Here is a 94,445-nt window from a genome sequence, read left to right as displayed (position 1 = left end):
CCTGTGCAGGGCCTTCGCAGGCAAATCCGTCGCCTTTCGCCCGACCGCCACCGACGGCGTCTTCGAAGCCTGGTTCAGACATCAGAAAATACAAACCATCGACCTCAATGCCCTGCCTCGATAGAGTGCAAACCTGTTCGCGATGTCTTCGCACACCTGTTCGCGATGTCCCCGGTCCAAACACCCACAAGGGGGAGGGGGACTTCGCTACGCTCCCGCCTCGGCGGCTAAACAATCCCCGTCTCGACCGCCTGATACCGGTCCCATCGCTGCTGCACAAAAGAACAGGCACGCGGCCCGGATGGCAGCACCGAGTTCCCCTCCCCCTTGTGGGGAGGGGTTAGGGGTGGGGGCACCATGTCCTGCGCTCGACGCCGGCTCAGTGCACGCTGGTCGGCACCGTCTCGGGCTCGGCCTTGTCGACCACCTTCTGGCGGTGGAAGATGAACAGGCCGGCGACGACGATGACGGCCGAGCCGAACAGGATCTGCGCATCGGGGTAGTCGCCGAAGAAAGCGATGCCGAAGACCACGGCCCACAAAAGCAGCGTGTATTGCAGCGGCGCCAGCAGCGAGGCGGGCGCGAGCTTGAGGGCGCGGGTGATCATCAGGTGGGCGGCGCAGGCGACGACGCCGAGCAAGAGCATGGCCGACCAGTCGACGGCGCTGGCCGGACGCCAGTCGGAGGCGGCAAGCACGCCGCCCATGACCAGTGCGCCGACCGTCTGCCAGGTGACCAGCGTGGTGTCGCTGGTGGCGCGCAGCTTGCGGCTGAGGATCAGGCTGATGGCGAAAGACAGGCTGCCGACCACGGCGAAGAGCGAAGGCCAGGACAGCGAGGCGGTGGAGGGCCGGAGCGCGATGACCACGCCGCAGAAGCCCAGCACGATGGCGAGCCAGCGGCGCCAGCCGACCTTTTCGCCGAGGAAGAAATGCGAGAGTGCTGCGATGTAGATCGGGCCGGCCATGTAGAAGGTCATGACGTCGGCCAGCGGCAGGTAGGCGACGGCGGCGTAGAAGAAGGCGGTGTCGGCGGTGGCGAGCACGACGCGCAGCACCTGCAGGCCGGGCCGCTCGACCCTGGTCAGCGGGGCGAGGCCCTGGCGGGCGATCATCGGGCCGAGGATGATGAAGGCGCCGATCGAGCGGATGACCAGCACCTGGCCGACCGAATAGTTCTCGACCAGCCATTTGCCCATGGCGTCGTTGAGGGCGAACATGAAGTCGCCGAGCAGCATCAGCAGGATGCCCGCGAGGACGAGATTGCTCTTCGGCAGAGCGAGGGCTTGGCGGAACGTCATGGGCAAGTTGTCCGGCGGGCCGACGAGCCCGGTTCGCGCCTATCTATGCCCGGATTTCCGCCATTGCGAGGGCTAATTGGCCTGGACCATGCGTTCCTGCGTTACAGCGCTAGAGCGCGGGCATCCGCCGCTCTGGCTGTTGTTCCTCGTGCGATGCCAGACGATCCCGTCTGGCCGCAAATGCCTGGAGATCACGGCTTCGGCGCGACGACGATGGGGCGATAGACCACGAAAGGCCGGTTCCAGTCGTCGAAGGCGGCGCTGCGGCTGCGGAACTCGGCGCGGCGGTCGAGTTCGATGCGCTGCAGGCATGCGGCGAAGGCGTCGTTGCGCTTGGCGAAGCCGTAGGAGCGGCATTTCTGCTCGTCGAGCGCGCGCTGCTCCGCGGCGGAGACGCAGCCGGCGAGGACCGTGGCCAGCAAGAGCAAAGAGACCGTTCTGACCGTCATGACATCGCCTCGCATCAACCTGATTCCGGGTCGCGACTTTAGGCGTTCGGTCGGTGTTCGGGAAGGTGGGCCCAAGGGGGCAGCTCTTGCCAGTTGCCATCCAACACCCCCTCGCCTGCCGCTGCGCGGCCACCTCTCCCCCCGTTTCGTAGGGGCGAGGAACCCAAGCTGGAAAGCCCCTTCCCCCTCAGTTCCCTTGCGGCGGCACGACGTGGCGGCGGTTGATGCTGGCCGGGCGGCCTGCGATCGACAGGGCGGTGTCGCGCTTGGGCCGCTCGGCCACGACCTTGCCCTTGGCGACGACGCAGAGCCGCTCGGCGCGCAGGCGCACCGCCTCGATCGGGTTGCCGGCGTCGAGCACGACGAGGCTCGCCGTCTTGCCGACCGCGAGGCCGAGATGGTCGAGGCCCATGATCTCGGCGTTGACCCTGGTGACCATGTCGAAGCAGCGGCGCATGTCGGCAGGCGAAGACATCTGGGCCACGTGCAGGCCCATGAAGGCGACGTCGAGCATGTCGGCGGTGCCGAGCGAATACCACGGGTCGAGCACGCAGTCCTGGCCCCAGCCGACGCGGATGCCGGCCTTCAGCATCTCGGGCACGCGGGTCATGCCGCGGCGCTTCGGGTAGCTGTCGTGGCGGCCCTGCAGCATGATGTTGATGAGCGGGTTGGGGATCGCCGAGACGCCGGCCTCGGCGATCAGCGGCAAAAGCTTCGAGACGTAATAATTGTCCATCGAATGCATCGAGGTCAGGTGCGAGCCGGCCACCCTGCCCTGCAGGCCGAGCCGCTGGGTCTCATAGGCCAGCTGCTCGATGTGGCGCGACAGCGGATCGTCGGTCTCGTCGCAATGCAGGTCGACCATCAGGCCGCGTTCCGCCGCGATCTCGCAGAGCTCGGTCACCGAGCGGGTGCCGTCGGCCATGGTGCGCTCGAAATGCGGGATGCCGCCGACAATGTCGACGCCCATGTCGAGGGCGCGGATGGTGTTCTCGCGCGCATTGGGCGAGCGGTAGAGCCCGTCCTGCGGGAAGGCGACGAGCTGGAGGTCGATATAGGGTGCGATCTCCTTCTTGACCTCGAGCAGGGCCTCGACGGCGAGCAGGCGGTCGTCGCAGGTGTCGACATGGGTGCGGATGGCGAGCAGGCCCATCGACACGGCCCAGTCGCAATAGGCGAGCGCGCGCTCCTTCACCGCCTCGTGGGTGAGCAGCGGCTTGAGCTCGCCCCACAGCGCGATGCCCTCCAGCAGCGTGCCCGAGGCATTGATGCGCGGCAGGCCGTAGGACAGCGTCGCGTCCATGTGGAAGTGCGGATCGACGAAGGGCTGCGTGACGAGGTTGCCCGTGGCATCGACGACACGCCCGGCCGACGCATCGATCCTCGGTTCGATCGCGGCGATCCTGTCGCCCTTGATGCCGATGTCGGCCACGGTTCCATCGGGCAGCGTGCCGCCCTTGACGATCAGGTCGAAGCTCATCTTTCGCCTTTCTGGTACGGGATCATCAGCGCTTTCGGATAGGTGGCGCGGCGCGCCACCAGGATCAGCGCCAGGATCGACAGCGCGTAGGGCATCATCAGGAAGACCTGGTAGGGCACGATGCCGCCCGACATCTGCTGCAGGCGCACCTGGTAGGCGTCGAAGGCGGCAAACAGGATGGCGCCGATCAGCGCCTTGCCCGGACGCCACGAGCCGAAGACCACGAGCGCGATGCAGATCCAGCCGCGGCCGTTGATCATCTCGAAGAAGAACGAGTTGAAGGCCGACATGGTGAGGAAGGCGCCGCCGACCGCCATCAGCGCACTGCCGACCACGACCGCACCCATGCGGATGCCGGTGACGGAGATGCCTTGCGCCTCCACCGCCGAGGGATTTTCGCCAGCGGCCCGGACCGCCAGGCCGAGCGGCGTGCGGTAGAGCACCCAGGCGACCACCGCGACGGCCAGGAAGGCGAGATAGGTCAGCGGCGTCTGCGAAAACAGCGCCTCGCCGATGACGGGGATCTTGGACAGGCCGGGGATCGGCAGCGGCTGGAACGGCTCGATCTTGGGCGGCGATGTAACCTCCGGCAGCGCCAGGCGATAGGTGAAATAGGTCAGGCTGGTGGCGAGCAGGGTGACGCCGATGCCGACGACATGCTGCGACAGGCCGAGCGGCACGGTCAGCGTGGCATGCAGCAGGCCGAACATCGCCCCGGCAAGCGCCGCCACCAGCACCCCGGTCCACAGATCGCCGCCGGCATAGACGGTGAACCAGCCGGCGAAGGCGCCGGCGGTCATGATGCCCTCGATGCCCAGGTTGAGCACGCCGGCGCGCTCGCAGATCAGCTCGCCCATGGTGGCGAAGATCAGCGGCGAGGCGATGCGGATGGCAGCGACCCAGAAGGAAGCGGTGAAGAGGATATCGAGCGCGTCCATCAGTGGCTCCTGCCTTGCAAAGGCCAGCAACGGGAGCGCCGCACTCCCTGGGCGGCGTATGCCACGGGGCTTCCCATCAGGCGTCGCGGACGACGACTACCCCCACCCCTAACCCCTCCCCACAAGGGGGAGGGGAACCACCTGGCCGCCACGCCGGCCAACATCACCAGTCGCGGGAAAGGCATAATGTGAAGTCTCCCTCCCCCTTGTGGGGAGGGGTTAGGGGTGGGGGTATTTCCAAGTGCCCTGCCCTTGGGCAAGTCGGGTGTGAAGTGAATGCGGGGCACAGCCATCACTTCCACCTCACCCTGAAGCGCGCCAGCAGGATCGCCACCACCATGGTCAAGAGTGACGTGGCCACCATGACGTCGGCGATGTAGCTCGGCACCTTGGCGGTGCGGCTCATGGCGTCGGCGCCGACGAAGATGCCGGCGACGAAGATCGCCGAGGCGATGACGCCAAGCGGGTTGAGCATCGCCAACATGGCGACGACGATGCCGGAGTAGCCATAGCCCGGCGACAGGTCGAGGGTGAGGTTGCCCTTGAGGCCGGACACCTCGGAGACGCCGGCGAGTGCGGCGAGGCCGCCCGACAGCAGTGCCGTCTTCATCAGCACGCCGTTGACCGGGACGCCGACGAAGCGCGCGCCCTCGGGGTTGTGGCCGACGGCGCGCATCTCGTAGCCGAGCACGGTCTTCTTCATGATGACCCAGACGGCGATGGCCGAGACGACGGCGACGACGAAGCCGTAGTGCAGGCGCTTGCCCTGGATGATGCGCGGCAGCTGCGCGTCGGCGATGACCTTCTGCGACTGCGGCCAGCCGAGGCCCATGGGGTCCTTGAGCACGCCTTCGAGCAGCATCGACACGAACAGCAGCACGATGAAGTTGAGCAGCAGCGTGGTCACCACCTCGTCGACGCCGAAGCGGGTCTTCAGCACCGCCGGGCCGAGTAGCAGCAAGCCGCCGGCAAGCATCGCCGCCAGCATGACGACGGGGATCAGCACCACCGACGGCAGCGGCAGCGCGCCGGTGCCGAGCACGATCGTGACGATGCCGCCGACATAGAGCTGGGCCTCGGCGCCGATGTTCCAGAGCTTGGCCCGGAAGGCGACGGCGACGGCGAGGCCGGTGAAGATCAACGGCGTCGCGCGCGTCAGCGTTTCGAGAGCCGCGAATTGCGAGCCGGCAGCGCCCTTGGCGACGAGATAGAACACCGACAGCGGCGAGGCGCCGGCGGCAAGCACCAGGAGCGAGGTAAAGACCAGCGTGGCGACGATCGCCGCCAGCGGATACAGCAGGGTGACCGCCAGCGACGGTGCGGGTTTCGGCTCAAGCCGCATGGGTCTGCTCCGTGCTGACCTGAGATGTTTGCGGGACAGCACCCCCCTCTGTCCTGCCGGACATCTCCCCCGCAAGGGGGGAGATCGGCAGTTTCAGCGCCCGGCCTCGTCCTGCGACTCCGGATATCTGCGAGATTTGCAACCTCAACCCACGCGCTCGTCCCGCGACGCTGGAGACTGGCGCGGGCAGCCATGAAGGCCAATCTCCCCCCTTGTGGGGGAGATGTCCGGCAGGGCAGAGGGGGGCAACGTAGGGCGCGGCCCCGACAAGGATCAGCCCGCCCCTCACGCCGCCCGCTCCTCTTCGCCGTGACCCGCCATCAGCTCCCCCAGTTCCCGGATTGTGCGCTCGCCGCGCGAGGAAGGCACCGACAGGCGTCCCTTGGAGATCACGACGATGCGGTCAGACAGCGCCAGGATCTCCTCGAGGTCCTCGGAGATCAGCAGGATCGCAGCACCGCGCTCGCGCGCGGCGAGCAGCATGCGGTGGACATAGGCGACGGCGCCGACGTCGAGGCCGCGCGTCGGCTGGCTGGCGAGGATGACCGCCGGCTCGGGGTCGAGCGCGCGGCCGAGGATCAGCTTCTGCATGTTGCCGCCCGACAGCAGCCGGATGCGCGCCTCGGGCGACGGGCATTTGACGTCGTAGTCGGCGATGATCTTTTCGGCGAAGCGGCGCGCCGCCTTCCAGTCGAGAAAGCCCATGCGGCTGAAGCGCGGGCTGCCGTAGCGCTCGGCGATGACGTTCTCGGCGACGCTCATGTCGCCGATCGTGCCGACCGCGTGGCGGTCTTCCGGGATGCGGGCGATGCCGTGGCCGAGCGCCGCGCGCGGCGACCAGCCGCCGACCGGCGCCCCGTCGATCGCGATGCTGCCGGCGGTGGGGCGCTGCGTGCCGGCGATGAGCGCCGCAAGTGCCGCCTGGCCGTTGCCGGAGACGCCGGCGAGGCCGGTGATCTCGCCGGCGCGGAGCACAAGCGAGACGTCGTCGAGCCCGGCACCGTTGTGGCGGGCGGTCGAGATGCCGTCGAGCACCAGCAGCGGACGTCCCGGCGCGACCGGCACGACCTCGGCCGGCCTGACCTCCTGCCCGACCATGAGGGAGGCGAGCTCCCTGCGGTCGGTCGACTTCGTCTCGCGCTCGCCGGAAAGGCGGCCGGCGCGCAGCACCAAAACGCGGTCGCTGACGGCCATGACCTCGGGCAGCTTGTGCGAGATGAAGATGATCGACAGCCCCTTGGCGACCAACAGCTTGAGCGTGCGGAACAGGGCGTCGGTCTCGGCCGGGGTCAGCACCGCGGTCGGCTCGTCGAGGATGAGGACCTCGGCGTCGCGATAGAGCGCCTTGAGGATCTCGACGCGCTGGCGTTCGCCGACCGAGAGCGAGGCGACGATCACCGCGGGATCGACGGCGAGGCCGAAATCGGCGGCGAGCCGTTCGATGCGCTGGCGCGCGGCAGCCCGGTCGAGGCGCGGGCGCCAGAGCTTCTGGGTGCCGAGCGCGATGTTCTCCAGCACCGTCATGTTGTCGGCAAGGGTGAAATGCTGGTGCACCATGCCGATGCCGGCGTCGAGCGCGGCGCGCGGATCGCCCGGCGGCAGCGGCTTGCCGAAAACCTCGACCGTGCCCTCGTCGGCGACATAATGGCCGAACAGGATGTTCATCAGCGTCGTCTTGCCAGCGCCGTTCTCGCCCAGCAGCGCGATCACCTCGCCGCGCCTGAGCTCGAAGGAAATGGCGTCGTTGGCCGTTAGCGGGCCGAAACGCTTGGTGATGCCGGAGAGGCGAAGGACGGGGGAATTGGTCACGTTAACGATCGGGAGCGGCGTTGCGGACAAGGCTCCTCCCGTTCACGGGGAGAGGATGGCGGCAGCCAGGTGAGGGGCGGCGCAAGCCGTCAAACGTTGGCCCTGCCCCTCATCCGGCCCTTCGGGCCACCTTCTCCCCGCGAGCGGGGAGAAGGAAAAATCAGCTCGACTTAGGCTCGGCGTCGTTGACCTCGACGGTGAAGGAGCCGTCCTTGATCGCCTTCTCCTTCTCGGCGACCTTGGCCTTGACGTCGTCGGGCACCTTGCCGTCGAAGGTGCCGAGCGGCGCCAGCGACGAGCCGCCGTTCTTCATGAAGGAATAGACGCCGTAGTCGTCGGCCTTGAAGGTGCCGGCCTTGACCTCGGCGATCGCCTTGTCGAGCGTCGGCTCGAAGTGCCAGAGCGCCGAGGCGACGACGGTCTCGGGATAGTCGGCCTGGGTGTCGATGACGTTGCCGATGGCGAGCACCTTGCGCTCCTTGGCTGCGTCGGAGACGCCGAAGCGCTCGGCGTAGAGCAGGTCGGCGCCGCCGTCGATCTGGGCGAAGGCGGTTTCCTTGGCCTTGGGCGGATCGAACCACGAGCCGATGAAGGCGACCTGGAACTTGGTGTCGGGGGCGACTTCCTTCACGCCCGCCATGAAGGCGTTCATCAGGCGGTTGACCTCGGGGATCGGGTAGCCGCCGACCATGCCGATGTTCTTCGACTTGGTCATGGCGCCGGCGACGATGCCGGAGAGATAGGATGCATCCTGGATGTAGTTGTCGAAGACCGAGAAGTTCGGCACGGCGGCATCGGGCTTGAAGCTGGAGCCCATCAGGAAGGCGACGCCGGGATAGTCCTTGGCGACAGCGCGCGCGGCGTCCTCGACGCCGAACACCTCGCCGACGATCAGCTTGTGGCCGGCCTCGCAATATTCGCGCATGACGCGCTCATAGTCGTTGTTGGCGGTGTTTTCGGAATAGACATACTCGATGTCGCCGCGGTCCTTGGCCGCGTTGGCGGCCTTGTGGATGCGGCTCACCCATTGCTGCTCGACCGGGACGGTATAGACGGCCGCGACCTTGATCGGCTCGGCCGCGAAGAGCCGCACGGGCAGCCCCGCTGCGGCGACCGCAGCGGACGCACCGGCGACCTTGAGCAGGGTCCGCCGCGACAAGCCTGGACAGCTGGAAATAGTCGGCATTCGTTCCACCTCTGGTTGGATTTGCACTTGTCGATCGAAGGCTTTTTTATCGTTTGGTCAACGGTATGCGAAATCGCCAGGAGCGGCAATCGGCCGGCGCGCGGCTGTCCACCGCCGCATGCGATCTGCGGCTTAAGGTCCGGGATACTGGCGACACAGGTTTGCCTTCGCCGAAGCGTGCATTATATAAGCCGTCCGCGGGGGGCCGCCGGCCAAGGGACCCATTGATTTGCTTGGATTTATTCGCCCGACCCAGAATCATCGCCTGATCTGGCGGCTGGTGCGCGAGTCGTTCCGCCAGCATGCGTTCGGCTATGCCGTGTCCATCGCCTCGATGCTGGTGGTGGCAGGCATGACGGCGGCCAGCGCCTGGATTATGAAGGACATCACCAACGAGTTCACGGTCGGCAAGGACATCAACCGCGTCTACATGATCGCGGCGGCGGTGGCGGGCATCTTCATCGTCAAGGGCCTCGCCACCTTCGTGCAGGGCCTGTTCCTCAGCCGCGTCGGCAACGCCATCATCGCCGACCGGCAGCGCAAGATCTACGACCGCATCCTGGCGCAGGGCATCTCCTTCTACCACTCAGTCCCCTCGTCCGACCTGATCACCCGCGTCACCCACAACGCCCAGGCCGCGCGCTCCGTGCTCGACCTCATCGTCACGTCCTACGTGCGCGACCTGTTCACCCTGCTCGGGCTCATCGCCGTCATGGTGATCCAGCAGCCGGTGCTGTCGCTGGTGGCCTTCGTCATCGGCCCGATCGCCATCTACGGCGTCAACCAGATCCTGCGCCGGGTGCGCAAGATCATGGAGGCCGAGTTCCTGTCGCTGACCCAGATCGTGCATGTCATGCAGGAGACCACGGTCGGCGTGCGCATCGTGAAGTCGTTCAACCTGGAACGCCTGATGCGCAGCCGCATGCACCGGGCCGTCTCCGACGTCGAGCGGCGCGCCAACACCATCGCCGCGCTGGAAGCCGGCACCAGCCCGATCATGGAGACCCTCGCCGGCCTCGCCATCGCCGGCGTGGTGCTGGTCAGCGGCTTCCTCGTCGTCCAGGGCGGGCAGACGGCGGGCTCGATCATGTCCTTCATCACCGCGCTGCTGCTCGCCTACGAGCCGGCCAAGCGGCTGGCGCGCATGCGCGTGTCGCTGGAAACCGGCCTCGTCGGCGTGCGCATGATGTTCGAGCTGGCCGACCGGCCGCTGACGCTGGCGGAGCGGCCGGGCGCGGCGGCGTTGACCGACGGCCCCGGCCTGATCAGGTTCGACGACGTCAGCTTCGCCTACAAGGATGGCGAACCGGTGCTGCGGGAGCTCGACCTGTCCTTCCCGCCCGGCAAGATGACGGCGCTGGTGGGCCCGTCCGGCAGCGGCAAGTCGACGATCATGAACCTGATCATGCGCATGTACGATCCCGACAGCGGCGAGGTGCTGTTCGACGACCAGGACATCTCGCACGCGACGCTGCATTCGCTGCGCGACCGCATCGCCTATGTGAGCCAGGACACGTTCCTGTTCTCGGGCACCATCATGCACAACATCCGGCTCGGCCGTGAAGGCGCCTCCGACGACGAGGTGACCGCCGCCGCCAAGGCCGCCAACGCGCACGACTTCATCATGGCCCTGCCCAAGGGCTACGAGACCCAGGTCGGCGAAAACGGCGCCTTCCTCTCTGGCGGCCAGAAGCAGCGCCTGTCGATCGCGCGCGCCATCCTGCGCGATGCCGACGTGCTGCTGCTCGACGAGGCGACGAGCGCGCTCGACGCCGAATCGGAGGCGCTGTTCCGCGACGCGCTGGAGAGGCTGTCGGAGGGGCGGACGACCATCGCCATCGCCCACAGGCTCTCGACCGTGCACCAGGCCGACAACATCGTCGTCATGGAAAAGGGCCGCGTGGTCGAGCAGGGCCGCCACGCCGACCTGCTCGAAGGCGGCGGGCTCTATCGCAGGCTCTACGACTACCAGTTGATGCCCTGAGCCAGGCAAGCCCCGCCCGGCGCGGAGCACGCCACAGGCAGGGCTCAGTCGATGCGGATGAACACGCCCTTGGTGTTCAGGTACTCGTCGAGGTGCTCGGCGCCGCCCTCGCGGCCGTAGCCGCTCATCTTGTAGCCACCGAACGGCACGGCGGGGTCGATGGCGTGATAGGTGTTGACCCACACCGAACCGGCGCGCAGCCGGCGCGACAGCCGGTGGGCCGTCGCGACATCGCGGGTGAAGACGCCGGCGGCGAGCCCGTAGGGCGTGTCGTTGGCGCGGGCCACGACCTCGTCGAGCGTGTCGAAGGGCAGCGCCGAGATGACCGGGCCGAAGATCTCCTCGCGCGCGATCTTCATGGTGTCGGAGACGCCGGCGAAGACGGTCGGGGCGACGAAATTGCCGGCGGCGAGCGCTCCCTCGCTCAGCCTCGCTCCGCCGGCGACGAGGCGGGCGCCCTCCTCCGCCCCGGCGCGCAGGTAGCCCTCGACGCGCTCCAGCTGGCGCGGCGAGATCAGCGGGCCGATCTCCGTCTCGGGATCGATGCCGTTGCCGATGCGCAGGCCGCTGGCGTAGGCGGCCAGCCGCTCGACGAAGGCGTCGTGCACCTTGCGCTCGACGAAAAGCCGCGAGCCGGCGATGCAGATCTGGCCGGAATTGGCGAAGACCGACATGGCCGCCACCGGCACCGCGCGCTCCAGGTCGGCGTCGGCGCAGACGATGACCGGCGACTTGCCGCCGAGTTCGAGCGACACGCGCTTGAGGTTGCCGGCGGAGGCCCGCACGATGCTCTGGCCGGTCGCGGTCGAGCCGGTGAAGACGACCTTGTCCACGCCCATGTGCTCGGCCAGCGGCGCGCCGGCCTCGGCGCCGGTGCCTGTGACGACGTTGACGACACCGTCGGGCACGCCCGCCTCGGCCATCAGCTCGGCCAGCAGCAGCGGCGTCAGCGGCGCCTCCTCCGACGGCTTGAGCACGATCGCGCAGCCGGTGGCTAGCGCCGGGCCGATCTTCCAGACCGAGGCCGCCGTCGGCGCGTTCCACGGGATGATGGCGCCGACCACGCCGACCGGCTCCTTGCGAGTGAACGAGACGATGTCGCCGGGCAGCGAATTCTCGATCGTCTGGCCGTGGATGGCGGTGGCCATGCCGGCATAGAAGCGCAGCATGCCGAGCACCCGGTTGGCGTTGCCGCGCGCCCGCGCGATGGGCAGGCCCATGTCGGTGGTGTCGGAAACGCAGATCTCCTCCCAGTGCCGCTCGAACAGTTCGGCGATGCGGATGAGCAGCTTCTGCCGCTCATGCGGCTTGAAGCGGCTCCAGGGGCCGTCGAAGGCGGCGCGGGCCGCGGCGACCGCCCTGTCGATGTCCTCCTTTTGGGCACGGGGCACCGTGGCGATGACCTCGCCGGTGGCCGGATTGCGCGTCTCGAAGGTCCGGCCGGAGGCCGCATCGACCCAGCGGCCGCCGATGAACATCCGGCGGTGGCGTCCGTCGATGGGGCGGCGCACAGCGGCGGGCGTCTGGGCGATGGTCATGGACGGCTCCTTCCGGCGCGCTGCAGCCCGCGCCGCTTTCTTCATGCGGCAGGCTAAGCCCGCTTGGACCTGTCACTCAAGTCCGCTGGATAGAGCCACGGCCAGGAGCGATGCCCTCAGGCCTGAAAACGCCGGCATGGCCGCGGCGCGACGGCAGCGCCGTCTCAGGCGATGGCGGGACGCTCGAAATCGCCGGTGTTGCGATCCATCACCCAGAGTTCGCCCGTCGAGATGTCGAACCAGGCGCCGAACAGCTCCAGACGGCCCTTCTGCTCGAGGATGTTCACGCAAGGAAAGGTCCGCAGATTAGCGATCGAATAGCGGATCGAGATGCGTTCGAGCGCGGTCTGGCGCTCGGTAGGCGTCATCATGGCGTTGCCGGCGATGGACTCGGCGGCGGGCGCCACCAGGCTCATCCACTTGCCGATGAAGTCGCCGGGCGACAGCGGGGTCGAATTAAGATCGAGCGCGGAGCGGATGCCGCCGCAGCGGCCGTGACCCATGACGACGATGTTCTTGACCTTGAGCGCCTGCACGGCGAATTCGAGAGCTGCCGAGGTGGCGTGAAATTCGCCGTCGGGCTCGTAGGGCGGCACCAGGTTGGCGACGTTGCGGACCACGAACAGCTCGCCCGGCCCCGCCTCGAAGATGGTTTCGGGCGCCGCGCGCGAATCACAGCAGGCGATGACCATGGTCTCCGGGGTCTGGCCCTCGCGCGCCAGGGATCGATAATGATCCGTCTCGGCCGAATAACGGCCGGTCATGAAGTTGCGGTAACCGGCGAGGAGCTTCTCAGGCAGGTGCAGCATAAGCTCGGCCTTAAACGGAAATTGTCGGCGCCGCAAATGCAAATGTGCGGCGCAGCCGAGGTTGCCCGAAGGCTAGCTCCCGAATCGCGGCGTGGGCGGTCGCTCACGCTCCGGGCGGAACGGCAGCAGGCGGCGGTTGCCGCCCAAGGCACCTCTCTTCCATGCTCGAAGCCAAGCATGGGGCAATGCCGAAACGCCCGTTTGACCTTGCCCCCATGACGCTTGCTGCGCCTTGCAGCAAGCTGCAGCAACTTCGACGCGATGCGCCAATCGCTTGGGAACGGATGTTCAAGACAAGCGCCCACCAAGGCGTTCCGCATTAAAATGTCACGTGAATTCAATTTGTTACGGCGCCGACCAATTGGTCATTAGAATCATGTTGACCTTCCAGTCACTGGTAGATCCAGCCTTTGTTCATCGAGTGGCAACCCGCCTGGCAGGTCGCCCCGTCCACGTCACACCGAGGCAGCCATGATGCGCCCACCCTGGATCGAGATATTCACCACGCCCGACTGTCCCGACTGCGCGGCACTGAAGCGCTGGCTGAGCGCCGAGTACCTGCCCTTCGTCGAGCGCGACATGAGCGACCCGGCAATCGCCGAGGAGGTCAGGCAGCGGACCGGCATGCGTGTTGCCCCGATCACCGTCATCGATGGCACGCACGTCTTTTATGGCACCGTCGACGAACAGCGTTGGCGCATCGAGGCCATTCATACGGACCCGGCGGAGAACGAGACGCAATGCGTTGTGCGGCACTCCAGCGCCCCTTGGCCGGTGTGAACTCATGGTCGCCTTCGGCGCCGATCTTCTTGCTCGCGCATTTCGCTATCCGGGCCGACGCCCTCTTCGAGACTGAAGCGGACACCGGTTTCGTAAACTGACCAACAGGAAGGGAACGACCCCATGCGTCGCAGAGATTTTCTCAGACTTTCGGCAACAGGTTTTCTCGCGACCGTTTCTCCTGCCTTGCCGGCATCCAGCAATCCCGCCGCCGGCCAGAAGATCGTCACGGCCGGCAAACGCGTCATCGAGGTCAAGGGGCGTGCGGCGAATGTCCTCGGACTGACGCAGCCCGACGGCAGCAACGGGCTCGTCATGGACGCAGGCGAGAATTTTCGCGTGCGGCTTGAAAACCGTATCGGTGAACCGACGGTCATCCACTGGCACGGCCTTACGCCCCCCTGGCGTCAGGACGGCGTCGCAGGACTTTCGCAAGACCCCATCGCCGACGGCGACCGGCGTGATTACGATTTCCCGGTTGCGCAGCCGGGGACCTTCTGGATGCATTCGCATTTCGGCCTTCAGGGGCAGTCGCTGCTTGCCGCTCCGCTGATCGTACGCGATCCGGCCGAGGCCGGCATGGACGTGCAGGACGTAGTGGTGCTTTTCCAGGACTTCAGCTTCCGCGATCCGGCCGAAATTCTGGCCGAACTGCGCAGCGGGGCGCAGGGCACGGCTGACCTGCAGGCGCCGCCTTCCGATAGCCTGCACGATGCGCTGCTCGCCAATGACCGCACACTGGACGATCCGGAGATCATCGCCGTCGAGCCGGGCGGGCGCGTTCGCCTGCGCCTCATCAACGGGTCCGCCAGCACCAACGTGTGGATCGATCTCGGAACGCTCACCGGAAGGCTGATCGCGGTCGACGGCATGCCCGTTGCGCCGGTCGATCGACGCTACTTCGAACTGGCGGTCGCGCAGCGGCTCGACATCATGCTCGAGGTGCCGAGGGAGAGGGCCGCCTGGCCCGTCCTGGCGGTTCAGGAAAGGGGGCGGATGCGCACGGGCGTGGTGCTCGCCGCCCGCGGTGCGCCGGTAGAAAAGCTTGCCGATCTCGCCGATGAGGCATTTCCCACCGTCGGCCTCGGGCTCGAGCAGGCGCTTCGCGCCGCAAGTCCGCTCGCGGACAGGAAAGTCACCCGCCGGCATACGATGATGCTGCGCGAAGGGTCGAACTACATGTGGGACTTTGTCAGGGCCACGCATGGCGAGGACAGTCCATTCGTGGTGAGGCGTGGCGACCGGGTCGAACTGACGTTCCTCAACTACTCCAGCATGTCCCATCCCTTGCACCTGCACGGACATCGCTTCCAGGTGACCGCGGTCAACAGGCAGCGATTTTCCGGCGCCGTGCGCGACACGGTCCTGGTATCGGCGAGGATGGGGGAAGTCACGGTCGCCCTCGATGCCGACAATGCCGGCGAATGGGCGCTGGGTTGCCATCACCTCTATCACATGGCTGGCGGCATGATGACCTCCATGGCCTACGAGGCGTGATCCGCAGAGGAGCCAGCCTGTCAACGAGCACAGCGGCTGTCGCGGGAACCGGCGCGTAGCGCGACGAACGAGGCCAGCCCGCCAGGGCATCGCGAGCATTTTTTCTTCGGCCGAAATGACGAGGATCACGGCCAGCGCGTTGTCGAAGTCGCGGTCCTGTCCGCGGCGCGCCCTTGGCTTCGCTTTGGAAGCCGACAGGATGTTTGCCAATTCACGACCAGTTGTCCAGGCAAGCCGGAAAAGGTCGAACAATGCTCTCGCAGGACCCTTGACCTTCCTGGAACTGGAATCACTACCGTCCCCGGAATTCATCAAGCGGAATCTTCGGAGAAGCCGCTTATATCGACGACGGGGTGGCCCAAATGGCTAAAAAATCAACGATTTATCTACTCGCGGCGGTGGCCTTGAGCGCCGGCTCAACGCTCGCCTACCTGAACGACGTGCCCGGCTATGCAAACAGGGCCCAGGCCTCCGAAGACGCGAGCACGGCCGCGCCCATCCCCCCGCCACCCCAGGTGCCCGTGGCAGAGGTCGTCACGCGGGTGATCGCGCCATCGTCGGAATTCACCGGCGTCGTGGCTGCCACCAAGACTGTCGAGCTGCGGCCACGCATCGGTGGTACGATCGAATCCGTCAGCGTTCCGGAAGGCGGGCTCGTCGAACGCGGACAACTGCTGTTCCAGATCGATCCCCGGCCGTTCCAGGTCGCGCTCCAGAATGCCCAGGCGCAACTGCAGCGGGCCGAAGTCCTGCTTTCCCAGGCGAAGTCCGATCTCGACCGCTCGAAGCGGCTGGTTCCGAACGGCACCATATCCAGCAAGTCCTATGACGACGCCTCGGCCAGAACGCAGGAGCGGGAAGCGCAGGTGCTGGAGGCGCGGGCCGCAGTCTCCGCAGCGGAGCTCGATCTTTCCTACTCCCGCGTGACGGCGCCAATCGCCGGGCGCGTCGACAGGGTTCTGGTGACCGAAGGCAACCTCGTCACCGGCGCCTCGGGAGGAGCGGCGACACTGCTCACCACGATCGTTTCGGCAGATCCGGTCCATGTCTATTTCGATATCGACGAGGCCACCTATCTGAGCTTCCTGGGGGGCTCCCGGCCGGAGACCGCCGGCCGCAACGGTGCAACTTTCCCGGTCGCCGTCGGTCTGGCGACGGAGACCGGCTATCCGCACTCGGGCACGCTCGACTTCCTCGGAAACCGCATCGATCGCAGCACCGGCACGATCCGCGCCCGGGCGGTGCTCGGGAATCCCGAGGGACGGCTGACGCCGGGCCTGTATGCGCGGGTGGTGCTTGCAGTCGGTGCCCCGCAGGAGACCGTCCTCATCGACGACCAGGCTGTCGGGACGGATCAGGGGCGCCGCTATGTGCTGGTCCTGGGCGCCGACGACAAGGCGGAATACCGCCCCGTCGAGCTCGGCGCGATGAACGATGGACTGCGCACCGTCGCAAGCGGGCTGAAGCCCGGGGAAAGCATCATCATCAAGGGGCTGGTCCGGCCCGGAATGCAGGTCACCCCCAACCGGATCGCCATGGCGCCGGATCAACGTTCCGAAGCCGGCGGTGCCAACGCCGATACGCAGGAGGCTCGTCGATGAGCCTGCCGCGCTTCTTCATCGATCGCCCGATCTTTGCCATCGTGCTGTCGGCCCTCATGCTGATCGCCGGCGTGATCACACTGTTCCAACTGCCCCTGAGCGAGTACCCCTCCGTCACGCCGCCGACCGTGCAGGTGTCTGCCAGCTATCCCGGAGCCAGCCCCGAGGTCATTGCCGAGACGGTCGCTGCCCCCCTCGAGCAGTCGATCAACGGCGTCGAGGGCATGCTCTACATGAGCTCGCAGGCCGCAACGGACGGCAGGATGACGCTTACGGTCACCTTTGCCCAGGGTACTGACGCCGACATGGCTCAGATCCAGGTGCAGAACCGCGTGTCGCGTGCGTTGCCGCGCCTGCCCGAAGAGGTTCAGCGCATCGGTGTCGTGACGCAAAAGACGTCGCCGGACATCCTGATGGTGGTCCACCTCATCTCGCCCGACAAGCGCTACGACCCCCTGTACATCTCCAACTTCGTCACCCTCCAGGTTCGCGACACGATCGCGCGCCTGCCCGGCGTCGGCGATGTCGTGGTGTGGGGCGCGGGCGAATACGCCATGCGTATCTGGCTGGACCCGGACAAGGTCGCCTCGCGCGGCCTGACGGCAAGCGACGTCATCGCCGCCATCCGGGAACAGAACCTCCAGGTCGCGGCGGGCTCGGTCGGCCAGCAGCCGTCCGAGGCGGCCAGCTATCAGGTCACGGTCAGCACGCTCGGGCGCCTGACCAGCGAGGAACAGTTCGGCGATATCGTCGTCAAGACCGGCGAGGACGGCCAGACCGTGCGCCTGCGCGACGTCGCCAGGATTTCGCTCGGCGCCGACGGCTACGCGCTGCGAAGCCTGCTCGACGGCGAGCCGGCCGTCGCCATGCAGATCATCCAGCGTCCCGGGGCCAACGCGCTGGACGTCTCCAGCGCGGTGCGCGCCGAGATGGAGCAGCTGAAGCGGAACTTCCCGGAAGGGCTGGAATATCGGATCGCCTATGATCCGACCGTGTTCGTCCGCGCCTCGCTGGCGGCCGTCGTGCAGACGCTGGTCGAGGCGATCATCCTGGTGGTCATCGTCGTCGTGCTGTTCCTGCAGACGTGGCGCGCTTCCATCATCCCGCTCGTCGCCGTTCCGATATCGCTCATCGGCACCTTGGCGGTGATGTATCTGCTGGGCTTCTCGCTCAACACCTTGTCGCTGTTCGGCCTGGTCCTGTCGATCGGCATCGTGGTCGACGACGCCATCGTCGTCGTCGAGAACGTCGAACGACATATGGGTCTCGGCGAGACGCCGAAGGAAGCGGCCCGCAAGGCGATGGACGAGGTGACCGCGCCCATCATCGCCATCACTTCGGTGCTGGCGGCGGTGTTCATCCCATCGGCGTTCCTGTCCGGTCTCCAGGGCGAGTTCTACCGTCAGTTCGCGGTCACGATCGCCATCTCGACGATGCTGTCGGCGATCAACTCGCTGACGCTCTCCCCGGCGCTGGCGGGCATGCTGCTGAAGCCGCATCACGGCGGATCGCAGCGTGACTGGCTGACGCGAGGCATCGACGTCGTGTTCGGCCGGTTCTTCCGGGGGTTCAACCGCTTCTTCGACAGCGCCTCGAACGCCTATGTCGGCCTGGCGCGTCGTGCCATTCGCGTCAGCGGGGTTGTCCTGCTTCTCTATGCGGGGCTGCTTGGAGCAACCTGGATGGGCTTCCAGCAGATCCCGACCGGCTTCGTGCCCGCGCAGGACAAATACTATCTCGTCGGCATCGCGCAGTTGCCGTCCGGAGCGTCGCTCGACCGGACGGAGGCCGTGACCAGGGAGATGTCGAAGATCGCGCTGGCCGAACCGGGCGTCGAAAGCGTCGTCGCCTTTCCGGGTCTGTCGGTGAACGGTTTCGTCAACCTGCCCAACGCAGCCGTGATCTTCGCCATGCTGGACCCGTTCGACCAGCGCAAGGATCCGCAGCTTTCGGCGAACGCCATCGCAGGCCGGCTGATGGGCAAATACAGCCAGATCCCGGACGGCTTCGTCGGCATCTTCCCGCCGCCGCCGGTACCGGGCCTCGGCACGACTGGCGGGTTCAAGCTCCAGATCGAGGATCGCTCGGGTGCAGGCTTGGAGGCCCTCGCCAAGGCACAGGGCGAGGTCATGGCGAAGGCGATGAACACGCCGGAGCTTGCCGGCATGATGGCGAGCTTCCAGGTCAACGCGCCCCAGGTCCAGGTGGATCTCGATCGAGTCAAGGCGAAGACGCAAGGTGTCCCGCTGACGGCCGTATTCGAGACCTTGCAGGTCAATCTTGGATCGCTGTACGCCAACGACTTCAACCGCTTCGGTCGCACCTATCGCGTCATCGTGCAGGCGGATGCACCGTTCCGCGCGCAGGTCGACGACATATCGCGCTTGAAGGTCCGCAATGCGGCAGGCGAAATGGTGCCGCTCGCGGCCCTTGCGACCATAGCCACGAGTTCGGGGCCGGACCGGGTGATGCACTACAACGGCTACCCCTCGGTCGACATCACCGGAGGTCCCGCCGCCGGCTACTCGTCCGGCCAGGCGACGGAGGCGATCGAGCGCATCATGCGCGAGACACTGCCGGCGGGCATGGCTTTCGAATGGACCGACCTGACCTATCAGGAGAAGGCGGCCGGCAACACGGCAATGATCGTGTTCCCGCTCGCCGTGCTGCTGGCGTTCCTCATCCTGGCCGCCCAGTACAACAGCTGGTCGCTTCCCTTCGCCGTGCTGCTCATCGCCCCCCTGGCGCTGCTCTCGGCGATCGTGGGCGTGTGGTTCTCAGGCGGCGACAACAACATCTTCACCCAGATCGCCTTCGTGGTGCTGGTCGGGCTGGCGGCCAAGAATGCCATCCTGATCGTGGAGTTCGCGCATGAGGAGGAAAAGAAGGGCAGCGATCCGCTTGCCGCGGTGCTCGAAGCCGCGCGCCTGCGGCTGAGACCGATCCTGATGACCTCGCTCGCCTTCATTGCGGGCGTGGTGCCGCTGGTCATCGCGACGGGCGCCGGCGCCGAGATGCGCCAGGCCATGGGCATGGCGGTGTTCGCCGGCATGCTTGGCGTCACGCTCTTCGGATTGATCCTGACGCCGGTGTTCTATGCGGTGATCCGTCGGTTCTTCACGAGGCCGGAAGCGCACTCGAAAACGGCTCCGGCACCTGTCGGAGGCAGTTCGACGCACTGACTGTGAGGTCGGGAGGCGACAGCCTCCCGACCTCCCGGGACCGCAGGCGGACAGGAGCCAACGCAATATCGGCTGACCGACTGCGCGAGCGCACGATGGACGAAATCGGTGGTCGTCCCCTGTGTCTCAGGGACAAGCCGTCTATGCCTACAGGTCGTACATGTGAAAAATGGCGCGCCCGAAAGGATTCGAACCTCTGACCCCCAGATTCGTAGTTCAAAATGGGCTGTTCGCCGTAATATCCGCTTACCCTTCTAACTTCTGTACACTGTCTATTTTTGCTTGAATTTCAAGGCATTGTCGCATATCTTCCTATTGTGGCGTACGAAGCCATTCAGAGACCTCGTCCCGCCAAAACCGTTTCAAAAACCGTTTCAGAAATCGCGGGTTTCTCCAAATGGCCGACATGCGTATCCCTTTGAACGACAAGACAATCGAGCGTTTGCCGCCGCCCGAGAAAGGGCGCTACATTGTCCGAGACACCGACCAAAAGGGCTTCTTCCTGATGGTTGGCGCCCGCAAGAAGACCTTCATGGTCCAAGGGGATCTCCGAGAACAGGGCAAACGCGCCTCGACGGTCCGTGTCGCGATTGGCGATACGAGCGAACTGGCCACCCGCGCAGCTCGTGCCATCGCCAAGGAATATCTTGTCCAAATCAGCCGCGGCATCCATCCGAAGAGCGAGGAGAAAGCTCCAAAGGCATCAACGGTCGCTGACGTCGCCGGCGCAACCAAGGCTGCTCCGGCCGGGATCACGCTCAAGGAGGCTTGGGCGCGCTACAAGATCGCCATGGAGCGCAAGAATCGGAGCGCGCGCACGATTGAGAGCTACCGCGATCACGTAGAGCGAATCTTCAAAGACTGGCTGGACACGCCCTTGAAGGTACTCGGCGACGACCCCGGCCGAGTTTCGGCCAAGCACGACGAGGTAAGCGAGAAGCACGGACCGTATATCGCCAACGGCAGCATGCGTACGTTCCGCGCACTCTATAATCATGCGCGCAAAACCAATCGCGAACTGCCCGCTGACAATCCGGTCGATAGCGTCGATTGGAACCACGAGAAGCGCCGCGAAACCGGGATGGGGTTGGCCGACCTGAGGGCTTGGTTCATCGAGGCCGCCAAGCTCGACAATCCGATCAGGCGAGAGTTTCACCTGTTCACCCTGCTCTCCGCCTCGCGGCCAACGGCCTTAAAGGAAGCGCGGATCGAGCATCTAGACCTGCACCGGAGGGTGCTTCACATCCCACGGCCCAAAGGCGGCGCCGATCGCGCGTTTGACATCCCTCTGTCACGCCAGATGATCAAGTGCCTTCTGCGATCCATCCGGTTCGGGCGCCGGATGCATCCTTACGAAGCCAGGGAGTGGCTGTTCCCGGCCGACAGTGCCGACGGCCATCTCGTCGAGCAGAAGGAAGATCGTACCGTGTTGTCGAAATGGGGCAACGAACTGCGCCAGACCTATCGCACGGTCGCGACGCCCGCCGGCGTTTCCGAATTGGATGCGCGGATGCTGATGAACCATTCGGTCCCAGGCGTGAACGCCGGTTACATCACGCGCCACAAGTTGCTTGAGGACCATTTACGCACTCAACAGCAGGCGATCAGCAACTCAATCTTTTCGGCCGTTGGCGAGGCCGTCACGAAGCATCCGGATCTTCGCGACTGGCTAGGCGCTGGCGCATCGCGACGGCTGGACGCACGCGCTCGATTGGAATTCGAAAGCCGCGAAATCAAGGACGTTGCGCCCCGGCCGCGAAAAGCTGCCTAACCCATGTTCGCTTCGTAGCAGGGTCTGCCAGAAATATCATCTTGCCAGTGACTCAGAGTGATGCACAGTGTTGCAATCTGACTCGCGCGAGGGTAGGGTGAACATAAGGAGAACATATCATGCCTGTCATGAGTGAGCGACCGAAAAAACTCGGCCCTCGTGTCACTGTCAGCGTTACGCCAGGCGACTACGATGTCTTGAACAAGCTGGCAGAAAGGGACGACGTTTCCGTTTCCTGGGTTATCCGACGAGCGATCCAAGAATATCTGCGCCGACATCGGTCGTCTTCCGTCGACATGCGTAAGGCTCCAGTTAAACATCCATCTGCGCCGCAGCGGGCGTAAATCGAATCCAAATGTCGGGGGAGATCGGCTCATGCATTTCGCGCCTTCGAGCGAACGGAAGACAACCTCACGCGTGTCCAAGACGAACCTGGATGCCTTGTACCGGCGACCATTGGCAGCGAAGCGCACAGGCGCTCTTTTTGGGGCGTTTCCCTATCCGACGAAAATCTCGCCCGAAGCGATTGCGTTGTATATCGCAACGCATACCAAACCGGGCGACACGGTGTTCGACGGTTTCGCTGGCAGCGGTACAACGGGTCTGGCTGCTTTGCTTTGCGAGCGACCGACGCCAGAGTTGCGGTCCGAGGCCAAGCGACTCGGTTTGGATGTCCGTTGGGGGCCCCGAAACGCCGTGCTCTATGAGTTGGGGGTGTTAGGCGCATTTGTCGGTCGCACTCTGACGAATCCGCCCGATCCCGCTGAATTCCAGAAAGCCGCCCAGGATGTACTCGCCGCTGGAGAGCATGAGGATGGATGGATGTACGAGGCCCGCGATCCGTCCGGCGGAAAAGGCACGATCCGGCACTTGATATGGAGCGACAATCTGCGCTGCCCCAGTTGCCGCCGCATTGTCGCCTTGTGGGACGCATGCGTATCGCTCAATCCCGCAGCGATATCTTCGACCTTTTCGTGCCCAAAGTGCCATCACGAGGCTCACCTCGAGGACGTCGACCGGGTTACGGTTAGAGAGCGCGACGACGTCCTCAATGATGAACGGGCGCTACGTGACCGAACGCTGGCGCGCGTGTACGGCGCAACTGGCCGCAAGCGATGGTCGCGACCGGCCAGCGCGACAGATCTTGCGCTCGTCAAGAAAATCGCGGCCGAGCCGATCCCATCCTCGGTGCCTGTTGCCTCGATCCCTTGGGGCGACCTTTACCGCAAGGGCTATCACCAGGGGATCACCCACGTTCATCATTTCTATACGCGACGCAACCTCATCGTCTTTGCGCGTATGTGGGAACGCGTGGAATCGTACAGCGGCCCTCTCCGGGAGGGACTGCGCTTCTGGCTGCTCAGCTACAATGCAGCCCACGGGACAATCATGACCCGTGTTGTAGCGAAAACCGACCAGAAGGACCTGGTGGTCACAAGCGCCCAACCCGGCGTTCTTTACGTCAGCGGACTTCCTGTCGAAAAAAATCTCTTCATCGGTTTGCGCCGAAAGCTTGCCACGATATCGCAGGCCTTTGAGCTGATCCGTGGCAGCACGGGAAAGGTCAAGGTCGTGCAGGGTTCTAGCTGCAACGTCGATCTAGCCTCCGGCACCATCGACTATGTGTTCACCGATCCTCCCTTTGGCGCCAATATCCCCTACGCCGAACTTAATTTCATCAACGAGGCGTGGCTGAAGAGGTTCACCGATCGGAAGGACGAAGCGATTGTCAGTCCTGATCAACAAAAGTCGATATCCAAGTATCAGGACTTGCTAACGCGGTCGTTTGCTGAGGCTCGCCGCATTCTAAAACCAACTGGCGGAGCGACGATGGTATTTCACTCCGCCTCGGCTGAGGTCTGGAATGCCCTGCAGTGCGCGTACCAGGACGCAGGATTCGACGTCGAGCATGCAGGCGTACTCAACAAGACACAGGGCAGTTTCAAACAGGTCACGACCGCCGGCGCTGTTCGAGGCGATCCAGTCCTGCTTTTGGGCCCTCGACGAGCGTCTGATGCCGTTGGAGAAACGAATGAGGATTGCGTCTGGACAGTTGCCGCCGCACTGCATGAAGCAGCGTTCGCCGCTCGCGATCCGGCCGAGACCACAGCTCAAAGGCTCTATTCCCGCCTGGTGAACTATTTTCTGAGTCGGCACCAGCGGGTGCCGTTGGACGCGGACGCCTTTTATCGTTGGTACGCTGAACAACCGTTCGAGGGAGCTTTGTGCGGTGCCGGCGAGTGAAGGACTCGCCACGATCAGGTCCGCCGCCCGATCGTTCGAAGAAGGACTGCCTTCGAACCAGCGCAAACGTTTCGGACAATTCTTCACAGGACTCCCGCTAGGGACGCTGCTTGCGCAGCTCGCCTTCGACGAAGATTGCCGTTCCGTCATCGACCCCATGGCGGGCCACGGAGACCTGCTCGACGCTGCGGCAACGGTTGCGCGAACACGCGGGACAATACTAGACCGGCTCGACGGCATAGAGGTGGATGCAGAAACCGCCGCCTTTTGCCGTCGCCGTACTCTCGCTCTGGAAGCAGAAGGGATCGCCGCTGCATCCGCCATTTTGGCAGGCAGCGCCTTCGATCCGTCGAACGTCGCCACCCTTGATGCAGAGCGGTATGGTCTGGTCATCGCCAATCCGCCCTATGTCAGATATCAGGCTCAAAATGGCGATGGGGCCGGAGTCGATGATATCCGACGAGGCCTTTCCTCGATTGTTGAGAGTCGCGCGTTGGGCGATGAGCGCGTCCTCTGGAAAACGCTTGTCGACGGCTATTCCGGCCTTGCCGATCTTTCGGTACCGGCTTGGCTATTGTCAGCTCTGCTGACGCAGCCGAATGGCCGACTAGCTCTTGTCGTTCCTGCGACGTGGCGCACGCGCGACTATGCCGACGTAGTGCGCTACCTCCTGCTACGCTTCTTCTCTCTAGAGTACATCGTAGCCGACACCCAGCCCGGATGGTTCTCCGATGCCCTGGTGCGTACCCATCTGATCGTTGCCCGAAGACGGACCTGGGACGAAGCGGCGTCGACGTTGTCGGATCGTACCTCATGGCCAACCGCTCGGTGGCTCCAGATAGCCCCCGCTGCCGCCAGCGCCGGCTCGCTTGTCGGCGCTGCGTTTCCCGGAACCACACCTGAACAGAGCCTTGCAGACTGGGTTGGCGCCGTGGATCAGCCGCCGGTGACGGGGATAGATAGCCGGACGTTTGCCTTGCAAGACGAGTGGCGGATACTCGAACAGCGTCTTAGACGCAAGCCCTGGTTCCAAAAGGCGGAAGATCGTCACGGCACCATGCCGCTTTTCGCACACCGCAACACACAAGTCGCACACGACGACACGCAAGCCGCCGCCCTGCCCGACGGATTGCAGGAGATGCTGCCTGTCGGCGTCGATTCACCCAGACTCCAAACCCTTGATGAAGCCAACATTCGCGTCAGCCAAGGCCTACGCACTGGATGCAATCGCTTTTTCTACGTGACCTTGGTCAGCGATGACGGCGACGATGAGGTCATCGTCGAAGCCTCTGACAGCTTTGACAACATGAGATTCAGTACACCAGCCGGTGCACTGAAGCCCGTCCTGCATCGGCAAACTGATATGCAGACATTCGTGCGCGGACATTTGCCTCCAACCCGCGCATTGGACTTGTCGAACTGGGTACTACCCGAAGATCAGCCGATCGTCGCGAAAGCTGCCGAAGCATATCGCCGGCGCGGCACCTCTCTGCCCCAAATCATGCCCCGCGACCTCGCGACCTTCGTTCGGCTTGCCGCCACGCGGGCACTGGACCCCAGGGAACCCGCGCGTTTCATTCCCGATCTTACGGCGGTGCGGACCAATGTCCGGCGACCGGCAAGTACTCGGGAGACGCCCCGTTTCTGGTACATGCTACCCCCGTTTGCCCCTCGTCACCTGCCGGCTATCTTCGTGCCGCGGATCAATCACGGGACGCCCGCCGTTGCCCTGAACGCTCAGGTGCCGATCCTCATTGACGCAAACTTCTCAACAATGTGGTCAGAGGAGAAGCGGTGGACGCCCCACGCCCTCTTCGCCTTGTTCAGGAGCACCTGGTGCCGCGCTGCGATGGAAGCCACCGGAACACCGCTTGGTGGCGGCGCGCTCAAACTTGAGGCAACGCATATTCGTCAGTTGCCAGTTCCGCGCTTGTCGATTCGAGACTGCGAGGTGCTCGAGACTTTGGGGCGGCAGTTGGCTGTGGCCGCACAACCTGCCCAAGATCAGATCGATAAGCTCGTACTTGCTGCGGCATGGCCGCACCTCAGCGAGCATGACCTGAGTGTAATAGTACGGCACATCGAAACTCGCCTTCGGTCCGCTTGGGCTGGGCGTCAAAGGACTGCTCCATGACTGCTGACATCGCGCGCATCCGCGAAACGATAAGGCGGTCTCGCATGCTGCGGGACGCTGGCCGCGTCGAGGCGGTGCTGCGCGGAGAATTCCAGGGCCGATTACGCCTTATGTTTCCCGATCCCGCTCATGAAAGCTGGATCAACAACTATACGGAGGGCGCCGAGGCCCACACCAAAGTTGGCACTGCCGCCGGAACAGCAGCCTCTCGCTTTATCGACAATCTCGTGGGCTCCACCACCATCGAGTATGAAGCTGACCTGCGCATAGGCGCGAAGCGCGATACCGGGTATGCGCAGGTGCGAGAACAGGCCGCCGGGCTCGTGCGAGCTGGCATGCCCATCTCAACTGTCCGAGGTGTGCTGTCCGACACGGTCGAATGGTACTCCTACGACGTCGTCCTGGCCCCGGGAGTTGATGCGTCAGTCTGCACGGCGGCCGATATCTCTTTGGTCTTGATCGACGAGCTGCTGCTGACAGATGACAGCGCCGTTTCAGCGGAACGACTTGGCGCATTCGTACTCAAGCACTTGGCGCGTGAGCAGTCCCGGCCCCTGCGCGCGGAGTTCCTCGCCTCCGATCTCGGAATGGACTCCGTGACATACAAGAGCAGCGCCATACCGTTGACAGTGTTGGTCGAAGAGGGACGAACATCTGCCCCCTCCGCGGGTCTCGCGACCGAGCTTTGGTCGCGCTTTGTCGATCATCTAGAGGGACCTGCTGGAACCTTCCGGACAACTGCGTATGTGGACGAGGTCTACGTCACCGTTCTGGCGCGACTCCTGAGTGCCAGTGTCCTGACCGGGAAAGCTCTGTTGAGTGCCGACAATGAGCTCCGCGCCATCCTCAACGGCGATTTCTTCCGCCACAATTTCCAACTCGAGAACGTGGTCGAGCAGGACTATTTCGGATGGCTTCTCGGTCCGTCCTACATCGACCGACTTGTGGCCGTAGCGCGCGATCTGCAGCGCGACCTCTTTGCTTATGATTTCAGCTGGCATCCGGAGGAGGACCTTTTCGGCCGCCTCATGGCGCAGTTGGCCCGCCGCAGTCAGCGCAAATTGCTTGGCCAGGAATGGACGCCTCACTGGCTTGCCCGCCTTCTAGCGGATCGGTGCCTCGACGGACTTCCGCAGGGCGAAATCCCACGCATCGTCGATATGTGTTGTGGGTCCGGCACGATGCTTGCTGAAATTATCAAAGCGACCAGGGCTCGCTTCGGATTCTCCACTATCGACAAGCTTCAAGACGTTGCGACGGGTTTTGATATCGACCCGCTCGCGGTCAGCCTTGCCAAGGCCACCTGGGTTGTCAGCCTGTCCGTCGAAATCAAGGCCGCGACCAAGCCTATCGTGATCCCCGTTTATCACGCAGATTCCCTGTTAGCTGTCACGCCGGTATCTGCATCAGTGCCACTGGTGGGGGAAAGCGATTCTGTTCCCGTATCGCTCGATGGGACGACGATCGGTCTGCCGACAGCACTGTTGCAGCCGATGTATCGCGATTTCTTCGACCGAATTGTGGATTGGGCCTATGACGAAGCGCGCGACGCGCAACGCTTGGGGACGGTGGTGGGTCTCAGCAAGGCAGATGCTGACGCCTTTCTCGAGGGTGCTGTCACGGCATCCGGCGTGACCCTGACCCCAGAGCTGCACAAACGACTCTCGAAAGCTCTCTTCCCCTTGGCCCAGCGCATGGCCGAATTGGCGGTCGCTGGGCGCAACGGCATTTGGGCCTTTATCCTTCGGAATACCTACAGGCCTGGCCTCTTGACGGGACATTTCAACGGTCTTGTCTCCAATCCTCCCTGGCTAGCCATGAGCGGCCTCGCCGACAATCCATATAGGGATTTGTTGAAAGGGCGGGCAAAGCTTTATGGCATCCAGCCGGCCGGGCAGTCGTTTTTGCATCTAGAGCTCGGCACGATGCATCTCCTTCATGCGATCGATCGCTATCTCGGACCGAATGGTTCCGTTGCCTGCCTTGTTCCAGGAACAATTCTCAACGGAAATCATCATGAACGGCTGCGGCGGCACAACTTTCTGGACAGCGAACGTCCCGTTGCATTCGAGATCACCGAAGTATGGCAGGTCGCGCCTGGTACTTTCAAATATCCCGGTGCGGCCCTTATTGGCCACAAGAGAACGGACGCGACGGGACTTCCACGGACGAGCTTCGCGGGTTTCGTTGCGACCGATACCGGGCTGCAGGATGCCGAGTTTTCCATCCGCACTATCGGAAAGGCTCGCAGCGCTTGGGTGCTCGAAAAAGGTGACAGTCCGGCGGCGCCCGGCGGCAGTGGACGTCTACCCCAGCAAGGAGCCGACCTCATGCCGCGAACGGCAGTGTGCGTTGATATCATCCAGGACTCAGGAGCGGAGTACCGCGTGGACACGCCGACACGAACGTCCCCGTGGGCCTTCACGATCAAGTCCGCCAAGGAGATGGCTGGTGAGCGTTTTCCCGGTCATGTCGCCCCGCGGTTCCTCTTCCGCATGGCGCAATCTGAAAATCTGCTTCCGTTCGCTCTCGGCGTCCACCGCGCTCATTTAGCCCTGCCGGCACTGCGCGGGCCCGACGGAAGTTGGACTATTCTCGACGAAGCCGAGATCCGCAGGCAGGGGTTTACCCAAACTGCGCGGCGATTTGCCACCATCAACACTAAGCTCAAGGGCGTTGGGAAGGGCAAATCGCTACAAGATCGTATCGATGAAAGGGGCAAGCTATCCAAACAGGTCTTCGGCGCCGATGGCTATCTCATACTCGCCGGCGCCGGTGGCAAGAACATATGCGCTGCCTGCGTGCCCGTCGCCGAAGCAGAAGATCTGGTGGTCGACCAGACGCTATATTGGAAAGTGGTCAAGGACACAGCCGAAGCCTGGTTTCAGGTAGGCATGCTCAACAGCGTTGCACTCACCGATGCGACCCTCCCGTTCAACCCGAAAGGCGATTTCAGCGAACGTCACCTGCATACGCTGCCTTACCGGTTGATGCCCGCATATGACTCCGCCGATGAAGGCCATAGAGCGATTGTCATTCGGGCAGAGAAACTGGCGATACTCGCTCGTGACCACTGTACGGCGGATCCATACCTGGGCGACCCAGCTAAGGCTTTGCCAGCACGACGGCGAAGACTACGCGCTCTGCTGGAGAAGTCATCGTTGCTATCCGAGCTTGAATCCCTGGCCAAGGCTGCGTTGCGCGCTACAAGTCTGGCTCAGGAATAACCGTCACGGGGGGGCATCGTGCTGATTGTTCAGAGTGCAGCAAGTCCAGCGGGGATACGCAACGCTGTTGTCGATATGATTGCGGTGGGCGCAACCGATGTGCACGTAGCGTCCGCCTATGTCACTATTGGCGGGGTGAACATCCTACTGGGGGCGCTTGCTGATGCGGTCGCGCCGGCGGCCTTTGCCGCAATGCCGAAGACACTTGTAACGTCGTTCGACTTCGGCCTCACGGAGCCAGACGCCCTGCGATGTTGGCACGACTCGGGGAATTCAACCGTACGTGTCTCAGGAGCACAACGGCTGGCCCAAGGCTCACTTATGCCGCTGAGGGCGTTTCACCCCAAGTTCTACGTGTTCGGACGCAACCCACAAACGTGCAGCGCGTTGATCGGTTCTGCCAACCTGACGGGCCGCGGCTTCAGCGTGAATACTGAGGCCGCATGGCTCCAGCAAGACCTTCCGCGTGCGTCGGTCGAGGGCGCGATGGAGGATGCGTCTTTCGATACAACACCACTCACAGATGAACTGCTTCAGGCGTACGAAGCGCTACGGCACGCCCATCCGGCCCCTCCTGAGATAGAGCAGGAAGCACAGCCTGTGGCCCAACCGCCGCCGATCAACGTTGGCGCGTTACCCTTGTTCAGAACGGCCATCGAAACGGGCGCGGTCAATCCTGCGAGCTTCAATGCGATGTGGGTTCAAGGGGAGGGTTTACAAGGGGGATCACAAAACCAACTTGAGTTGCCTCGCGGCGGCCATCGCTTCTTCGGCTTTGTGTTCGCTCAGTACGACTACCCGCACAACCTCACGATCGGAGAGCCTGTCCTGCGCAGCGGCAGTCGGGTGTGGACCGATCGCCCTCTCACTTGGCATGGCAACAACGGCATGGAACGGATGAACCTCCCAACGGCCACGCAAGGGGGGTTCGACTATGCGGACACCGGGGTCATGTTTCGCCGATTGGCTGACGGCTCATTCGAGCTGATCGTGACCCCGTGGGATAGCGACATTGCGAGGTCCTGGAGACACGCGTCGGCTCAAAGAGGCACTTTGTTCCGCCTCGGCGCCATAGCCACAAACCGTGTCGTTGGCCTGATATGAGTCGGAAAGCGGTGTTGCCGGACTAAGTTTGCCCTAAGCCCCGATACCACTTCCGCTCCGGAGGAAGCTTCGATGTGTCATCATAGCGGAAGCATTCCGCCAGATCGTCCACGGACTGGAGTACGCCGAGCAGAACGTGGGCATTGATCGGCGTCCCGCCACCGGTCTCGTAATGGCTGACATAGTTGGCGATGATCGCAGGGACATGCTGGTTCCGGAAGTCCCCCTTCTGCGGCGCACTCAGTACGAGCCTGCCGGCGCCATCGAAAAGGTCGATGGCCGATGTGATGGCCTCAAGGGCGTTCCCTACAGTCTTGTTGTCGCTCCGGATGGCATAGTCGGGCGGCACGGGAATCTTCAGCTTGGAGATGATCTGCGACAGCTTGAACTCCAGGTATTGCCGCACGAACGGCTGGCCGATGTCCACCTGCCCCGCCTGGAGATGCGTCGTCGCGAGAGTCTTGAGCCGGTTGGCGTCCAGCTGGCTTGCGTAAACGTTCCCCGTCGGGGCGGCGCCTTGCAGGCGCTGGTGGTGCCAGCCCACCTGTTCGCTCGCCGTCTTGTCGAAATACTTCTCCAGCAAAGTGTCGTGGCTAAGCACGATGAATTGCAGGCCTTCGGTTGCCGCTGAAGCCTGCAACTTGGTGCGCAAGGCTTCCATCAAGGCGAACTGGTGGCCGCCGTCAAAGCTGGAGGTAATGTCGTCGAGCACCATGAAGCGGGCGGGACCGCTCTGCTTGACCGCCGCCGCGAAGAAGATCGAGCCGGCTATTGCGTTCCGGTAGCTCTCGGACAGGACGGCCGTGCCGAGATGCCGGCCTCGCCGTAGAAGTTCTCCAGCTTCAGATCCACCTCTTCGCTGTCCGGCGACCGTTCCAGCTTGGGCCGCATATCCACGCCGCCTCGCACCAGACCCCGAAACAAATCCTGATAGCTCGCCTCGATTGCGTTGATGCGCTGGGTCGCCAGCCGGCTCTCCGCCTCGCCCACGGCCTTGGCTGCTGTACTGATGAACGTCTGCCAGCGCTCCCGCCATTTCTTGTGCGTGCGCCAGATGCCCACGTCCTTTACCGCTGTTCGATGTCCAACGATAGCTTCACGGAAGCGGCTTCCGGCTTCGAGTTGCTGAGTCAGCGCGACAAGCGACGGTGGCAATTCGGCCTGAAGCTCCTGTTCCCGCTTTTGCGCGGTCTCGAGGGCGGTCTTTCGCTCCTCTTCGAGCTGCTGCGCGTTATCGGCCGCTTCACGCAGACGACCTTCGGTCAGGCGGCTTTCGCTTGCCATCTGCCGGATAATCGCCCGGTGCTTCTTGTCGTCCGGAACGGTCAGGGCGGCGCAACTTTCCAGCTTGTTGAGCCAATCCAGCCAGACGCTGGCGGTCACTGCCTGCTTGAGTTCCTCGCCGAGTTGGTCCGCATCCCGGTATCGTTCAAGCAGTCGCTCCATCCGCGTCGCGATGGGCTCTTCGATACGCGCGTCGCAGACGGGGCATTGCTGAGGATCGCTATAGTAGGCTTCCTCGACCACGCTTTTGGCGGCCTCGAAGAGGTCCTGCCGGCTCTTGCGGCCGGCCAGTGCTAGCGCCGCATCATGGCGGCGCGCCAACTCAAGTAGCGTCCCGGCCTCGGCCGCCGCCTCCGGCGTGGGTGCGCTCCGGGAAAGTGCTTCGATGTTGCGCAACACCTTCTGATACTCGGTTTTGACGGGACCGCCTTCCGCCGCGACGATGGCCGCGCGCGCCGCGTCCACATCCACCGTAAGGATGTCCTTTCCGGCGAAGACTGGCGCGAGAGTCGGAACGGCCGCCAGTGCGACGGTCACTTCCGCGATCCGCTGCGCTTCCGCCGAGAGGTCCTGGATCGCCGTCCCCGTTACGACCTCAAAAGCCGACAACGCCGCAGCCCGATGATCCCGCACGAGCCTTTCGGCAGCATCCAGATTCGCCTTCACGGCGGCCATTTGAAAGTCGGTGTTGAAGGCGCGTGTATTGCTCGCCTGATCGAACCGTTGGTGGAGGTGCGCGAAGCGGGCCAGCCCGATAAGAGAGGAGAAGGTGCGCCCACGATCGAGTGGCGTATCGTCGATAAAACGCGCGAACTTGGCGTAGTCTACGACCGTGAAGTCTTCGGCCAGCGAGGCGAGAAACGCCTCGGGATCGGCGTGTCCCGTCGGGCTCGTCACCGTACGCTGACCTGCGACCGTGCGCTGTACCACGATTTCGACTGCCGCAGTTCCGTCGTCCGGCTTGAATTCCAAGGTGACGGAGCCGACTCCGCCCGTATGGAAGCGGTTCACATAGTATGTTTCGGGCCGCTCGCTCCGTTGCAGTCCATCGAGTTTGGGCAGCTTGCCGAAGATAGCATAGCTGATGGCCTCGACGAGCGAAGTCTTGCCGATGCCGTTCTGCGCATAGATGGAATTGACCGCGTCGGGCTTGAAGCGAAGAGTGAGTGGATCACCCTCGTTCTTGATGCCCCGAAACCCTTCGACGCTGAGCTTCGTCAGGTAGTAGCGGGTCATTCCTGGCTCCCCTGGGCATCAATCTCCACCTGTGCCGCAGCTTCCAGGGCCTCCAGAACCTTCTGATTGAAATCGCGTCGTGCGTTATTGTCGTCCGCCTCCAGAACAGCGAGTGTGTCGAAAAGGATCTTGGCGCACTCGGCGTCCATGCCCTCGAGATGTGCCTTCAACCGCTCAAGGTTTTTCGACCAGTCTTCATCGGGCGAAAAATCAAAATCACCTGGCATGCCGACGCCCCCAGCGTTGATGTAGCTACATACCCACCATAGTAGATTTGATCGCGGGCCCAGCCTTGCGGCTGGGCCCATCTTCAACACTATCGGATGACGTCTTCGTCCCGGATCTCGGTTGCGCTGATACGCTCGCCTTCATTGTCGTCCTCATCGATGTCAGCGTAGGGATCCTGATCCTCTTCGCTGTCGTCGTCGGAACGGGCCAAGCTTGCGTCGCTTCGGGCGCCGTACATCTTGCGGAACGCTCGCGCCCAGATCACAGCTTCCTCGTCCACGCGACGGAGAATCTCGCGCCACGCCTCAGTCAGCCGCAATTCGACGCCGCGGGAATCGACGAGCGGCTGGCCATCCTCGCCCGCCACCCTCGACAAGTCCACGAAACGCTGCTCCAGATCGTCAAACGCCTTGCTGAGCGCCTCGAGGGCGTTGTTGTAGCGATCCGTTGGCGTGTCGCCCGGCCGCGCCGCCTTTGCCTTACCATGCGGCGGGAACTCGTTACGCAGATAAATGTCGCTCAGCGTCTGATCCGACGATCCCTCAAGCGTACGCTTGACCTCGCCATTCTCGTCAACCGCGCGAAGCGGGCGCGAGTACTCGAAGTCATGCAGCGCCTGGCCGTCTCGATTTCTTCGAGTCCGCGCTGGCCTTCATGGCCGGTTACGGCCTCAAGTCGTTCCTCATCGCCCAGTCGCTCAACCAGATCGAGCGGGCCTACGGACCTAACAACTCCATTCTCGACAACTGTCACGTCGGCCTCTTCAGTCAGTCGGCCTTCATGGCCGAGCGGGTTCTTGGGAATGTCATCTCCTCGGGCATCAAGATTCTGGTGCTTGCCGTAATCACCGGCATCGGCTCCACCCTGTTCGGGGAATTCACCGCCGGCTTCGGGGGCGAGCAGCCAACCATCGACGATGCGATGGCCATCGTGCTGGCGGCGCTGTCGCTCCTCGGCCTCGGCATCTTCGGCCCCGGCATCGCCAATGGCATCGTCTCGGGCGGTCCCCAACTCGGCGCCGGCGCGGCCGTTGGAACGGGCCTTGCTGCCGGTGGCGCGGCCGTCGCTGCCGGCGGCTCCGCGATGCTGGCCGCGAGGGGTGGGCGGGCGGCGATCTCTGCGGGTGCGGCCACCGCCCGTGGGGGCGCCGCGCTCGCAGGCGGCGCGTCGACCGCTTATTCGCTTGCCTCCGCGGGCGAGACGGGACCTGCTGGTGTCGCTGCCGGCCTCGGCGGCGTTGCGCGCGCCGCTGGAGGCGCAGCTTCCTCTCCGCTCAAGCGCGCCGCGTCCCGTGTCTCGGACAGTCTCGGCTTCTCCTTCGACGAGGGTGGCCGGGCCGCCTTCGCCGCCACGGGCGGCTCATCCTCGATGGGCACCGTCGGCGGCACGTCGCCCCAACCGGCCAGTCCCGTCGCCACTGACACGCCACCCGCCTGGGCCCGCCGCATGCGTCACAGCGGCACCATGAGTCACGGCGCCATGGCCGCCGCCCACGCCGTCCGCTCCGGCGACAACCATGGCGGGGGCGCCTCCGTCAGCCTTTCCGAGAGAGACAATCCATGACGTTCTTCAAGCGCGCATCGACGCATTACGGCAAATCTCCCAAACTCGAGACGCCCTACCAGCGCGCCGCCCAGGTCTGGGACGAGCGCATCGGCTCGGCCCGCGTCCAGGCACGGAACTGGCGGTTGATGGCCTTCGGCTGCCTCATCCTCTCCGCCGGTTTCGCCAGCGCCCTGGTCTGGCAATCGGCGCGAGGCACCGTCGTGCCTTGGGTGGTCGAGGTCGATCGAACCGGCGAGGCCCGCGCAGTCGAGCCTGCGACGGCCGACTACCAGCCCACCGATCCTCAGATCGCCTTCCATCTCGCGCGCTTTGTCGAGCAGGTTCGCAGCCTGCCTGCTGACCCCATCGTCGTCCGTCAGAATTGGTTGCGTGCCTACGAGTTCACCACCGATCGCGGCGCCACCGCCCTAAATGACTATGCGCGCTCCGCCGATCCGTTCACGCGCGTCGGCCGGCAGCAGGTCGCGATCGAGGTCTCGAGCGTGATCCGCGCCTCCCCAAACTCCTTCCGCGTCGCCTGGACGGAGCGCCGCTACGAGAACGGCCAGCTCGCCGGTACCGAACGCTGGACCGCTATCCTCACCCTCGTCATCCAGCCGCCGCGCGATGCCGAGCGTCTGCGCCGCAATCCCCTGGGCGTCTTCGTCAACGCCATCAACTGGTCAAAGGAGCTGGGGCAATGACCAGACCGACGACGCGCACAGCCGATGTTCCGGCTTTCCGCAAATCCGCTTCCACGCTTGGTATCCTGGTGCTGTCCACCGTGACGCTCGCGGCCTGCGCCACGGCGCCCAAGCCGCCGCAGATCAGCTACGACGCTCATGTCCCTCCGCTGCCGGCGGTCGCGGTCAGCACCGGCGACGCGACGCCACGGCCGATCCTCGTGCCGCCGGCCTGGACCCCGTCCAAGGGCGGTGATCCCGCGAGCACGCCGACCGGCCGCGTCGAAAACGCCAATGTCGCGGCACGGGTCGAACCCCGCAAGGAGGGATATTTCAACGCCATCCAGATTTATCCCTGGAGCGAAGGCGCGCTCTATCAGGTTTATGCAGCACCGGGGCAGATCACCAACATCGCACTCGAACCCGGCGAGAACCTGACCGAGGCCGGACCCATCGCCGCCGGCGACACTGCGCGCTGGATCATCGGCGATACCGAGAGCGGCAGCGGCGCCACGCGGCGCGTCCATGTGCTGGTGAAGCCAACCCGCACCGACATCACCACCAACCTCGTCATCACCACCGATCGCCGCACCTACCTTATCGAGTTGCGCGCCGGCGAGAGCCCCTACATGCCGGCCGTCGCTTGGGCCTATCCGCAAGTCGCTTCGCAACGGACCAACATCCCCGCCACGCCGGCGATCCCCGCTCAGGCGGCGCGCAACTACCGATATGGCCTGACCGGCGACGCACCGCCGTGGCGGCCGAGCTCGGTCTATGACGATGGCCGCCATACCTATGTCGAGTTCCCGCGCGGCATCATCCAGGGCGAAATGCCGCCGTTATTCGTCATCGGCTCGAACGGCGAGCCCGAGATCGTCAACAGCCGCATCTATCAGAACATCCTGATCGTGGATCGCCTCTTCGGCGCGGCCGAGTTGCGCCTCGGCAGTGGCAAGCGGCAGCAGACCGTACGGATCGTGCGCACCGATGGGAGGCCCGCGACATGAGCGAGACCAACACGGGGACCGAAAGGGACGTTGGCGCGCTCACGCCTGAGATTGCAAGCACCATGCGGCTGCGCCCCGAGCCACCGCGCGTCACCCGCATATCCCGCCGCGTGTTGACCAGTCTCGGGATCGTTGTCGGCCTCGGGGTTGGCGGCGCATTGATCTACGCGCTCCAGAGCACCGATCGGCAGCCAAACCAGGAGGAGCTCTTCACCACCGAGCGCCGGCAGACGGCCGACGGTCTGCAGGGCCTCCCCAATGACTATAGCGGCATTCCACAACTCGGACCGCCGCTTCCTGGCGATCTGGGAGGACCGATCGTGCGCGCCCGCGAAGAGGGTCGTAGCGTTCCGGCCGAGATCATGCCGGCACAACCCGATCCTGAAGAACAGCGTCGCCTCGCCGAGATGGAGTCGGCTCGCACGAGCAAGATCTTCTTTCAGACAAGTTCGCCCGTTGCGTCCGACGCCTCGGGCATTCCATCTGTGCCGAGCACCTGGGCGCCGAACCTCAGCATCGGCGGTGGAGATCGGCAACGCGCTTTCCTCGATGCAGAGGTCGATCGCCGTACGGTCGCCCCCGACGGGGTGGCAGCGCCAGCCTCGCCCTTCGTGCTGCAGGCCGGCGCCGTGATCCCGGCCGCGCTCATCACCGGTATCCGCTCCGACCTTCCCGGTCAGATCACCGCCCAGGTCACCCAGCACATCTATGACAGCCCGACCGGAAGCATGCTGCTCATCCCGCAGGGCACCCGCATCATCGGTGAATACGACAATGGCGTCGCGTTCGGCCAGCGTCGCGTCCTGCTGGTCTGGAATCGGCTCATCTTCCCTAACGGCCGCTCCATCGTTCTCGAGCGCCAGCCCGGTGCGGACACGGGGGGCTATGCCGGCTTGGAAGATGGCGTCGACTACCATTGGTGGGATTTGATGAAGGCAGCAGGCCTGTCGACACTGCTCGCCGTTGGTGCGGAGCTGACGATGGATGACGATGACCGTCTCATCCAGGCGATCCGCAGCGGCACCCAGGACACCATCAACGACGCGGGCCAGCAGATCATCCAGCGCCAATTGCAGGTCGCTCCGACGCTGACAATCCGCCCCGGTTTCCCCGTGGGGGTGATCGTCACACGCGATCTCGTCCTCGAACCCTATGGAGCAGCGCAGTGACCAAGCTCAAGCTCGGTGCAATCCCCGACGATAAGCCCGTGAAGGTTACGTTGGAACTGCCGGCCACACTGCACCGCGATCTGGTGCACTACGCCGATTATCTGAACAGTCAACATGTCTTTGTCTCAAAAGCAGGAGGTGAACCATGCCGGACCTGAGGCTCGGTCGGTTGCCGAAGGTTGGCGTCGTCCGCATGACCATCATCCTGCCGGAACCGCTCAAGGAGGAACTCGACCAGTATGCGGCCGAACATAGCCGGCTGTATGAGCCCGTGGACACCGCAGCGCTGATCCCACACATGCTGGAAGTCTTTGTCCGTTCGGATCGCGGCTGGCGGAGCCGTAAGGCGAAGGCTGGCCGTGCCCGTCAGCGAGTGGCCTCTCCAGCCAGCGGTACGACACGGAGCGGTGCCGAAGGCGATGGCTCCGCCTGAAGCCGTCCTATTGGTGAAAATCTAACCCTTGGTACCCTGAGCGGAATACCGACTCCGATCCCTTTCGGACGTTGGTTCGAGAAAGTTCTACCGGAAGCAATGACCCTTTCGAGACCTTTCGGAGTGGAATTCTCTTCTTGGAAGCCGACATTGACCAGAATCGGCATTTGTGACCCAGGGGCGACATCTGCTCCTACACCTTGGACCGGCGGCAACGAGGACCTTCCCGGTCATTTGCTTTGCAGCGAGACGGAAAGCTCTTCATGGGTGTGTGGCGCCACGACGAGCAGCGGCGATTGCCAGAGTTACCTCGCGCGACTAAGTGACATTGGGCGGCGCATGGAGCGTGACGGGGAACAAAATGGCGATTAAAGAGGATGCGCTGAACGCGTTCTTTCGGAACCGACCTGAGCAAGAGACGCTCGCTGCTGCGCTCGATGAGGCGTTCGACGTCACGTACGGCGCCCACCAGTTCGGACAGGCATTCTGGCTGTGCCAGCCGAAGACCTTCGCGGCTGAAAGGTTCGGCCTTCAGCGCGAGCTGATTGCGCTGTATTCGCCGCATGCGCGGGCTGACGCACGGCTGCTGACGGCGCTTGAGAACATCTCTCGCGCGCCGGAGTTTCGCCATCGGGTGGAGAACGTCGTCGCGCTGGTCATCTACGAGGGTGACAGGGAGTCGATTGAGGGCTTAACGGTCCAGAGCAAGGACTGGGTGATTGTTGCCTTCTCGGCAAAAGAACTTAAGGACAGAGGCGCGCAGACCTTCCTCATACGATTGAGGATGGCCGATACGATTGGCCGCTTCGATCTTTTCGGAATGTCTTCACCAATCAAGCATGATAAGTACTTTTACGGACGGGACGCAATCGTTCAAGAACTGGTGCAGAGGGCGCTAGTCCGTAAGGAGCAGTCTGGCCTATTCGGGTTGCGCAAGACCGGCAAGACGTCCGTGCTGTTCGCGATCCAGCGACGACTTACCGAAAAGGGTGCCATCGCCGAATACGTGGATTGTCAAAGCCCCGGCATCTACGGCAGCCGTTGGTGGGCGGTGCTTGAGGAACTCTCGCGCCGAATGTGGGAATCGGCGGCAAAGAGCGGGTGCCCTGCTCCTACGGAACTCTCGTTCGATGCGGCTGGCGCGGCGAACTCGTTCATCCGGACGGTCAAGTGGATCCAGGATAAATCCGCGGTGGAGCAGATCGTGCTCCTCCTAGACGAGGTCGAGTTCATCACGCCGGGCATCGCCAACCATCTCGGCCAGCATTGGGACGGCGACCACCTGCCGCTGTGGCAGACGATCAGGTCCGCATCCCAAGAGACGAAGGGGTTCCTCACCTTCTGTGTAGCCGGGGTGAACCCGTCCAGCGTGGAGCAGTCGCACTTCGATCAGGTCCCTAATCCGATCTTCCAGTTGGCGGTTCCATTCTATCTCGACCCGCTGACGCGTTCCAGCGTGCGGGAGATGGTTCGGTCGATTGCGAGATATTCGGGTGCCACCCTCGACGAGGAGTGCTTCGATCTACTGAGTGCGGAATACGGAGGACATCCCTATTTGATCCGGCTCGCGTGCAGCGAGGTGCTGCGTTCGCTGGGCGAACTGCCGGTCGACAAAAAGGTGAGGTTATCTAAGTCCAACTTCGACAGGGTTAGCGACAAGATTGCTATCCGCCTGGCCCAGCCGATTAAGGACATCATGCTGTCCCTGGTTTGGTGGTATCCGGACGAATATGACCTGCTGTGCCTTCTAGCGGAGGGCGACACGGCGTTCGTCCAAGATTTCCTAGCTTCGGAGCCCGAAAAGGCGTCGCGGTTCGCGCGTTACGGCTTGCTGGAAGCCGACAACGGCTCTTTCGCTATCAAGGAGCTTCGAACCTTTCTCGTAAAGTCCGGAATGGAGTACAAGAAGGCGATTTCGCCTTTCACCCGTGGCGATCTTCCTTTGGAGTACCTGCCGCAGGAGCCGAACATCGCCGATCTCGCCGCGCTTTTCGAGCGCAGGACGGAGGTCGAGTACGCGCTACGCAAGCTGCTGATAACTGTGTTGGAGTATCGCTTTGCATTCGACGAGGCGAAGGTGGCGAGCGCCATCAGCGGGGCGTTGCCGAAGAACAACGGCGATCGAGAGATGTGCCGCCCTATGCAGGAAGACACTCTCTTCCGATTAGCATCCCTCACCAAGCCTATTGTTTCTGCCGCCGCCCTTGCACTAACGGCCAGGAACGTGCTTGCGCTGGACGAGCCGATCGCGAGTTGGCTGCCGAGCTTTCGACCTCGCACCAAATCGGGCGAGCGACCAGACATTCTGGTGCGTCATTTGCTCACTCACACCGCGGGCCTGGACTACGGTTTCGGTGAGTTCCGCAATCTGTTCATAAATCTCGGGATCGGCAACGGACTGGACCATCCCGGCCTTGGGTTCGCCGATCAACTAGCGCGGTTGGCAGAGGTCCCACTCAAGTTCGATCCCGGTCATGGGTGGGGCTACTCACTCGCTACTGACGTATTGGGCGCTGTGATTGCAGAAGCAGCTACGACCACACTGCCCGATGTCGTGAAGCAGCACGTCACCTTACCGCTGAAAATGAGGGATACGACGTTCTGGCCAAGAGATGCTGACGCCTTGGCGGTCCCCTACGCCGACGCAGTTCCGCGCCCGATGCGAATGTCGGATCCCCATGAGTTGCCAATCGGCGGTGGCAGGGTTCGCTTCTCACCCTCCCGCGTCTCCAACTCGGATTCCTTCCCCTCCGGCGGTGCCGGCATGGTTGGGACTGCCTCTGACTTCATGACCTTCCTGGAAGCAATTCGGCTCGGCGGCTCACCAATCCTCGATCCTGTGCATGCTGCCCTAATGACCACGGATCAGTTGCCCGAGGCTGCCGACTTTCCAGAGGCTGGCTGGCGTTTCGGCATGGGTGCGGCCGTGCTATGCGACCCAACCGTAACGCGAACACCCCACGATGCGGGCACATGGCGTTGGAGCGGTGGCTACGGCCATGACTGGTTTGTAAATCCCCGTCGTGCGCTCACCGTCGTCAGCATGACGAACACCGCCTTCGAGGGATCAGACGGTGCCTTCCCCCTCAATTTGCGCGATGCAATCTACTACGCCTTGGGTAGTTCCTGATGCGGACGTGCATTGCCACAGAACGACAACCCACAGGCGGCTCCCGCTTTCGAGGCGTTCTGCCGCCGCCTGTAGGGACGGACGCGCCCACTACAACGCAAGTGCCTTCTCGGCCGACACAAACTTCCGGTTGTGGGCCACCGCTACCGGTTCGCACGTCACTTCGCCGTCGTGAATGTTGAGACCCGACCGCAGATAAGCATCCTCTTGCAACGCTTGTCGCCATCCTAGATTGGCGAGTTGCAGAACATGCGGGAGCGTGGCGTTGTTAAGGGCATAGGTCGACGTTCGAGCAACCGCTCCGGGCATGTTGGCGACGCAGTAGTGGACAACACCATCAACAGTGTAGGTGGGATCGGCATGTGTCGTCGGAGTAGAGGCTTCAAAGCATCCACCTTGATCGATCGCCACGTCGACAAACACGCTCCCTCGTCGCATTTGCGCGAGTTCGCGTCGCTCAATAAAAAACCGGCTCAGATTGCTATTTCGAGACGGTGCGTTGTCGCAATCAGCGCTGCGGGACAGATATGAACTCTTGAGCGCCAGATCGGCGGTTGAACGTTCGGGAGTTTGGCGCACCCGCCGCGATTCGAACGCGGGGCCTTCGCCTTCGGAGGGCGACGCTCTGTCCAGCTGAGCTACAGGTGCATCCTGCTTACGCAGTGCTTACGCGGGTTTTCCGCGATTGCGAAGGGCTGGATAGCCCTTGCGTAAGCCTTTGAACTCCTACGTACTTTTTCTTCCCGATCCCGACAGGCAGACTTGACACGTCCCTTCGGAGAGCTGTTGGCCGAAGCTGCCTCCAAGCTAATGCAATGCTGGAGACAGCGACCGGCTCGTCCGAAACGGATTATCCCTCCGGTGAGGAGGGCCCAATGCCGATCTTGAACACTTCAAATGTCGATAGAAAGCGGTTTGACGCTGACGGGAGCTTCCATCCGGCACGTTCGACATCTCGCGGACGGACCTGCTTAGATGTAAGCATGCGCCGAAGGCCGCCTTGCTTGGAAGCATTTCGGTGTCCAGCTTTTCGTATTGGTAATCCGGCAGCAGTGCCGGCAGCGGTGCTGGAGAGCTTTGCATGGATGATGGGACCTATGTCCGGCGCCGCCGCTGGAGCTCGGAGGAGAAGCGCGCGGTCGTGACGGAGGCGCTGTCGAGCGGGAACGTGATCGCGACGGCGAAGCGGCATAGCATCCAGGCGCAGCAGATTTACCGATGGCGCGAACGGCTCGAGGAACGACAAGGTCAGACGGCGTTTCTGCCGGTGTCGGTTGCGCCCGATGCCGCGTCGGTTAGTCCGGCACCGGTGCTGGATCAGGATCACCGTCCAGCAGCGATGCTGGACCGCTCGGCGCGTGTCGAGATCGTATTGTCCGCCGGTCGGCGCATCATCGCCGAAGGCGGCGTCGATGTTGATATGATGCTCAAGTTGGCGCGAGGCCTTGAGGCGCTCGGGTGATCCCCGTCCCGGTCGGCGTGAAGGTGTGGCTGGCGACCGGCCACACGGATATGCGCAAGGGGTTCGCCTCGCTGGCGCTGGTGGCGCAGGAGGTCTTGAAGCGCGATCCGCTCGGCGGACACATCTTCTGCTTTCGCGGGCGTCGCGGCGATCTCTTGAAGGTGATCTGGCATGATGGGCAGGCGGCCAGTCTCTACGTGCGACGACTGGAGAAGGGGCGCTTTCTGTGGCCGTCGCCGACCGACGGCGTCGTCGCGATCACGCCGGCGCAGATGGGGTATCTGCTCTCCGGAATCGATTGGCGCAATCCGGTGGAGACCTGGCGTCCGACCGCGATCGGATAGAGCTTTGCGCCTTGTTTTTGCGGACGGATGTGATTCCCTGTCCTGGTGAACACGCCCGCTGAATCGCCCCTGCCGCCGGCCCTGCCGACCGATCTGGCGGAAGCGCATGCGATGATCCTTGCGGAGCGCCAGGCACGGATCGAGGCGCAGGCCGAAGCTCTTGCGGCCAAGGCCGCGGCGTCATCGACCGAGGCAACGATCACGCATCTGAAGCTGATGATCGAGAAGCTCAAGCGCGAGCTCTATGACCGGCGCTCCGAGCGCACGAGGCGCCTCATCGACCAGATGGAGCTTCAGCTCGAGGAGCTCGAAGCGAAGGCGACCGAGGACGAACTCGCGGCGGAGGCGATGTCGCGCCAGGCGTCACTGCCTGCACGGCTTCGCGGTCGCCCTGTCCGCAAGCCCTTTCCGCCGCATCTGCCGCGCGAGCGGGTCGTCATCGCCGCGCCGACAGCATGCCCGTGCTGTGGCTCCATGAAGCTGTCGAAGCTGGGTGAGGACGTCACCGAGACCCTGGAGGTGATCCCGCGCCAGTGGAAGGTAATCCAGACGGTGCGGGAGAAGTTCACCTGCCGCGCGTGTGAGGCCATCACGCAGCCGCCCGCGCCTTTCCATGTGACGCCGCGCGGCTTCGTGGGACCGAACCTGCTGGCCATGCTGCTGTTCGAGAAGTTCGGTCAGCATCAACCGCTCAACCGCCAGAGCGAGCGCTACGGCCGCGAGGGCATCGACCTCTCGGTCTCGACACTCGCCGACCAGGTTGGCGCAGCCACCGTGGCGCTTGCGCCGTTGCATGAGTTGATCGCCCGGCACGTCATGGCGGCCGAGAGGCTGCACGCCGACGACACGACGGTGCCGATCCTGGCCAAGGGCAAGACCGACACCGGCCGTATCTGGACCTATGTGCGCGACGACAGGCCCTTCGGCGGCGCCGATCCGCCGGCAGCGCTCTACTTCGCTTCGCGCGACCGGCGGCAGGAGCATCCGGATGCGCATCTCGCGGCTTGGCGCGGCATCCTGCAGGCCGACGCCTATGGCGGATACAACGGGCTTTATGATCCCGCGCGTCCGGGCGGGTCGGTCACGTCGGCGTTCTGCTGGTCCCATGCCCGTCGCGGCTTCTTCGAGCTCGCCGACATTGCCGCGAGCGCTCGGCGCGGGTCCGGCGCGGCGCCCGTGGCGCCGATTGCCCTGGAGGCGGTGAAGCGCATTGACGCGCTCTTTGCCATCGAGCGTGAGATCAACGGTCTGAGCGCCGACGAACGCCGCCGGGTCCGGCAGGAGCGCAGCCGCCCGCTCGCAGACGACTTGCGCGCATGGCTCGGCGAGCAACGCGGCACGCTCTCGCGCTCGGCGACCGTCACCAAGCCGATCGACTACATGCTCAGACGCTGGCATGGCTTTGCCTCATTCCTCGACAATGGGCGGGCCTGCCTGTCGAACAATGCTGCCGAGCGAGCGCTCCGAGGTTTTGCTCTCGGTCGCAAAGCCTGGCTCTTCGCGGGCTCCAGCCGAGGCGCCGAGCGTGCCGCCGCCATGGCGACGCTGATCCAGACCGCGAAGATGAACGACGTCGATCCGCAGGCCTGGCTCGCCGACGTGCTCGCCCGCATCGCCGACACGCCGCAAAGCAGGCTGGCCGATCTCCTGCCGTGGAACTGGAAGGTCCAATCTGCAAGATTGGCGGCATGAGTCCGTCCGCGAAGCCAGTCGCATCCGACAGCGTCAACGAGATCGCTACGGTCCGCATCGAGTTGCGCGACACCGATCCCCTGATCTGGCGCGAGGTCGAGGTGCCGACCTCGATGACGCTGAAAGTGCTGCACGGCGTCATCCAGGCCGTGATGGGCTGGTTCGACTATCATCTCTGGGAGTTCACCATCGCCAAGCAGAGATACGGCCTGCCGATGGAAGAGGACTGGGGAACGGCACTACGCAAGGAAGCGGCCAAGGTGCGCCTGCGCGACGTTCTGAAGCCGCGCAAGACGACGATCGATTACCTCTACGACTTCGGCGACAGTTGGGAGCTTCGGTTAACGGTGACCCGCGTCGGGCCGGGCGATCCTCATATCTCCTATCCGCGCTATGTCGGCGGCGAAAGAAACGCGCCGCCGGAGGATTGCGGCGGGATCCCCGGCTTCTACGACATGCTCGAAGCGCTGGAAGACCCCGACCATCCCAACCACGCCGACGCCAAGGAATGGGCCGACGAATACGACCCGCACACCATCGACGAACTTCCGATCAAATACGCGCTATTGCGCATCGCGAACCGCCGAAACGCCGCCAAGGCACGACTGGTCAAAACCCCCAAGCCGTAGGCGGCCGCGGTGCTCACCGGAGGGTTACGCTTAGATGGTCGAAGCTGTCCGAGCCCCCGACCGCCGAGGAGTTGGCGCTCTACGATCTGCTAAACCGCCCAGCCATCACCACGGTCAGATGACACGCCTCAGCCACAGGCTAGCCAGCGTCTGCATCGCAGCCGGTCAGACCAGGTTGTCGACTTCGCGCCGACGAGCCCTTAGTTACGCATGGCAGCTTTCTTGCAGTCGCGCTCATATTGAGGAGGTCGGAAATGGGTCGCAAACTTGGCTCGGACTTCTCCTTGAAAACCAGCGAGGGCCGATGAGCGGCCGGATTGCCAGACGTTTAGATCCGAGCATCGCCTCTATTATCTGCAATTCGCGTGCTGCCCCAATCTGACGGTCTGGTTTAGGGCACCCTGAGGGAAGATGTCGGATTCAGAAGGGAAGTTGATGAAAGGCTCGAATGCGCCTCCATGTCGGACGTTAGGGTAGACTTGCCTTTGTCGGAGAGCGGACGTCTCGAGGGAAGGGCGCGTGACTGCAACAGGCGCCGCCTCAAGCCGTATGCCATTATAGACGGTTGCGCGGAAACGACCACATTACAGCGGGACAGTAGTAACTTCCTTGGCCGTGCGTGTGACAAACATGGTGTAGTACCGCGTAATGTTGCTCTGACTGCGGAACAGCCGTTCACACAGTTCCTCAAACTCATCCATGTTCTTAAGCCGAAGCATCAGCACCGCGTCGGTCTGCCCGCTGACGCTGTAGGCTTGAGTGACGGCCGGTTCTTGCGATGCCAGTAGGAGAAACTGGCGCATGTATTGTTCGCCATGGCGTTCCAGTTCAACTGTGACGATCGCCTTCATCCCCTGTCCGACCTTAGCAGGCGCCACCAGCGCGACGATCCGGTCAATGATCCCGGCCTTCTTGAGCCGCTGCACGCGGCGGAGGCAACTGGAGGGGGAAAGCGCGACAAGGTCGGCCAATTCGGCGTTCGTGCGGGAAGCATCTTCCTGAAGCAGAGTCAGTATCTTGATATCAATCTTGTCCATTCCCGGCTCCGACCGTGCGAAATGCAATTCTATTGCACAAAATGGCAATCTTTGACCACTCCTTCGAAGCGACCCGGGCTATCACGAGGCTCTGATTAGGATCGGAGCCATGGATGAGCGCCTGGATCACATTGCGCCGCAAGTCGCTCGAAACCCTGAATATCTACTGGGATCTGGTGCGGATCATCGTACCCGTGGCGGTGACCGTAGAGTTCCTGCAGGGGTTCGGTTTCATCGAGGCCGTTTCTCCCGCGTTTTCTCCGCTCATGAATTTGGTGGGCTTGCCGCCGGAACTCGCACTCGCTTGGCTGACCGGTCTGCTGGTTGGGATCTGGGGCGGTATGGTTGTGGTGTTCACGCTTGTCCCGGCGTCGGCGCTGACCACCGCCGACATCACCGTCTTGTCGTCGCTGCTCTTGTTTGCCCATGCCATTCCGATCGAGCAGAAGATCATTCGGAATGCCGGACCGGGTTTCATTGCCACAGCGGCGATCCGCATCGGCGGAGGCTTCCTTTTCGCTGTCTTGCTGCACTTGACGTTAGCCACGACCGGCTGGCTCGCCGAGCCGGTCAGCCCAGATTGGAGGCCGATGGCACAGGACGCTGGCTGGAAGGCCTTCGTCTCGGGGATGCTCAAAACCCTGACGCTTATGCTTGTCGTGCTCCTTGCACTGAGCGGGGCAATCGAGCTCCTGAGGCTGTCAGGCATTCTCGAGAGGATTAACCGAAGGCTCGCCCCGCTTTTCCGACTTGCAGGGATCGAGAATCCGACCGTCCCCTTTGTCGCTATCGGCATGTTTCTCGGCATTTCCTACGGCGCGGGCTTGCTGATCCGTGAGGCGCGTTCCGCCGATGCCGAGCCGCGCCAGGTCTTCCTCGCATGCGTATTCATGGGGTTTGCGCATAGCGTGATCGAAGACACGGTCGTGGTTGTCGCGTTCGGCGCCGACCTCACCAGCGTGCTTTTCGCACGGCTTGCCTTCGCTATCGTGGCGACCGCCCTGATTGCCGGAGCACTCAAGTCCGTTCCCGACGACGTCTTTTACAGGTTCCTACACCGGAGAACGGGTCGGACACCCAGGCTGCTGCAAGCGTTGCCGCGAGACACCGAGCAACCTCGCCCGTCGGCGGTGGCCCCGAGCGAGTGAACTGACATTCAGACACAATGGAGTGAGGAGATGGCTGCGACGGTACTCTACATGTCCATATCGCTGGATGGCTTTATCGCCGGCCCCAACGAACGGCCTGATAATGGACTTGGTGATGGCGGCCAACGGCTGCACGACTGGTCATTTCCCGGTGCCGAGGACGGCGATTTCACGGGAGCGGTGGCGCGACTGAAGGGAGCGAACCGCCAGATCTACGATGAGATGATGTCCACGGGTGCGGTGGTCGCCGGTCGCGGCACGTTCGAACCCGCCGGTGGCTGGGGTGGCGACCATCACGACGGTGTGCCGATCTATATCCTGAGTCGTAATCCAGCGCCGTCTTGGGCGGCCGCTTGGCCGGACGTGCACTACGTTCGTAGCTTGGAGGCCGCTGTTCGCGACGCCAAGGATGCAGCGGGCGACAAGGACGTTCTGGTCCACGGCGCGGGAATTGCCCAGCGTGCCATAAGATCGGGCCTTCTCGATCAACTCGAACTGCACCTTGTGCCAGTTCTGTTCGGTGATGGGAGGAAACTGTTCGATCACCTCGGTGTTCAGCAACGCGAGTTGGAGCGGATCAGAGTACTGGAAGGCGACGGGGGTGTTGTGCACCTACGCTACCGGATCACCAAATAGCTGCGAAACAAAGTGGAAGTATGGAAGGAGACACCATGAATAACCTTGAACTAACCGAACCCCCCGTCGCGCACACGGCGATGCTCATTCGCAGGCCTGTTTCGGAAGTGTTTGAGGCGATCATCGACCCGGCGATCACCTCTCACTTCTGGTTCTCCAAAGGGAGTGGCCGGTTGGAAGTTGGCAAGACGGTCAAATGGGATTGGAAGTGGTATGATGTCTCGGCCGAAGTGACCGCCAAGACAATCGAGCCGAACAGGCGCATCATCATGGAATGGCCGGGCTATAGCGGGCCAACGACCGTTACCTGGACGTTCCGGGAGGTCGAGAGCGGTACATTCCTGGAAGTCGAAGAGACCGGCTGGACCGGAACGGGCGACGAACTCGTGAAGTTCGTCCGCGACTCCACGGGCGGCTTTACCTGGACCCTCGCTGGCATGAAAGCCTGGCTTGAACACGGGCTGGAACTCAATCTCGTTCCGGACAGGTTTCCGAAGGACCTCGGCGGGCATTGAATGGTGCCTGGGCCCCACGCGGTCCTTTGCAGGTGTGGACTGAGGGCTTTGAGACTGGGTCCGCATCGGGCAGGACCGCGCCGTCACACGAATAGGGATGGCTGGCGATGACAAAGCAAATCCTCATCGTCGGCGCCGTGGAGCAATGTGGCGTGAGCAATACACAAACAGGTGGTTATCACGATGGCACGCAACGCAAAGCCCGCCGCGGCGCCGGGTAAGCAGACGGGTGTGTCCATGGGCGCCTCGACGCTGACGCATATCGAGATATTCGAGCATGCACGGCCACGGCTGCTTGGCCTCGCCTACAGGATTCTCGGTACGCGCGCCGAGGCCGAAGATGCCGTTCAGGACACATTCCTTCGCTGGCAGGAAACCGATATCGCTGCCGTCGTATCGCCAGGCGCCTGGCTGACCACCGCCTGCACGCGTCGCGCCATCGACATGCTTCGCGCCGCTTACCGCAGCCGCGTAGACTATTTCGGAAACTGGTTGCCGGAACCTATCCACACTTTCGTCGACACCGAAGCGGAGGCGCAGATGGAACTTTCATCGTCCCTCTCGACCGCCTTCCTGCTGGTGCTCGAGCGACTGACCCCAAAGGAGAGGGCAGCCTATCTGCTCTACGACATATTCGATATGTCCTACGCCGACGTCGCGGCATCGCTCGATATGAGCGAGCCGGCATGCCGCAAGCTGGTGTCTCGCGCCAAGGCGCGTATCGGTGTCGATCAGGTGAGACACCGGCCGACACGCGAAAGACAGGAAGAACTTCTGGCGGCGTTCGAGGACGCCATCCGCACGGGGCGGCCAGGCAACCTCACCGCCATGCTCGCCAGCGACGTGCGCCTGACCTCCGATGGCGGCGGCAAAGTCGCCGCGTTTACCGAAATCCTGGAAGGCCAAGCTGTTCTGCCGTTCCTGACGCATCGGCTGAGCGAATGGTGGGCAGCCTACGAATGGACCTTCACCGAGCTCAACGGGGCCCGCGGGCTGGTCCTGAAAGAGGCGGGCGAGGTCGTTGCAGCAATCTCGTTTGCCTTCGACCGTTCGGACCGCATCAGCAACATCTTCATCATGCGCAATCCCGATAAACTCTCCGGCTTGGAAGATACATCAATTCACTGACGTGCCGCCGATCAGGCCGTGCCAGTCCGGACCCGGCGTAGGCAACTGCCTACGCCGGGTTTCTCACAAAATGCCTCCCGCCAGACGCCGCCCCAGATTTTTTCCCGAGGCGTCACAAACTCCTTCTCTCGAACGTCACCGAGACATGGGCGCCAAGCCCACCAACGGCGGCCGACGGCCGCACAGTTCGAGGAGAATGCCATGAGCAAGAGCGCACTTTTCGTCACGCACCGGGCGAAGCCCGGTAAGCGCGATGAGGTCCGGCGCGTTTGGGAGAAATACGCGCGCGACTATGTCGCCGGCAGCAACGGCCAGCTCAGCTACTACTACTGCTACGACGACAATGATCCCGATACGATCGTCGTGTTTCAGCTTGCTGCCGATCAGGCCAGCGGTCAGGACTTCGTGAAGCAGCCCTGGTTCGCCGACTACGAGCGGGAGACCGCGGCTCTGCTCTCCGGGCCGTCCGAGTTCCGCGCAGCAACGCCGCAGTGGGTGAAAGGCGCGGCCGCCTAGCTGATCGACGATAGTCGGCGGGCAGATCGTCACCCGCCGATTCTCTTCAACCGCGACAGACTTGATCCGCAGCATCGCTGCCGGAGGTTCCCATGAACACTATTGAATACGAGACGGGCGTCGTCCGCCCAGGGTGGGCTGCGCTCCTCAGCGGCAGAAACGCCGCCTTTTCCGTCATTCTGGCGGGCGGCGTCATGCTGCACGCGGTCAACGTCTATAGCGTGATCGCGATAATGCCTTCCATCATCGCAGACATTGGCGGGCTCAAATACTATGCCTGGGCCACGACATTGTTCGTGATTGCCTCGATCCTCGGTGCTGCGCTGTCGTCGCGCCTGCTCGACCGCGTGGGGCCGGGGCCTGCCTACGCATCCGCCACTGCCGTGTTCGTTGCAGGTGCGCTGATCTGCGCGTTTGCCCCGGCCATTCCCGTGCTCCTTGCGGGACGCTTTGTGCAAGGTCTAGGCGGTGGGCTGCTGTTGACCTTGGCCTACGCTGTTATCCGCCTCGTCTATCTTGAGGCGCTGTGGTCGCGAGCGATTGGCCTTATCTCGGCGATGTGGGGTGTATCGACATTGATTGGTCCGGCCGTCGGCGGCGTATTTGCGGAACTGGGCATCTGGCGTGCGGCGTTCTGGTCTCTGGTTCCGCTTTCGGTAATCTTCGGAACGATCGCGATCGCGGTGCTTCCCAAGGTGAGCGGCAGGGGCGAGGTTGAGTCCGCGTCCCTACCGCTCCCGCAACTCGCCCTGCTGACCGCCTCCGTGATGGCGGTCTCTGCGGGAAGTTTGAGCGTCGATCCGCTGTGGAACGGAGCAGGATTGATTGCCGCCGTACTGATGGCGGCGCTCCTTGTGCGGACGGAACTGACCGCCCGCGCTCGCCTGCTGCCGAGCGGGGCATTCGATGTCAACGGACGGCTCATTGTGCTTTACGCGACAATCGCCTTCCTGGTGGCGGGGATGCAGGCAGAGATTTTCGTCCCCTATTTCCTCCAAGTCCTGCACGGTCAGTCGCCGTTGATCGCCGGCTATCTCGCCGCGCTGATGGCGATGGGCTGGACGCTCGGCTCCGTCCTAAGCGTAGGTCAGACGGGTGTGGGAGGGATTCGTGCCATCCGTACTGGCCCCCTGTTCATCCTTTCCGGCCTTGCAGTCCTGCTGTTCGTTCTTCCGATTCCGGGTGGCATCGGATGGCAACTGATGCTGATATGCGCCGGCCTGCTCCTGGTCGGATTGGGCATCGGTGTCGCCTGGCCGCACCTTGTTACCAACGTCTTCAAAGAGACGCCGGCGTCGGAGCAGGGACTGGCGGCGGGCTCGATTACGACCGTCCAACTCTACGCGACTGCATTCGGTGCCGCGGCGGCGGGCATGGTGGCTAATCTTGGCGGCCTCAGCGATCCGGGCGGGGCAGAAGGTGCATCGAGCGCCGCGCTCTTGCTGTTTGGCGTCTTTCTTGCGGCACCCACTCTCGCCCTTGTCTTTGTCAGGAAACTCGCTGCATGCCAAACCATACAGGCCACTACCGCCGTCGCTCTCGGACGCTGATGCTCGGTGGCGGCGATGCGTCGGTTCGATATGTTAAAGCAGGCGCTTAGGCTACTCGCACCCGTTCTGCTTTAAGCCCAGCTGGATCAATCGGATACTCCGGAGCCTCCGCACCGGCAAGTCTGCTTGGGCTGTATGAGGCAGGCGTCTAGGAGATCTGCCTGGACGACAGTGTGCGAGGCGGTGCGCTAACAAGCAGCCATTTAACCGACTCCGTCCAAATCAGACGGATCACTGTCGGCCTCAAACCGGTCAGTTGACCGACCTGCCAGTCTCTTTGGACGTGTACTGTTCAATAGAGGCGTGACCGATCTTTCGCTGGACCCGTTCAATGGCGCGCCGCGCTATCCGATAGTGCAAAACCGTTTCAAAAACCGTTTCAGTTTGCTGATCTGAAACGGTGCGATTTGGCTAAGATATTGAGATTGTTGGCGCGCCCGAAGAGATTCGAACTCCTGACCCCCAGATTCGTAGTCTGGTGCTCTATCCAGCTGAGCTACGGGCGCGTGGGCCGGCAATGCGGCCGTGCCGCCGCAATCCGATGGCTGCAGCGACCGGCGCTACCTAGCGGCTGCCTCCACGAATTGCAAGCCGCCCCTGCCAAACTTTTTTGCGCGCCCGGCACAGCCATGCGCCGGGCGCGGCACCACCGGCCTCAGTGCGACAGCAGCACCGGCATCCTGAGGTCGGCGAGCACGCCTTCGGTGGCGCCGCCGAGCACGAAGTCGCGGATGCGGGAGTGACCGTAGCCGCCCATCACCAGGAGGTCGGCGCCCAACGCGATCGCCTTCTCCTGCAGGCCCGCGCCGATCGCGGCGTCGCCGATGCGGACCGCCACGGCGTCGGCGGCGAGCCCGGCATGGCGCAGGCTCGCGGCCAGCCGCTCGACGGCATCGGCGTCCTGCAGCTTCTTCTCGTCCACGACGGTCATGACGGAGACCCTGGACGCCTTTTCGAGGAAGGGCCGGGCATCGGCCAAGGCGCGCGCGGCGACGCGGCTGCCGTCCCAGGCCACGGCGACATGGCCGGTCCGCTCCGGCAGGACACCGGGCAGCATCAGCGCCGGACGGCCGGCGCCGAACACCACGGCCTCGGCCACCATGCGCGCGGTGGTGTTGCCGATCTCCAGCCCCAGCAGGGCAAGGTCGTAGTAGCGTGCATGGCGGCATGCGACGTCGCCGATCGCGGCGAGCGGCGCCGCGGTCTCGGCAACGCTGGCGACAACACCGGCCTGCCCTGCCCGCGCCTTGACCAGCGCCAGCAGCTCCTGCCCGCGCCGGCGGCTGGAGGCCTCGGCGTCGCGGATCATCTGCGGGGTGTCGAGCAAGAGCTTCGACAGGGCGTTCGAGACCGGCGGAATGTCGGGGTTGATCGCCAGGGCGTGAAGTTCGGCCCCGAACCGGGACGCAATCGCCACGGCGTTGGCTGCAACGGCGTCTGCATTGGCTTCGGGATAGGTGGCGAGCGGGAGGAAGAACTGCTGTCGCATCGGTGAGCTCCTGTGAGGCGGCGCGCTCGCGCCGGATGCTCTCGAGGGTTCCATGGTTGCCGGCACGTGGCCTTGAGCTGGATCAAGGCCGGCATGCTTTCGAATGGAACCACTGCAAAAGTGCTGTAATCATCAAAACTTCCAGCCTAAGTAATCCTAGACTGGAATGTAAAATCGAATTTTCCGGTGGAAATGATTCCGGCACCTTGCGGTACATTTTACATCGTGGAAGCTTTTGCCTTGATTTTACGCAATGATATTTTTCTTTTTTTCAATTCGCGGCGCCGATAGGGCGCATCCCGGAGCATTGGCTTGGCTGATCTGCTGCGTGTCCTGATCGAACGTTGGCGCGAGGACCCTGGTTCGACGTACCGGACCTGGTTCCTGTGGGAGGAACGGCTCAAGAACTTCCGTTCGATACGGCGCGGCATCGACCAGGTTGTCCAGGAGATCGAGGCGGGGACGTTCGGCAACGTCTACAAGGGCTCGTCGCTCGAGACGATCGTCGGCTCGATCGCCGAGCAGCGGCAGATCTTCAAGGGCGCCGACCATGCCTTCCTGTGGAAGCCCAAGCTGCGCATCCCGGACATCTACGAGGATCCGGGCAACCAAAGGGCCTTCGGCCGGCTGCTGCACCATTGCGCCTGCTGCAGCACCGAGCGCGAGATCATCGCCGGCATCGAAACGATCGACCGGCTCAAGATCAAGGGCCTGGGCCCGGCGGTCGCCAACCTGCTCTATTTCCTGCATCCGACGCTGATGCCGGCCTTCAACACGGCCATCGTCAACGGCTTCAACGCGGTGACGGGATCGAAGGTGAAGCTCGGCCGCTGGGGAGAGTACCTGGCGATGCGCGCCGGCATCCTGTCGCTCAACCGGACCTATCGCGACCTCCTGTCCAACGATCTCGGGGCGGTGGTCGGCTTCCTGTTCGACGTCGGCACGGGCCGCTTTGCCGCCCCGCCGGTCACGGCCGAAGGAAATGCCCGCGAGGCGTGGCTCACCGAGCTGTCGAAGACGCGCGAAACGGCCAAGCGGCTCGAGGGATCGATGGCCGCCGACCGGGAGGGCGACCGCACCCACAGCGAGGTGCAGGCATGGCTGAGGGATCTCGGCCTGGCGCTGGGATACCAGGTCTGGGTCGCCGCCAACGACCGCGGCCGGCTGCATGCGGGTGCAGCGCTCGGCACAGGCTGCATGGAGCGGCTGCCGGCGTCGCTCGAAAGCGTGGCGGGCGCCGAATCGATCCGCCTCATCGACATCCTCTGGCTCGACGGCGCCCGCGTCATCGCCGCCTTCGAGGTGGAGCACACAACGTCGATCTATTCGGGCATCGTGCGCATGCTCGACCTGGCGCTGGGCAGCGACCTGCATGCGGCGGGCGGCCTCTACCTGGTCGCCCCGGACGCGCGGGAGGGCGAGGTGCGCACGCAGCTCAGGCGGCCGGCCTTCAGCCGCGTCGCCGACCTGCAGGTGCGCTTCCTGTCCTATGGCGAGCTGGAGCGGAACCGCGATCCGATCGCGCGTTTCGGCACCGGCATGAAGGGCGTGCAGGCCATCTCGCGGGTGTTGTGAGGTTCCGGCGCGGCGGCTGGGTCAGCCGTGGTTCAGGATGCGCCCGAATTCATGCGGCGTGACGCCGGCGAGGCGGCGGCTCTCGCGGACCAGATGCGCCTGGTCGGCATATCCGGCCTCCAGCGCAAGCCGGGCCGTCGGTTGCGCCGACCGGCGCGAAAGGTCGAGGAAGCGCTGGTAGCGCATGATCCTGTCAAGCGTCTTCGGGCCATAGCCGAAGCTCTCGTCGAAGCGCCGGCGCAAGGTGCGCTCGCTCATGGCCAGGGCACGCCCGAGCCAGGGCACCAGCGGGGCGCCGGGCGGCGGCCCGGACCGGACCAGTTCGAAGGCGGCACGCATGACCGGATCCGGCGCGCCTCGCGCCGGCGCGCGCGCCGCAATGGCCGCCTCCAGCTCTCCGATCAGTCCCGCAGTGTCCCTGTCGGGGCGGATGCCGGCGGCGAGCCGCCGCGCCTTCGCCCCCCACAGCTCGTCCAGCGCCAGCCGATGGCCGACGATCTCGGCGGCGGGCATTCCCAGCCACGCCGCGGCGGCCCCGGGATGGAAGCGAAAGCCGATGACCGTGGTGCCGGCCGGAAGCAGTTCGAGCTTGGGGTCCCTGTCGGGGCCGGCGACGCGGAAACTGCCGTCCATCCATTGCAGGTCGATGGTGCCGTCGGGGGTGACGACGATCGGCGCCGCCGCCTCGGGCAACCGATGCACCCAGACCGACGCAAAACTGTGGCCGAGGGCGGCCGCGGCAGGGCGCTCCCGGAAGTCGCCGATCGCCAAGGCGGGCAGAGCCTTCATCTTCCATACCCGTTGCGGCCGTCACCGTCGGACGCCGGCCTTGCAGCTAGGCCTGGGACGGTCCTTGTTCAAGCGGAGCGACGGACAAACGTGACATTTGGCCGAAAAGTTCAATCAATCCGGCTTCGGAAGCGCCAGATTGACGGCAACGACCACATGGCGCGCAGCGCCGCAAGCCACTACGAAGGAGACCACCATGAAACCGAGGATAAGCGTCATCACGATCGGCGTCGACGACCTGGAAGCTTCGCTCCGCTTCTATCGCGACGGCCTTGGCATGCCTACCGAGGGCATCATCGGCACCGAGTTCGAGCACGGCGCCGTGGCGTTCTTCGACCTCGAGCACGGCATCAAGCTCGCGCTTTTCCCGCGCGCCGACATCGCCCGCGATGCGGGCATCGCGCCGACGCGGCGCAGCCCCACGGAATTCACGCTCGGCCACAATGTCGCAAGCGAGCGCGAGGTCGACGCGGCGATGCGCCGGGCGATCGATGCAGGCGCGCGGCTGGTCAAGCCGGCGCAGAAGACCTTCTGGGGCGGCTATGCCGGCTACTTCCAGGATCCCGACGACCATCTCTGGGAAGTCGTCTACAACCCCGCCTTCCTGCCCGAAGACTGAGCCGGCGGCGACCTTATGGCGGTGATGGCAACTGGCTCCGCTCAGGAGGACTGGAGCCAATGGCGCCGCAGAGGCCACGGGCTCGTCACCGACACCAGCCCGTTCATGACGGGTTCCGTCACCAGAAATCCTTGTGGTCGTTGGCAATCTCTTCTTCGAGTTCAGGGAATGGACCACGAATCGCCACATGGCGCCGTCCGGCGGCGAACACCTGGTGACAGCTCAGATCGAGGGTCAGGTTCTCCGGATTGTCTCCGGTCAGCTCGGCCAACCGCCTTTCGCTCAATCCGTAGACCACGGTGCCGATGCCAGCCCAGTAGCAGGCGCCGGCGCACATGCAGCACGGCTCGACCGAGGTCACCAGCGTGCATTTCTCGAGAAAGGTCGGATCGTATTGCCGTGCTGCAGCGCGGGCCACGTTTGCCTCTGCGTGACCGACGCCGCGATCCTGCGCGTAGGTGTTGCCCGACGTAAGGAGCACGTCGCCCTCCGGCCCGACCAGGAGCGCCCCGAAGGGATGATTGCCACCGGCCCGGCTCTCGGCGGCGATCTCCACGGCGAGACGTAGATACTCGGTATCGCTCCTCATGGCCGCCTCCTTGGGAAGCCCATTTGCTACTGCGCGCGCAAAGGCCGTTGGCCTAGATTCCATATTCCTGGAGCGCTTGGGAGCTGTCCAGCCATCGGCATTGAATTCATGACTGCGCGACGTGGCATGGAGGTTCGGGCGACACGGAAGCCGATCGTGTCCCGAAGATAGAGCACATGGCTAGTGGCAGACGTCGGCAGCAATGCGCCCGTCGTGGTGTCGGCCATCTGCTTGTCAGTCGTAGTCAGGCTGCATTTGGAGGAGCCGCCAACGGGTCCCGTCGCGGGTGAATCGGTTCGAATCTCGTCCGGTGAAATGGCGCGCCCGAAGAGATTCGAACTCCTGACCCCCAGATTCGTAGTCTGGTGCTCTATCCAGCTGAGCTACGGGCGCGCATCGGGCCGTCGCAGCGGCCGCCACGCTTCGACGGATCGAAGCGACCGGCGCTACCTAGCGGCTGGCTCGGCGAAATGCAAGCGGCTGCCGGCAAAACTTTTCGGCGGCAGGGAAGGACGCTCGCGTTCGCCTCGGTCAGGCGGGCCGGCGCAGGCTGCTGCGCGCCTCGTCCAGGCGCAGCGGCTGGTCGGGGATGGTGAAGGCAAAGGTGGTGCGGCCGCCGACGCTCTCGACCAGCTCGAGCGAACCGCCATGGGCGCGCACCAGCTCGTGCGCGATCGCCAGCCCGAGCCCGGTGCCGCCGCTGCGGGCCGAGCCGCGGAAGGCGGCGAACAGGTTCTCGCGCGCCTTCTGCGGCAGGCCGCAGCCGGTGTCGTTGACGAGGATCCGGCTGACGCTGCCCTGCCGCTCGGCCGAAATCGTCAGGCGCTTGACGACCGCCTCGTCGGCCATGCCGGCCATCGCCTGGACGCTGTTGCGGCTGAGATTGGTGAGCACCCGGAAAAGCTGGTCGGCGTCGGCGTCGACCTCGAAGGCCACGTCGACGGCATTGACGAATTCGATGCCGCCTTCCGGCTCGAGGCCGAGCAGGCCGTGCATGTCCTCGATCAGCTGGCGCAGCCGCAGGCGCCGCCGCGCCGGCGGCGGTTCCTGGGCACGGCCATAGGCGAGCACGTTCTCCGAATAGGAAACGGCCCGGTCGAGCGTGCGCACCAGCTTGGGCGCGAAGGCCTGCACCGAGGGGTCCTTGACCACGCGGAGGCGGTCGGACATCAGCTGGGCGGAGGCCAGGATGTTGCGCATGTCGTGATTGATCTTGGAAACGGCCAGCCCGAGGTCGGCGAGGTGCTTCTGCTCGGCGAGCATCTTCTGCAGATGCGTCTGCATCGCCGACAGCTCGCGTTCGGCCACGCCGATCTCGTCGGCCCGGCGTTCGGGGACGATGACGCCCGAGGGGTCGTCGGGAGCCCGCGAGAAGCTCAGCATCGATTGCGTCATGGCCCGGATCGGCCCGATCATGATGCGGTCGATGGTGCCGTAGACCAGGGCCGCCGTGAACAGCGAGATCAGCAGCGAGACGAAGACGATGTAGCGCGCATTGGCACGCATGGCGCGGAACAGCCGGTTGTCGGAGATGACGAGCTCGAATTCCTTGTTGCTGTCGCCGACCTTGCCGTAGACGCGCAGGACGCGGTCGCCGCCGAACAGCAGCGTGTCCATGGCCGCGGGCATGGAGCGCAGCACGCCGGCCGCGGCGATGTCGATGTGCTCGTCGACCGTGGGCGGCATCTCGGAGACGACGAGCAGGCGCGATACCCCGCCGTCGCGCACCGCGATGGCTTTGGCGCCGATGGCCATGAGCACGTCATTCTGCGCCGCGCGCGACAGCGACGCCGGATCGCCCTGCACCAGGATCGTCGCCACGGCGGCGGCCGTCGCCAGCCTCTCCTCCAGCCAGCGCAGCCGATAGGACGCGATCGAAGGCAGGAAGAACAGCACCTCGGCGAACAGCACGAAGACGATGGTCAGCAGCAGCAGCTTGGTCGAGAGGCCGCGCGAAAGCGGGACCGAATGGTCCGGCTGCTTTCCGGCGTCCTGGCCGATGTCGGCTGCACTCGTCATATCAAGCTTCGCTGCATGTCCCCGCCGGGGGACCCGGCCGTCTCAGCGACGCAGGCGCCGCCCGAACAGAATCGGCCCGGCCTTGCCGTCGCCATTCGCCAATAGATAGGCCATCGCGGCGTTCTTGCAAATTCCGCCAAAGGAAGGAAACACAGAAGCGTGGGCGGCGATCTGCTGCAGGCCAAGACCTGCGGACAGGGCCAACGCCCATGTGTCCATGAGTTCGGCCGCCCCCGCTCCGGCCAGACCGGCGCCCAGGAGGCGGTGGCCGTCGTCGAGCAACAGCTTCAGGTGTCCCTCGCCGCAGCGCTCGGCCAGGGCGCGCTCGCCTTCAGCGAAAGGCGCGCGCAGGATGCGGAAGGCAATGCCCCGGCGGCGGGCCTCGGCCTCCGTCAGGCCGACCTGGGCGACCCCGGGGTCGGTGCCGAGCGAGCGCGGTACCTTCCAGCCCTCCTCGCTCGCACGCTTGCGCTCGACCAGCTGGCTGACCGCGACCTCGGCATGATGGCGCGCCAGCGCGACGTTGCCGCATTCGCCGATGCAATCGCCGATGGCGAAGACGCGCGGATTGGCCGTCACCAGGCGGTCGTCGACGCTGATGCCGTTGTCGTCCTCGACGATCCCCGCCTCGGCGAGCCCGAGACCGGCAAGGTTCGGCCGGCGGCCGGCGGCGAGCAGGACATGGGAGGCATCGTAGGTCTCGACACCCGCCGGCCATTTGATCTGGACGCGCACATGGCCCCTGCCGGGACGGTCCATGCCCATCACCTTGGCATTGTCGCGGATGACGACGCCCTCGCGGCGCAGGCGGCGCAGCACCACCGCCGCAAGTTCCGGGTCCCATCGCGACAAGGCGGTGCCGAACTCGACGACGGTGACGTTCGACCCCAGCCGGCGGAAAGCCTGCGCGGCCTCGATGCCGCTGTCGCCGCCGCCGAGGATCACCAGGTGGCGCGGCCGGCGCTCGAGCGCGAAGACGCTCTCCGGCGTCAGATAGTCGACGCCGTCGAGCCCGGGCGCGGCAGGCACGACCGGCCGCGAGCCGGTGGCGATGACGAAGCCGCGGGCGGCGATCTCGCTGTCGCCGGCGACCACCGTGCCGGTACCGGAAAAGCGCGCCTCGGCGGGCAAGACCTGGATGCCCAGCGCGCGCAGCCGTTCGGGCGAGCAACTCGCCGATGCCGCCGCCACGGCGCCGGCTACATGGCGCCGGACCGCCGCGAAGTCGACCTCGGGCTCATGCGCGGCGACGCCGAGGGGAGCCCCCTCGCGCATGGCCTGGGCCCTCGCCGCGGCCGCCGCCAGGGCGCGCATGGAAACCGAACCGCCGTGGAGCGAGAGGCCGCCGGTGCGGCCCCGCTCGACCAGCACGACGCGCGCGCCGAGCGCCGCTGCGGTGGTGGCCGCATGAATGCCTGCCGGCCCACCGCCGATCACGCACAAATCGGGCACAAGCCTGCCCATTCGCTTCCACTGCCCCGCCAAATGCCCCAGACGATGCTACGACGGAGCGGGGGCAAGTGACAACCACCGGTGGAGCGCCATATGGGCGGATTGACTTCGCGACACCTAATCCATATAAGCCCGCACACGCTCGGGACCCGCTTCCGTCGCGGTTTTTGATCGCGTCGAAGCAAGCCGAGCCAAGCTCCTGTTACAAAGTGACAGACACAAGAAGGGCCGCACGCCGCGGTATTAAAACAAATGAAGCGTACCTATCAGCCGTCCAAACTCGTCCGCAAGCGCCGTCACGGTTTCCGTGCGCGCATGGCCACCAAGGGTGGTCGCGGCGTCGTCGCTGCTCGCCGCAACCGCGGCCGCAAGCGGCTCTCCGCCTAAGCCGTAGGCGGGAACCTTGCCCGCTGACGGCAAGCCAGAGGGGTCTGCTCCGCTCGGACGCGGCCCCAAACGGCTTCTGAAACGAAAAGAATTCCTGGCCGTCCGCCGCGGTGAAAAGCGGCGCGGGCGGTTTTTTCTCGTTGAGATGATGGATCGAGGCGACCAGGCGGAGCCGCGCGTCGGCTTCACCGTCACCAAGAAGGTCGGCAACGCCGTGGTGCGAAACCGGGTCCGCCGGCGCCTGCGAGAGGCCGTCCGCACTCATGCCGCAGGTGACATGGCCGCCGGCAAAGATTATGTGATCGTCGGGCGCGAAGACGTGCTCACCGCCCCCTTCGGCCAGCTCACGGCCGAACTCTCTCGGCGCATTCGCGGAACGCGATAAGGGCTTTCGATGGAAAACAACCGTAACTTCTTCATCACCATCGCCTTGTCGGTGCTGATCCTGACGCTGTGGCAGGTGTTCTACATGAACCCGCGCATCGAAACGCAGCGCGAAGCCGCGCGCATCGAGGCCGAGCGGGTCGCGCAGGACCAGAAGGCCGCGCAGCCGGCAAGCCCAGGCAGCAGCGCGCAGGCGCCGCAGGCAGGCGTTCCGGGCGCCCCGGCCGCGACGGGCACCGCACCCGTCGACCGCGCCCAGGCCGTGGCGGCCTCGAGCCGCATCGCCATCGACACGCCGAGCCTCAAGGGCTCGATCAACCTGACCGGCGGGCGCCTCGACGACCTGAGCCTCAAGGACTACACGGTCACCGTCGAGCCGAACTCGCCGATCATCGAACTGCTCAACCCGCAGGCGCAGCCGAACGGCTTCTACAGCGAGATCGGCTTCGTCGGCAGCGACACGACCGGAACCGTGCCCGGCCCCGACACGGTCTGGACGGCGGAAGCCAACCAGACGCTGACCCCCGCGACACCCGTGACGCTGACCTACGTCAACGACAAGGGCCTGACCTTCAAGCGCACCATCTCGGTCGACCAGGACTACATGTTCACTGTCTCCGACACGGTGACGAATGCCGGCGGCGCCCCGGTGTCGCTGTCAAACTACGGCCGCGTGACGCGCTTCGACAAGCCGACGCACCCGAGCATCTACGTCCTCCACGAGGGCCTGATCGGCGTGACCGGCGAGGAAGGCCTGCAGGAGTTCAAGTACACGGCGATCGAGAAGGACAAGCAGTCGCTGCCCGGCAAGTCGACCGACGGCTGGCTCGGCATCACCGACAAGTACTGGGCGGTGGCGCTGGTGCCCTCGGGCAAGCAGCCGTTCCAGCCGCGCTTCTCCTATTTCGACGACGGCCGTCCGCGCTACCAGTCGGACTATCTGACCGACCCGGTCACCGTCGCCCCCGGCCAGTCGGCGACGGTCGAGACGCTGGTCTTCGCCGGCGCCAAGGAAGTGGCCAAGCTCAACGCCTATGAGGACGGCCGTCAGATCAGGCAGTTCAACCTGCTGATCGACTGGGGCTGGTTCTACTTCATCACCAAGCCGATGTTCTGGCTGATCGACACGCTGTACAAGTTCCTCGGCAACTTCGGCCTCGCCATCCTCGCCACCACCGTCATCGTCAAGGCCATCTTCTTCCCGCTCGCCAACAAGTCGTACAAGTCGATGGCGAACATGAAGAAGGTGCAGCCCAAGATGCTTGAAATCCGCGAGAAATACGCGGACGACAAGATGAAGCAGCAGCAGGCGATGATGGAGCTGTACAAGACCGAGAAGATCAACCCGCTTGCGGGCTGCTGGCCGGTGCTGATCCAGATCCCGGTGTTCTTCGCGCTCTACAAGGTGCTGTACGTCACCATCGAAATGCGGCACGCGCCCTTCTTCGGCTGGATCCACGACCTCGCGGCCCCGGATCCGACGTCGCTGTTCAACCTGTTCGGGCTGTTGCCCTGGGGCGTTCCGGCCTTCCTGATGATCGGCGTGTGGCCCCTCATCATGGGCGTGACCATGTTCCTGCAGATGCGCATGAACCCGACCCCGCCGGATCCGACCCAGGCTGCGATCTTCACCTGGATGCCGATCATCTTCACCTTCATGATGGCGGGTTTCCCTGCCGGTCTGGTGCTGTACTGGGCGTGGAACAACTTCCTGTCGATCCTCCAGCAGGGCGTGATCATGAAGCGCCAGGGGGCGAAGATCGAACTCTGGGACAATCTGGTCGCCTTGTTCAAGAAGAAGCCGACCCCGGCCGAATAGGCCGGTACCGTCGAAGCAGATCAAAGGGCTCCGGTTCGCCGGGGCCTTTTTTCATGGGCGGCAACGCCCGGCGAAACTCGCGGGGGCGGCACGCCGTAACTTCGGGATGCCCCGTACATGCCGGCTTATGCGGGGTGGCGGCGCTGGTCGCCCCGACCAGCAAGGAACCGTCTCGGCGAGGCCGGGGTTCCGCATGTCCCTTGCGGGACCCCGGTTTTGCGCGTGGAAGCGTGCAAGCGAAATCAACCGGGCCCGACGGGAGCGTTTCCAAGACGATCGCACAAGGAAGTTCCGAACAGGCGATGTCGGCATCACAGCGGATCGCGCTATATTGCTATCCGCAGTCACGTGGAAACATCGCCATGCAAGGCCCCAATCCTTCGATCAAGCACCCCATGCCGATGCACAAGCGCGTCGGCTTCCTCAAGCCCCTGGTCGACGCCGAGAACATAGAGATCGGCGACTTCACCTACTACGACGATCCGGAGGGGCCGGACCTGTTCCAGCTCAAATGCGTGCTGCACCACTATCCCTTCATCGGCGACAGGCTGATCATCGGCAAGTTCTGCGCCATCGCCGAAGGCGCGCGCTTCATCATGAACGGCGCCAACCACGCGATGTCGGGCTTCTCGACCTACCCGTTCAACATCTTCGGCCATGGCTGGGAGGAAGGCTTCGACGTCGCCACCTGGCAGCGCGAGGTGCGCGGCGACACGGTCATCGGCAACGACGTGTGGATCGGCATGGAAGCGGTGATCCTGCCGGGCGTCCATATCGGCGACGGCGCCATCATCGCTGCGAAATCGGTTGTCAGCCGCCACGTGCCGCCCTATGCGATCGTTGCCGGCAACCCCTCGACCGTGGTCAAGAAGCGCTTCGACGACAGGACCATCGAGAAGCTGCTGGCAATCGCCTGGTGGAACTGGCCGGTGGACAAGATCGGCCGCAACCTCGACGCCATTCGCGGAACGGACATCTCATTGCTGGAGGCAGCGGCTTGAACGAACAGACCTTGACGAGGCCCCCGGTGGATACCGAGACCTTCACCCGGCCGTGGATCTTCATCCGCGGCGTGCCGGCCATGAAATTCCTGCCGCCGGAGGGCCCGCCCGAGATCGCCTTCGCCGGGCGCTCCAACGTCGGCAAGTCGTCGCTGATCAACGCGCTGGTGCGCCAGGGCGGACTGGCGCGCACCTCGAACACGCCGGGACGCACCCAGGAGCTCAACTATTTCGTGCCGGACGGCTATTCGGGCGAGGCCGGCGACCTGCCGCCCATGGCGCTGGTCGACATGCCCGGCTACGGCTATGCCAAGGCGCCGAAGGAGCAGGTCGACGCCTGGACCAAGCTGGTGTTCGACTACCTGCGCGGCCGGGTGACGCTCAAGCGCGTCTATGTGCTGATCGATTCCCGCCACGGCATCAAGAAGAACGACGAGGAGGTGCTGACCCTGCTCGACAAGGCCGCGATCTCCTACCAGGTCGTCCTGACCAAGACCGACAAGATCAAGGCCGCGGGCGTGCCGCGGCTGATCGAGGAGACGATCGCCAAGATCAAGAAGCGGCCGGCGGCCTTCCCCGTCGTGCTCTCCACCTCGTCGGAAAAGGACGAGGGCATGGACGAACTGCGCGCGGCGATCGCGCTGGTGGTCAACGGCGGCTGAGCGGCCTCACTCGGCCGGCACCATCCATCCCATGGCCGCGCCGCCGTCGTCGGCGACGATGGCGATGCGGCCGACGCCCGGCACCTCGAACGGCTCGCGCATGACCCTGCCGCCGTTCTTGACCAGCAGCCCGAGCCGCGCGTCGAGGTCGTCGACGGAGATGTAGGCGAACCAGTTCTCGGGCACGCCGTCCATGCCCTTGCCCTTCGGCATCTGGAAGATGCCGGCCACCGGCTTTCCGCCGGACATGCAGACGTGATAGCTCTGGCCGTCCATCGGCATGTCCTCATAGGTCCAGCCGAGGGTCGCGGTGTAGAAGCGCTTGGCTCTCATCGCATCCCAGGTCAACAGCTCGTTCCAGTGAAATTCGCCGTGCGGGGTCATCGCTCGATCCTCCCTGGCGTTACGCGCCAAGCATAATCCCGGCGGCCGGAAAGCGTCAGCAAAATCATCATCCACGGCCGAACGCCCCGCACGGCGGAGGCCGTGCGGGGCGCTGATCGACTGCCTGGGCCAAGGGAGCTGTGGCGCCGCGCCGGCCGGGGCGGGGCGGGCCTACATCTTCGGCAGCAGCACCTTGTCGATGACGTGGATGACGCCGTTCGACTGCTCGACGTCGGCGATGGTGACGTTGGCGACATTGCCGTTCTCATCGGTCACGGTGACCTTGCCGCCATCGGACTTCAGCGTCAGTTCGCAGCCGCCCGCGGTCTTGACCTTGTGGGCGCCGCCGTCATCCATGGCCATCTTGGTGACGTCCGCCGCCATGGCCTTGGCGCCGATGACGTGGCAAGTCAGCACCTTGGCCAGCTGATCTTTGTTCTCGGGCTTGAGCAGGGTCTCGACAGTGCCCTTGGGCAGGGCCGCGAAGGCTTCGTTGGTGGGTGCGAACACGGTGAAGGGACCCTTGCCCTGCAGGGTCTCGACCAGGCCCGCAGCCTTGACCGCGGCGACGAGGGTGGTGTGGTCCTTCGAGTTGACGGCGTTCTCGACGATGTTCTTGTCGGCGAACATGGCGGCCCCGCCAACCATCGGATTCGCGGCATAGGCGATCGTGGCGAGGGCGGTGAAGGCACCGGCGAGCACGGCGAGAGTGGTCTTGCGCATAACGTAACTCCTTGGGTTGTTTCCATATCGGAAAGACAGAAGAAGCTACGCGCCCGAGCGCTGCCAAGTTTCACCAAAAAGTGAATATTCTATAATAAAATCAATAATTTGCATCCAACAAACAGGAAGTAACGAGCGCCGCCCGGAGATAGTTTCAGCCAGGATGGGGCAAGCCGGCGGGAAGGGTTCAGATTTCGCGGAGATCGCCGGCGGCGACGACCGGGCCGGTGGGCAAGCCGGTCGGCGAGCCGCCAGCGGGCTCGAGGCTGACGGCGAGCACGGCACCCGCTGCGAGCTTGTCGCGCATGTTTTCCTTGACCGGCATCTTCATGGTGGTGCCGGCCGGAATGACGCCCATCGAGACCGGCGGCGCGTTGCCCTCGATCATCCACAGTTCGAAATCCTTGCCGACGACGCGATCGCCGGCGACGTGCGAGAGGCCGATCTCGCCGGCCGCCGCATCGTACATGATCATGTACTTGACCTCGCTGCCCTCGGCGGCGAGCGAGGCCACCATCATCTCGTGCGGCGCCGGCGGATTGACGAGCGGCACCGCGACATAGATCGCCAGCGCGGCCACGGCGGCGGCGGCGAGGCCGCGCCACGCGGCGAGGCTGGACCACAGGCCCGACGGCCGTTCGGCGGGAGCCCGGGTAGTGGACGAGAACAGGCGACGGTCGATGCCGGCCTTGACCGAAGCGGGCGCCTCGATCTCCGCATAGCCGGCCGCCAGCGGCGACAGCCTCACCTCCCACTGGTCGACGAGCCGCGCGAAGGCGGCCTCGCCGTCGATGCGCCGGCCCGCCTGCCGCCTGTCGTCGGCGGAAAGCACGCCGAGAACGTATTCGGCGGCGAGGATGTCGTCGCCCCCTTCCCGTTCCGGTCCGTTGTCTTCCGCCAGTGTCATCTTTCGAGGCATTCCCTGAGTTTCATCAGGCTGCGGCGCAGCCAGGTACGCATGGTGTTGAGCGGCACGCCGTGGCGTTCCGCGAGTTCGGCATAGCTCTCACCCTTGAGATAGGCGCCCCGAACGGCGGCCGCCCGGTCCTTCTCCAGTTCCTCGAGGCAGCCATGGATGCGCTCGGCCTCATCGCCGGCCACCGCCGCCGCCTCGGGCCCGGGAGCGGGATCGGCGACCTCGAACGCCTCGTCGATGGCAACCGTCGCCTGGCGCCTTGCCCGGATGCGGTCGATCGCATGGTTGCGCGCGATCGCAACGAGCCACGAAATGGGACTGAGGTCGGAGACCGCGAACCTGTCGGCCTTCGTCCAGATCTTGACGAAGACCTCCTGCAGCGCTTCCTCGGCTTCTGCCCTGTCGTTCAAAACACGCAGGCACACGCCGAAAAGTTTCGCGTTCGTCTGCCGGTAGAGCAGGTCGAAGGCGTTGCGGTCCTTCATCGAGGTCCGCACGATCAGCTTGGTGATGTCCTGCGGCGTCATCGTCACAAGGTTACGTTGCGACACATGAATTGCAACCGCTGTTTCGGCACGGCGCAGTCTGCAACCGGCGTCGCAAGCCTGTAGTGCAATCGCCTGACCGTCCCTTGAAGACCCCCACCCCTAACCCCTCCCCACAAGGGGGAGGGGAATTTCTGCACTGCCACCCTGCACGATTTGGTGGCAATAGGGGCGAAATCATCCCCCTCCCCCTTGTGGGGAGGGGTTAGGGGTGGGGGGTGATTTCATTCGTCCTGCCCCCCTGAAGCACTCGCGAACCATTTGCCCCCTGCCCGGTTTCCGGCTAAGACCGCGCGAAATCTCTCCACTATCCGGGACCATGCCGATGACGACGAACGTCGCCGCCAACGCCGAAATGCAGGCAGCCCTGCTTTCAGCCGCCCTGCCCTACATGCAGCGCTACGAGAACAAGACGGTGGTCGTGAAGTATGGCGGCCACGCGATGGGCGACGTGGCGCTCGGCCGCGCCTTCGCCCGCGACATCGCCTTACTCAAGCAGTCGGGGGTCAACCCCATCGTCGTGCATGGCGGCGGCCCGCAGATCGGCGCGATGCTCAACAAGATGGGCATCGAATCGAAATTCGAGGGCGGCCTGCGCGTCACCGACCAGAAGACGGTCGAGATCGTCGAGATGGTGCTCGCCGGCTCGATCAACAAGGAGATCGTCGCGCTCATCAACGCCGAGGGCGAATGGGCGATCGGCCTGTGCGGCAAGGACGGTAACATGGTCTTCGCCGAGAAGGCCAAGAAGACCATGGTCGACCCCGATTCGAACATCGAGAGGGTGCTCGACCTCGGCTTCGTCGGCGAGCCGGTCGAGGTCGACCGCACGCTGCTCGACCTTCTGGCGCGCTCCGAGATGATCCCGGTGCTGGCGCCCGTGGCGCCCGGCCGCGACGGCCACACCTACAACATCAACGCCGACACCTTCGCCGGCGCCATCGCCGGCGCGGTCCGGGCCTCGCGGCTGTTGTTCCTCACCGACGTGCCCGGCGTGCTCGACAAGGACAAGAAGCTGATCGACGAACTGACGGTCGCCGACGCCAGGGCGCTGATCAAGGACGGCACGATCTCGGGCGGCATGATCCCCAAGGTCGAGACCTGCATCGAGGCGATCGAGCGCGGCGTCGAGGGCGTGGTCATCCTCAACGGCAAGACGCCGCATTCGGTGCTGCTCGAACTGTTCACCGAGCACGGCGCGGGAACGCTGATCGTTCCGTGAGGCGGAGAGGAAGCGGATGCCCGTCGTCTTTCGTCACAAGGGCTTTCGCTTCTACTTCTTCTCGAACGAAGGCGATCCGCGCGAGCCGATGCACGTTCATGTCGGCAAGGACGGCGTCGACGCCAAGTTTTGGCAATAGAGCGCCGTGCGTCCGAATGGACGCATTAGGACGCTCTAGGTCTTGAAGCGGCGCATCGTGCTTTCCGAAAATCGAAATCGATTTTCGGGCCGATGCGCCGGCCGGATGTCATGGTAGCGTACAATGACGGCTTCAGCGCGCGCACCTTGCGCGAACTGGCCGAAATGGTCACCCATCGGCGGCGTGAGATCGCGAATGCCTGGAACGAGTTCTTTGGTGAAGGCAACTAAGGTCTGGTTCGACGAAGACAGCATGTGGCTCGACCTGTCGGATGGACGGACATTGAGCGTTCCGCTGGCCTGGTTTCCCCGACTGCTTCAGGCGACGCCCGCGCAGCGGCGGGCAGTGAGCATCAGCACGCGCGGACTGCATTGGGACGACCTCGATGAGGACATTTCCGTCGAGGGCCTATTGGCCGGCCGCGGCGACCAGTCCCGGCCGCCGTCCAAGACCCAGGCGGCCTGATCCCGCCCTATCCTCCCAGATGGCCGAGCCGTACATGGCACGGTTCCGCATCCCGCCGGTCCGAGTACCCGCTCACGAAGCAGTGAACCGCTTGCGCTTTCATTTTCCGGCCGTTGCAGCAAACTGGTTGCCGCTTCCGCTCGGAGGGCGATCCGTCGCGACGAACGATGCTGGCCGCGCTGGCGTTGGTGCTGTGCACGAGTTGTGAAATTCCGGCCACGCCGAGCGTCGGCACCGACGCAGGACTGGTGGACGTCGAGCTGGTGCTGGCCGTGGACGTGTCGAGTTCGATGGACGAGGGCGAATTTGCCCTCCAGCGATCGGGCTATGTCCAGGCGTTGCGCCACCCCGACTTCATCAAGGCCGTGGCGTCGGGCGCGCGGGGGCGCATCGCGCTGACCTACTTCGAGTGGGCCGGTTCGGTCCGAAAGGAGTCGATCATTCCCTGGCAGATCATCGACGGCCGCGAAAGCGCCGACTCCTTCGCCGCCAGGCTGGCGCTCCAGCCGGTCGACAGATCGGGCGGCACCTCGATCTCGAACGCGCTGGCCTTCGGCGCACGCCTCCTGGAACGCAACGGCTTCGAGGCGGACAAGAAGGTCATCGACATCTCCGGCGACGGACCCAACAATGCCGGCGCGCCGGTGGAGGTCGCCCGCAACAACGCGGTCGCGAGCGGCATCGTCATCAACGGCCTGCCGATCCTCATCCACCCGACCGAGACGCTCGAGGGCATCGACCGCTATTATGCCGGCTGCGTGACCGGCGGCCCCGGTTCCTTCGTCCTGCCCATCCGCGTCGCTGCCGAATTCACGACGGCGATCCGTCGCAAGCTGATCCTCGAGGTCAGCGGCGCCCAACCCGTGGCGGAACCCGCCAGCACGAAGCCGGCGGTGCCGGTCAACTGCCTGTTCGGCGAGCACTACATGCCGGTCGATCCCGCGCGCTGACGCTATCCCCTCAGGTGCCCGAGCGGCACGTGGCCCGGGCCCTTGATGTTCTGCAGCACCAGCTGGGTGTGGACGTCGCGGACGCCCGAAAGGCGCATCAGGCGGTGCATGACGAAGGCGTTGAGGTCGTCGACGCTCGGCACCATGACGTGGAGCAGGAAGTCGTATTCGCCGGTCATGGTCCAGCACGACGACACCTCGTCCATGCGCTGGACCGCGGCGATGAATTTTTCCGGCGACTCGTCGCTGTGGCTGACCAGCCGGACCTGCACGAAGACCTCGACCATCAGCCCGACCGCGCGCCGGCCGATGCGCGCCGAAAAACCCTTGATGACGCCCGCTTCCTGCAGCGCTTCGAAGCGGCGGGCGCAGGGCGTGTTGGAGAGGCCGATCTCCTGCGCCAGCTCCGAGATCGGCTTGCGGCCGTCGCGCTGCAGGATGTCGAGCATCCTGATCTCGAATTCGTCAAACTGAGGCATTTTTCCTCCCGATGGATTTTTTGCGAGTGATCATACCTCAAACGAGCGCGCATTGAACGCAGGAAGGTGAATTTCACTCTGGCCTGCCGGCTATGCTTCGAGGATCGAAGGCCATGTCCGGGGAGGAAATCAGGCCATGGGTATCAGCGTCCAGGACTATGCGCGCGAATGCGCCGAGCAGGGGCTGCGCGGCGACTATTCGCAGTGCCGCTCCGACTTCACCGTCGAACAGAAATACGACTACAGCACAGCCGAGCAGGAGGTGTGGCGGACGCTCTGCGACCGCCAGACCAAGCTGACCCAGCGGCTGGCGCACAAGTCCTACCTGGACGGCATGGCGGCCCTCGGCCTGGTCGAGAAGATCCCCGACTTCCATGAGGTCAGCGAGAAGCTGCATCGGCTGAGCGGCTGGGAGATCGTCGCTGTGCCCGGCCTGATCCCGGCGCAGCCCTTCTTCGACCACCTCGCCAACCGCCGCTTCCCCGTGACCAACTGGCTGCGCCGGCGCGAGGAGCTCGACTACATCGTCGAGCCCGACATGTTCCACGACTTCTTCGGCCACGTGCCGGTGCTGAGCCAGCCGGCCTTCGGCGACTTCATGCAGACCTACGGCGAGAAGGCCGGCGACTACATCGCGCTCGGTGGCGACGAGATGGTCACGCGGCTGTACTGGTACACGGTCGAGTACGGCCTGATGCAGGAGCCCGGCCAGCCGAAGAAGGCGTTCGGCGCCGGCCTGATGTCGTCCTTCACCGAACTGCAGTTCGCGGTCGAGAGCCCGGATGCCCATCACGTGCCCTTCGACGTCGAGACCGTGATGCGGACGACCTACGAGATCGACAAGTTCCAGCGCGCCTATTTCGTGCTGCCGTCGTTCGACGTGCTCAGGGACAGCTTCCAGACGGCCGACATCGCCGGCATCATCAAGCGCTGGAAAGACGCGCCGCCGCTCGACCCGGCCACGATCTGAGGTTTCTCGCGGGGCCGGTCAGCCGGCCGCGAGCAGGACCAGGATGCCGCCCACGATCAGCGCGCAGCCGGCGACCTCCAGCCGGTTGATCCGCTCGCGGAAGAAGAACACCGTCGAGGCGAAGGTGAACAGCATCTCGATCTGGGCGAGCGACTTGACGATCGCCGCCTGCTGCAGCGTCATCGCCATGAACCAGCCGAAGGATGCAGACGCGCCGACCAGGCCGGTGAACAGCGCCGGCCGCCACGCCTTGGCGATGCGGCCGAGTTCGTCGCGCTCACGCCAGACGATCCAGGCGAACATGACCACTGTCTGGAAGACGATGACGACGGCAAGCGTCACGGCCGCCTGCATCATGAAGTTCGGTCCGCCCAGCGCAAGCGAGGCGGCGCGGTAGGCCACGGCCGAAATGCCGAAGCATGTGCCGGAGGCGAGGCCGACCAGCGCGTTGCGGCTCAGCACCGAGGTCACCAGCGTGCGCGCATTGAAGGCGGTGTGGGCGACCGAGATCAGCATCACGCCGAAGACGCTGATGGCGATGGCAGCGATGGCGCCTGGCGTCGCGCGTTCGCCGAGGAACAGGAGCCCGAAGAGCGCGGCCTGCGCCGGCTCGGTGCGCGAATAGGCGGTGCCGACGGCAAAGTTGCGGAACGAGAACAGGTGGATGAGCAGGAAGGTCGCGGCGATCTGGCTGATGCCGCCGACGACCGCCCAGGCGAAGAAGACGGCGTTCAACCGCGGCAGTTCGTAGCCGACGGCCAGCTTGAGCACGGCGACGAAGGCCAGCGCGAAGGGAAAGCCGAAGCCGAAGCGGACGAAGGTCGCCCCCGTCGTGCCCATAACCCCCTTGAGGTGCTTCTGCACCACCGACCTGAGGTTCTGCAGGAAGGCGGCAGCGATGGTGATGGGTATCCAGAGTTCCATGGAAATGTCCGGCAAGACGGCAGAAGACGCCCGCTCCCTCTAGAAGCGGCAAGGGCCGCGCGCAACCGCACGCGGCCCGAAAACCTTGTGCCAGTGCCTGGTCAGGCCGCTTCCGGAATGCCGGTGTCGAGAAGGGCGAGGTTGCGGCCGCGGTTCTTGGCCTCGTAGAGCCACTTGTCGGCGGTCCGCATAAGTTCGGAGACATTGGCGTCGGTCGCGCAGTTGGTCCCGCCGATGCTGACCGTCAGCGGCACCACGCGGCCCTCCTCCGGCTTGAAGCGCAGCAGTTCGACTTCGCTGCGGACGCGTTCGGCCACGAGCCTCGCCTCGTCCTGCGAGGCGCCCACCAGGAACGCGGCGAACTCCTCGCCGCCGATGCGGCCGAGCACGTCGCCGCTGCGCACCGCGCCGCGGATCGCGCCGGCGATCATCAGCAGCGCCTGGTCGCCGGTCAGGTGGCCGAAATTGTCGTTGATGCGCTTGAAATGATCGGCGTCGATGATGAGCAGCGCGCCGCGGTCGCTCCGGCGCCGGGACCCGTCGAGGGCCGCAAAGAAATTCTCGCGGTTGAGCATGCCGGTCATCTCGTCGCGGCTGGCCTTTTCCGACAGGCGCTTGTGGGCGGCGGCGAGCTGACCGTGCGCCACGGTCAGTTCCTCGTGCGCCAGCCTCAGCTTCTCGCGCTGCCAGAAATTATGGAACGCGAATGGAAAACCGATCAGCAGAGGACATAGGATCGGCAAGATGTAGGCGGCTTTGTCGATCGTTCCGCCCAGCAGCGTGATGACCGACAGGACGATCACCATTGTAGCTGCCATGCACAACAGCGTGACGAAAACCGACTTCCAGAAGATACGCTTCACTTTCAACTCCCTGCCGGCTGTTGAAATGCCAGCATGACCTGAAGGTGATCTTTCCACGGTGGTTAAAATTTGATCTACCCAACGTAATTTCGTGGGTGGCACATACGAAAATATTTCCTGTCCTTCACCCCTCGCTCTTGCATCCGCGCTTACAAAATCCGCGATCCGTGGCATAAGGTCTGCATGACCGAGCTTCCCGATCCCGCCCGCTTCGACCACGTCACCGACTGGGTCTTCGACCTCGACAACACGCTCTATCCGCACCATTCGAACCTGTTCGCGCAGATCGACGTGAAGATGACGGCCTATGTGTCGGAGCTGCTGACGCTGTCGCGCGAGGACGCGCGCAAGCTGCAGAAGCAGCTCTACCTCGAATACGGCACGACGCTGAACGGCCTGATGCAGCGCCACGGCATCGATCCGGACGCCTTCCTCGAGCACGTGCACGACATCGACTATTCCTGGCTGGTGCCCGACCCGGTGCTGGGCGCGGCCATCCGCCAGCTGCCCGGCCGCAAGTTCATCTTCACCAACGGCAACCGCGGCCATGCCGAGCGCACGGCGCGGCAGCTGGGCATCCTCGACCATTTCGACGACATCTTCGACATCGTGGCGGCAGGGCTGACCCCCAAGCCGGCGCGCCAGACCTACGAGAAGTTCGCCGCCCTGCACAACGTCACCGGCCCGAATGCGGTGATGTTCGAGGACCTGGCGCGCAACCTCGCCGTGCCCAAGTCGCTCGGCATGACGACGGTGCTGATCGTGCCGCGCAACTTCGAGCCCACATTCTCGGAGATCTGGGAGCGCGATCCGCAGAACGAGGACGACGTCGACTTCGTCACCGACGATCTCGCCACCTTCCTGACGACCATCGTCGAGGCCAATACGAAGTGAGGCGCTTCACCCCGGTCGAGGCGCGGATCGATGCTGCGGCACATGCCGTGCTCGACCGCCTGCCGGCCGGCGGTGTCTCGGGCGCGCTGATCGAGTTCCTGGTGTTCGGCCTCAAGCAGGCCTGGGCCTGCCTGTTCGGCGGCGCCATGCTGGCGCTCATCCTCGCCACCAAGTTCTGGTGGCCCGAGGGCGCGGGGCTGGCGCGCTACGACTTCCTGTTCCTGGCCGCCCTCGGCATCCAGGCCGCGATGCTGGCGTTCAGGCTGGAAAAGCCGTCCGAGGCCAAGGTCATCCTGATCTTCCACCTCGTCGGCACCGCGATGGAGGTCTTCAAGACCTCCGCCGGCTCCTGGGCTTATCCGGAAGAAAGCTTCTTCCGCATCGGCGGGGTGCCGCTGTTCTCCGGCTTCATGTACGCGGCCGTCGGCTCCTACCTCGCCCGCATCAGCCGCATCTTCGACATGCGCTATACGCGCTATCCGCCGATCTGGGCGACGCTGCTGCTCTGCGTGGCGATCTACGTCAACTTCTTCGCCCACCACTTCACGGTCGACATCCGCTACGTCCTGTTCGCCGCCACCGCGCTCATCTACCTCAGGACGGTGGTGCACTACCGCGTCTTCCGCGGCCGCCACCGCATGCCGCTGCTGCTCGGCTTCCTGCTCGTCGCCCTGTTCATCTGGTTCGCCGAGAACATCGGCACCTGGTCGCGCGCCTGGATCTATCCCGGCCAGCACCACGGCTGGACGCCGGTCTCCATCCAGAAGCTCGGCGCCTGGTACCTCCTGATGATCATCTCCTTCGTGCTGGTGACGCTCGTGCACCGTCCCCAGCCGCTGGAAGAGAAGGCCAAGTCCGGCTCAAAGGCCGTAGAAGCGGCTGATGATGTCCCAGGCCTCGTCGGCGGTGTCGACGTAGTCGATGATGTCCTGGTCGCCGGGGGTGATCGTGCCCTGGTCCGCCAGGAAGTCGAGGTCGAACGCACGCTGCCAGAATGACTTGCCGAACAGGATGACCGGCACGCGCTCCATGCGGCCGGTCTGGATCAGCGTCAGCGTCTCGAACAGCTCGTCCATGGTGCCGAAGCCGCCGGGGAAGACCGCAACCGCCTTGGCGCGCATGACGAAATGCATCTTGCGGATGGCGAAGTAGTGGAAATTGAAGCAGAGCTCGGGCGTCACGTAGGGGTTCGGCGCCTGCTCGTGCGGCAGCACGATGTTGAGGCCGATGGAAGGCGCGCCGACGTCGTCGGCACCGCGGTTGCCGGCTTCCATGACGCCGGGCCCGCCGCCGGTCACGACGACGAACTCGCGATAGTAGGACGCGGCCGAATGCTGCGAGCAGATGCGCGCGAACTTGCGCGCCTCGTCGTAGTAGCGGCTGTTGGCCTCGAGGTGCTTGCGCTGGGTCTCGTTCTTGGCCGCCCAGGCCTCGCCGCCCGGCTCGGGGATGCGGGCGCCGCCGAACAGGATGACGGTCGAGCGGATGCCGCGCTCGGCGAGAATCATCTCGGGCTTGAGCAGTTCGAGCTGCAGCCGCACGGGGCGCAGTTCGCGCTGAGTCATGAAGTCCTCGTCGTTCCAGGCGAGCCTGTAGGTCGACGCGCGGGTCTGCGGCGTGTCGGGCACGCTCTTGGCCCGTTCAAGGTCCTCGTCGGAGTGGGGCAGCGGCGTCCAGCCAGCCTTTTCCATAGGATTCATTCTTTGCTCAGTCCCAATATACCGTTGACCGCGACATTCCGCGACGTCACCGCGATTGACCCCCCGATAAGCCTGAAATAGGGTCCGCCGCGATTTGCTGCCAGCTTAGAAGCCTTAACCTTAACGGCCCGTAACGGAGATGTTCATGTCGAAGCCCGACCTCGCCAGCCTCGAAAAGACAATCGACAAGGCGTTCGAGGAACGCGACGGCATTTCGACCTCCACGCGCGGTGAAGTCCGCGAGGCCATCGACAGCGCGCTCGACCTGCTCGACAAGGGCGTTTCGCGCGTCGCCGAGCGCCAGGAAGACGGCAAGTGGCACGTCAACCAGTGGCTCAAGAAAGCCGTCCTGCTCTCCTTCCGCCTCAACCCGATGGGACTGATCCCGGGCGCGCCCGGCGGCGCGTCGTGGTGGGACAAGGTGCCGTCCAAGTTCGACGGCTGGGGCTCGGTCGACTTCGAGAAGGCCGGCTTCCGCGCCGTGCCTTCGGCGATCGTGCGCCGCTCTGCCTTCGTCGCGCCGGGCGCGGTGCTGATGCCGTCCTTCGTCAATGTCGGCGCCTATGTCGACACCGGCACCATGGTCGACACCTGGGCCTCGGTCGGCTCCTGCGCCCAGATCGGCAAGAACGTCCACCTGTCCGGCGGCGTCGGCATCGGCGGCGTGCTGGAGCCGATGCAGGCCGGCCCGACCATCATCGAGGACAACTGCTTCATCGGCGCGCGCTCGGAGGTCGTCGAGGGCTGCATCGTGCGCGAGGGCTCGGTGCTCGGCATGGGCGTGTTCATCGGCCAGTCGACCAAGATCGTCGACCGCGCCACCGGCGAAGTGTTCTACGGCGAAGTGCCGGCCAACTCGGTCGTCGTCGCCGGCTCGCTGCCGGGCAAGCCGCTGCCGAACGGCGAGCCTGGCCCGAGCCTCTATTGCGCCGTCATCGTCAAGCGCGTCGACGCCAAGACCCGTTCCAAGACCTCGATCAACGAGCTGCTGCGCGATTGATCTTTCGCTGAAACCGAAGCAACCTCGGCCGGCGCGCAGGACATGTGCGCCGGTTAGCTTCGGAGGGGTGAAATGGACTGGAAGTATCTTCTGACCAGCTTCGACGGACGCATCAATCGCGCCAAGTTCTGGGCGGGCATCGGCGTGATGATCGCCGTCAGCATCGTCGCCAGCTTGCTTGACATGGTGCTCGGCCTGCGCGTCGGCGAGGCGGGCTACGGCGTCATCGGCATCATCGTTGCCATCGCCTCGATCTATTTTGCGCTGGCCATTTACGCCAAGCGCTGGCATGACCGCGGCAAGTCGGGCTGGTGGAGCCTGATTGCAATCGTTCCCGTCATCGGTGCCATCTGGATCCTGGTCGAGCTCGGGATCCTCGAAGGCGACCGGGGCGCGAACCAATACGGACCGGATCCGCTTGCCTAACAAACTCGATTATTTCTGGCTGTTCTTCCGCTTCTCCGGCCGCGTCAGCCGGGCAGCCTACGTGCTCGGCTTCCTGTTCATGCTGATGGTGGTGTCGTTCCCGCTCTACCAGTTCATGCGCGTGCACCCGGAAAGCTCGGCGGCACAGCTCTGGTCGCTGCTGTTCGGCCTGACCTTCTTCGCCTTCCTGTGGGCGCATGTCGCCTTCAGCGTCAAGCGCCTGCACGATTTCGACAAGCCCGGGCTGCTCGCGATCACGCTGTTCATCCCGATCGTCTCGATCATCACCTTCGTGGTGCTCTGCTTCTACCCGGGCACGCCCGGGCCGAACCAGTTCGGCAGCCAGACCAACGCGCCACGCTAGTCAGACAGGGTCCGGTGCGATGTCCTACAGAACACTCGACCCGGAAAAGATCGCAGCCACGGCGCAGTCGCTCAAGGCGCGCATCGGCGACCGCTTTCCCAATTCCGGCCTCGCCGGCGTCGCCTCCGAACTGGTGGCGATGTCGCGCGACCTCGCCATATCGGCCGAGAAGCTGGCGCGGCCGATCTGGTGGCTCAGGATCGTCACCTGGTCGGTGATCGCGCTGGGCGCCGGCATGTTCGTCTTCGTCGGCTCGATCCTGTCCTTCGACCGCATCTCGACCGGCGCCTTCGACTTCGTGCAGGGGGTGGAGGCGACGCTCAACACGCTGATCCTCGGCGGGGTCGGCTTCATCGCCCTCAACAGCGTCGAGCAGCGGCTGAAGCGCCAGGAAATCTTCAAGGAGCTGCACGGCCTGCGCTCGCTGATCCATGTCATCGACATGCACCAGCTGACCAAGGACCCGGCGGCACTGTCGGTCGCGTTCACGCCGACGCCGCACTCGCCGCAGCGGATCAAGGACCCCGCCGAGCTCGCCCGCTATCTCGACTATTGCTCGGAGATGCTGTCGGTGACGGGCAAGCTCGCCGCGCTCTTCGCGCAGGCCATCCAGGACGAAGTGGTGACGAGCGCGGTCAACGACATCGAGGACCTCGGCTCCAACCTGTCGCGCAAGATCTGGCAGAAGATCACGCTGATCGAATCCGCCAGGCCGAATTGACAGTCGGCGGCCGCGGCGTCGAGGCTGGCCGCACCGCCCTCGGCCGCATGGCTGCCTTCCTCTGGGCAAGGTTGTGACCGCGCCACGCTGTCGCGAGGCTGGATGCCGATGCCTTTGAGGCAACCGAACGCCGTGACAGGGCGCGGCGATTCAATTATCGCTGTCGCCATGAAGCTGCCGACAGACCCCACCGAGAACCTTGCCGCCCTGATCCGTTGCCAGTCGGTGACGCCCGCCGAGGGCGGCGCGCTGACTGCGCTCGAAGCCATGCTGAAACCGCTCGGCTTTGCGGTGGACCGCCCGACCTTCTCGGAAAAGGGCACGCCCGACGTCGAGAACCTCTACGCCCGCCGCTCCGGCAACGGCCCGCATCTGATGTTCGCCGGCCATACCGACGTGGTGCCGGTGGGCGACGAGGCGGCATGGACGCATCCGCCGTTCTCGGCGGCGATCGACAAGGGCGAGATGTACGGCCGCGGCGCCGTCGACATGAAGGGCGGCATCGCCTGCTTCGTCGCGGCGATCGCCCGCCATGTCGAGGCCAAGGGCGGGCCGAAGGGATCGATCTCGCTGGTGATCACCGGCGACGAGGAGGGTCCGTCGATCAACGGTACGAAGAAGCTGCTGGAGTGGGCCGCCGAACGCGGCGAGAAGTGGGACGCCTCGCTGGTCGGCGAGCCGACCAATCCGGACCAGCTCGGCGACATGATCAAGATCGGCCGGCGCGGCTCGCTCTCGGCCACCGTCACCGTCAACGGGCGCCAGGGGCATGCCGCCTATCCGCATCTCGCCGACAACCCGGTGCGCGGGCTGATGACGCTGGTCGACGCGCTGCTCGCGCCCGCCTTCGACAAGGGCACCGGGGACTTCCAGCCATCGAACCTCGAAGTGACGACCTTCGACGTCGGCAACCCGGCGACCAACGTCATCCCGGCCAGGGCGACGGCTGTCTTCAATATCCGCTTCAACGACACCTGGACGGCGGAGACGCTGCAGGCCGAGATCCATAACCGGCTGGACAAGGCGAGTGGCCGCAAGAAGTACCGCAAGGGCCGCAAGGAGCCGATCGACTTCGACATCGCCTGGCGCGACACGCCGAGCCATGTCTTCCTCACCCGCGACGACAAGCTGATCGAGGCGCTGGCCGGCTCGATCGAGGCGGTGACGGGGCGCAAGCCGAAGCTTTCGACGACCGGCGGCACCTCCGATGCGCGTTTCATCAAGGACTACTGCCCGGTGGTGGAGTTCGGCCTCGTCGGCAAGACCATGCACATGGTCGACGAGCGCGTGCCGCTTGCCGAACTGGAGGCGCTGACACAGGTCTACCAGCGTTTCCTCGAGGACTGGTTCGGATAGTTTTTCGACCATGCTGCCGACCGAAGACATCCAGCGTTATCTGTCGGGGGCCTGGCGGCTGATGCTGGGCAAGGCCGACGGGCTGCGCCTGCTCGACCTCAGCGCCGACGGTTTCTGGAATTCCTTCTTCGCCATCCTCGTCGCGGCCCCGGCCCTCATCGTCGGCTGGGTCGGCGTGTCGGACGAGATCGCCGTGCAGTCGGCGGCCTTTGCCGGTCGCTTCGGCGTGATCGTGCGGCTGGCGCTGATCGATCTCGGCGCCTGGATCCTGCCGATCGTCGCCTTCGCGCTGGTGGCCCGGCGCGCCGGCGTCGGCGATCGCTTCGTGCACTATGTGGTCGCCAGCAACTGGACCTCGGCGATCATCGCCTGGCTGATGCTGCCCGCCGCCTTGCTGCGCATGCTGCTTCCGTCGGCGGAGGGCCTCACCACGCCGCTGTCGCTGCTGCTGTTCGGCCTGTCGATGGTGTTCAGCTGGCGGATGACCAATGCCGCGATCGGCAAGGGAGCCGCCGTCGGCTCGGCGGTCTTTGCCGGCATGTTCGTGGTGTCGCTGCTCGTGCTTCTGACGCTGCAGGCGGCGCTCGGCATCGCCGCGCCCACGCCTCCTTAGCGCCAGCAGGCGGCGGCCGCCGCCACCAGCATCAGCCCGGCCGCCGCCAGGGCCGAAACGGTGAAGCCGAAGCTCGCATAGAGCGGACCGAAGGCCGTGGTGCCGACGAAAACGGCCAGGTAGGTGACGGCGCTGTTCAGCCCCATGATCGTGCCGCGCCGGGCCGGGTCGAGCGCCGACAGGCGCATCACCAGAACGTTGAGCCCGAAATGGTTGGCCAGCCCCCAAAGCGCCATGGCGGCGACCAGCGCGGCGAAGCTGCCGGCGATTGCCGCGAGAAGCACATAGACGGCAGCGACCGCGAGATAGGCGAACGGCATCACCCGCCGGGCGCCCAGCCGGTCGACGATGCCGTCGAGCAGTGCTGCCGCGCCGAAGCCGATGCCGTAGGACACCGCCGCCAGGCCGTTGGCGCTGACCGGGCGGCCGAGCCCCTGGTGCAGGTGGTCGCCCAGATAGCCGTAGACGCCGTAGAACGCGGTCATGAAGGCGCCGCAGGCAATGAGCAGCGGCACGATGCCCGGCGTGCTCAGGGCCTGGAGCGGCGCCGGCGCGGCCGTGCCGCTCGGCCTGTCCGCCAGCGAGATCGTCGACAGGCTTGCCGCCGCGGCCGCGGCCAGAATCGCGACGACACCGAAGACCGCCCGCCAGTGGACGAGGTCGGCGAGCACCGCCGACAACGACACGCCGGCGACCATGGAAAGGGTCCAGCCGGTCAGCACGACGCCGATGGTGCCGCTCTCGCGGCCGCGCGGCGCGATCGCCGCGGCGCTTGAATAGATCGCCGGCAGGGCAATGCCGGCGGCGACCCCGGCAAAGAGCTGCGCTGCGATCAGCACCGGGATGGCGGGCGCCAGCGCGCTCGCGCCAAGCGCCAAAGCAAGCAAGGCCAGGGCGCGCTGCAGCATGCGCCTTGCACCGAAACGGTCGATGTAGCGGGCGAGGAACAGGGCGCTCGCCGCCGTGCCGAGGCCGAAGGCCGAGGAAGCTGCCATGACGAGCGCCACCGACGTGCCGAAGCCGTTCGCGACTTCCGGCGCGATCGGCCCGAGCACGAGCGAGTTGGAGCCGATGGCGGCAACGCAGGCGGTCAGGAGATAGGCCGTCCGGGGTATGCGGGCGAGCGGCTCGGCAACGACGGGAAAGGGTTGATCGACGTTCGACATGGGCGCATGTTGGCCGAATGGAGTTCGGCTTCAACGGAGAATTTCCGCATGGATGAAGAAACAGACGGCATTCGGCCGAGCAAGCTTCCGGAGCGTGGGGTCGATGCGGCGGACCGAAGGCTGTTAGGCGTGCTGGTGGAGGATGCAACCGTCTCCTACGCCGAGCTGGGCGAGAAGGCGGGCCTTTCCGCGCCGTCGGCGCATGAAAGGGTCAAGCGCATGCGCCGGTCGGGCGCCATCCGCCAGACGGTGGCCATGGCGGACCCCAAGGCCATCGGCAAGCCGCTCCTGGCCTTCGTCCATGTCGACACCAGGGGCTGGGGCAAGACCCCGGAGCTGATGGCGGTTTCGGCCTTTCCGGAGGTCGAGGAGATCCACACCGTCGCCGGCGACACCTGCATGCTGCTCAAGGTCCGCACCGAGGACACGCGCGCGCTCGAAGGGCTGCTCGCCCGTCTCTACGACACGCCGGGCGTGACCTCGACGCGCAGCTACGTGGTGCTGTCGACCTATCTCGAACGGCCGGTGCAGCCGGGCATCACCCAGGAATGGCCGGCACCCAGGCACGGCGCCAGACCGCTCTACGATTGAGTAGCCGGGGCTAATAGTCGACGCCGGTGAGGAACAGCCCGTCCGGCGGCGCCACCTGGCCGCAGGCGGCGCGGTCGCGGGCGTCGAGCGCGGCCCTGAGGTCGGCGGCCGTCCAGGCCCCCTCGCCGACGCGCTTGAGGCTGCCCACCATGGACCGCACCTGGTTGTGCAGGAACGACCGCGCCGAGGCGCCGATCTCGATCGTGTCGCCCGACCGCGTCACCTCGAGCCGGTCGAGCGTCCTCAGCGGGCTGTTGGCCTGGCACTGGGCAGAGCGGAAGGTGGTGAAATCGTGCCGGCCGAGCAGAACCTTGGCGGCTTCCGCCATCGCCTCGTGGTCGAGGCGCCTGGGCACCCACCAGACCTGGCCGCGTTCGAGGGCTGCCGGGGCCCGGCGGTTGAGGATGCGGTAGATGTAGTGGCGTCCCGTCGCCGAGAAGCGGGCGTCGAAGGTCTCGTCCACCCGCCGCGCCGCCAGGATGGCGACCGTCTCGCCCGCCTGCTGCAGATGCGCGTTCACCGCGTCGCGCACCGTGTCATCGGGCCATTCGCGGGTCAGGTCGGCATGCGCCACCTGGGCGGTGGCGTGCACGCCGGCATCGGTACGGCCGGCGCCACGCAGCGATATCGCGTCGCCCGAGAACTTGAGCACCGCCTGCTCGATGGCCGCCTGGATGGTATGATTGCCGGCCTGCCGCTGCCATCCGGCATAGGCGCGGCCGTCATATTCGATGTCGAGGCGGTATCGGGGCATGCGGACTGCGTCAGGCGGCCAGCGCCGTTCCGAAGGCCGAGGCATAGACGAGCCGGCCGGTCGCCGGCGCCTCGTCGCTCCAGGCCAGCGCCTGCAGCGCCTCGCACTGGTAGTCGCTCTCGAATCCGGCAGCGCGCTCGTGGCTGTAGCCGAAGCGGCCGTAATAGGCCGGATCGCCCAGAACCACGGCGAGCTGCTCGCCGGCGTCCCTGAGCCGGATATGGGCCTCGCGCACCAGCGCGCCGCCGATGCCGGTGCGGTGGAAATCGGGCTCGACGGCCAGCGGCGCCAGCGCCACCGCCGGGAAGGCCTTGCTGCCGTTCTGCACATAGAGGCGCGAGAACAGCACGTGGCCCACCACCTGGCCGTCTTCCTCGGCCACCAGCTCGACGATGGCGGCGCCGTCGGCAACCAGCGCATCCACCAGTCCGGCCTCGGCCTTCTGGCCGAAGGCGTGTTCCTCGACGAGGCCGATCGCCTCGCGGTCACGCGGCGTCGCCGCGCGGATCGACATCATGCTCATGACAACTTCATTCCTTTTTCGATCTTGGCACCGCGCAGAAATTCATCCGCGGTGACGGGTTTTCCTCCCGCCTTCTGCACCTCGACCAACCTGACGGCGCCCTCGCCGCAGGCAATCTCCAACCGGTCGTCGAGAACCGTTCCCGGCTCTCCCTGTCCAGCGGCCAGGCGCGAGCGCAAAACCTTGAGACGCTCCTGCCTTCCGCCGATTTCGTATTCGCACCACGCGCCGGGAAACGGCGACAGGCCGCGGATAATGCTGTCGACTGCCGCCGCCGGCAAGCGCCAATCGATCCTGGCCTCGGCCTTGTCGATCTTTCTGGCGTAGGTGACACCTTCGCCGGGCTGCGGCACCGATTCAAGCGTTCCCGCCTCGAGCGCGGCCAGCGCCTCCACCATCAGCGACGCCCCGACCGCCATGAGACGGTCGTGCAGCTCGCCCGCCGTCATTTCGGGTCCAATCGCGACTTTTTCAAGTCGGGCGACGGGTCCGGTGTCCAGGCCCTCGTCCATGCGCATGACCATCATGCCGGTTTCCTGGTCGCCGGCCATGATGGCGCGCTGGATGGGAGCCGCGCCCCGCCAGCGCGGCAGCAGCGAGGCATGGCCGTTGTAGCAGCCGAGCCGGGTGCCTTCGAGGATCGGCTTCGGCAACAGCAGGCCGTAGGCGACGACGACCGCGACATCGGCGTTCAGCGCGCGGAAGGCGGCCTGCTCCGCCTCGCCTTTCAACGACAGCGGCGTCCGCACCTCGATGCCGAGCCGCTCGGCCTCCCGGTGCACCGGCGAGGGCGTCAGCTCCAGGCCGCGCCGGCCGGCCGCGCGCGGCGGCTGCGAATAGACGGCCACGACCTCATGGCCGGCCTCGGCTATGGCGCGCAGCGTCGGTACGGAAAAATCCGGCGTGCCCATAAAGATGACGCGAAGGCTCATTCGGACAAGACGATCTCATCTGCCCCGGCGGCGACGGCCGACCGTTCAGGCCATCGCTTCAAACGGGTTTACGAGCCCGAGGTCAAGCCCGTCGAAGTCACGGACGTTGCGGGTCGCGAGCCTTGCACCGTGGACGATGCAGATGGCGGCGATCATGGCGTCCTGGACGCTGATGACTCGGCCCAGGCCTTCGCGCTGCGCCCTGATCCTGCCCGTCAGCGCTGGTGCCCGGCCGTCGAATTCGAGGATTCGGCCGCGAAACTGCTCTTCCAAACCGCCTAGGATCGTCAGGTACTTGTCCGACCCGGTGCGCACCAGGTGCTTTTCCGCGCCATAGGCCAGTTCCATGACGACCGGCCCGCAGAGATACAAGTCTTGCCCCGGCTGGCGATCGAACCATTGCATCAATTCAGTGTTGGGCCTCGGCTTGTCAGCTTCGGAGATGACATTGGTGTCGAGGACGATCATTGCTCGTCATCGGCCTCGATGCCGAAACTCACCGGCCTGCCAAAGTCGCGCTTTCGCAGCGCTTCAACCTCTTCCATCACCTCGGCGAACCCGCCATCGGGCGCGCCCTGGCTCTCGAAGACGGCGCGCAGCGCTTGCCACGCCGAGCCCTTCGGCGCGGCGTCGTCGTCACGTTCTGTCAGCAGCCCCTTCTGCAACAGATCGACAGCCTTGTCGGAAAGGCTCTGGCCGCGCGCCTTGGCCGCCTCGGCTATCTCTCGCTTCACGGCTTCCGGAATGTTCCTGATCAGCAGGTCACCCATGGGCGCCTCCATCGTTTGATATCGATGATATCAAATCCCGGCCGGGCGCGCAAAACGGGTGGAATTCAGCCCACCATGCGGCTCGGCGGGCGGTCCTTGGCGAGCTTCTTGAACTTGCGCATGACCATGTCGCGCTTGAGCTTGGAGATGTAGTCGATGAACAGGACCCCATCGAGGTGGTCGATCTCGTGCTGCAGGCAGGTGGCGAGCAGGCCGTCGGCCTCGACTTCCTGCTCCTTGCCGTGCTCGTCGAGATACTTCACCCGGACCGTCGCCGGCCGCTCGACCTCGGCATAGTAGTCGGGGATCGACAGGCAGCCTTCCTCGTAGACCGAGCGCTCGTCGCTGCGCGCCAGAACCTCGGGGTTGATGACGACACGCGGCGCCGGCTCCTCGCCTTCCTTGGCGAGGTCGATCACCAGCATGCGCAGCGGCTCGCCGACCTGGATGGCGGCCAGGCCGATGCCGGGGGCGTCATACATGGTGTCGAGCATGTCGCGCGCGAACTGGCGCATGGCGTCGTCGATGCGCTCGACCGGCTTGGAAACCTCGCGCAGCAGCGGATCGGGAAGGATGATGAGCGGCTTGATCGTCATGCGCCTCACCTAGGATGTCCGGCGGAAAGCGTCAACAGCATCCACATCCAGATGTTCCCGTTTTGATCTAACATCGGGCCGCGAATCGGCTATGGTGCAGGCGATGAGCCCTGTTTCCTCGATACTTTCCGAACCTGTCGCCCAGCTCGGCGCGACCACCATCACCCTCGGCCAGGCCCTGGCGCTGGCGGCGACGCTCTTCCTCGCCCTGCTGGTGGCGCTGGTCGTGGCGCTGTGGCGCTCGGCCAGGGCGCGTTCGGTGGCCGCCGCGGAAGCCGCCGACCATGCCCGCGACGCGGAAGCCCGCATGGCCGGCATCCTGCAGGCCCAGGCCGAGATGCAGGGCAGGCTCGGCACGGTGGCCGAGATCTTCGGCTCGCGCCAGGCGGAGCTGACGCAGTCGCTCAGCCAGCGGCTCGACGCCATGACCGGCCGCATCGGCCAGACCATGGCCGAGCAGACCAAATCGACGCACGAAAGCCTCGCCAGACTTCAGGAACGGCTGGCCGTCATCGACACGGCCCAGGGCAACATCCAGTCGCTGGCCGGCCAGGTGGTGCAGTTGCAGGCGATCCTTTCCAACAAGCAGACGCGCGGTGCCTTCGGCCAGTCGCGCATGGAGGCGATCGTGGCCGACGGCCTGCCGCAGGGCGGCTACGAATTCCAGGCGACGCTTTCCAACGGCAGCCGGCCGGACTGCCTGATCCGCATGCCCAACGACGCGCCCTCGCTCGCCATCGACGCAAAATTCCCGCTGGAAGCCTGGAACGCCATCCGCGCCGCCGAGGGCACCGACGCCCAGAAAGTCGCCGCCCAGGCGTTCCGCCGGGACATCGAGGTGCATATCCGCGACATCGCCGAAAAGTACCTGATCGCGGGCGAGACGCAGGACACGGCCTTCATGTTCGTGCCGTCGGAATCCGTCTTCGCCGAGATCCACGAGAACTTCGAGGCGCTGGTGCAGCGCGCCCACCGCGCCCGCATCGTCATCGTCTCGCCATCGCTGCTGATGCTGTCGATCCAGGTGATCCAGGCGATCCTCAAGGACGCCCGCATGCGCGAGCAGGCGCACCTGATCCAGGGCGAGGTGATCCGGCTGATGGAGGATGTCGGCCGCGTCGACGAACGCGTGCGCAAGCTGCAGAACCATTTCGGCCAGGCATCCAGGGACATCGACGACATACTGGTGTCGACGTCCAAGGTCACCAAACGCGGCCAGAAGATCGAGGCGCTCGAGTTCGCCACCGGCCACGCCGCCGGCGAAGCCGAGGAGCCACCCAGGCCGCAAGGCGCCCGGGCGGCGGACTCCAAGACAGGCCAGCTCAGGCTGCGCGTCGTCGAGGAAAACGACTGAGGCGCGCGCAAGCAGGCTGGGCCTGGGTCAGCTCTGCTTCTCGATCGTTTCCATGCCCTCGAACTCGGGCAGCCAGTGCAGCGCCGAGCGATGCCAGACCTGCCGGCGCGGCACCAACTGCTCGCGCTGGTCGGAGGTGCCGGTCCTGAGGCCGTAGACCTTCGGCCCCTCGCCCACCGAGGTCGCGAACAGATGCGAGCCGCATTCGGGGCAGAACCCTTGCGCCCGCTTGTTGCCGCTCTCGCTGGTCTTCACATAGACCTTCGGCGTGCCGGTGAACGCGATCTTGTCTTCGGGAACCGCCACGGTGACGCGGAAGGCCGTGCCAGTGAGCTTCTGGCAGTCGGTGCAATGGCAGATCGCCGTCTTTTCCGGGTCGACATCGGCCTCGTAGGTGATGGCGCCGCAATGGCACCCGCCCCGGATTTTCATCGCTCTCCTCCCTGAACATCTCGGCCAGGTCGCCGGCCGGAACGAATGTAGCGGCCACGGCCCCGCCCTCAAGCCCTTTTTGCCTGCCCGCTGCTGCCTCTTGCCAGTTCGGCAACTTCGCGTTTCACTCTGGCTCCAGTACAGGAGGATCGAATCATGGCCAAAGGTGCGATGAAGGCGGGCAAGGAGCCTCGCAAGCCCAAGAAGGACGCCAAGAAGCCGGCCCCTGCGCCTACCTTCAAGGCGCCTCCGGTGCAGGCGACCAAGATCAAGGACAAGTAAAACCGCATGGCTGGCATGCCCGGCATGCCAGCCGGAGCTGTTGAATCAAGCCTCGGAAATTTCTATCTTTCCGGGCGCAGGGACGACCTTGCGCTTCCGTTATCAATTCCGGCCGGGACGACCCGCCAATTCGCTGGAGCGTTCCATGGCATGGACCTATCTGTTTTTCGCTGGCCTGTTTGAAATCGGCTGGGCAATCGGGCTCAAATACACCGAAGGCTTCACCCGGCCGATGCCGACCGTGCTCACCGTCGTTTCGATGATCATCAGTCTCGGCCTGCTCGGCCTGGCGCTGAAGACCCTGCCCGTCGGCACGGCCTATGCGATCTGGACCGGCATCGGCACGGTGGGCACGGCAATGCTCGGCATCTGGCTGCTTGGCGAGCCCGCAACCGCACTCCGCCTTGCCTGTATCGGCCTCATCGTGTCGGGCATCGTCGGCCTCAAGCTGGTCGCCTGAACATCCTGAAACGTCGTCGCGGCCTGCCCCATACGGCGGGCCGCGATATCCTAAACTGATGGCGTCCATTTGCGAACGCGCGCACAAAAACCCACCACCGGGGCTTGGCGTCTCCGGTGGCGGGCTTTTCGATCCGTGAATACGTTCTAGGCGATCAGCCGTAGTTGGCCGAAGGCGGCATCCGCTTGCCGCGCGCCTTGCGCGCTGCGTAGCGTGCGTCGCGCTTGGCCTTGCGCTCGGCCTCGTCGGCGAGCAGGCGGGCGATACGGTCGCCTTCTTCGGCCTCGCGTGCCTTGGCTTCCGCCAGTGCGGCCTCTTCGGCAGCCAGGCGCTCGGCCTCGGCCCTGGCTTCGCGCTCGGCCTTCTCGGCCGCCTCGCGCGCCAGGCGTTCCTGACGGAGCTTTTCCTTCTCGGCCTCGCGGATGGCGCGCGCCTCGAGGATGCGCTTGCGCTCTTCCTGGCGGGCGATCACTGCCGGATCGTCTGCTGCCGGGCGGGCCTTGAATTTTTCGAGTAGTGCTTTCTTCGCCACGCCGGCGGCGTCACGCCGCTCGGCGAAGTTCTTTTCCCTGTAAATTGCCAAGAGTCATTTCCCTGAAGTCAAGTGACGCCGCTTACATACGCAGCGAGAGCGCAAGTTCAAGCGCGAATTCCGCATGCCAGCCATGATTTCCACGCGTGTTGCAGCAGGGAAACGCCACCACTGTTCGACAATCGCCGGGGATTGTTCACCAGCTGGAGACTGGCAGGCACGCGCTCCAATAGCTAGCTCTAGGCGCAAAGGCAACCCGAGGATGCACACATGGAACTTGGCCTCTACACCTTTGCCGACGTCAGCCCCGAAGCCGGGCCCGGTGCCATCGGACCGCACGAGCGGCTGCGCAACCTGATCGAGGAGATCGAGCTCGCCGACCAGGTCGGCCTCGACGTGTTCGGGCTGGGCGAGCACCATCGCCCCGACTATGCCGCATCGGCACCGGTCGTCGCCCTTGCCGCGGCGGCGGAGCGGACCAGGAAGATCAGGCTCACCAGTGCTGTGACCGTGCTTTCCTCCGACGACCCCGTGCGCGTGTTCCAGCAGTTCGCCACGCTCGACCTGCTTTCGGGCGGGCGTGCCGAGATCATGGCCGGGCGCGGGTCGTTCATCGAATCCTTCCCGCTGTTCGGCTACAATCTCGACGACTATGACGACCTCTTCGCCGAGAAGCTCGATCTGCTTCTCGCCCTGCGCGACAGCGAGCGCGTGACCTGGTCCGGCACCCACCGCGCCGCCATCAACGATCGCGGCGTCTATCCCCGCCCCTACCAGGAGAAATTGCCGGTCTGGATCGCCATCGGCGGCACGCCGCAGTCGGCGGCGCGCGCCGGCGTGCTCGGCCTGCCGCTGGCGCTTGCCATCATCGGCGGCGAGCCGGCGCGCTTTGCGCCGCTGTTCGACCTCTACCGCGAGGCCGCGCGCCGCGGCGGCCAGGATCCGGCCAAGCTCGCCACCAGCATCAACGTCCACGGCTTCGTCGCAGAGACCACGGAACAGGCGGCCGACGATTTCTACCTGCCGCAGGCCGAAGTGATGAACCGCATCGGCCGCGAACGCGGCTGGGGGCCGACCAGCCGGGCGCATTTCGACCAAGCGCGCAGCCCGAAGGGCGCGCTGTTCGTCGGCAATCCGGAAGTCGTGGCCGAGAAGATCGTCGCCCAGCACAAGCTGTTCAGGAACGACCGCTTCCTGCTGCAGATGGCGATCGGCACCATGCCGCACGCCAAGATCATGAAGGCGATCGAGCTCTACGGCACCAAGGTGGCCCCGCTGGTGCGCAAGGAACTTGCCGCGGCAACCCCGGCCGAACCCGCCGTCCCGGCCGCCTGAGGCGCCCGCTGGACCAAGACATCCGACGCGCCCGCGGGTTTGTATGCCGCGGGCGCGTGCCTATATCCGGCGGGACCCATCCCGCCGGAGCCGCTTCATGACCACCCTTTCCGTGCTCGACCTTTCGCCCGTCACCGAGGGCAGCACCGCCGCGCAATCGCTGCGCAACAGCCTCGACCTCGCCCAGCACGCCGAAAGGCTCGGCTTCCACCGCTACTGGCTGGCCGAGCACCACAACATGCCGGGCATCGCCAGCGCCGCCACCTCGGTGGTGATCGCCCATGTCGCGGCCGGCACCAGCACCATCCGCGTCGGCGCCGGCGGCATCATGCTGCCCAACCACGCACCGCTGGTGATCGCCGAGCAGTTCGGCACGCTCGCCGCCCTGCACCCGGGCCGCATCGACCTCGGCATCGGCCGGGCGCCCGGCACCGACATGCTGACCGCGCGTGCGCTCAGGCGGAACCTCGAGGCAAGCGTCGACAACTTCCCGCAGGACGTGGTCGAGCTGATGGGCTATTTCGAGCCGGCGACGGCGGACCAGCGCCTGCGCGCCGTGCCCGGCGAGAGCGAACAGGTCGAGGTCTGGGTGCTGGGCTCCAGCCTCTACGGCGCCCAGCTCGCCGCCATGCTCGGCCTGCCCTACGCCTTCGCATCGCATTTCGCGCCGGCCGAACTCGACCGCGCGCTGGACATCTACCGCACGCGTTTTCAGCCCTCGGAGCGGCTCGCCAAGCCGCATGCCATGCTCGGCGTAAACATCGTCGCAGCCGAGACCGACCACGAGGCGAAGCTCCTCTTCACCTCGGTCCAGCAGGCCTTCGTCAACCTGCGCGGCGGCCGGCCCGGCAAACTGCCGGCGCCCGTCGAGGGCTACGAGCGCGACCTCGATCCGGTCGCGCGGCAGATGCTGGCGCAGACGCTTTCCTGCGCCATCGTCGGCTCGCGCGACACCGTGAGAAGCGGCCTCGAAGCCTTCATCGCCCGAACCGGCGTAGACGAGCTGATGGTCACGTCGCAGGTCTTCGACCATGAGGCACGCAGGCGATCCTACGAGATTCTGGCCGAGGTGCACCGGGAGATGAAGGCGACGGCGTAGCGCTTTTGCCTCATACCCCCACCCCTCGCCCCTCCCCACAAGGGGGAGGGGAATCCTGTCTGCGCCACGGTCATCCAACTGGCGGCAGCAACGCAGAAGATTGGATTTGAGGGCGTGGCGGTTCCAAGAGTTCCCCTCCCCCTTTAGGGGTGGGGGTACCGTCAGTTGCGATCGAGATTGGTCACCGCAACGCCTCGACGGTCGCCTTGTCGGGAAAACACGTCGCGGCGCCGCCGTTCCTGGCCTGCCAGTCGCCGATCGAGCGGCGCGTCTTGTAGCCCGGCAGGCCGTCGGCGCCGCCGACGTCGTAGCCGAGCTTTTCCAACCCGCGCTGCAAGGCGGCGATGTCGGAGCGGTAGAGCCCGTCGACCTTGCCCCAACTACCTGAGAAGCGCCTGTCGCCGCCGGAGATGCGGTCGGCGCCGTGGCCGATGAAGAGCGCATAGAGATCGCTCTCGTTGTATTGCTTGAGCACGTAGAAATTCGGCGTGACGATGAAGGCCGGGCCGTTGCGCCCGGCGGGCATCATCAGAAAGCCCTCGGCGCGCATCTCGTTCTGCGGGAACGGCTTGCCGCCGACGCGGGCGATCCCCATCGCCGCCCAGTCCGCTATCTTCCTGCCCCGATCTGGGCCTTCCAGCGCGCAGGTCACGCTGTCGGGCACCGACACCTCGAAGCCCCAGTCGCGCCCCCTCGCCCAGCCATAGCCGACGAGATAGTTGGCGATGGAGGCCAGCGTGTCGGGCGTCGAATTCCAGATGTCGGCGCGGCTGTCGCCGTCGAAATCGACCGCATGCTTGAGGAACGAGGTCGGCAGGAACTGCGGCTGGCCGAGCGCGCCGGCCCAGGAGGAGCGCATGCCGTCGCGGCTGACGAGGCCGCGGTCGAGCATCTCGAGGCCGGCCAGAAGCTCCTTGCGGAACATGTCCTTGCGGGTGGCGAGGAACGCCTTGGTGCCCAGCACCTCGAAGGCGTCGTAGGGCATCCTGGCGGCGCCGAAGCCGGATTCGCGGCCCCAGATGGCGAGCACCACGCCGCCCGGCACGCCGTAGCGCTTCTCGATCGCGGCAAGCGTCCCGGCATTGGCGCCGGCGCGGCTGCGGCCGCCCGCGGTGACGGCACCGAGCGTCTTCTCGGCGAAATAGTTGCCCGGCGAGCCGAACTCGGCCTGGTGCTGCATCTTCGGCGTCTTCGGCTTTTCGCCCGGCAGGACGAGGTCGGGCAGCTTGAGATTGGGCGAAACGCCGGCAAAGGCCGCATCGAAGGTCGCCCTGGAGATGCCCCTGGCCTTGGCTTCCGGCCAGAGATCCTTGGCCAGCCAGGCCTGGAACTGATCGTCGATGGGCGCGGCGGAGGCGGGGGTGGCCGGCAAGAGCGCGGCGAAGGCCACTGCAAACAATGCTGCCAGCATCGAAAGGTTGCGTTTCTTCGCACCCCCCTCTGGCCTGCCGGCCATCTCCCCCGCAAGGGGGGAGATCAGCTGGCGCCACCGTCTCCGCCAATCACCAACGTCACAGGATGAGCGCTGAGCTTCACACTGCTGATCTCCCCCCTTGCGGGGGAGATGGCCGGCAGGCCAGAGGGGGGTGGGAAGGAGCTGCGACGATTCAGAAACTTTGCTCATGCAGCTTCCTTCACCGCAATTAAGTCAAAAGACGGTCCGCGACCTGAGCGCCGCGGCAAGCGTTCCCTCGTCGAGATAGTCGAGTTCGCCGCCGACGGGCACGCCATGCGCCAGCCGCGTCACCTTGACGTCGAAGCCGGAGAGCTGGTCGGTCAGGTAATGCGCCGTGGTCTGGCCCTCGACCGTGGCGTTGACGGCGAGGATGATCTCGCTCACCCCGCCCTCGGCCACGCGGGTGACGAGCTGCTTGATGGTGAGCTGGTCCGGGCCGATGCCGTCGAGCGGCGACAGCGTGCCGCCGAGCACATGGAAACGCGCATTCATCGCGCCCGCCCGCTCCAGCGCCCAGAGGTCGGAGACGTCCTCGACCACGATGATGGTGGCCGGGTCGCGCCGCGGATCGGTGCAGATCATGCAGGGGTCGGAGGTGTCGACATTGCCGCAGGTCGAGCAGACCCGGACCTTGTCCACCGCCTCGCCCATGGCGGCCGCCAGCGGCGCGAGCAGCTGCTCCTTCTTCTTGATCAGGTGAAGAGCGGCGCGGCGGGCCGAACGCGGTCCCAGCCCCGGCACCTTGGCCAGGAGCTGGATCAGGCGTTCGATCTCGGGACCGGCGATTCGCTTGGACATGCGAGGGGTATAGAGCGAGTAGGGAATGGTGAGTAGCGAATAGTGAAGGAAGGGGCGGTCGCGCGCCTCCTTCAACCCACACTACTGACTATTCGCCATTCCCTGTTCGCTCACTCTATCGGCCGGTCCTGGCTGGCGATCAGCGCGCCGATCGCATCGGCCTGCTGCGGACTCGCCTGGAAGGACATGGCGCTCGCGAGCGACGCGTCGGTCCCCGCCGAGGCCACGGTGACCGGCCCGTTGTCGTCCGCGCCGGGCAGCGCCGGCGGCGCGGCCGAGGCCACCACCGTCTCCGGCTCGGCCGGAAGGCGCGGCCGGTTGCGGCTGCGCTTCTCGTAGAAGGCATTGCCGCCGGCGACCGTCGTGTAGAACATGTTCTTGTAGGGGAACTTCAGCCCGGCGGTGTGGAAGAACATGACGTTGGGCGTGACCTTGGGATGGCGCTCGCCCTTGAGCACCGCGTCGGCGGCGGCCTGCACGTCGGGCAACGCCTTGGAATTCATCGGCTTGGACAAAACGCCGGGCGCGAACTGGTTCTTCTGGCCGACGACGCCGCAGACCGTGTCGCCATAGTCGCCCGACTTCAGCCGGTTCATGACGACCGAGCCCACGGCGATCATGCCGTCGCGGCTGGATCGGTTGGATTCGAAGAACATGGCCCGGGCCAGGCATTCCTTGTCCCTGGCGCTGTAGCCATAGGACCTGACCGAGCTGGTGGTGACCCCATCCGTCAGCTTGCTGGTGGTGCAACCGGATATGACGAACAGGGTTGCGGCGACGCCGACGAAAATCGGCATCTTCCCTCTCATGGCGATCAAAAGCGCCCCTCTCCAAAGCCCGCCACGAACCCCGGAATGAGGCTACAATCCTCTATTTTCGGGCAAAAAGATGGCCGAATGCCAATTGGGCGATCAGGCAGGGGTCGCGAAGCCGATGATTGAGATGATCGAGGCCGGCAAGCTCGCCCCGCAGATGCTCATAGGCAAGCACGTCAGCCTCGACGAAGCGCCGGCGGCGCTGATGGCGATGGACCGGTTCGAGGGGCTGGGGATCAGCGTGGTGACGCGGTTCTAAGGGGCGAGTAGCGAGTAGCGAGTAGCGAGTAGCGAGTAGCGAGTAGCGAGTAGCGAGTAGCGAGTAGCGAGTAGCGAGTAGCGAGTAGCGAGTAGCGAGTAGCGA

General features: G+C 64.9%; 92 protein-coding genes, 3 tRNA genes and 5 pseudogenes. 56 read left to right on the top strand and 44 right to left on the bottom strand.

Features of this window, described 5'->3' with window-relative positions; translation table 11 throughout:
- Positions 1 to 379: 379 nt before the first annotated feature.
- The 7 genes from J2X50_RS20995 to J2X50_RS20965 all read right to left on the bottom strand — a co-directional run bounded on the left by J2X50_RS20995 (position 380) and on the right by J2X50_RS20965 (position 8,504).
- On the bottom strand, positions 380 to 1,300 hold the full coding sequence (locus tag J2X50_RS20995) for a DMT family transporter (RefSeq protein WP_429097842.1): 921 nt from the start codon (positions 1,298 to 1,300) through the stop codon (positions 380 to 382).
- Positions 1,301 to 1,491: 191 nt separating this feature from the next.
- Complete coding sequence (locus J2X50_RS20990) at positions 1,492 to 1,749, bottom strand: hypothetical protein (protein WP_429097841.1); 258 nt, start codon at positions 1,747 to 1,749, stop codon at positions 1,492 to 1,494.
- A gap of 187 nt (positions 1,750 to 1,936) precedes the next feature.
- The gene (locus J2X50_RS20985; RefSeq protein WP_429097840.1) at positions 1,937 to 3,229 is read right to left on the bottom strand and encodes an amidohydrolase family protein; all 1,293 of its coding nucleotides are present in this window, start codon (positions 3,227 to 3,229) and stop codon (positions 1,937 to 1,939) included.
- Complete coding sequence (locus J2X50_RS20980; RefSeq protein WP_429097839.1) at positions 3,226 to 4,167, bottom strand: ABC transporter permease; 942 nt, start codon at positions 4,165 to 4,167, stop codon at positions 3,226 to 3,228. Before J2X50_RS20980 ends, J2X50_RS20985 begins: the two co-directional genes overlap by 4 nt.
- Positions 4,168 to 4,459: 292 nt before the next feature.
- On the bottom strand, positions 4,460 to 5,509 hold the full coding sequence (locus J2X50_RS20975) for an ABC transporter permease (protein ID WP_429097838.1): 1,050 nt from the start codon (positions 5,507 to 5,509) through the stop codon (positions 4,460 to 4,462).
- Between the two features lie 285 nt (positions 5,510 to 5,794).
- On the bottom strand, positions 5,795 to 7,318 hold the full coding sequence (locus J2X50_RS20970) for an ABC transporter ATP-binding protein (protein WP_429097837.1): 1,524 nt from the start codon (positions 7,316 to 7,318) through the stop codon (positions 5,795 to 5,797).
- A 160-nt stretch (positions 7,319 to 7,478) separates the two neighbouring features.
- On the bottom strand, positions 7,479 to 8,504 hold the full coding sequence (locus J2X50_RS20965) for a BMP family protein (RefSeq protein ID WP_429097836.1): 1,026 nt from the start codon (positions 8,502 to 8,504) through the stop codon (positions 7,479 to 7,481).
- A 229-nt stretch (positions 8,505 to 8,733) separates the two neighbouring features.
- Here J2X50_RS20965 and J2X50_RS20960 point away from each other — a divergent pair, with 229 nt between their 5' ends.
- Positions 8,734 to 10,488 carry an ABC transporter ATP-binding protein gene (locus J2X50_RS20960; RefSeq protein ID WP_429097835.1) on the top strand — a complete coding sequence of 585 codons (1,755 nt, stop codon included), beginning with the start codon at positions 8,734 to 8,736 and terminating at the stop codon, positions 10,486 to 10,488.
- A 44-nt stretch (positions 10,489 to 10,532) separates the two neighbouring features.
- Here the strand turns inward: J2X50_RS20960 and J2X50_RS20955 are convergent, their stop codons facing one another.
- A complete protein-coding gene (locus tag J2X50_RS20955; RefSeq protein WP_429097834.1) occupies positions 10,533 to 12,026 on the bottom strand; it encodes an aldehyde dehydrogenase family protein in 1,494 nt (497 codons plus the stop codon).
- A 164-nt stretch (positions 12,027 to 12,190) separates the two neighbouring features.
- Positions 12,191 to 12,835, bottom strand: a complete 645-nt coding sequence (locus J2X50_RS20950) for a carbonic anhydrase (protein ID WP_429097833.1) — start codon at positions 12,833 to 12,835, stop codon at positions 12,191 to 12,193.
- A 471-nt stretch (positions 12,836 to 13,306) separates the two neighbouring features.
- On the opposite strand from J2X50_RS20950, the gene J2X50_RS20945 reads away from it, so the two are divergent.
- The 10 genes from J2X50_RS20945 to J2X50_RS20900 all read left to right on the top strand — a co-directional run bounded on the left by J2X50_RS20945 (position 13,307) and on the right by J2X50_RS20900 (position 30,375).
- Positions 13,307 to 13,615 (top strand): glutaredoxin family protein, encoded by a 309-nt coding sequence (locus J2X50_RS20945; RefSeq protein WP_429097832.1) that lies wholly within the window; start codon positions 13,307 to 13,309, stop codon positions 13,613 to 13,615.
- Between the two features lie 123 nt (positions 13,616 to 13,738).
- Positions 13,739 to 15,112 (top strand): multicopper oxidase family protein, encoded by a 1,374-nt coding sequence (locus tag J2X50_RS20940; RefSeq protein ID WP_429097831.1) that lies wholly within the window; start codon positions 13,739 to 13,741, stop codon positions 15,110 to 15,112.
- Positions 15,113 to 15,474: 362 nt separating this feature from the next.
- Positions 15,475 to 16,713 carry an efflux RND transporter periplasmic adaptor subunit gene (locus J2X50_RS20935; RefSeq protein WP_429097830.1) on the top strand — a complete coding sequence of 413 codons (1,239 nt, stop codon included), beginning with the start codon at positions 15,475 to 15,477 and terminating at the stop codon, positions 16,711 to 16,713.
- Positions 16,710 to 19,895 carry an efflux RND transporter permease subunit gene (locus J2X50_RS20930; protein ID WP_429097829.1) on the top strand — a complete coding sequence of 1,062 codons (3,186 nt, stop codon included), beginning with the start codon at positions 16,710 to 16,712 and terminating at the stop codon, positions 19,893 to 19,895. The genes J2X50_RS20935 and J2X50_RS20930 overlap by 4 nt, the downstream gene beginning before the upstream one ends.
- 397 nt (positions 19,896 to 20,292) lie before the next feature.
- On the top strand, positions 20,293 to 21,666 hold the full coding sequence (locus J2X50_RS20925) for an integrase arm-type DNA-binding domain-containing protein (RefSeq protein WP_429097828.1): 1,374 nt from the start codon (positions 20,293 to 20,295) through the stop codon (positions 21,664 to 21,666).
- Between the two features lie 119 nt (positions 21,667 to 21,785).
- A complete protein-coding gene (locus tag J2X50_RS20920; RefSeq protein ID WP_429097827.1) occupies positions 21,786 to 22,010 on the top strand; it encodes a ribbon-helix-helix protein, CopG family in 225 nt (74 codons plus the stop codon).
- A 31-nt stretch (positions 22,011 to 22,041) separates the two neighbouring features.
- The gene (locus tag J2X50_RS20915) at positions 22,042 to 23,910 is read left to right on the top strand and encodes a DNA methyltransferase (protein WP_429097826.1); all 1,869 of its coding nucleotides are present in this window, start codon (positions 22,042 to 22,044) and stop codon (positions 23,908 to 23,910) included.
- Positions 23,897 to 26,044, top strand: a complete 2,148-nt coding sequence (locus tag J2X50_RS20910) for an N-6 DNA methylase (protein WP_429097825.1) — start codon at positions 23,897 to 23,899, stop codon at positions 26,042 to 26,044. Before J2X50_RS20915 ends, J2X50_RS20910 begins: the two co-directional genes overlap by 14 nt.
- Entirely contained in the window at positions 26,041 to 29,271 is a 3,231-nt protein-coding gene (locus tag J2X50_RS20905; protein WP_429097824.1) for a hypothetical protein, read from the top strand. Before J2X50_RS20910 ends, J2X50_RS20905 begins: the two co-directional genes overlap by 4 nt.
- 18 nt (positions 29,272 to 29,289) lie before the next feature.
- Positions 29,290 to 30,375, top strand: a complete 1,086-nt coding sequence (locus tag J2X50_RS20900) for a phospholipase D family protein (protein WP_429097823.1) — start codon at positions 29,290 to 29,292, stop codon at positions 30,373 to 30,375.
- A gap of 22 nt (positions 30,376 to 30,397) precedes the next feature.
- On the opposite strand, the gene J2X50_RS20895 is transcribed toward J2X50_RS20900, so the two are convergent.
- The 4 genes from J2X50_RS20895 to J2X50_RS20880 all read right to left on the bottom strand — a co-directional run bounded on the left by J2X50_RS20895 (position 30,398) and on the right by J2X50_RS20880 (position 33,505).
- Positions 30,398 to 31,090 (bottom strand): hypothetical protein, encoded by a 693-nt coding sequence (locus tag J2X50_RS20895; protein ID WP_429097822.1) that lies wholly within the window; start codon positions 31,088 to 31,090, stop codon positions 30,398 to 30,400.
- Between the two features lie 53 nt (positions 31,091 to 31,143).
- Complete coding sequence (locus J2X50_RS20890) at positions 31,144 to 32,895, bottom strand: ATP-binding protein (RefSeq protein WP_429097821.1); 1,752 nt, start codon at positions 32,893 to 32,895, stop codon at positions 31,144 to 31,146.
- Complete coding sequence (locus J2X50_RS20885) at positions 32,892 to 33,122, bottom strand: hypothetical protein (protein WP_429097820.1); 231 nt, start codon at positions 33,120 to 33,122, stop codon at positions 32,892 to 32,894. Before J2X50_RS20885 ends, J2X50_RS20890 begins: the two co-directional genes overlap by 4 nt.
- 89 nt (positions 33,123 to 33,211) lie before the next feature.
- The gene (locus tag J2X50_RS20880; protein WP_429097819.1) at positions 33,212 to 33,505 is read right to left on the bottom strand and encodes a hypothetical protein; all 294 of its coding nucleotides are present in this window, start codon (positions 33,503 to 33,505) and stop codon (positions 33,212 to 33,214) included.
- Between the two features lie 248 nt (positions 33,506 to 33,753).
- On the opposite strand from J2X50_RS20880, the pseudogene J2X50_RS20875 reads away from it, so the two are divergent.
- From J2X50_RS20875 to J2X50_RS20845, 7 genes and pseudogenes are all read left to right on the top strand, one after another.
- A pseudogene (locus J2X50_RS20875) lies at positions 33,754 to 34,686 on the top strand (type IV secretion system protein); the annotation flags it as partial.
- Entirely contained in the window at positions 34,683 to 35,372 is a 690-nt protein-coding gene (trbF, locus tag J2X50_RS20870) for a conjugal transfer protein TrbF (protein WP_429097818.1), read from the top strand. The pseudogene J2X50_RS20875 and the gene trbF, both read left to right, overlap by 4 nt.
- Complete coding sequence (trbG, locus tag J2X50_RS20865) at positions 35,369 to 36,358, top strand: P-type conjugative transfer protein TrbG (RefSeq protein ID WP_429097817.1); 990 nt, start codon at positions 35,369 to 35,371, stop codon at positions 36,356 to 36,358. Before trbF ends, trbG begins: the two co-directional genes overlap by 4 nt.
- Positions 36,355 to 37,527, top strand: a complete 1,173-nt coding sequence (locus J2X50_RS20860) for a TrbI/VirB10 family protein (RefSeq protein WP_429097816.1) — start codon at positions 36,355 to 36,357, stop codon at positions 37,525 to 37,527. Before trbG ends, J2X50_RS20860 begins: the two co-directional genes overlap by 4 nt.
- A pseudogene (locus J2X50_RS20855) lies at positions 37,524 to 37,631 on the top strand (DUF2274 domain-containing protein); the annotation flags it as partial. The gene J2X50_RS20860 and the pseudogene J2X50_RS20855, both read left to right, overlap by 4 nt.
- Before the next feature lie 41 nt (positions 37,632 to 37,672).
- Positions 37,673 to 37,960 carry a DUF2274 domain-containing protein gene (locus tag J2X50_RS20850; protein ID WP_429097815.1) on the top strand — a complete coding sequence of 96 codons (288 nt, stop codon included), beginning with the start codon at positions 37,673 to 37,675 and terminating at the stop codon, positions 37,958 to 37,960.
- 361 nt (positions 37,961 to 38,321) lie between these two features.
- Entirely contained in the window at positions 38,322 to 41,090 is a 2,769-nt protein-coding gene (locus J2X50_RS20845) for a serine hydrolase (RefSeq protein ID WP_429097814.1), read from the top strand.
- Positions 41,091 to 41,180: 90 nt separating this feature from the next.
- On the opposite strand, the gene J2X50_RS20840 is transcribed toward J2X50_RS20845, so the two are convergent.
- Together J2X50_RS20840 and J2X50_RS20835 are read right to left on the bottom strand one after the other, a co-directional pair.
- Entirely contained in the window at positions 41,181 to 41,669 is a 489-nt protein-coding gene (locus tag J2X50_RS20840; protein WP_429097813.1) for a hypothetical protein, read from the bottom strand.
- Positions 41,662 to 41,738 (bottom strand) — tRNA-Arg (locus J2X50_RS20835). The genes J2X50_RS20840 and J2X50_RS20835 overlap by 8 nt, the downstream gene beginning before the upstream one ends.
- A 433-nt stretch (positions 41,739 to 42,171) precedes the next feature.
- On the opposite strand from J2X50_RS20835, the gene tnpA reads away from it, so the two are divergent.
- The 5 genes and pseudogenes from tnpA to J2X50_RS20810 all read left to right on the top strand — a co-directional run.
- Positions 42,172 to 42,552: an IS66-like element accessory protein TnpA gene (tnpA, locus tag J2X50_RS20830; protein WP_429097812.1), complete on the top strand. Its 381-nt coding sequence runs from the start codon at positions 42,172 to 42,174 to the stop codon at positions 42,550 to 42,552.
- Entirely contained in the window at positions 42,549 to 42,896 is a 348-nt protein-coding gene (gene tnpB / locus J2X50_RS20825; RefSeq protein ID WP_429097811.1) for an IS66 family insertion sequence element accessory protein TnpB, read from the top strand. The genes tnpA and tnpB overlap by 4 nt, the downstream gene beginning before the upstream one ends.
- 111 nt (positions 42,897 to 43,007) lie before the next feature.
- Positions 43,008 to 44,588, top strand: coding sequence for an IS66 family transposase (gene tnpC / locus J2X50_RS20820; RefSeq protein ID WP_429097845.1), 1,581 nt, complete (start codon positions 43,008 to 43,010; stop codon positions 44,586 to 44,588).
- The gene (locus tag J2X50_RS20815) at positions 44,585 to 45,217 is read left to right on the top strand and encodes a plasmid pRiA4b ORF-3 family protein (RefSeq protein WP_429097810.1); all 633 of its coding nucleotides are present in this window, start codon (positions 44,585 to 44,587) and stop codon (positions 45,215 to 45,217) included. The genes tnpC and J2X50_RS20815 overlap by 4 nt, the downstream gene beginning before the upstream one ends.
- A gap of 29 nt (positions 45,218 to 45,246) precedes the next feature.
- Positions 45,247 to 45,339 (top strand): annotated as a pseudogene (locus J2X50_RS20810) (AAA family ATPase); the annotation flags it as partial.
- Between the two features lie 462 nt (positions 45,340 to 45,801).
- Here J2X50_RS20810 and J2X50_RS20805 read toward each other — a convergent pair.
- Entirely contained in the window at positions 45,802 to 46,254 is a 453-nt protein-coding gene (locus tag J2X50_RS20805; RefSeq protein ID WP_429097809.1) for an Lrp/AsnC family transcriptional regulator, read from the bottom strand.
- Positions 46,255 to 46,367: 113 nt separating this feature from the next.
- On the opposite strand from J2X50_RS20805, the gene J2X50_RS20800 reads away from it, so the two are divergent.
- The 6 genes from J2X50_RS20800 to J2X50_RS20775 all read left to right on the top strand — a co-directional run bounded on the left by J2X50_RS20800 (position 46,368) and on the right by J2X50_RS20775 (position 51,747).
- Positions 46,368 to 47,402 (top strand): nucleoside recognition domain-containing protein, encoded by a 1,035-nt coding sequence (locus J2X50_RS20800; protein WP_429097808.1) that lies wholly within the window; start codon positions 46,368 to 46,370, stop codon positions 47,400 to 47,402.
- A gap of 30 nt (positions 47,403 to 47,432) precedes the next feature.
- Positions 47,433 to 48,038, top strand: a complete 606-nt coding sequence (locus J2X50_RS20795; RefSeq protein ID WP_429097807.1) for a dihydrofolate reductase family protein — start codon at positions 47,433 to 47,435, stop codon at positions 48,036 to 48,038.
- A gap of 35 nt (positions 48,039 to 48,073) precedes the next feature.
- Positions 48,074 to 48,553, top strand: coding sequence for an SRPBCC family protein (locus J2X50_RS20790; RefSeq protein WP_429097806.1), 480 nt, complete (start codon positions 48,074 to 48,076; stop codon positions 48,551 to 48,553).
- A 183-nt stretch (positions 48,554 to 48,736) separates the two neighbouring features.
- Positions 48,737 to 49,681: a sigma-70 family RNA polymerase sigma factor gene (locus J2X50_RS20785; RefSeq protein ID WP_429097805.1), complete on the top strand. Its 945-nt coding sequence runs from the start codon at positions 48,737 to 48,739 to the stop codon at positions 49,679 to 49,681.
- A 201-nt stretch (positions 49,682 to 49,882) separates the two neighbouring features.
- Complete coding sequence (locus J2X50_RS20780; RefSeq protein WP_429097804.1) at positions 49,883 to 50,197, top strand: putative quinol monooxygenase; 315 nt, start codon at positions 49,883 to 49,885, stop codon at positions 50,195 to 50,197.
- Positions 50,198 to 50,289: 92 nt separating this feature from the next.
- On the top strand, positions 50,290 to 51,747 hold the full coding sequence (locus J2X50_RS20775; protein WP_429097803.1) for an MFS transporter: 1,458 nt from the start codon (positions 50,290 to 50,292) through the stop codon (positions 51,745 to 51,747).
- 429 nt (positions 51,748 to 52,176) lie between these two features.
- On the opposite strand, the gene J2X50_RS20770 is transcribed toward J2X50_RS20775, so the two are convergent.
- Positions 52,177 to 52,253: transfer RNA gene (locus J2X50_RS20770), tRNA-Arg, on the bottom strand.
- 149 nt (positions 52,254 to 52,402) lie between these two features.
- Positions 52,403 to 53,236, bottom strand: coding sequence for a universal stress protein (locus J2X50_RS20765; RefSeq protein ID WP_429097802.1), 834 nt, complete (start codon positions 53,234 to 53,236; stop codon positions 52,403 to 52,405).
- A gap of 312 nt (positions 53,237 to 53,548) precedes the next feature.
- Between J2X50_RS20765 and J2X50_RS20760 the strand changes: the two genes are divergently transcribed.
- Positions 53,549 to 54,811 (top strand): type II restriction endonuclease, encoded by a 1,263-nt coding sequence (locus J2X50_RS20760; protein WP_429097801.1) that lies wholly within the window; start codon positions 53,549 to 53,551, stop codon positions 54,809 to 54,811.
- 21 nt (positions 54,812 to 54,832) lie between these two features.
- Here J2X50_RS20760 and J2X50_RS20755 read toward each other — a convergent pair whose 3' ends face one another.
- Positions 54,833 to 55,600, bottom strand: coding sequence for a helix-turn-helix domain-containing protein (locus J2X50_RS20755; protein WP_429097800.1), 768 nt, complete (start codon positions 55,598 to 55,600; stop codon positions 54,833 to 54,835).
- Between the two features lie 196 nt (positions 55,601 to 55,796).
- On the opposite strand from J2X50_RS20755, the gene J2X50_RS20750 reads away from it, so the two are divergent.
- Positions 55,797 to 56,219, top strand: coding sequence for a VOC family protein (locus J2X50_RS20750; RefSeq protein WP_429097799.1), 423 nt, complete (start codon positions 55,797 to 55,799; stop codon positions 56,217 to 56,219).
- Positions 56,220 to 56,337: 118 nt separating this feature from the next.
- Here J2X50_RS20750 and J2X50_RS20745 read toward each other — a convergent pair whose 3' ends face one another.
- The 4 genes from J2X50_RS20745 to J2X50_RS20730 all read right to left on the bottom strand — a co-directional run bounded on the left by J2X50_RS20745 (position 56,338) and on the right by J2X50_RS20730 (position 60,291).
- Positions 56,338 to 56,808, bottom strand: a complete 471-nt coding sequence (locus tag J2X50_RS20745; protein WP_429097798.1) for a nucleoside deaminase — start codon at positions 56,806 to 56,808, stop codon at positions 56,338 to 56,340.
- A 316-nt stretch (positions 56,809 to 57,124) separates the two neighbouring features.
- A tRNA-Arg gene (locus J2X50_RS20740) sits at positions 57,125 to 57,201 on the bottom strand.
- A 138-nt stretch (positions 57,202 to 57,339) separates the two neighbouring features.
- Entirely contained in the window at positions 57,340 to 58,827 is a 1,488-nt protein-coding gene (locus tag J2X50_RS20735; protein WP_429097797.1) for a sensor histidine kinase, read from the bottom strand.
- A 42-nt stretch (positions 58,828 to 58,869) separates the two neighbouring features.
- Positions 58,870 to 60,291 carry an FAD-dependent oxidoreductase gene (locus J2X50_RS20730; protein WP_429097796.1) on the bottom strand — a complete coding sequence of 474 codons (1,422 nt, stop codon included), beginning with the start codon at positions 60,289 to 60,291 and terminating at the stop codon, positions 58,870 to 58,872.
- A gap of 240 nt (positions 60,292 to 60,531) precedes the next feature.
- On the opposite strand from J2X50_RS20730, the gene rpmH reads away from it, so the two are divergent.
- The 5 genes from rpmH to yihA all read left to right on the top strand — a co-directional run bounded on the left by rpmH (position 60,532) and on the right by yihA (position 64,532).
- Positions 60,532 to 60,666, top strand: coding sequence for a 50S ribosomal protein L34 (gene rpmH, locus J2X50_RS20725; protein WP_008833937.1), 135 nt, complete (start codon positions 60,532 to 60,534; stop codon positions 60,664 to 60,666).
- A 16-nt stretch (positions 60,667 to 60,682) separates the two neighbouring features.
- Complete coding sequence (gene rnpA / locus J2X50_RS20720) at positions 60,683 to 61,051, top strand: ribonuclease P protein component (RefSeq protein ID WP_429097795.1); 369 nt, start codon at positions 60,683 to 60,685, stop codon at positions 61,049 to 61,051.
- A 9-nt stretch (positions 61,052 to 61,060) separates the two neighbouring features.
- Positions 61,061 to 62,869: a membrane protein insertase YidC gene (gene yidC, locus J2X50_RS20715; protein WP_429097794.1), complete on the top strand. Its 1,809-nt coding sequence runs from the start codon at positions 61,061 to 61,063 to the stop codon at positions 62,867 to 62,869.
- A gap of 362 nt (positions 62,870 to 63,231) precedes the next feature.
- A complete protein-coding gene (locus J2X50_RS20710; protein WP_429097793.1) occupies positions 63,232 to 63,870 on the top strand; it encodes a CatB-related O-acetyltransferase in 639 nt (212 codons plus the stop codon).
- Complete coding sequence (gene yihA / locus J2X50_RS20705; RefSeq protein ID WP_429097792.1) at positions 63,867 to 64,532, top strand: ribosome biogenesis GTP-binding protein YihA/YsxC; 666 nt, start codon at positions 63,867 to 63,869, stop codon at positions 64,530 to 64,532. The genes J2X50_RS20710 and yihA overlap by 4 nt, the downstream gene beginning before the upstream one ends.
- Before the next feature lie 6 nt (positions 64,533 to 64,538).
- On the opposite strand, the gene J2X50_RS20700 is transcribed toward yihA, so the two are convergent.
- The 4 genes from J2X50_RS20700 to J2X50_RS20685 form a co-directional block, all read right to left on the bottom strand.
- Positions 64,539 to 64,916, bottom strand: a complete 378-nt coding sequence (locus J2X50_RS20700; protein WP_429097791.1) for a VOC family protein — start codon at positions 64,914 to 64,916, stop codon at positions 64,539 to 64,541.
- 171 nt (positions 64,917 to 65,087) lie between these two features.
- Positions 65,088 to 65,639 (bottom strand): fasciclin domain-containing protein, encoded by a 552-nt coding sequence (locus J2X50_RS20695; protein WP_429097790.1) that lies wholly within the window; start codon positions 65,637 to 65,639, stop codon positions 65,088 to 65,090.
- 187 nt (positions 65,640 to 65,826) lie between these two features.
- Positions 65,827 to 66,546 (bottom strand): anti-sigma factor, encoded by a 720-nt coding sequence (locus J2X50_RS20690; protein WP_429097789.1) that lies wholly within the window; start codon positions 66,544 to 66,546, stop codon positions 65,827 to 65,829.
- The gene (locus tag J2X50_RS20685) at positions 66,543 to 67,082 is read right to left on the bottom strand and encodes a sigma-70 family RNA polymerase sigma factor (RefSeq protein WP_429097844.1); all 540 of its coding nucleotides are present in this window, start codon (positions 67,080 to 67,082) and stop codon (positions 66,543 to 66,545) included. Before J2X50_RS20685 ends, J2X50_RS20690 begins: the two co-directional genes overlap by 4 nt.
- Before the next feature lie 337 nt (positions 67,083 to 67,419).
- On the opposite strand from J2X50_RS20685, the gene argB reads away from it, so the two are divergent.
- Complete coding sequence (gene argB, locus J2X50_RS20680; protein ID WP_429097788.1) at positions 67,420 to 68,322, top strand: acetylglutamate kinase; 903 nt, start codon at positions 67,420 to 67,422, stop codon at positions 68,320 to 68,322.
- A 16-nt stretch (positions 68,323 to 68,338) separates the two neighbouring features.
- On the top strand, positions 68,339 to 68,461 hold the full coding sequence (locus tag J2X50_RS20675; RefSeq protein WP_347967429.1) for a DUF4160 domain-containing protein: 123 nt from the start codon (positions 68,339 to 68,341) through the stop codon (positions 68,459 to 68,461).
- Positions 68,462 to 68,496: 35 nt separating this feature from the next.
- On the opposite strand, the gene J2X50_RS20670 is transcribed toward J2X50_RS20675, so the two are convergent.
- Positions 68,497 to 68,715 carry a hypothetical protein gene (locus J2X50_RS20670; protein ID WP_347967428.1) on the bottom strand — a complete coding sequence of 73 codons (219 nt, stop codon included), beginning with the start codon at positions 68,713 to 68,715 and terminating at the stop codon, positions 68,497 to 68,499.
- On the opposite strand from J2X50_RS20670, the gene J2X50_RS20665 reads away from it, so the two are divergent.
- Positions 68,714 to 68,926 (top strand): DUF2442 domain-containing protein, encoded by a 213-nt coding sequence (locus J2X50_RS20665; protein ID WP_429097787.1) that lies wholly within the window; start codon positions 68,714 to 68,716, stop codon positions 68,924 to 68,926. The two genes, J2X50_RS20670 and J2X50_RS20665, sit on opposite strands and share 2 nt — an antisense overlap.
- 167 nt (positions 68,927 to 69,093) lie before the next feature.
- Positions 69,094 to 69,876: a DUF1194 domain-containing protein gene (locus J2X50_RS20660; RefSeq protein ID WP_429097786.1), complete on the top strand. Its 783-nt coding sequence runs from the start codon at positions 69,094 to 69,096 to the stop codon at positions 69,874 to 69,876.
- A 2-nt stretch (positions 69,877 to 69,878) separates the two neighbouring features.
- Here J2X50_RS20660 and J2X50_RS20655 read toward each other — a convergent pair whose 3' ends face one another.
- The gene (locus tag J2X50_RS20655) at positions 69,879 to 70,355 is read right to left on the bottom strand and encodes an Lrp/AsnC family transcriptional regulator (protein WP_429097785.1); all 477 of its coding nucleotides are present in this window, start codon (positions 70,353 to 70,355) and stop codon (positions 69,879 to 69,881) included.
- Positions 70,356 to 70,491: 136 nt separating this feature from the next.
- Here J2X50_RS20655 and phhA point away from each other — a divergent pair, with 136 nt between their 5' ends.
- Complete coding sequence (phhA, locus tag J2X50_RS20650; RefSeq protein WP_429097784.1) at positions 70,492 to 71,325, top strand: phenylalanine 4-monooxygenase; 834 nt, start codon at positions 70,492 to 70,494, stop codon at positions 71,323 to 71,325.
- Positions 71,326 to 71,343: 18 nt separating this feature from the next.
- Here the strand turns inward: phhA and J2X50_RS20645 are convergent, their stop codons facing one another.
- Positions 71,344 to 72,249, bottom strand: a complete 906-nt coding sequence (locus J2X50_RS20645) for an EamA family transporter (protein ID WP_429097783.1) — start codon at positions 72,247 to 72,249, stop codon at positions 71,344 to 71,346.
- Between the two features lie 101 nt (positions 72,250 to 72,350).
- Complete coding sequence (locus J2X50_RS20640; protein WP_429097782.1) at positions 72,351 to 73,112, bottom strand: GGDEF domain-containing protein; 762 nt, start codon at positions 73,110 to 73,112, stop codon at positions 72,351 to 72,353.
- Positions 73,113 to 73,295: 183 nt separating this feature from the next.
- Here J2X50_RS20640 and J2X50_RS20635 point away from each other — a divergent pair, with 183 nt between their 5' ends.
- Entirely contained in the window at positions 73,296 to 74,006 is a 711-nt protein-coding gene (locus tag J2X50_RS20635) for a pyrimidine 5'-nucleotidase (protein WP_340036158.1), read from the top strand.
- Positions 74,003 to 74,842, top strand: a pseudogene (locus J2X50_RS20630) (DUF817 domain-containing protein); the annotation flags it as partial. The gene J2X50_RS20635 and the pseudogene J2X50_RS20630, both read left to right, overlap by 4 nt.
- A gap of 24 nt (positions 74,843 to 74,866) precedes the next feature.
- On the opposite strand, the gene J2X50_RS20625 reads toward J2X50_RS20630, so the two are convergent.
- A complete protein-coding gene (locus J2X50_RS20625; protein ID WP_340036157.1) occupies positions 74,867 to 75,706 on the bottom strand; it encodes an LOG family protein in 840 nt (279 codons plus the stop codon).
- Between the two features lie 145 nt (positions 75,707 to 75,851).
- Here J2X50_RS20625 and dapD point away from each other — a divergent pair, with 145 nt between their 5' ends.
- The 6 genes from dapD (at position 75,852) to J2X50_RS20595 (ending at position 80,186) form a co-directional block, all read left to right on the top strand.
- The gene (gene dapD / locus J2X50_RS20620; protein WP_429097781.1) at positions 75,852 to 76,706 is read left to right on the top strand and encodes a 2,3,4,5-tetrahydropyridine-2,6-dicarboxylate N-succinyltransferase; all 855 of its coding nucleotides are present in this window, start codon (positions 75,852 to 75,854) and stop codon (positions 76,704 to 76,706) included.
- 72 nt (positions 76,707 to 76,778) lie between these two features.
- Entirely contained in the window at positions 76,779 to 77,132 is a 354-nt protein-coding gene (locus J2X50_RS20615) for a DUF805 domain-containing protein (RefSeq protein WP_429097780.1), read from the top strand.
- Positions 77,125 to 77,496, top strand: a complete 372-nt coding sequence (locus J2X50_RS20610; RefSeq protein ID WP_429097779.1) for a DUF805 domain-containing protein — start codon at positions 77,125 to 77,127, stop codon at positions 77,494 to 77,496. The genes J2X50_RS20615 and J2X50_RS20610 overlap by 8 nt, the downstream gene beginning before the upstream one ends.
- Positions 77,497 to 77,515: 19 nt before the next feature.
- Positions 77,516 to 78,217, top strand: a complete 702-nt coding sequence (locus J2X50_RS20605) for a hypothetical protein (RefSeq protein ID WP_429097778.1) — start codon at positions 77,516 to 77,518, stop codon at positions 78,215 to 78,217.
- A gap of 168 nt (positions 78,218 to 78,385) precedes the next feature.
- Positions 78,386 to 79,573: a succinyl-diaminopimelate desuccinylase gene (dapE, locus tag J2X50_RS20600; RefSeq protein ID WP_429097777.1), complete on the top strand. Its 1,188-nt coding sequence runs from the start codon at positions 78,386 to 78,388 to the stop codon at positions 79,571 to 79,573.
- Positions 79,574 to 79,583: 10 nt separating this feature from the next.
- Positions 79,584 to 80,186, top strand: coding sequence for a transporter (locus tag J2X50_RS20595; protein ID WP_429097776.1), 603 nt, complete (start codon positions 79,584 to 79,586; stop codon positions 80,184 to 80,186).
- Here the strand turns inward: J2X50_RS20595 and J2X50_RS20590 are convergent.
- Positions 80,183 to 81,352 carry an MFS transporter gene (locus tag J2X50_RS20590; protein ID WP_429097775.1) on the bottom strand — a complete coding sequence of 390 codons (1,170 nt, stop codon included), beginning with the start codon at positions 81,350 to 81,352 and terminating at the stop codon, positions 80,183 to 80,185. The genes J2X50_RS20595 and J2X50_RS20590 overlap by 4 nt on opposite strands.
- Positions 81,353 to 81,400: 48 nt before the next feature.
- Here J2X50_RS20590 and J2X50_RS20585 point away from each other — a divergent pair, with 48 nt between their 5' ends.
- Entirely contained in the window at positions 81,401 to 81,943 is a 543-nt protein-coding gene (locus tag J2X50_RS20585) for an Lrp/AsnC family transcriptional regulator (protein WP_429097774.1), read from the top strand.
- A gap of 10 nt (positions 81,944 to 81,953) precedes the next feature.
- Here the strand turns inward: J2X50_RS20585 and truA are convergent, their stop codons facing one another.
- The 6 genes from truA to def form a co-directional block, all read right to left on the bottom strand.
- Positions 81,954 to 82,697 (bottom strand): tRNA pseudouridine(38-40) synthase TruA, encoded by a 744-nt coding sequence (gene truA / locus J2X50_RS20580; RefSeq protein ID WP_429097773.1) that lies wholly within the window; start codon positions 82,695 to 82,697, stop codon positions 81,954 to 81,956.
- 10 nt (positions 82,698 to 82,707) lie between these two features.
- The gene (locus tag J2X50_RS20575; RefSeq protein WP_429097772.1) at positions 82,708 to 83,220 is read right to left on the bottom strand and encodes a GNAT family N-acetyltransferase; all 513 of its coding nucleotides are present in this window, start codon (positions 83,218 to 83,220) and stop codon (positions 82,708 to 82,710) included.
- Positions 83,217 to 84,152 (bottom strand): methionyl-tRNA formyltransferase, encoded by a 936-nt coding sequence (fmt, locus tag J2X50_RS20570; RefSeq protein ID WP_429097771.1) that lies wholly within the window; start codon positions 84,150 to 84,152, stop codon positions 83,217 to 83,219. Before fmt ends, J2X50_RS20575 begins: the two co-directional genes overlap by 4 nt.
- Positions 84,153 to 84,197: 45 nt before the next feature.
- Positions 84,198 to 84,620, bottom strand: a complete 423-nt coding sequence (locus tag J2X50_RS20565) for a type II toxin-antitoxin system VapC family toxin (RefSeq protein WP_429097770.1) — start codon at positions 84,618 to 84,620, stop codon at positions 84,198 to 84,200.
- Positions 84,617 to 84,922, bottom strand: coding sequence for a plasmid stabilization protein (locus J2X50_RS20560; protein WP_429097769.1), 306 nt, complete (start codon positions 84,920 to 84,922; stop codon positions 84,617 to 84,619). Before J2X50_RS20560 ends, J2X50_RS20565 begins: the two co-directional genes overlap by 4 nt.
- A gap of 65 nt (positions 84,923 to 84,987) precedes the next feature.
- Positions 84,988 to 85,518 carry a peptide deformylase gene (gene def / locus J2X50_RS20555; protein ID WP_429097768.1) on the bottom strand — a complete coding sequence of 177 codons (531 nt, stop codon included), beginning with the start codon at positions 85,516 to 85,518 and terminating at the stop codon, positions 84,988 to 84,990.
- Positions 85,519 to 85,621: 103 nt separating this feature from the next.
- On the opposite strand from def, the gene J2X50_RS20550 reads away from it, so the two are divergent.
- The gene (locus J2X50_RS20550; protein WP_429097767.1) at positions 85,622 to 86,872 is read left to right on the top strand and encodes a DNA recombination protein RmuC; all 1,251 of its coding nucleotides are present in this window, start codon (positions 85,622 to 85,624) and stop codon (positions 86,870 to 86,872) included.
- A 27-nt stretch (positions 86,873 to 86,899) separates the two neighbouring features.
- On the opposite strand, the gene J2X50_RS20545 is transcribed toward J2X50_RS20550, so the two are convergent.
- The gene (locus J2X50_RS20545) at positions 86,900 to 87,304 is read right to left on the bottom strand and encodes a GFA family protein (RefSeq protein ID WP_429097766.1); all 405 of its coding nucleotides are present in this window, start codon (positions 87,302 to 87,304) and stop codon (positions 86,900 to 86,902) included.
- 156 nt (positions 87,305 to 87,460) lie between these two features.
- Between J2X50_RS20545 and J2X50_RS20540 the strand changes: the two genes are divergently transcribed.
- Both J2X50_RS20540 and sugE read left to right on the top strand, forming a co-directional pair.
- On the top strand, positions 87,461 to 87,586 hold the full coding sequence (locus J2X50_RS20540; protein ID WP_429097765.1) for a hypothetical protein: 126 nt from the start codon (positions 87,461 to 87,463) through the stop codon (positions 87,584 to 87,586).
- A 145-nt stretch (positions 87,587 to 87,731) separates the two neighbouring features.
- A complete protein-coding gene (gene sugE, locus J2X50_RS20535; protein ID WP_429097764.1) occupies positions 87,732 to 88,046 on the top strand; it encodes a quaternary ammonium compound efflux SMR transporter SugE in 315 nt (104 codons plus the stop codon).
- A gap of 154 nt (positions 88,047 to 88,200) precedes the next feature.
- On the opposite strand, the gene J2X50_RS20530 is transcribed toward sugE, so the two are convergent.
- Entirely contained in the window at positions 88,201 to 88,629 is a 429-nt protein-coding gene (locus J2X50_RS20530; protein WP_429097763.1) for a DUF6481 family protein, read from the bottom strand.
- Positions 88,630 to 88,848: 219 nt separating this feature from the next.
- On the opposite strand from J2X50_RS20530, the gene J2X50_RS20525 reads away from it, so the two are divergent.
- Together J2X50_RS20525 and J2X50_RS20520 are read left to right on the top strand one after the other, a co-directional pair.
- Positions 88,849 to 89,913, top strand: a complete 1,065-nt coding sequence (locus tag J2X50_RS20525) for an LLM class flavin-dependent oxidoreductase (protein WP_429097762.1) — start codon at positions 88,849 to 88,851, stop codon at positions 89,911 to 89,913.
- A 97-nt stretch (positions 89,914 to 90,010) separates the two neighbouring features.
- Complete coding sequence (locus J2X50_RS20520; RefSeq protein ID WP_429097761.1) at positions 90,011 to 91,012, top strand: LLM class flavin-dependent oxidoreductase; 1,002 nt, start codon at positions 90,011 to 90,013, stop codon at positions 91,010 to 91,012.
- 181 nt (positions 91,013 to 91,193) lie between these two features.
- Here J2X50_RS20520 and J2X50_RS20515 read toward each other — a convergent pair whose 3' ends face one another.
- From J2X50_RS20515 to J2X50_RS20505, 3 genes are all read right to left on the bottom strand, one after another.
- Entirely contained in the window at positions 91,194 to 92,423 is a 1,230-nt protein-coding gene (locus J2X50_RS20515) for a lytic murein transglycosylase (RefSeq protein ID WP_429097760.1), read from the bottom strand.
- Between the two features lie 237 nt (positions 92,424 to 92,660).
- A complete protein-coding gene (gene recR / locus J2X50_RS20510) occupies positions 92,661 to 93,266 on the bottom strand; it encodes a recombination mediator RecR (protein ID WP_429097843.1) in 606 nt (201 codons plus the stop codon).
- A 110-nt stretch (positions 93,267 to 93,376) separates the two neighbouring features.
- Positions 93,377 to 94,063, bottom strand: a complete 687-nt coding sequence (locus tag J2X50_RS20505; RefSeq protein ID WP_429097759.1) for a cell wall hydrolase — start codon at positions 94,061 to 94,063, stop codon at positions 93,377 to 93,379.
- A gap of 109 nt (positions 94,064 to 94,172) precedes the next feature.
- On the opposite strand from J2X50_RS20505, the pseudogene J2X50_RS20500 reads away from it, so the two are divergent.
- Positions 94,173 to 94,340, top strand: a pseudogene (locus J2X50_RS20500) (alcohol dehydrogenase); the annotation flags it as partial.
- Positions 94,341 to 94,445: the final 105 nt, after the last annotated feature.

This window comes from Aminobacter sp. BE322 (assembly GCF_050433525.1).
In the GTDB taxonomy this organism is placed as follows: Bacteria; Pseudomonadota; Alphaproteobacteria; order Rhizobiales; family Rhizobiaceae; genus Aminobacter.
The sequence above is the reverse complement of the archived record's forward strand: the minus strand, read 5'-3'. Positions and strand labels throughout refer to the sequence as shown.

Bases quoted from the DNA above. Each gene is read 5' to 3' on its own strand.
- J2X50_RS20995 (WP_429097842.1), bottom strand. From the start codon at position 1,300: ATGACGTTCCGCCAAGCCCTCGCTCTGCCGAAGAGCAATCTCGTCCTC.
- J2X50_RS20990 (WP_429097841.1), bottom strand. From the start codon at position 1,749: ATGACGGTCAGAACGGTCTCTTTGCTCTTGCTGGCCACGGTCCTCGCC.
- J2X50_RS20985 (WP_429097840.1), bottom strand. From the start codon at position 3,229: ATGAGCTTCGACCTGATCGTCAAGGGCGGCACGCTGCCCGATGGAACC.
- J2X50_RS20980 (WP_429097839.1), bottom strand. From the start codon at position 4,167: ATGGACGCGCTCGATATCCTCTTCACCGCTTCCTTCTGGGTCGCTGCC.
- J2X50_RS20975 (WP_429097838.1), bottom strand. From the start codon at position 5,509: ATGCGGCTTGAGCCGAAACCCGCACCGTCGCTGGCGGTCACCCTGCTG.
- J2X50_RS20965 (WP_429097836.1), bottom strand. From the start codon at position 8,504: ATGCCGACTATTTCCAGCTGTCCAGGCTTGTCGCGGCGGACCCTGCTC.
- J2X50_RS20955 (WP_429097834.1), bottom strand. From the start codon at position 12,026: ATGACCATCGCCCAGACGCCCGCCGCTGTGCGCCGCCCCATCGACGGA.
- J2X50_RS20950 (WP_429097833.1), bottom strand. From the start codon at position 12,835: ATGCTGCACCTGCCTGAGAAGCTCCTCGCCGGTTACCGCAACTTCATG.
- J2X50_RS20945 (WP_429097832.1), top strand. From the start codon at position 13,307: ATGATGCGCCCACCCTGGATCGAGATATTCACCACGCCCGACTGTCCC.
- J2X50_RS20940 (WP_429097831.1), top strand. From the start codon at position 13,739: ATGCGTCGCAGAGATTTTCTCAGACTTTCGGCAACAGGTTTTCTCGCG.
- J2X50_RS20935 (WP_429097830.1), top strand. From the start codon at position 15,475: ATGGCTAAAAAATCAACGATTTATCTACTCGCGGCGGTGGCCTTGAGC.
- J2X50_RS20930 (WP_429097829.1), top strand. From the start codon at position 16,710: ATGAGCCTGCCGCGCTTCTTCATCGATCGCCCGATCTTTGCCATCGTG.
- J2X50_RS20925 (WP_429097828.1), top strand. From the start codon at position 20,293: ATGGCCGACATGCGTATCCCTTTGAACGACAAGACAATCGAGCGTTTG.
- J2X50_RS20920 (WP_429097827.1), top strand. From the start codon at position 21,786: ATGCCTGTCATGAGTGAGCGACCGAAAAAACTCGGCCCTCGTGTCACT.
- J2X50_RS20915 (WP_429097826.1), top strand. From the start codon at position 22,042: ATGCATTTCGCGCCTTCGAGCGAACGGAAGACAACCTCACGCGTGTCC.
- J2X50_RS20905 (WP_429097824.1), top strand. From the start codon at position 26,041: ATGACTGCTGACATCGCGCGCATCCGCGAAACGATAAGGCGGTCTCGC.
- J2X50_RS20895 (WP_429097822.1), bottom strand. From the start codon at position 31,090: ATGGTGCTCGACGACATTACCTCCAGCTTTGACGGCGGCCACCAGTTC.
- J2X50_RS20890 (WP_429097821.1), bottom strand. From the start codon at position 32,895: ATGACCCGCTACTACCTGACGAAGCTCAGCGTCGAAGGGTTTCGGGGC.
- J2X50_RS20885 (WP_429097820.1), bottom strand. From the start codon at position 33,122: ATGCCAGGTGATTTTGATTTTTCGCCCGATGAAGACTGGTCGAAAAAC.
- trbF (WP_429097818.1), top strand. From the start codon at position 34,683: ATGACGTTCTTCAAGCGCGCATCGACGCATTACGGCAAATCTCCCAAA.
- trbG (WP_429097817.1), top strand. From the start codon at position 35,369: ATGACCAGACCGACGACGCGCACAGCCGATGTTCCGGCTTTCCGCAAA.
- J2X50_RS20860 (WP_429097816.1), top strand. From the start codon at position 36,355: ATGAGCGAGACCAACACGGGGACCGAAAGGGACGTTGGCGCGCTCACG.
- J2X50_RS20850 (WP_429097815.1), top strand. From the start codon at position 37,673: ATGCCGGACCTGAGGCTCGGTCGGTTGCCGAAGGTTGGCGTCGTCCGC.
- J2X50_RS20845 (WP_429097814.1), top strand. From the start codon at position 38,322: ATGGCGATTAAAGAGGATGCGCTGAACGCGTTCTTTCGGAACCGACCT.
- tnpA (WP_429097812.1), top strand. From the start codon at position 42,172: ATGGATGATGGGACCTATGTCCGGCGCCGCCGCTGGAGCTCGGAGGAG.
- tnpC (WP_429097845.1), top strand. From the start codon at position 43,008: ATGATCCTTGCGGAGCGCCAGGCACGGATCGAGGCGCAGGCCGAAGCT.
- J2X50_RS20815 (WP_429097810.1), top strand. From the start codon at position 44,585: ATGAGTCCGTCCGCGAAGCCAGTCGCATCCGACAGCGTCAACGAGATC.
- J2X50_RS20805 (WP_429097809.1), bottom strand. From the start codon at position 46,254: ATGGACAAGATTGATATCAAGATACTGACTCTGCTTCAGGAAGATGCT.
- J2X50_RS20800 (WP_429097808.1), top strand. From the start codon at position 46,368: ATGAGCGCCTGGATCACATTGCGCCGCAAGTCGCTCGAAACCCTGAAT.
- J2X50_RS20795 (WP_429097807.1), top strand. From the start codon at position 47,433: ATGGCTGCGACGGTACTCTACATGTCCATATCGCTGGATGGCTTTATC.
- J2X50_RS20790 (WP_429097806.1), top strand. From the start codon at position 48,074: ATGAATAACCTTGAACTAACCGAACCCCCCGTCGCGCACACGGCGATG.
- J2X50_RS20785 (WP_429097805.1), top strand. From the start codon at position 48,737: ATGGCACGCAACGCAAAGCCCGCCGCGGCGCCGGGTAAGCAGACGGGT.
- J2X50_RS20780 (WP_429097804.1), top strand. From the start codon at position 49,883: ATGAGCAAGAGCGCACTTTTCGTCACGCACCGGGCGAAGCCCGGTAAG.
- J2X50_RS20775 (WP_429097803.1), top strand. From the start codon at position 50,290: ATGAACACTATTGAATACGAGACGGGCGTCGTCCGCCCAGGGTGGGCT.
- J2X50_RS20765 (WP_429097802.1), bottom strand. From the start codon at position 53,236: ATGCGACAGCAGTTCTTCCTCCCGCTCGCCACCTATCCCGAAGCCAAT.
- J2X50_RS20755 (WP_429097800.1), bottom strand. From the start codon at position 55,600: ATGAAGGCTCTGCCCGCCTTGGCGATCGGCGACTTCCGGGAGCGCCCT.
- J2X50_RS20750 (WP_429097799.1), top strand. From the start codon at position 55,797: ATGAAACCGAGGATAAGCGTCATCACGATCGGCGTCGACGACCTGGAA.
- J2X50_RS20745 (WP_429097798.1), bottom strand. From the start codon at position 56,808: ATGAGGAGCGATACCGAGTATCTACGTCTCGCCGTGGAGATCGCCGCC.
- J2X50_RS20735 (WP_429097797.1), bottom strand. From the start codon at position 58,827: ATGACGAGTGCAGCCGACATCGGCCAGGACGCCGGAAAGCAGCCGGAC.
- J2X50_RS20730 (WP_429097796.1), bottom strand. From the start codon at position 60,291: ATGGGCAGGCTTGTGCCCGATTTGTGCGTGATCGGCGGTGGGCCGGCA.
- rpmH (WP_008833937.1), top strand. From the start codon at position 60,532: ATGAAGCGTACCTATCAGCCGTCCAAACTCGTCCGCAAGCGCCGTCAC.
- yidC (WP_429097794.1), top strand. From the start codon at position 61,061: ATGGAAAACAACCGTAACTTCTTCATCACCATCGCCTTGTCGGTGCTG.
- J2X50_RS20710 (WP_429097793.1), top strand. From the start codon at position 63,232: ATGCAAGGCCCCAATCCTTCGATCAAGCACCCCATGCCGATGCACAAG.
- J2X50_RS20700 (WP_429097791.1), bottom strand. From the start codon at position 64,916: ATGACCCCGCACGGCGAATTTCACTGGAACGAGCTGTTGACCTGGGAT.
- J2X50_RS20695 (WP_429097790.1), bottom strand. From the start codon at position 65,639: ATGCGCAAGACCACTCTCGCCGTGCTCGCCGGTGCCTTCACCGCCCTC.
- J2X50_RS20690 (WP_429097789.1), bottom strand. From the start codon at position 66,546: ATGACACTGGCGGAAGACAACGGACCGGAACGGGAAGGGGGCGACGAC.
- J2X50_RS20685 (WP_429097844.1), bottom strand. From the start codon at position 67,082: ATGACGCCGCAGGACATCACCAAGCTGATCGTGCGGACCTCGATGAAG.
- argB (WP_429097788.1), top strand. From the start codon at position 67,420: ATGCCGATGACGACGAACGTCGCCGCCAACGCCGAAATGCAGGCAGCC.
- J2X50_RS20675 (WP_347967429.1), top strand. From the start codon at position 68,339: ATGCCCGTCGTCTTTCGTCACAAGGGCTTTCGCTTCTACTTCTTCTCG.
- J2X50_RS20665 (WP_429097787.1), top strand. From the start codon at position 68,714: ATGTGGCTCGACCTGTCGGATGGACGGACATTGAGCGTTCCGCTGGCC.
- J2X50_RS20670 (WP_347967428.1), bottom strand. From the start codon at position 68,715: ATGCTGTCTTCGTCGAACCAGACCTTAGTTGCCTTCACCAAAGAACTC.
- J2X50_RS20660 (WP_429097786.1), top strand. From the start codon at position 69,094: ATGCTGGCCGCGCTGGCGTTGGTGCTGTGCACGAGTTGTGAAATTCCG.
- J2X50_RS20655 (WP_429097785.1), bottom strand. From the start codon at position 70,355: ATGCCTCAGTTTGACGAATTCGAGATCAGGATGCTCGACATCCTGCAG.
- phhA (WP_429097784.1), top strand. From the start codon at position 70,492: ATGGGTATCAGCGTCCAGGACTATGCGCGCGAATGCGCCGAGCAGGGG.
- J2X50_RS20645 (WP_429097783.1), bottom strand. From the start codon at position 72,249: ATGGAACTCTGGATACCCATCACCATCGCTGCCGCCTTCCTGCAGAAC.
- J2X50_RS20635 (WP_340036158.1), top strand. From the start codon at position 73,296: ATGACCGAGCTTCCCGATCCCGCCCGCTTCGACCACGTCACCGACTGG.
- J2X50_RS20625 (WP_340036157.1), bottom strand. From the start codon at position 75,706: ATGAATCCTATGGAAAAGGCTGGCTGGACGCCGCTGCCCCACTCCGAC.
- dapD (WP_429097781.1), top strand. From the start codon at position 75,852: ATGTCGAAGCCCGACCTCGCCAGCCTCGAAAAGACAATCGACAAGGCG.
- J2X50_RS20615 (WP_429097780.1), top strand. From the start codon at position 76,779: ATGGACTGGAAGTATCTTCTGACCAGCTTCGACGGACGCATCAATCGC.
- J2X50_RS20605 (WP_429097778.1), top strand. From the start codon at position 77,516: ATGTCCTACAGAACACTCGACCCGGAAAAGATCGCAGCCACGGCGCAG.
- dapE (WP_429097777.1), top strand. From the start codon at position 78,386: ATGAAGCTGCCGACAGACCCCACCGAGAACCTTGCCGCCCTGATCCGT.
- J2X50_RS20595 (WP_429097776.1), top strand. From the start codon at position 79,584: ATGCTGCCGACCGAAGACATCCAGCGTTATCTGTCGGGGGCCTGGCGG.
- J2X50_RS20590 (WP_429097775.1), bottom strand. From the start codon at position 81,352: ATGTCGAACGTCGATCAACCCTTTCCCGTCGTTGCCGAGCCGCTCGCC.
- J2X50_RS20585 (WP_429097774.1), top strand. From the start codon at position 81,401: ATGGATGAAGAAACAGACGGCATTCGGCCGAGCAAGCTTCCGGAGCGT.
- truA (WP_429097773.1), bottom strand. From the start codon at position 82,697: ATGCCCCGATACCGCCTCGACATCGAATATGACGGCCGCGCCTATGCC.
- J2X50_RS20575 (WP_429097772.1), bottom strand. From the start codon at position 83,220: ATGAGCATGATGTCGATCCGCGCGGCGACGCCGCGTGACCGCGAGGCG.
- fmt (WP_429097771.1), bottom strand. From the start codon at position 84,152: ATGAGCCTTCGCGTCATCTTTATGGGCACGCCGGATTTTTCCGTACCG.
- J2X50_RS20565 (WP_429097770.1), bottom strand. From the start codon at position 84,620: ATGATCGTCCTCGACACCAATGTCATCTCCGAAGCTGACAAGCCGAGG.
- J2X50_RS20560 (WP_429097769.1), bottom strand. From the start codon at position 84,922: ATGGGTGACCTGCTGATCAGGAACATTCCGGAAGCCGTGAAGCGAGAG.
- def (WP_429097768.1), bottom strand. From the start codon at position 85,518: ATGACGATCAAGCCGCTCATCATCCTTCCCGATCCGCTGCTGCGCGAG.
- J2X50_RS20550 (WP_429097767.1), top strand. From the start codon at position 85,622: ATGAGCCCTGTTTCCTCGATACTTTCCGAACCTGTCGCCCAGCTCGGC.
- J2X50_RS20545 (WP_429097766.1), bottom strand. From the start codon at position 87,304: ATGAAAATCCGGGGCGGGTGCCATTGCGGCGCCATCACCTACGAGGCC.
- J2X50_RS20540 (WP_429097765.1), top strand. From the start codon at position 87,461: ATGGCCAAAGGTGCGATGAAGGCGGGCAAGGAGCCTCGCAAGCCCAAG.
- sugE (WP_429097764.1), top strand. From the start codon at position 87,732: ATGGCATGGACCTATCTGTTTTTCGCTGGCCTGTTTGAAATCGGCTGG.
- J2X50_RS20525 (WP_429097762.1), top strand. From the start codon at position 88,849: ATGGAACTTGGCCTCTACACCTTTGCCGACGTCAGCCCCGAAGCCGGG.
- J2X50_RS20520 (WP_429097761.1), top strand. From the start codon at position 90,011: ATGACCACCCTTTCCGTGCTCGACCTTTCGCCCGTCACCGAGGGCAGC.
- J2X50_RS20515 (WP_429097760.1), bottom strand. From the start codon at position 92,423: ATGCTGGCAGCATTGTTTGCAGTGGCCTTCGCCGCGCTCTTGCCGGCC.
- recR (WP_429097843.1), bottom strand. From the start codon at position 93,266: ATGTCCAAGCGAATCGCCGGTCCCGAGATCGAACGCCTGATCCAGCTC.
- J2X50_RS20505 (WP_429097759.1), bottom strand. From the start codon at position 94,063: ATGCCGATTTTCGTCGGCGTCGCCGCAACCCTGTTCGTCATATCCGGT.